The sequence below is a fragment of the Collinsella aerofaciens genome, assembly GCF_015548375.1.
Classification (GTDB): domain Bacteria; phylum Actinomycetota; class Coriobacteriia; order Coriobacteriales; family Coriobacteriaceae; genus Collinsella; species Collinsella aerofaciens_AB.
In genome coordinates this window covers 1-111,300 of the sequence record NZ_JADMWW010000005.1, presented here as the reverse complement: position 1 = coordinate 111,300, position 111,300 = coordinate 1, and the positions used below count along the sequence as shown (strand labels likewise).

Genomic DNA, 111,300 nt, shown 5'->3' with positions numbered 1-111,300 from the left:
CGGCATTCAGCATCAGGGTAGCGCTGCGACGCGGAAATCGCGCGCCGTTGCCGCGCCCCGCAGTGCCCGCTTCCCCCGAGAACAATTATCAGTGCAGGTAGACGAGCCGTCATTTTGCAGAAAACGCGGGTATGGATGGGGGTCCTGAGTTTGGCCCCGTAAACCGGCATAGTTTTGAAATGGCCTTAAATCGGTAGCAGCCATTTTGCTATGCCGGAACGGTCGGTCTTCGGGCAACTACCCTCGCAGGTAGGCGATAGCGATCTGCGTGCGGTTGCGCAGGCCCATCTTTGCCAGGATTGAGCTGATGTGGTTGCGCACGGTGCCTTCGCCCATGTAGGCGGTGGCGGCGATCTCTTTGTTGTCGAGGCCGCGGGCGATGAGCTCGGCGACTTCGAACTCGCGGTCGGTCAGACCGGCAAAGGCCGCGGGCCGGCGGGTCGCGCCGGCTTCAGCGTCCGCCCCATCAAAGTCGACATCCCCGATCGCCTTGCCCTCGAGCACGCGCTTGCCAGCCATGACCTGCGCCAACGCCGGCGGAATGGCAGCGACATCGGTCTTGATCAGGTAGCCGCGGGCGCCCAGCTTGAGCGCCGACACAATGTACTCGTCATCCGAGAACGTCGTCAGAAACACCACGCGCGCCGCAGGGTCGTGCTCAAGGATCTCGCGCGCGGCCGAAAGGCCGTCGCGTCCCGGCGTCTGGATGTCGAGCAGCGCAATATCGGGTGCGTGCTCGGCGTAGAGCGCCACCGCATCGTTGCCGTTGGCACCGGTGCCCACCACTTCGATCTGCGGCTGGGCGCCCAAGATAATCTTGAGCGAATCGACCACCAAGCGGTCGTCGTCGACAACGATGAGCCTCATCGGCCCTCATCTCCTTGCTGTTTGGGAACGGGGGCAAACACACGCCAGCCGCCGGCGCCGGCACGCGGGCCGGCGGTGAAGGTGCCGCCAAGCGCCTCGATGCGCTCGCGCATGGAGGCGAGCCCCATGCCCTCCGCGGTGCCGCGGCCGCTTGCTTGGACCTCACCCACGCCATCGTCGGTAACAATGAGCTGGTAAAACGACGGATGCTCCATGCACCGTACGGTGACGGTCTGGGCGCAAGCGTGGCGCATGGTATTGGAGAGCGCTTCGCGCAGGACCGCTGCAAAGCAGTTAGCGACGTTTGCGGGCGCATGTTCGGCCATAACTTCAAGCTCAATCTGCGGGCCGCCGTCCGAGCGTGTGCCTTCGACAATGCGTTCGAGCTGCACGGAAAGGTCGACGGCGTTGTCGTTGAGCGCGTGGACGCTGGTGCGCACAAGCTGGAGCGCCTCGTCAACCGTGCGTTTAACGTCGGCGAAATCGGCGGCGACGCCAGGCTCGTCGGCGTGGACCACGCGTAGGGCTTCGGCCTGCAGTGAGGCGCGCGTGAGCTGGTGCCCGACGTTATCGTGGATCTCGCGCGCGATGCGGGCGCGTTCGGCGAGCGTCGCGAGCTCGACTTCGTAGTCCTGGCGGTCGGCGAGGTCGCGGTTGCGTGCCTCGAGTGCCAGGGCGCGTTCTTGCAGCTCGTCGCGGGTACGGCGCATGCGCTGTTGCTCGCGCTCCAGCTGGGCGGTACGTAGCGATAGCAAGGTGGCAGCAACCGAAAGGATGGCGGTCAGCAGGAGCGTTCGGGTGGTGAGCGCGCCGCCGCGAAGGTCCGCGACAAGCGCAAAAGCAAAGACGGAGCCAATGCCCAGCGCGACCCAGGCGTGTTCGCGGCGCACGCGTCGCGCGATGTCATAGAGAGCGAGAGGTGCAAACGGCACAAACGGCGGCACGAAGACAGCCGCGATGATGCAGACGTAGCTCGCTGCCTCGCTTGCGCGTCGGGTGCGTTTCCCCTGTGTGACCTCGGCCAGCGAGGTGGCAATAATGCCAAGGCAAAACGCCACAACCAGACGAGCGTCCACGGCAAGACCCATGGCGGCCGCAATACAGCACGCCAGCACGATCGATTTGTCGAAAAGCCTGTTCATACGGGTATTGTACGCGAAGCTGCGCGTGGTGGAGGGGCCGCCTAGCGCAACCGTGACATTCCTCCCGCACGGTGGGGCGGTCGCGTCAGCGTGCCACGCGACCGAGCCCCCGCACTCGTGACAAAGCTCACTGGTGCGCGCCGTCCGCTCCTGCGATGATGCAATCGTACCGGGCCGCAAGCAACAGAAGGGCCGCCTCATGACAGACATCGTCCACGTCGAAAACCTCGTCAAGCGCTACGACGATCTTATCGCGCTCGACCACTTTAACCTGAGCATCGCCCCCGGCGAGATCTTTGGCCTGCTGGGCCCCAACGGCTCGGGCAAGACCACGTCCATCAACTGCATTTTGCAGCTGCTTGCCTACGACAAAGGCACCATCGAGCTGTTCGGCGAACCCATGACGCCCGCCCGCTACGACCTCAAGCGCCGCATCGGCGTGGTGCCGCAGCAGGTGGCGGTATTCGACGAGCTCACGGTGCGCGAGAACATCGACTATTTCTGCAGTCTCTACGTCAACGACCGCAAGCGCCGCCGCGCGCTGGTGGACGAGGCGATCGACTTTGTCGGCTTGGGCGACTTTACGAAGTTCCGCCCCGGCAAGCTCTCGGGCGGCCTGGCGCGTCGCCTCAACATCGCCTGCGGCATCGCGCACAAGCCCGAGCTCATCTTCTTTGACGAGCCCACGGTGGCGGTCGACCCGCAGAGTCGCAACGCCATCCTGGAGGGCATCTGCCGCCTGCGCGACGAGGGCGCCACGGTGGTGTATACCAGCCATTATATGGAGGAAGTCGAGCAGATCTGCAGCCGCATCATGATCATGGACGGCGGGCGCGTGCTGGCGCAGGGCACCAACGACGAACTCAAGCGCATGATTCAGATGGGCGAGAAGATCGTGATCGAGGTCGGCGAGGTGCCGAGCGCGGCGCTCGGTGCCGTCGCGAGCCTGCCACATGTCCTGGACCTGTCGGCGACGGCGGGCCAGCTCACGTTTTCGTGCGAGGCGAGCCCGCATAGCCTGACGGACATTCTCGATGCGCTGCGCTCGCATGACGTGGCGCTTGGCCGCATTTATTCCGAGCCGCCGACCCTCAATGACGTGTTCCTCGAGATCACCGGCCGCGAGCTGCGCGACTAGGGGGCAGTCATGTTCAAAACCATCATCACCACGGTCAAGACGCTGCTGCGCCGGCCGAGCACGTGGGTTTGGGGCGCTGTCTTTCCCGTCGCGCTTTCCACGATGTTCATGTTTATGCTTGCGAACCTCAGCTCCGACGGCACGGTCGACCCGGTGCCGGTTGCTGTCGTGGCGGATGAGGCTTGGGACGCCTCGACCTTTAAGGACGTGGCGACGTCGCTTGCCCAGGAAGGCGACGACCGGCTGCTCGAGATCCACGAGTGCGATGACGCAGCCGATGCGAACCGTGCGCTTAAGGCCGGCGAGGTTGCGGGCATCTATACGGTCGACGAGGCGGGCACGCCCAAGCTCACGCTGCTATCGAGCTACGACAGCTCGCGTGCCTCATCGGTGCTCACCGACCGCAGCATTCTGGAGACGGTGGCAAGCTCGTATACACAAAATGCCGAGCTCATGTCCCAGATTGCCCAGGACAACCCGGCGGCGCTCGCCGACTCGGAGGCGGTTGCGCGCGCCCTGTCGCTCGAGGGCGGCACCCGCCGCGTAAGCCTGACACGCACCACGCCCGATGGCACGGTCATCTACTACTACGCGCTCTTTGGTCTGGTGGCGATGATGTCTGCCGAGTTTGCCGCCTTGAGCGTCGTCGATCTGCAGCCCAATCTGTCGGGCCTCGGCGCGCGTCGCTGCGTGGGCGGCCTTTCCAAGACGGCGTCGCTGGCCGGCATCTTTGTCGGCTCGTGGCTGGTTTCCTTCGCCTCGATGGCGATCGCAATCGGCTACGTGCGCCTGGTCGTGGGCGTCGACTTTGGCGGGCGCGAGGGGCTGTGTCTGGTGGGCGGCGCCGCTTCCGCGCTTGCCGCCACGGGCCTGGGACTCTTTGTGGGCACGCTTCCCGTTAAGGGCGGCAAGGCGTCCAAGTCTGGCATCCTCACGGGCTTTGCCACCACGTGCGCCCTGTTCGCCGGCCTCTACGGCGAGCCGGCGATGGCGCTTGCCGACGACGTCGCCCGCGCCTGCCCGGCCGAGTGCTGGCTCAACCCCGTCAAGCTCATCTGCGACATGTTCAACCGCCTGTATTTCTTTGAGGACCTGAGCCCCTTTGCCGTTCGCGCCGGCGCGCTGGTCCTTATGGCGCTGCTGTTCGTTGCCGCCGCCACGCTGATCTTTGGAAGGAGCCGCTATGAGCACCTTTAAGACCGCGCTTCGCATGGCGCTGGCGCACCCGTTCTACCTGCTCATCTATACGGTGTTCATCTCGCTCATGGGCGTATTCATCGCGGCATCGGTGAGCTGGAACTCGTCGCAGCTCACCGAGTACAAGCCCTACGACACCAACGTGATCGTGGTCGACCGCGACAATAGCGACCTTTCGCGTGCGCTTACCAAGCATCTGGGTTCGCGTTTTGAGCTGGTCACGGGCGTCGGCGACGACACCTACGACCTTGCGGACGCGCTCTCCAAGAGCAACAGCGCCAAAGGTAGCGCCGACTGCGTGTTCTTTATCCCGGAGGGGTTTGAGGGCGATCTTGTTACAGCCGCCCGCGCGGGGGAGTCCCTGCCCAAGCTCGACGTGACTTACGGTGCCGGTACCATGGCGGCGGCGCTTTCGTCTGCCGAGGCCTCGCGCTGGATCTCGCTCGCGGGTGCTGCGGCGGCACTTGAGCCCGCCGCCTCTAATGGTAGCGTCGCCAAGGCCGCCGAGCATGCCGCCGCCAAGCGCGCCGAGGTCCAGATTGAGCAGGTCAAGGTTGGTTCGACTGCCGCCGCCATGCTCAAGTCGTATTTCAACTTTGGCGCGTACGCGATTATCTCGTCGGTCATCGTATCGGTGGGGCTGGTGTTCTCGGGCATGAACGAGCCCGAGCGCGTGCGTCGTATGGATGCCGGCCCAATCTCCGAGCGCCGGCGTTCGCTCGCCGTGTTTGCGGCCGCCACTGTGATCACCGTCTGCATCTGGTTTGTGTCGAGCATGATGGGCGTCGTGGGCTTTGCCGGCGCGGTTGCCGAGGTCGGCGTGGGTCGTGTGTGCCTGGCGCTGGCGGCGACGTTTGCCCTGGCGTGCACGCCTCTGGCCGTTGGCTTTGCCCTTTCGAGCCTGGGTGCGCGCGAGGAGCTGCTCAATGGCGTGGGCAACCTGCTCGGCATGCTCATGACGTTTTTGGGCGGCGCTTGGATGCCGCTGTCGCTGATGGGCCCGGCCGTGCAGACCGTGGCGCACTTTGTGCCGACATATTGGGTGAACGACGCGATCGGCAAGGCGCTCGCGTCGGACCTGACGTCTGCCATGTTGGGCGACATCGCCTGCGACCTGGGCGTCACCGTGCTCTTTGCCGTGGCCATCGCCGCCGCAGGCCTGGCCCTCTCACGCACCAAATCCCGCGCCTAGTCACCTAGTCATTTAAGAACGTCCCCAATGACTAGTCTGAAATAAAATCCAGGCCTCGCCTAAAAATAGTTCGCCATGGTTTACTATTACGCTCATAAAGTAGCAATAGGCTAACAATGGGGGATAGCATGGCGACGAAGCAAGCCTACGTCCAGGTCAAGGGGCTCAAGAAGCACTACGGCGACGGTGATGCGCGCCTGACGGTACTCGATGGCATCGACACGTCCATCAACCGAGGCGAGATCTGCGTCATGCTGGGGCCCTCGGGCTCGGGCAAGTCGACGTTTCTTAACCTGATCGGCGGCCTGGAGGATGCCGACGCTGGCTCTATTTTGGTGGACGGCTGCGACCTCACGGTGCTCAAACCTACCGACCTGGGCGAGTATCGCCGCCGTGAGCTGGGCTTTGTCTTCCAGTTCTACAACCTGGTGCCCGATCTCACCATCAAGGAAAACATCGAGGTCACGGCACACCTGTCCAAAAAGCCGCTCAACATCGATGACCTGCTGCGTTCGCTGGGTCTCTACGAGCACCGCAACAAGTTCCCGCGCCAGGTTTCGGGCGGCCAGCAGCAGCGCTGCGCCATCGGCCGTGCGCTCGTCAAAAACCCGGGCCTGCTGCTGTGCGACGAGCCCACCGGTGCGCTCGACTATAAGACGTCCAAGGAAATCTTGCAGCTCATGGAGGATGTCAACCGCGCCTACGGCTGCACCATCATCATCGTCACGCACAACGCCGCCATCGCTCGCATGGCCAACCGCGTGCTACGCCTGCGCGACGGGCGCATCGTCGAGGACGAGCTCAACGATGCACCCGTCGCGGCCGCCGAGCTCGATTGGTAGGCGGCGCCATGACACCTCTCGTAAAACGACTCCCGCGCGAGCTGCGCCGCAATATCGGCAAGTACCTGGGCATCTTTTTGCTTATGTGCGGAAGTATCGCCCTCACGTCGGGCTTTTTGCTCGCGGCGCATTCCATCGGTTGCCTCATCGACGACATGCGCGACGAGTACACGATTGAGGACGGCCGCGTGACCACCTCCTTCGAGGCCACCAAAGACCAGCTCAAGGCAGCCGAGGATGCAGCCGACGACGTCGGCGGCGTCACGCTCTACAAGAATTTCTCCATTGACGCCATCATCAAAAAGACCGCCGGCGACGACGGCACCAAGCGCACCCTGCGCACCTATGCGCACCGCACCAAGGTCGATATCGCGTCCTACTGTGAGGGCAGGCAGCCCAAGACGGACGACGAGGTGGCCATCGACCGCGTTTTTGCCACCAACAACGACCTCGACGTGGGCGATAGGGTCGAGCTCGAGGGTCGCACCTACACCATCTGCGGCATCATGACCCAGCCCGATAGCCAGGCGCTGTTCCTCAACAATTCGGACTTCACGGTGAACACCATCACGTACGGCGTGGCCGAGGTCACCGACGCCGGCTTTGCCGCGCTCGAGGATGCCGGCGGCGCGCCTGCCTACACCTACTCCTTTACCTTTACCGACCGCGATCTCCCCACCGCGGATCGCATCGATGCGGAGCAGGATATGGTCGAGGCGCTGACCGATGCCGATGCGCGCGTGGACGATCTGATCGATGCCGATTCCAATCAGGGCATTGGCTATGCGCGCGACGACGTGGACGGCGACTCCATGATGTGGATGACGTTGCTCGACATCATCATCGTGATCATGGCGTTTGTCTTTGTGGTGCTCACCGACGCCACCATCGAGGAGGAGAGCGCCATCATCGGCACGCTGCTCGCCAGCGGCTATCGCCGTCGCGAGATCGTGCTGCACTACCTCGCGCTTCCCGCCATCGTGGGCGTGCTCGCGGCGCTTTTGGGCACTGCGCTCGGCGTTGTGTTCTTTACCGAGCCCATGCGCGGTCTCTACTACGGCTCGTACAGCCTGCCACCCTTCCAGGTGTACTGGAGCTGGGAGATCTTTGTGAAGTGCGCCGTGGTTCCCGCCGCCGCGCTCATCCTCATCACGCTGGTGGGCCTGCTTCGCAAGATGGGCAAGACGCCGTTGCAGTTCCTTCGTCACGAGGCGAGCGGCAAATCGGGTACCAAGCGCGGCCTGCAGCTGCCGGAGCGCATGGGCTTTGTCTCGCGCTTTCGCCTGCGCGTCTTCCTGCGCAACCTGGGCAACTTCGCCACGCTCTTCGTGGGAATTGCGTTTGCGTCGCTGCTGCTGCTCTTTGGTCTGGCGATTCTGCCCACGATGACGCACTATGCGGACAACCTCGAGACGAGCCTGGTCGCCCAGCACCAGTACACGCTCAAGGCGCCGCTAGAGCTTGAGGGTACCGCCGAGGAGCGCGAGCAGTGGTCGGCGCTCGAGCGCTTGCAGTCGGTTGACGGCGCGCTGCTTTCTGCCGTCCAGGATGCCAGCGACGAGCTTGATGACGCGGCCGATGCCGCGACCGCATCTCCGTCTGCCGAGAGCCTGTCTGCGATGCAACGCGCGCTCGCAAGCGTTCAGGACAAGAAGGATGCGCTCTACGCGCGCCTCGACGGCCTGGCCGATGCCCTTGGTTGCGACCACGACGAGGCAATCAATCTGATTGATAAGGCTTCGAAGATTGACACCGACAACGATGACATTCACCCGGTTAACACGACCGACAACGGTGCGGCAAAGATTGCACAGGCCGAGAAATACGCTGTCTACCAGTTGCAGTACGACCGTGGCAACGGAAACGGCGAGGAGGCCATTTCCGTCTACGGCATCTCGCCCGATTCGCGCTATTGGAAAGACCTCAACGTCGGCGATGGACGCGTCGTCTTTGGCGGCGGTCTGCTCGATAAGTTTGGCTGGAGCGAGGGTCAGAAGGTCACGCTCAGCGACAAGTACGAGGGCGAGCATTATTCCCTTGAGTACGCGAGCAAGGACTGTGCCTGGGGCTCCAAGTCGGACATGAATATCTATATGAGTATCGACGACTTTAACGAGCTGTTCGACAACGACGCCGCCTACTTTAACGGCTATGTGAGCGACGAGAAGCTCGACCTCGATGCTCGTTACTTTGCCGGCGACACCACGCCCGACGACATGCGCGCCGTGGGCGACCAGTTCATCGGCATGATGAGCAAAATGATCGGCATGATGGTCGGGCTCGCGGTGTTTATCTTCCTGCTGTTTATGTACCTGCTGACCAAGGCCGTGATCGACCACAGCGCCCGGTCGATTAGCTACATGAAGGTCTTTGGCTATCGCGATAGCGAGATCTCGCATCTGTACATCCGCTCGATCACGCTGTGCGTGGCGGCGTCGCTCGTGCTGAGCCTGCCATTGATCATCGGTTCGCTCACCGCCATCTTCCGCTCCATGCTGCTTGCCTATAGCGGCAATATCGAGATCTACGTGCCAGCTTGGTCCATGGCGGTATGCGTGGGCATTGGCTTTGCGACCTACCTGATCGTGGCGCTGCTGCACATGCGGTCCATCAAGCGCGTGAGCCTGGCCGAAGCTCTCAAAGTCCAAGAGTAGTCATTGGGGACGTTCTTAAACGACTAACCATTGGGGACAGTCTTTGTCGGATCGTCGGCTCGCCGGTCGGGTTGGCAAGGACTGTCCCCAACTGCCGGCAAAAAGGGAACGTCCCCAACTGCCGGGTGGCGGGTGGCGAAAGAGCGTCTCTAGCGGTACTCATTTAAGTCTGTCCCCAATGAGTAGTTTCAGTCATTTAAGTACGTCCCCAATGAGCACCTGGGTGTTGCGCTTGACTTTGACCCTACTTCAACGGGTACCATCCTCTCATGTCTGTAACGCCATATAGACCGAGGGGATAGATCTATGACCGCAACTGCACCCGCGGCGCCCGCTAAGGTGTACTTCACCAACCTGCGCACGCATGCTCGCGAGAGCCAGCTCGACAAGCTCAAGCGCCTCATCCGTCGCGCCGGTATCGAGCAGATCGACTTTGAGAACAAGTTCGTCGCTATCAAGATTCACTTTGGCGAGCTGGGCAACCTGAGCTTTTTGCGCCCCAACTACGCCCGCGCCGTAGCGGATGTCGTGAAGGAGCTGGGCGGCAAGCCCTTTCTCACCGACTGCAATACGCTCTATGTCGGTAGCCGCAAAAACGCGCTCGAGCACATCGACACCGCCTACCAGAACGGCTTTACCCCGTATGCCACGGGTTGCCAGATCATCATTGCCGACGGCCTCAAGGGCACCGACGAGGCGCTCGTCCCGGTCGAGGGCGGCGAGTACGTGCGCGAGGCCAAGATCGGCCAGGCACTCATGGATGCCGATATCGTGATCAGTCTTACGCACTTTAAGGGTCATGAGCAGGCGGGCTTTGGCGGCGCCATGAAGAACCTGGGCATGGGAGGCGGCAGCCGTGCCGGCAAGATGGAGCAGCATGCCGCCGGCAAGCCGAACGTCGCGACCGAGCACTGTGTTGGCTGCCGTGCCTGCGAAAAGGTCTGCGCGCACAACGCTATCTCGTTCGACGACACCCGCGAGCGCAAGCTTGCCAGCGGCACGACTCGCACGGTGCACGTGGCTACCATCGACCACGATCGCTGCGTGGGCTGCGGCCGCTGCATCGGCGTGTGCAACCAGGACGCCATCAAGCCCGGCTATGACGCCGCGGCCGACGTGCTCAACTACAAGATCGCCGAGTATACGAAGGCCGTCGTCGACGGCCGCCCCAGCTTCCACATCTCGCTTGCCATGGATATCAGCCCCAACTGCGATTGCCATCCCGAAAACGACACGCCTATCGTCAACGATATCGGCATGTTCGCGAGCTTCGACCCGGCCGCCATCGACCAGGCCTGCGCCGATGCCGTCATGGCATCCGAGCCGCTGCCCAACACCGAGCTCACCGATAGCGCCGCCAAGATGGAGCACAATCACGAGCATCTGGAGGGCGAGCAGGCGCGTGACCCCTTCTGCATCACACATCCCGACACCGACTGGCGCGCGTGCATCGCGCATGCCGAGAAGATCGGCCTGGGCACGAGCGAGTACGAGCTCATCGAGGTCAAATAGCGCCTAGTTATTGAACAAAACAAGCGCCTCTGTGGCGTAAGTCGAGCAAAAGCCGCCCGCGAGCACAGTGCCCACGGGCGGCTTTTCGGAAGTGCGGTGAAAAATCGAATACCACCGACCACAAACCGTTTTTTGACAACAAAACCCCTGATAAAATGTTGGTGAAACTGTGGTCTGGTCGGGCTTCCCGGCATTTTCACCGCACTTCCGAAAACGGGGAGTCAGATAGACCAGTAAACCGTACTATTCGCCTAAAAATTCCTATCGAGGAAGTTGCCGACCGTGCTCCAGTAGAGCTCGGGGTCAACTTGCGCACTCTTGGCGTGGGTGGCGCCATGAATGGTGAGCTTTTGCTTGACCTTGCTGGCGCACGCGTCGTAGTTTTGGTCGAGCATGCCGTACGGCACAAAGGTGTCCTGGTCGCCGTGGATAAACAGCATGGGAACCGTCGCGTGTTTGAGTTGCTCCACACTGCTTGCCTTATGAAAGTCGTAGCCCGCGCGCACGTTGCACACCAAGTTTGCTACATCGAGCAAGGGAAAGCTGGGCAGGCCGAACACGTCCTTGAGCTGCAGAGAAAACTCATCCCAAACACTCGTATAACCGCAGTCCTCGATAATGCATTTCACGTTTGCGGGCAGAGATTCCCCCGCGACGTTCATGGCGGTTGCCGCACCCATCGACTCGCCAAAGATCAGGATGCGCGCCTTGGGGTCAGCCTGAACGATTCGCTCGATCCATGCGACGATGTCGAGGCGCTCGGGCCAGCCCATGCCGATATAGTCGCCGCCGGAGCGCTCGTGGGCGCGGGCGGCGGGTACGAGTACGTTCATGCCGCGGTCATGGAATCGTTTGGCGTATCGGGCCATGCCGATAGGCTCGTTGGTATATCCATGCAGGCAGACGGCGTAGTCGTGCGTGCTCTCCGACGCAGCAAAATACCAGGCGGCAAGCTCGGTCCCGTCGTCCGCGGTGAGGCTGCTGCTCTCGCGGTTTTCCTTAAACCACGCCCGCGCCTCGCTCTCCTCGGCGTCCATCTGCTCGCCTTTTTCGGCGTCTTTGCCGTCCTGCATCATCTTCATGGTGTACGGAGCACGCGGGTTCAGGGCAAAGTCAAACAAAAAGTTGCCGGCAAACCCGAGCACCGCGGCAATGAGCACCGTGGCAACGGCCAGACCGATCTTGAGCCCTCGGTGGGAGCGTGTATTTTGAGCCATTAGTCGCTCTCCTCTAAGATGTTAATACATCAACATTTAAAACAAGCGCATTATGGACGTTCGCCGTTGATGCGTCAACAAGCAAAGAATGGGTAAACAAAGGGTCACGTAAGGTGCAAATTTCGCACGTATCCAGACGCTTTGATATAGTGTTAAGAACCATTTACGTTGGAGGATGTAACCGGCATGTCCGATTCGAGCGACAGTTCCAAGCCGCGACCTAAGGCCGCGGCCGTTCCGCAGTACACGGTGGGCGAGGAGATTATGAACTCCGTCACCCATGGTGTCGGATGCCTGCTGGGCATTGCAGGCCTCGTGCTTCTGATCGTATTCGCCGCCCTGCGCGGCGGAGGCCCGGCACACATGGCCGCGGCGATCGTCTACGGCGTCAGTATCATCCTCGAATACTTGGCCTCCACGCTTTACCACGCGATTCAGCCCGCGGGTGCCAAGCGCGTGTTTCGCATCATCGACCACAGCTGCATCTACCTGCTCATAGCCGGCAGCTATACGCCGTTTTGCCTTATCACGCTGGCGAACGACGGCGGGGCCATACTGTTCTTTGCCGTGTGGGCCATCGCCATCATCGGCATCGCACTCGAGTGCTTTTTGCGCGAGCGTCAGCCACACTGGGTAAGCGGCTTGGTCTACCTGCTGATGGGCTGGCTTATCGTCTTTAAGCTGCCCGCGCTTGTGGCGCTGCTGAACCCCGTCGCGCTTGCCCTGCTCGCCGTCGGCGGCGTGTGCTATACCGTGGGCGTGCCGTTCTATATTGCCAAAAACGTGCGCTATCTGCACAGTGTTTTCCACTTGTGGGTGCTCGCCGGCAGCATCTTCCAGTTCATGGCAGTGATCCTCTTCGTAATCTAGCGATCGCATCTGTGCCCGCGGGCCCATCCAAGCGCCCGCCGGGCGCAACTGCCCTATCCGTCACCTACGTCTACTGCCTAACGTCCCGAATCTTGGAGGTTCGAGAAACTCCCGATGGACATAACCATCTCCCTTATTACCACGCTCGTCCTGACACTTATCAACGGCTACTTCTCCATGTCCGAGATGGCTCTCACCACGGCCAAGCGCGCCGTGCTGGAGCACGATGCCGAGGAGGGCGATAAGCGCGCCGAGCGCGCCATTAAGCTGGCCGCCGATTCCGATCAGCTGTTGGCCACCATCCAGGTCGCCATCACGCTCGTGGGCTTTGCCTCGTCCGCCGTCGCGTCGACGAGCCTGTCCGACCCGCTTGCCGCGTGGCTCATGAGCTTTGGCATCGCACCGCTTTCCGCCATCGCGCGCGGCCTGGCGCCGGTCATCATCACCGTCGCCGTCGCTTTTGTGTCCATCGTGATCGGCGAGCTCGTGCCCAAGCGCATCGGTCTCGCTAACGCCGAGGGCGTATCCAAGCAGGTCGTGGGACCGCTCTCCGTGTTCCAAAAGATCGCCCATCCGCTCGTGTGGCTGACCGGCGCTTGCTCCGATGGCCTGGCCCGCATCCTGCGCATCAAGAGCGCCGATGACCGCCAGAACGTCTCGGAGGAAGAGATCAAGTACATGGTCTCGGAGCAGGACGACCTGCTCGACGAGGAAAAGCGCATGATCCACGAGATCTTCGACCTGGGCGACACCGTTGCCCGCGAGGTCATGGTGCCGCGCGTGGACACCACCATGTGCGAGGACGACGAGACGGTCGCCGACGTGCTGTCCACCATGCGCCAGACCGGCTTCAGCCGCATCCCGGTGTATCACGAGGACCCCGACAACGTCGCGGGCATCGCGCACATCAAGGACCTGATTCAGCCCGCGCTCGACGGCAAGGGTGACCAGCCCATCGCCGATTATCTGCGCGACGCCACCTTTGTGCCCGACACCAAGGATATCCTGCCGTTGCTGTCCGAGATGCAGACCTCGCACGACCAGATCGTGGTCGTCGTGGACGAGTACGGTGGCACGGCCGGCATCATCACCATCGAGGACATCGTCGAGGAGATCGTCGGCGAGATCGAGGACGAGTTCGACCCCGACAACAAGTATCTCACGCGCCTCTCGCGCCGTGAGTGGCTCGTCGATGGGCGTTTTTCGTGCGATGACGCGATTGAGCTTGGTTGGCCGCTCGAGGAAAGCGATGATTATGAGACCATCGCCGGCTGGATTTTGGAGCTTTGCGACTCGGTGCCAGACATCGGAGAGGTGTTTGAGGTCGCAGGGTACAAGTTCAAGGTACAGTCGATGCGTGGCCAGCGCATCTCGCTCATTCGCGTGATCGCTCCGGCCGAAACCGATAAGAAGGATTCCGAGCCCGCGGCAGAGAAGCCGGCGGCGTCGGGTGCGGGCTCTGCGGATCCGCACGACGGCGACGAGTAGGGCAAGGACGAGTAGGGGAGAGTTATGGCAGGCCTGTTCAACATCCTTAAGGTCACCGTCAGCGAGGACAAGATTTGCGCGCACGTGCTGGTGAACCCCGGCATGCCACTCATGACCTCGGAGGATATCGAGGCCACGGCGCGCGTGTACTACCTGGTGCCCGCGATTGCCAAGCATCTGTGCCTGGGCGATTCGGGTCGCGAGTTCCAGGACTGCATGGGCCAGACCGAGCTTTGCCACCTGCTGGAGCACGTGACGGTCGAGCTCATGAACGAGACCGGTCTTGCCGGCAGCATCTCGTGCGGTCGCACGCGCGTGAGCGAGCATGACGAGCGTGTCTTTGAGGTCGAGCTTTCGTGTCCCGATGACGCGTTGGCCATTGGCGCGCTGTCGTCGGCGACCTTTATGATGGACTGGGCGTACCTGCACGCCGACCAGCCGGCCCCCGACGTGGAAGGCACGGTCGCGGGCTTGCGCAACCTGGTGCTGGGCATGCGTGCCGAGGCCGAGGGCAAGGACCCGCACGAGGCCGTCGCCGCTGCGAACGGCGAGGACGTGGCCGAGGATGCGCCCGAGGGCGACGCTCCTGCCGACGCCGACACTGAGCCTGTTGCCGAGGCGCCTGCTGAGCCCGAGTCTGCGGAGCCCCAAGGCGTCCCGAGCTTTGACGACGAGCCGCAGATGCCAATCGATACCGAGGGTGCGGTCGCCGAGAACCACGAGGCCCCCGCGGCCGTCTTCGGTGGTGCGGCAACGGCTCCGTCCGGCTCGGCGCACGAGGGAACGCTGCCGCTCGTTGACGGCGCTGGCGAAGACCCGGCCGCCACGGTGGCCATGCCGGCCATGCCGCAGGAGTAGGTTCGCTCACTTATCACCATCATGTTCCTGCGCTTTTACCGTACGCAGATGAGCGCGACGGCAAGTGTTGCGCTGCGGGTATAATGGACAGCATTCAAACGGTGGGCATCGAGGTGCCCGCAGGAGAGGAATGATCATGGGAAAGACTTTCAGCTTTGTCTCCGGTGCGCTCTTTGGTGCTGCCGCCGGCGCTATCATCGGCGTTGCTCTGGCCCCGCGCTCGGGTGCCGAGACCCGCGCCATGGCCGCCGATATCGCCAACGATGCCTGGGACAGCATGCGTGACACCTACGAGCACGGTGCCGAGGAGGCTCGTGCCGCGGTCAACGACTTTGGTCCGATGGTCGACGCCAAGACCGATGACCTGCGCGCCAAGGTCGACCTGGCCCGCGAGCGCATGGACCAGCTTCGCGAGCAGCTCAACAACGCCATCTCGGGCGGCAACGTGACGCCCGCTGCCGACGTCGTGGTCGAGAACGTCACTGAGGCCGACACCGAGGCCACGGAGCCCTCGACCGAGGCATAATGCGCGCAGGGGATTTTGTCGGCGTCAAGGTTTATCGTAAGCCTGCCGAAGACAAGCGCACCAAAAAGGACGGCACGCCGCGCAGCCCTAAAAAGCTCGGCAAGATTCACTTTCCCGTCTTTACCCCGGGCGGCACGCGCGTGGTGGGCTTTATGGTCCGCCAGTCCGATATCGCGGGCATGATCGAGCGCCCCGACCGCTTTGTGGCGCTCGATGCCATCGGCGTCTATGAGGGTGCTGTCGCGGTCGACGACGTCAAGGGCACCTACGATGCCGCCGCGGCCAAGCGCCTCGATATCAACCTGGACGATTGCATCATCTGGGTTGGCATGGATGTGCGCACGGAATCGGGCGATGTCGTGGGCTACTGCTCGGACGTTGAGTTCAAGCCGCGCTCGGGTATTGTGCAGATGTTCTACGTGACCGCCGGTGCCGCTTCGAGCGTGCTGGTGGGCGACACGCAGGTGCCGCCGACGATGCTGCGCGGCTACGAGAACGGCGCGATGATTGTCTCGGACGAGGTCAAGGCACTCGGGTATTCGGGCGGCGTGGCCGCCAGGGCTGCCGAGGCCGGTGTCGTGGTGGGCGATAAGGTCAAGAAGGGCGCCAAGGTGCTCGATGACAAGGGATCGGTTGCCGTGGACAAGGGCAGCCGCGCACTGGGCAAGCAGCTCGGCAAGACGCGCGGTATGTTCAAGGCCTTTAAGGACGAATATCAAAAGGCGAGCGGGAGCTCGTCAAAAGCTAGCAAATAGCGACGTACCAAATGATGGGAGGCGAGCCGGAGACATGTTGCTCCGGCTCGCTGTGTTTATGGGGGAGGGCACATGCGCCAAAACGGATCTAACTTAAACGGACGCTCGGGCGCGCGTCCGACGGCGCGCCGCGACCTGGGGCAGCTGCCCAGCGGTCAGCGTCAACGTCGCCGTAAGCCCGGCGCGATGTACCTCAACCATAGTCGTGGTTTTAGCGATCGCAGTGCGCGCATCGGCAACGGGCGCTCGCCGCGCCGACCGTCCCACCTGCCCTATGCGCTCATCGCCGTGGGTTGCGCGCTCGTGCTGTTCATCGCTGCCGTCGTGGGCTACGTCAACCGCAGCGTGGACGTGGAACTCAACGGGCAAAAGACCGCGGTGCGTGTGGGCTCGACGTTGCAGAATCTTATCGACGACCAAAGCCTGACCGAAACGTACGATGCCGGCGATCTGCTGGCCGTCGACGACAGCGTGCTCAAGCGCCATGGCGGCGAAAAGCTGTCGGTGAAGGTCGACGGCAAGCGCGTGAAGCAAGGCAAATGGGATAGTCGCGAGCTTACGGGTGGCGAGAAGGTGACGGTTAAGGACGGCCGCAACGCGTACGAAAAGCACGAGGTCCAGGCCACGACTGTCGAGCCAAAGCTTAAGGTCGAGGGCACGGGTGCCATTGAGTACGTCAAAACCTGGGGTGTTCGGGGCCGCTCTGAGGTATGGGTCGGCGAGCAGTCGGGCAAGACGCAGGACCGCGGCGAGGTCGTGCCCGCCACCGACTGCGTAGTCGAGTGCGCAAGCGTAGCGCCCAAGGGCAACGAAAAGTACGTGGCCCTGACATTTGACGAGGGTCCGAGCGGCGCGACCAAGCAGATCTTGCAGGTGCTCAAGGAAAAGGGCGTCACGGCGACATTCTTCCTTTCGGGCGATGCCGCGGAAGCCTCACCCGCTACTGCCAAAGCGATTGTCGATGCCGGGTGCGAGATCGGCTCCAACAGCTACAGCGATGATTCGCTCAAGGGCGAGGATCGCGAGACGGTACGCAAGCAGATCACGAAGGGCACCGAAGCGATTAAGTCGGTGACCGGCGTCGAGACGATGTTGCTGCGTGCCCCCTACGCCGCGTTTGACGAGCAAAACTGGATCGACTCGATGGACCTGGTGTCCGCCGTGGTTTCGTGGAATATCGATTCGGGCGACTGGCTGCTCAACGGCGCCGACGAGCAAGTATCGACCGTGCTCGACTCGGTGACGCCGGGCAATATTGTGCTGCTCACCGATAGCGATGAGTGTGTCGAGCAGACGCTCGAGGCGTTGCCGCAGATTATCGATGGCCTTGTCGCCGACGGCTACAAGATCGTGACGCTCAGCGACCTGGTCAAGACGGACACGGCATTGAGCAAAAAGCTCACCTCGCTCACCAAGGTTTCCATGCCCAAAAACGCCGTGTTCCCCCAACTCCCCAAGGACGACGACACCACAGAGTAGTCATTGGGGACGTGCTTAAACGACTAGCCATGTGGGACAGTCTTGCGAAAACTCGGCACTTGGGGACTGTCCCCAACGGCCGGCACTTTGGGACAGTCCTTTTCTGTCGCTCGCAAAGAGTGTCCCCGACGATTAGTCGTTTAAGAACGTCCCCAATGACTATGTCACGGATACGTCAGCGTTTGGTATGCCTGCAGTGTGCAGCGCATAAATTCGGTGCCGCAGCGCGATGCTGATGATATAGTTACTGCGGTTAATGAGGGTCAAGAGAAAGGTTGCAGGTGAAATCCAAACCTCGACCATACAGTCGATGACCCCATGCAGGTGCTTTCTGCGCGTGCACGGGGTGTGAGCGCCGAGCGGTGTGCCGCCTGCGCATGCGTATACATATCTAAAAGTCCACGGATGGCGTGTCGGCATGGTCGCGCGGTCCGTAGGAATAATGATGGGGAGCACCATTGAATTATCTGAGTGAGATGCTCAAACTGCCGGTCTTGGATGTCGACGGCGAAAAGCTCGGCGTGGTTAACGATTTTGGCATTGCAACCGGCGAAGTTTTTCCGCACGTGACGTCGCTCGCGTTCCGTGGTCCCGGCAAGACGCCGTTTATGATTAGCTGGCGCAAATGGGTCGACCGTATCGACGAGACGGGCGTGTACCTCAATACGTCTGCCACCAACATTCGCTTTTCATATCTGCAGCCGACCGAGCTGTTGCTGGCGCGCGATGTTCTCAATAAGCAGATCGTCGATACGCAGGGCATGAAGGTCGTGCGCGTCAACGACATCAAGTTCTCCATGTCGGGCGAAAATCAGCTGCGCCTGCTGGGTGCCGAGGTCGGTGCCCGCGGTCTGCTGCGTGCAATCAGCCCCGCGCTCGAGCACGTCGTTGAGAGCTTTATGAAGCACCTGGGCAAGCCGCTTGGCGAGGACATTATCGCCTGGTCTTACATGGACCTGCTCGATCGCTCGACTAAGAACATCCAGCTCTCGGTGTCGCACAAGACGCTTGGCGAGCTGCATCCTGCCGACATCGCTGACATCATCGAGCAGCTCGACCCGCGCCTGCGCGCGCAGGTGTTCGCGCAGCTCGATACCGCCCAAGCCGCCGAGGCCATTTCGGAGTTTGATGACGACGAGCTCATGACCGAGATGCTCGAGGGCCTGTCCGACACGGACGCATCGTCGATGCTGGCCATGATGGACCCGGACGACGCTGCCGACCTGATCGACGAGCTCGATTATGAGAAGGCCGAGAAGCTCCTGCGTCTGATGGGCGTCAAGGAGGAGAAGGCGATTCGTAATCTGCTGGGCTACGAGGACAACACCGCCGGCCGCATCATGACCTCGGAGTTTGTCTCGCTGCCCGCCTCGGCGACGGTCGGCGATGCCATCGAGGCGATTCGCAAACTCGACGAGGACTTTGAGAGTGTCTATTACGTCTATACCGAGGATCCGAGCGGCATGCTGACGGGCGTGCTTTCGCTGCGCACGCTGATCGTGGCCGACCGCGACGCCACGCTGGGCCAGCTCGCCTATCGCGATCTGGTTTACGTGTCGCCCGACGAGGACCAGGAAGACGTGACGGACGAGATGACCAAGTACGACCTGGTTGCCATCCCTGTCTGCGACGAGAACCGTCATATCCTGGGTATCGTAACCTTCGACGACGCCATGGACGTTATCGCCGAGGAGCATCAGGAGGACCTGCAGATCGCCGGTGTCGGCTCGGGCGATAGCGCGTCGGATGACTCGACGAACGTGCTCAGCTGGTTCGTGCATCGTCAGTACTGGGTTGTCGTGTGGGGCATCGCCTCGTGCATTATGGCGACGGTGCTGGGGACGACGCTGGGCTCCGCGCATCTGGCGGTGTTCCCCATGTGCGCCATGCCGCTCGTGCTGCTGGCTGCCTCGCGCATGGTGTCGTTCGTCAAGAACTATTTTCTCGAGTACGACGGTCACGACGACGAGCCCAAACCGTATCTGGGATTCTTCTTCCAGAGCACGGGTATGGGCCTGATCCTTTCGCTCGTGACCTACCTGTGCGCGCAGCTGGTGCGCACCACCGCGTTCCCCGATGCCCCTATGTTTGAGGAGCAGCTCTTTACCGGCTGCTTTAACATCGCGGCCGTCATTTGTCTGATTGGCAACATGAGCGCCGTGATTTACCTGATGGTGCTGTTCTGGCGCGATGAGCACGACCTTAACACGTCGGGTACCGCCATGAACGTCATCGCCGTCATGATCTCGTGTGTGGCGTACTGCATCTCTGCGGTGCTGCTCACCATATCGGTCATGGGATAGGTGGTCGCGTGCAAAACACGAACCCAAAGCCGAGCACCAAACAAAAGCTGACCATCGCCGCCATCTTTGGCGCCATGGGCCCCGGTCTGCTGGCGGCGCTTTCGGGTAACGACGCCGGCGGTATTGCCACGTATTCCAGCGCGGGCGCCAGCTATGGCTATAAGATGCTCTGGATGCTTCCCGTCATGACCGTGCTGCTTATCGTGACGCAGGAGACCGCGGCGCGCTGCGGATGCGTCACGGGTAAGGGCCTGGCGTCGCTCATTCGCGAGCGCTTTGGCGTGCGCAAGAGCGTGCTGGCCATGGCGGCGCTGTTGATCGCCAACACGGCGGTGACCATCTCTGAGTTCGCGGGTATTGCGAGCGGCCTTGCTCTGTTTGGCGTTCCGGCGAGCATCTCGGTGCCGCTCGTGGCGCTGCTGGTGTGGATGCTTACCATGTCGGGCAGTTTCCAGCGCATCGAGAAGATTTTGCTGCTGGTAAGCTGCGTGTTCGTGACCTATATCGTCGCCGCGTTTATGGCCGGCCCCAACTGGGGCGAGGTCGCGGTCGACTTGGTCGTCCCCAATATTCAGAACGATCCCAGCTACGTGTCGCTCGTGGTCGCAACGATCGGTACCACCATCGCGCCGTGGATGATCTTCTTGGCTCAGAACAACGTGGTCGATAAGAATGCGGGCGAGGACGACATCGTGCTGCAGCGCATTGATACCGTGAGCGGCTCGATCGCTGCTGATATCATTGCGGGCTTCATTATCATCACGACCGGTACGGTGCTGTTCCCGGCGGGTATTCAGATTAGCGATGCCGCCGATGCCGCCCGCGCGCTGGAGCCCATCGCGGGCCAGTGGTCCACGGTGCTGTTTGCCTCGGGTCTGGTCGCAGCGAGTTTTTTGGCTGCCTGCGTGCTGCCGGGCGTTACGTCGAGTGCCATCTGCGAGGCTTTTGGTTGGGAGCGCGGCGCCGATCGCAGCTGGGACGAGGCCCCGGTTTACCGCGGCATCATTACGGCCATCATCGGTATCTCTGCCGTGTTGGTGCTTATGCCCGGCGTCGATCTGTTCCAGATTATGATGACCTCGCAGGTCATCAACGGCGTGCTACTGCCCGTGGTCTTGGTATTCCAGGTGGTTATCGCGGCGGATCGCCACATTATGGGCGCCAACCGCAACGGCCGCGTATGGAACGTGCTCACGTGGGCGACTATCGGCGTGATTACGGTGCTGACGGTCGTCATGTTTGTGCTGCAGGCGATGGGCTACAGCGCGTAGCGCCTCTTTTGGGTTTCGGGTGGGCCGCAGCGATGGACTGCGGCCTGTTTTTGCCTGCTATAGGGTGTTAGTTATATGGAAGTGGACCAAAAATGCTAAATATGAGTACTGTTGCTAAGTGAATAGCATTTACACCCAAGAAGATAATGAACATAGCAGATAATATGTTCATTAAAACTGACTCCAATACGCCTTAAACTAGTTAAGCTGGCTGCTTTAGGGGGTTATACGGTTCGCTCGGACGTCATTTTTGGTTGTTTTGGCTGCTACTAAAATGGTAACAGTACTCATATTTGCCCTTTTTTGCCCACAGACCTTTGAGGTTGCGGCGAAAAGGGCTTGTTTTGATTGGTTGGGGCAGGCGCGAGGCGCGGAAACGATGTCTGGAGCGGCGGAGCGGGGTCGCGCGCAGAGATGTGGTGTAAGAGGCGGGGCATGCCCCGCCCCCGCCCTTCCTTGAAAGGGCGGGGGCACCGCCTAGAATTCGTCGTTGGAGTAGTGAAGGTGACGAATGAAGGGAAAGGCGATGCCCCAAGAAGAGAGTGTACTGCGCCTCAGCCGCGACGAGGCCCTCGAGGCGGCGCGGCTTTGGCAGGAGTGCGGCGACGCGCGCGAATTCGCGTGCAGGGTGCTGGGCGGCGTGATGAACGCGCTGATGGACTCCGAGGCCCAGCAGATGTGCGGCGCGGGCCGCAACGAGCGCGGCGGCGGCAGGGAGAACAGCCGCAACGGCTACCGCACCAGGTCGCTCAGGACCGCCGTGGGCGACGTGGAGCTCGAGATACCCAAGCTCAGGCACGGCACCTACTACCCCGAGGGCATGCTCGCGCGCTGGTCGCGCGTCGACACCTCGGTGGCCGCCATCGTGCAGGAGATGTACGTGTGCGGCGTGTCCACCCGCAAGGTCGAGCGCGTGGCGTCCAAGCTGGGCATATCCTCGCTGTCGAGCTCGGAGGTCTCGAGCCTCTGCTCCGGCCTCGACGCCGAGGTGGCCGAGTTCCGCCGCCGCGACCTGTCCGGCACGCCGTGCTGCTACCTGTGGCTCGACGCCACCTACATGAGCTGCAGGGTCGGCTCGTCGGTCGTCTCGCAGGGCGTCGTGACCGCGATCGGGCTGGGCGCCGACGGGCGCAAGCACTTCCCGGGCTGCGACGTGGTCGACACCGAGAGCGAGGACTCCTGGGCGGCCTTCCTCGGCGGGCTGCGCGAGTGAGGGCTGTCCGGCGTGCGCCTCGTGGTCTCCGACAGCCACGCCGGGCTCGCGGCCGCCGTCTCGCGCCTGTTCCAGGGATGCGCCTGGCAGCGCTGCGTGACGCACCTGCAGCGCAACCTCCAGAGCGCCTGCTCGGGCAGGCCCGAGGGCTCCAAGGCCGCCGTCAGGGACCTCGTGCACGCCGCGGTCTACCAGGACGACCCCGACCTCGCGCGCTGCGTGTGGGCCGAGGCCGTGCCCTGGGTGGCGTCGGTGTCCGCCAGGGCCGGCGAGGTCTTCGAGCGGGCCGAGGACTCCGCGCTGGCGTTCACGGCCTTCCCCAGGGCGCACTGGCCCAAGCTCCGCACCAACAACGTCCAGGAGCGCGCCAACCGCGAGATCAAGCGCCGCTACAGGGTCGTGCAGTCCTTCCCCTCGAGGGAGTCGATGCTGCGCCTGACGTGCGCGAGCCTCATGGAGACCGAGGGGCAGTGGTCCCAGCAGCGGGTGTTCTCCGAGGCATCGGCCGCCGAGGGCTTCGCCGAGCCCGCGGACAGGCAGGCCCCGACGGAGGGGAGGCGCCGCGCGCTCGGGCGGCGCGCCAAGGAGATCGCGGACGAGATAGTCGAGAGGCGCGGTCTAAAGAAGGAGTAATATCGGGACTTGCAGCGACGGACCTCAGGACACTCTTACACCACGTTCGCGCGCGCGACCCGGAGCGGCTTGGAATTCATCCGTAGAGGTCTTCATTGGCTGCGCCAGGAGGGCTTTCAGGTGCCGGTACAAAAGGAGCGTCCCTAACTGCCGCAGGGGGGGGGCATCGGCCACAGCCGACGCCCCCCCCTGCGGGTGTAAGCAGATTTGGCTGCGAGTTACTTGTCGGTGCCCAGCTTGTGTGGCTTGTAGGCGAGGGCATTGACGAGTGCGTCGGCGGCGGACTTGACAGCTGCCGGCTGCGGATCGTTGGCGTGGTCCTCGGGGTGCACGGGTAGGTCTTTTTTGACCGCATCGTGGATTAGGTTGAGGTACTCGGTTACACCGGTGGCCGACAGGTGCGTGCCGTCGCCGTCGAACAGGTCGTTACGGTTGGCGCTGTATCCGTACCAGTCGATAACGCGCACGTTCTTGTAGCGCGTAGCGGCGTTGGCGATGGCCTGATTGGTAGAGCCAACCCACGGCTGCGGGCTGCGCGTGTTCACAAACACCACGATACGCTTATCTCCTGCATCGGCCATGATGGCGTCGATCTGGTCATCGGTTACCAAGCCGTTAGTGCCCAGCGCAAAGACCACGATCTTGCCGGCAAGGTTCTGTTGGAGATAGCCCTCAAATGTCGCACGGCCCGCATCGAACTGGCGGCCCTTTTCGGCATCGATGTGGCTGTGCGGGAACACGCCGTCAAAGGAATCAACGGCGCGCAGCGACACGGAGTCACCGATCATCAACAGGTCGTAGGAGCCATCGGGGAAACCGTCGTTGTCCTTGTCGGCGCCGTCGGCCGCCTGCTGGTCGGTGGGCGCGGTGTTCTTGGCTTCCTTGTTGAGGACTTCGGCGCCCTCGCCGCTCAGTGCGGAGGTCTCCGGCACAAAGATCAGACCGCCCAGTGCGATAACAAGCACGATGCCGCAAGTGGCGCACACGGGAATATGCGCGCGTGCCCAGTTGACGGGCGTAGTAGTGCCATCGCGGAATTCGGAAACAGTGCGCCCAAAGGCGCCCTTCCTAAACGGAGTCTCGATAAAGCGATAGCAGCACTCTGCTACGGCGACCACCGCAAGTACCTGCAAGATGTACTGCCACCAGGGTGTATCGTTGATGTTGGCGACCGGGTTCATAAGCAACAGCAGCGGATAGTGCCACAGGTAGATACTGTACGAGCGCTTGCCAACCCACACGAGCGGCTCGGCGGACAGCGCGCGGGCAACCATTCCCTGGGGTTGCACGCAGGCCGCGATGACCATGAGCGTGAGGATGGAGCATAACAGCGTGCCGCCGCGATACTGGAACGCGGTGTAGCCGTTGGTGAGCGCGACCATGGCGGCAAGGCCAACCAGACCCACGACGCCCAACACGTCGATGGATGCGGGCGAGGACCAAAAGCGCACGAGGGCGTTTGGCTGTGCCGGGGCGGCCTCGGCTGCGGAATCGGTCTTCTCGTCATGCCCGCCCTTGGCATTCTTGTCGAGCTTACCGCGCTTGGCAGCACGAACTAGGCGGTCGAGTCCTAGGCGATGGGCGAGACGCACCGGCGCTAGGTCGCGATCGGGGATAAAGGCCATCCAGGCACCCAGCAGCAGCGAGAACACGCGGGTGTCGGTGCCGTAGTACACGCGGCTGGGGTCGGCGGCAGGGTTGTAAAGCACCATCATGGCGAGGGCGGACACCGCGGAAAGGCCCAGAACCACGCGGCGCGTGTTGGGCTTGCTCACATGCATGGATACCATGGCAAACAGCAGTGGCGGCCAAATCAGGTAGAACTGTTCCTCGATGGCGAGCGACCAAAAGTGTGTGAGCGGCGAGGGGTCGCCCAGAGCATTGAAGTACGAGACGTTTTGGGCAATCTGCCACCAGTTGTTGAAGAACAGCAGCGACGGTAGGATGTCGGGGCGCATCTTGGTGAGCATCACGTGGTTAAAGATGGTGCACAGCGCGCAGGTCACGAACACTACCGTTACCACGGCGGGGACCAGGCGACGGATGCGGCGAATCCAGAAGCTCTTAAGGTCGATGCGGCCGGTCTTAGCGACTTCGTTGAGCAGCAAGCGCGTGATCAGATAGCCCGAAAGCACAAAGAAGATCGTGACGCCGAGCAGGCCGCCCTGAGCCCACGTGAGGTTGAGGTGATAGAGCACCACAGCGACGACGGCGAGCGTACGCAGGCCGTCGAGCGCAGGAATGTAGCGGGACTTGGGACGAGCGGGCGCCTGCTGGTAGGTAGCGGACGAGCGTGTGGCGCCGGTGTTGGTCTTGGCTGTATGGGCGCCCTTGTTGGTGGGCGTTCGATGCGGGCTCGGGCCGCGTCGCAACTCGTCGGTGCGGCGGTCGGCGCGCGGGCGTTCGTGCGGCGCCCGGTTATCGGGCGCGCGGCGCGGGTCGCGTGGGCTCGATTGTGGGAGTTGCTCCATAAAACATCATCCAATGACGAGAATAATCAGCACATATTCATTGTAGCTGCCTGCTCCTGTGAATGCTTGCTGCTGGCGCAACCTCAAGCGCGCGTTCACATCAAAGTGAACTAAAGTTATAGAGGTGCGAGAGCGCACGATCGACGGCCGACGGTGGGCGTAAGGCCCGCAGACGAGGAGGTTTCCATGGCGGATCGCGGCATCGTTGCGGTGTTCGGCAGCATGAACATGGACCTTTCGGTGGCGTGCGAGCGCATGCCGCGCGCGGGCGAGACCGTCGGCGGCAGCGGTTTTATCACCAACGTCGGTGGCAAGGGCGCTAACCAGGCCGTCGCCGCCGCGCGCATGGGTGCGCGCACGTGCATGATTGGCGCGGTCGGTCGCGATGCGTTTGGCGATGCGCTGGTGACGGGACTTCGGGATGCCGGCGTGGGCGTTGAGTTCGTGGCGCGCCGCGATGACGTGGAGACGGGAACGGCGACCATCATTCGCTGCGAGGGCGACAACCGCATCGTGCTGTCACCGGGCGCCAACCATGCGCTTGCGGGCGAGGACGTTGCCTGCGCGCTGAGACGTCTGGTGGCCGATGAGCTCGACGGCGACGCCAACGATATTGCCCCGGCTGCCGGAAGCGTCTTTATCGCCCAGGGCGAATGCGACCCGATGGCAACGGCCGCGGCACTCTCTTGTGCCCACAGGCTGGGGTTCTATACGGTCTTTAATCCAGCTCCTGCCTGCGAGTTGCCTGCGGAGGTCTGGCCTGCGGTCGACCTGGTCTGTCCCAACGAGACTGAGTGCCAGGCGCTGACGGGCATCTTGCCCGCGGATGATGAGAGCTGCGCCGCTGCGCTCAGCGCCCTGCTTGCTAAGGGCACCGGCGCCGCGGTCATCACGCTGGGTGACGCCGGCTCGGTTACGCTCAGCGATGACGGCGAGTCGCTGCGCATGCCGGCGCTTTCGAGCGCGGTCGTCGATACGACGGCCGCGGGCGATACGTTTATCGGCGCGTTGGCGGCGGCTCGCCTAGAGGGCCTGCCGCTCTTTGAGTGCATGGCGGCGGGTGCACGCGCCTCGGCAGTGACGGTGTCGCGCCTGGGCGCTCAGCAATCGATTCCCACGCGCGCCGAAGTTGAACATTGGTTTTGTTAAACGATAAAGACGGAGAAGCGGAGTAGAACAATGGCAACCAAGAAGCTGATCCTTGATCTGGATATGGGTGTGGACGATGCGATGGCGCTGGCCTATGCCATCGCGAGCCCCGAGGTGGAGCTCGTGGGCATCACCACGTGCTTTGGCAACGTGCGCGTCGAGCAATCGGCGCACAACTGCCTGGCGGTGCTCGATCTGCTGGGTCGCCCCGAGGTTCCGGTATACCTGGGCGCCGATCGTCCCATGAAGGCGACCGAACCCTATACGCCGCCGGCGTCCACCACGCTCATCCACGGCAAGAACGGCATTGGCGGGGCGAGCGTGCCCGCGTCGCCGTACGAGCCGGTGGGGGCGACGTCGGCCGACGGTAACGCGGCGGTCGATTACCTGATTGATGCCGCGCGCACCTATGGCCCCGATCTGGTCTACGTGGCGACCGGCCCGCTCTCCAACCTGGCACTTGCCTTGGAGCGCGATGCGGCGGCGATGATGTCTATCGGTCGCGTGGTCGTGATGGGCGGTGCGCTTACCGTGCCCGGAAACGTGAGCGCGGGCGCCGAGGCCAACATGGCAAGTGATCCTGAGGCGGCCGATGCCGTGCTGCGTTCGGGCCGCAAGCTCACTATGGTGGGTCTGGATGTGACGCATCGCGTGGTGCTCACGCGTCGCGACGTTGCCGGCTGGACGGGCTCGGGCACCATGGCCGGTTGCGCGTTTGCGAGCATGGTGGAGCACTACATTGGCTCGTACGAGATGAACGCCCCCTACCTGGGCGGCTGCGCGCTGCACGATCCGCTGGCGGTTGCCGTGGCGATTGATCCCACGCTCGTGGGTGCGCTCGGCTGTAACCTGCGTGTTGACTTGCTGGGCGAGTATCGCGGCCGCACCATCTGCGACGAGCACCGTCTGTCCGATCCGGACAAGAGCGCGCTCGTGGCGCTGACTGTGGACGCCCCACGTTTCCTCGTGGAGTTTAAGGCGCGCATGGCCCGCATCCTGGGCTAAACGGTTTCTGTGCCCCGTTCCAGATTAGCTACCGAGTAAATACGCCCGTTGGGGGAATAGTCGCGTCGCTTCGCTTGACAACAGGCTAAACTAGCTATTAAACATTTACTATTCTGTTTAGATTGAATTTGCGGTCGTTTAGTTGTCGAGCCACGGGGCGGTCAGGCCACGATGCTCCGCCGCGACCGTTACTAGGGGGAACAATGGCCAAAGCAAGTGTTCGCGAGATCAGCCGCATCACCGGTTTTTCGCCTGCGACCGTGTCCAACGCGCTTAACCGCAAGCGCAGCGTGAGCGAGGAGACCGCCAAGGTTATCCTGGAGTGCGCGCAGTCGCTCGGCTATCAGCAGTCGACGCAGCTCGAGAGCATCCAGTTTGTGCTCGCGCGCAAGACGGGCGCCATTCTGGACGAGAGCACCTTTCATCCCGCAGTCATCGAGGGCGTGGAGCGCCAGGCGCGTCGCCACGGCATGAGCACGAGCTTTGTCTCGCTCGACTTTAGCGATCTTGACGCCGTGCGTCCGCAGGTCGAGGGCCTGATCGCCGATCCGTCCGCCGCCATTGTACTAATGGGTACGGAGTTGGGCGAGGAAGACTACGCCTTGTTTGCCAACGCCGCCGCCCACCTGATTGTGCTCGATGGCTGGAGCGACCGCCAGTACTTCGATGCCGTAGTCATTGCCAATACCGATTCGGTGCTGCGCGCCGTGGATTACCTTATCGAGAAGGGTCACAAGCAAATCGGCTATCTGGCGGGCGACCTTCGCATCCGCAACTTTAAGGATCGCGAGCGCGCCTATCGCCAAGCGCTTGAGGATGCGGACCTCGAGGCCAACCCGACATGGCGCGTCACGCTGGGCATCACGCTCGAGGACGCTTATCGCGACATGGGCGCGTGGCTCGACGACGTCTCGCACGACGACTTGCCGACGGCTTTCTTTGCCGAAAACGACGTGCTCGCCGTGGGTGCCATGCGCGCGCTCAACGAGCACGGCATACGCGTGCCCGAGGATGTCTCGATCATCGGCTTTGACGATCTGTCTTTGGGCGCTTTCTCTAACCCGCCGCTCACTACGGTGCACGTCCCCAAGCACGAGGTGGGCGAGATCGCGGTGCGCCGCCTGGTGGGCAACATCCGCAACCCCAAGAGCTACACCTGCAAGACTGCCGTGTCGACCTATTTTGTCGAGCGCCAAAGCGTGCGCGAGATCTAGGCAGAACGGCGTTTGATAAGCGATACCCCCAGCTCGATTTTGAGCGGGTGGTGCTCGGCCTCGTCGATGATCTCGACGAGGCGTCGTGCGGCGATGGCGCCCATATACTGCGAAGGAACGTTGAGCGTGGTCAGCTGCGGCTGCACGTAGGTACCGCCGATGTTGTTGTCGAAGCCGACGATGCGTACGTCATCGGGCACGCGATAGCCGCGCTCGATGAAGGCTTTCATGGCTCCAATAGCCACATCGTCAATGACGGCGACGTAGCTCTGGGCAAGGGACTCGCCCGAATCAATAATGTCGAGCATGCCCGAGTAGGCCTCGTCTAGATCGACGGCGAGCTCGTGGATGATGCCGCATTTTTCCGACCCGGCTAGCTGACCGATGGCGTGCTCGTAGGCGAAGCGTCGTTCGGCGAAGTTGCCCAAGGTAATGGGCGTCGTTAACAGGCCGGGGACCGATCCATACTTCGAATACAGGTACTGTACGGCAAGTGTCATGCTGGCAGCGTTGTCGATCTTGACCGTGTCGACCCCAACGCTCATGCATGAGTCCAGCAGCAGCAGAGGGCAGTCCAGCGATGCAAACGGCAAAAAATCCGACTCGTACATCTCGGTTGCGAGGATGATGACGCCGTCATATCGTGCCTCGGCGATGTCGGCGATCTGTTGGTGAATGTTTTCGAATGGCGAGTAGTTCACCAGCGAAAACGAGAATCCCGCATGCCTAAGGGCGCCCTCGACTCCGGCGAGCATGTCGGCGAAAAAGGGGGTCGCAAAGATGCGGCGCCGGTTAAAGGCAACCAAGGCAACGGTTCCGCTTCTTTGTCGCTCGAACTTAATCTTGCTAAAGTCGTAACCTAGGGCTTCAGCGGTGCTGAGCACCAGCTGCCGTGTTTTTTCGCTTACGCCGCGTCGATTGTTAAGTGCAAGGGAGACGGCCGCTGCCGAGATTCCCAGCTGATCAGCAATTTGTTTTGCAGTAACGGCCATGGTGGTTCCTAACGGTTCTTAACTTAAAACGAGCTTAACACTCGGCTGTTCATTAAGCTAAATAATTAGTAAGTCAACTTAAGAATCGATAGAAGTTAAGTTGCGTCCCCAGTAGAGTTTGTCTCAACAAACGCAACAGCAAGGGGGACGAGATGATCAGCGTTATTTCCGAAATGCCCGTTACGGATGAGAGCTATCCGTTTTCGAGTGCCGAGCGCTACTGTCATCTGAGCGCGAATGGCTACGTCGAACGCGAATATCGCGTTGACGGCACCGCCAACGTATATCGCACTGCCGACGAAGATGGCGGCGTAGAGGCCATGACCGCCGATGCCCCCTATTCCAATCGCATTGTTGTCCGCGCGCCCAAAGATCCGGCGCAGGCGAGTGGCAACGTGGTGGTCGAGATTATCAACCCCACATCGTTCATGGAAATCGAGCGCATGTGGATTCTGGGCTACGGCGAGTTTGTGCGCTCTGGTGACATCTATGTAGGCATCACCAGCAAGCCCAATACCATCGCCAAGCTCAAGGAATTCAATCCCGATCGCTATGCCTTTATGAGTTGGGCGAACCCGACTCCCGAGCGACCCTTCGGCTATGATCCGGCCGAGCTCGAGCGCGGCGGCGCACTTCCCGACATGGACATCTCCTACGAGACGGGTCTGTTTTGGGATATGCTGACCGATCTTGCGTGGCTCCTGCGCGAGGACTCCGACCTCAACCCGATCCGCGATTATCCGCACCAGGCGATCTGCCTTACGGGATGGTCCCAGTCAGGCGCCTATCTGTTCCGCTACCTCAACAGCTTTGCCTATCGCGAGGAGGTGCGCCGCGACGGCCGCGTGTTTGACGGCTATCTGTCCGGCGGCGGCATCCATTCGCTGTGCACTCCCGTCAACCAGTATGAGTGCTGCCGGGACTATGCGCATCACCTGATGCGCGTGGAGCACGTCGAGGAGCCGTTCATCGCCCTTCAGACCGAAAGCGAGAACGGTCGCTTTGAGAGTTGGCGCACGCTTATGCCCGATAGCGATGCCCCCGATTTTAAGTACCGGCTGTACGAGGTGACGGGCGCCTCCCACGATACGCAGTGGAGCTATGTCGACTATTACCAGGACGACGAGGATCTTAAGCGTATCGACCACCTGCCGGTGTATGTCGGCAAGCATGCCGAGGCAAACGCCTATCCGTCGCAGTATCTCTTCCACGCTGCCTTCCGCAACCTGTTCCGTTGGGTCCGCACCGGCGCCGCGCCGGCAACGTGCCCGCGCATTGAGCTGGATGCAAACGGCGAGAACGTAAAGGATGCCCTGGGCAACACCAAGGGCGGTCTTCGCACCTGCCTGCTCGAGCATCCGTTTGCCCGTTACTCCAACACGAGCCTGGTCGAGCCGGGTCAGGGCACGGTCGATAAGACGAGCGACAAGGATGGGCTGTTTGGCCACATGGAGTCGTTCTCGGCATCGATGCTCAAGGAGCTGTACGGATCGCTCGAAAACTACCGCGCCCTGTGCGAGCGCGATACGGCGATTGAGGTGTCGCAAGGCTTTGTCTGTGCCGAAGACGCCCGGGCGATCGTTGACTTTGCCGTGAGGTCCGCGAGCGAGCGGGGACTGAACTAGTAGGTATTAAGACCGGAGAGGGGTCTGTAATGGATACGACGTTGAACCAAGACGCTGTCGCCGAGATCTGGCGTCCGGTCGTTCTGACGTTTGAGAGCGCCTGTTCGTTCGACAACCCGTTTTTGGATGTTGAGATTTGGGCGGAGTTTGTCGGTCCGAGCGGCAGGGTGATCCGCCGCGAGGCCTACTGGGACGGCGACCGCACCTACCGCGTCTCGTTTGCCCCGACCGAGCTCGGCGCTTGGAACTATGGTATCGAGGCTCCCGAGCAGACCGGTCTTAATGGCCGTGTGGGCAGCGTCGAGGCTGTACCGTACACGGGCGGCCTCGACCTGTATCGCCACGGCTTTATCCGCGTCGCGGACAACCCGCACTTATTTGCCTATTCGGATGGCACGCCGTTTTTTTGGCTCGGCGACACCCACTGGGAGTTTGCCTACCGCGAGAGCTGGGACAAGTCGAACCACCCTGGCATGACGAGTCAGTTCCGCGGCATGGTCGACCTGCGTGCCAAGCAGGGATTTACCGTCTACCAGACCAACTTGCGCTCTGACATGGGCGCAGATGGTCGCTACTGGATTGACGGCGGTATGCCCAAGGGCGCAGAGGATCTGCCCAATGTTGCTTTCTACCGGCAGGAGCTTGATCGCCGCATGGCCTATGTCGCCGATGCCGGTTTGGTCAACGCGCTTGGCCAGGCATGGGCGTTTTCTATTCGCGGCGATCATGGCGTGGAGCATCAAAAGCACCTTGCCCGCTATCTGGTGGCGCGCTATGGCGCATATCCGATGGTTTGGACGCTTGCCGGCGAGGTTGCCGGGTATGGCAAAGAAGATCGAGCCGCTTTGATCGACGGATGGCGTGAGGTCGCCTTGGAGATCGAGGCCCGCGACGGCTATGGCCACCTGGCTACGGCGCACTATACCAACGAGCGCCCCTTTGCCGATTACTACCAGGACGAGGCTTGGATGGACTTTACGCTCAACCAGGCCGGTCATGGCGATTACCTGATCAAGGCGAGCGACTACTTTGACTATCTGGCAGCTCATGACGACAAGCCCTTCGTCGAGGGCGAGGCGCTCTACGAGTTTTGCTCGACGCTCGAGGAAATGGGTACGCGCCTGTGCACCGCAGACATGTTGCGCCGCGTGGCGTATATCTGCATGCAGGCGGGCGGCGCTGGCTATACCTACGGAGCCCAGGGCATCTGGGACAACGTGTGGGAAAGTCCCGAGGAGCTCGATCCCTTTATGGCGATCTTCAACCGCTTTGGCATTACGTGGGCCCAGGCGGTAGACGGAGAGGGTGCAGTCCAGATGGGCTATATGCGCTCCTTCTACGAAGAAAATCACTTCTGGGAGCTCGCTCCCTACGAAACGACCGATGCGGGCAACCTGTTTGCCAACAAGGCTCCGCTGGCAACCGCCAACCGAGACCTTTCGCGCATCGTCGCGTACTTTGGCGATACCGTGCGCCGAAAGCTTGCTATCGAGGGCGTGCCGACGGGCGCTGCCTATGCAAGCCGATGGTTTAACCCCCGCACGGGCGCATACCGTGACGGCGAGAACGTCTCTGTCGTCACGGACAGCATCACACTGCCTGACAAACCCGAGGTTGGGGATTGGCTCCTCGTCCTCGAGCTCAAGGCATAACCATATTTCCCTTGGTCATAGGCGGGAAAGAGTCGGCCGCAATTTCCCGCTTGACAGCTAGATGAATCGTTTAGAGAGGATCAGTGAACACGAAATGAGCGTTCTCGATTCGATGCAGGGCTTCCTCGAGAAGCACGTGGGCCCCATTGCCCACAAAGTGAGCAGCTTTAAGGTCGTAAAGGGCCTTATGTCCGGCATGATGGCGACCATGCCCGTTACGCTGGGCGTGGCGCTGCTCTCCATCATCAACGGACTGCCGATCCCGCCGCTGCAGGCGTTCCTTACCGGCACTGGCATGTCGGCGACGATTGCCGATGTGTTGGTCGTCACCATGAACCTCGGTGCCATCTACATGTGCGCTTCGGTTTCGTACTCCTACGGCAAGGTGCTTGAGAACAAGGGCCTTACGACGACGGTTGCGTCCATTGGCGTTCTGCTCCTGCTGATCCCGCTGGGCCATGCCGAGGACGGCTCGACCTTCATCACCACCCGTTACCTGGGCAGCTCGGGTCTGTTCGTGGCCCTGCTCGTGGCGCTGATCGTGCCGAAGGCGCTTAACTTCCTTATGAAGCATATCGCCATCCCCATGCCCGATTCCGTTCCGCAGTTCGTCAACGACTCGCTGTCCCCGATGTTCTGCGCCATCGTCATCTTTACCTCGGCCGCGCTGCTTAAGTGGGGCATGGGCCTGACGAGCTACGGCGATGTCTTTAACCTCATCAACTCCACCATTGCGGTACCCGTTATGTTCTTGGGCTCCAGCCCGTGGGCCGTCGTCGTCTACTTTATCCTGTGCAACCTGCTGTTCTTTTTTGGTGTACACCCCAGCGTCCTGATGAGCGTGTACATGCCGGTCGTTTCGACGTGCGCTCTGGCCAACGTCGAGGCATACCTTGCCGGCCAACCGCTTCCGTATCTGCCGTTCATCGTTATGTTCTCCGTGGGCTCTGTTGACGCCCTGGGCATGGAGCTTGCGCTGCTCACGGCCAAGTCCGAGCGCTACAAGACGCTTTCCAAGGTCGCTCTGGTGCCTGCTATCTTCAACATCTCCGAGCCCATCATCTTTGGTACGCCCGTCGCCATGAACCCCTATATGTTCATCCCCTACATCCTGCTCAAGCCGATCGCATGCGCCGTTGCCGCCATTGGCCTGCTGCTGGGTCTTGGCAACGCGTATAACCCGACGGTCAATATGCCGTTCGTCGTGCCGCTGCCCATCACCGACTTCTTCATCGGCGGTCCTGGTCTGGTTGTCATTGTCTGCGCTGCGATTCTCGCCGTTGCCCTGCTGTTCATCCCGTTTGTCAAGATGGCCGACAAGGAGGCCCTCGAGGAGGAGGCCGCCGCAAAGGCTTCTGCCGAGTAGGTCATTGTCCGTAAGTTCGTAGGTTCGGCCGATCACGTTGATTGCCGAAACATATAAGTCCCTGTGAGGGGTTACAGGAAAGGAACTGCAATGAAAAACATCGTTCTTATGTGCGCCGGTGGCATGTCCACGAGCATCATCATGAAGAACATCAAGAAGGCTGCCGACGCCGAGGGTCTGGAGTGCGAGGTCTCCGCCCACGCCGTCAGCGAGGCTGCCACCATCGGACGCAATGCCGACTGCATCCTGCTTGGGCCGCAGGTTGGCTATGCCAAGGACGAGGTTTCTGCCGCATGCCCCGAGGTACCGGTCGGCGTGATCCCCATGGCCATCTACGGCATGATGGACGGCGCCAAGGCTCTGGCCCAGGCCAAGGAACTGATGGGACTGTAGGTATGACGGCAGAAGAGGTTCAGCTTCAGAGCTTTCAGATCATTGCAGGCGTCGGTTGCGCGCGCAGCTGCTACATCGATGCGATTCACCTAGCTCGTGATGGCAAGTTCGAAGAGGCCGAGGCGAAGATCGCCGAGGGCCAGCAGCACTATGCCGAGGGTCACGCGGCTCACGGTGGCCTTGTCCAGCAGACTGCAGCTGGCGAGAACCTGAGCATCGATCTTTTGGTTGTCCATGCCGAGGATCAGCTTATGAGTGCCGAGGGCTTTGGCATCCTTGCCAAGGAGTTCGTGGACGTCTATCGCAAGATGGGGGCGTAACCACGGGCCTTGCAGCCAGATTACCCCCGCGGGCGGTGTGCTCGCGGCAATAGGGCGGCATTGATTTCGCGTACATGCATATGCGGATAGAGAGGGTCCTTCGGGGCCCTCTTTTTGTTGCCCTTGTATGTTCAGATTGTTTACATACCGTTTATGCTGATTTCTCTACCGTCTACGGGACTTTCGCGCTAAACTACTAAACAAAAGAGTAAAACATTTAGTAAACATAACAAAACGAAACATGCGTCTGTTTACTGAATATGTGATTAGGGGAGGACGTACATGGATAAGATCAAGCTCGGTTTTGTGCCCACGCGCCGCAGTATCTTTAGCGCGCCGGACGCGATCAAGTATCGCGGCCTGACGGTTGATCGCCTGCGCGAGATCGGCGTCGACATCGTGGATATCGACGACATCAATGACGAGGGCCTGCTGTTCGACGACAGCCATATCGAGCCTATCATCGAGAAGTTCCGCGCCGAGGGCGTCGACGGCATTATGCTGTGCCACGCCAACTTTGGTACCGAGTACGTTTGCGCTCGCCTTGCCCGCGAGCTCGGTCTGCCCGTGCTGCTGTGGGGCCCGCGCGACGAGCGCCCCGAGCCCGACGGCACCCGTTTGCGCGATAGCCAGTGCGGCCTGTTCGCCACCGGCAAGGTTCTGCGCCGCTTCCAGGTTCCCTTCACCTACATGACCAACTGCCGCCTGACCGACCCCGAGCTCGAGCGCGGCGTCTGGGACTTTTTGGCTGTGTGCAACGTGGTCAAGACCTTCAAGCACACCCGCATTCTGCAGATGGCCACCCGTCCGTTCGACTTCTGGTCGACCATGTGCAACGAGGGCGAGCTGCTCGAGAAGTTCAACATCCAGCTTTCGCCCATCCCCATGACCGAGCTTGTCCAGGCTGTGCGCGACGCCCAGGCCGACGAGCAGGCCATGGCCGCCATGCTTGCCCACATCAACGACAGCTTTGAGATCTGCATCCCCGAGGACAAGGTCCCCGCGGTCGCCGGTCTTGCTATCGCCATGAAGCGCTTGGTCGAGAAGTATGGCTGCAACGCCGGTGCCATTCAGTGCTGGAACGCTCTGCAGGACGAGCTGGGCATTATGCCCTGCGCCGCCAACGCCATCCTCAACGAGATGGGCATTCCTATCGTATGCGAGACCGATATCCACGGCGCCATCACCGCGCTGATGGTCGAGGCCGCCGACCTGGGCCGTCACCGCGGCATGTTCGCCGACTGGACCGTGCGCCATCCCGATAACGAGAACGGCGAGCTGCTGCAGCATTGCGGCCCCTGGCCCTGCAGCTGCGCGGCCGTCAAGCCCAAGCTCACCTACCCGCTGGCCTTCGATCACCCCGGCGCGCTGACGGCCGAGGCCAAGCACGGCGACCTCACCCTTGCCCGCTTTGACGGCGACAACGGCGAGTACTCGCTGCTGCTGGGCAATGCCCGCGGCATCGACGGCCCGGCCGGCATGGGCACCTACCTGTGGGTCGAGGTCGACAACCTCAAGCGCCTCGAGGCCAAGATCGTCGAGGGTCCCTACATCCACCACTGCGTCGCCATTCACGCCAACGTGGTGCCGGTGCTCTACGAGGCGTGCAAGTACATTGGCATTGCCCCCGACCTGTACGACCCCATCGAAGAAGACGTTAAAGCCTACCTGCGAGGAGAGTAGAAATGGCAACTATCGAAGAGCTTGAGTCCCTGCGTTGGGACCTTCGCCGCGATTGCGTCGATATCATCATGGCTGGCGCCGGCGGTCACATCGGCGGCGACATGTCAGTGATCGACGCCCTCATGACCCTCTACGCCAACCACCTCAACATTTCGCCCGAGACCGTCGACGATCCCAACCGCGACCGCTTCGTGCTTTCCAAAGGCCATGCCATGGAGGCCTACTACGCGGTGCTCTGCCACGAGGGCTATCTTGACCTCGATGACGTCAAGGCCCGCTTCTCCAAGTTCGGCAGCCCCTACATCGGCCATCCCAACAACAAGCTCAAGGGCATCGAGATGAACTCCGGCTCGCTGGGCCACGGCCTGCCCGTTGCCGTGGGCATGGCGCTCGCCGGCAAGATGGACGGCCGCGACTACCGCGTCTACACCATCATGGGCGATGGCGAACTTGCCGAGGGCTCGGTCTGGGAAGGCGCCATGAGCGGCGGCAACTACCAGCTCGATAACCTGTGCGCGCTCGTGGACCGCAACCGCCTGCAGATCAGCGGTAGCACCGAGGACGTCATGAAGCAGGATTCGCAGGAGGAGCGCTGGGCCGCCTTCGGTTGGAACGTGCTGTCCATTCCGGGCAACGACGTCCAGGCCATCGATGCCGCGCTGACGCTGGCCGCCGAGACCAAGGGTAAGCCCACGGTCATCATCCTCAACACGGTGAAGGGCTACGGCTCGCCGGTTATGGAGGACAAGGCCGCCTGGCATCATCACCTGCCCAACGATGAGGAATATGCCCAGATCATCGCCGATTTCGCTGCCCATAAGGAGGCTATCAATGGCTAACAAGATCGCCAACCGCAAGGTTATCTGCGACACGCTGCTCGAGGCCGCCGCAACTGACAAGGACATCGTCGTCCTGTGCTCCGACTCCCGCGGCTCCGCATCGCTCACGCCGTTCTTCGATCAGTATCCCCAGCAGTCCATTGAGGTCGGCATTGCCGAGCAGGACCTGGTGAGCATCGCCGCCGGCATGGCCTCGTGCGGCAAGAAGGCCTGGGCCGCCTCGCCGGCGTCCTTTGTGACCACGCGTTCGTATGAGCAGTGCAAGGTCGACGTTTCGTACTCCAACACCAACGTCAAGCTCATCGGCATCTCGGGCGGCGTGTCCTATGGTGCCCTGGGCATGAGCCACCACTCTGCGCAGGATATCGCCGCTATGAGCGCGATTCCCAACATGCGCGTATATCTGCCGAGTGACCGCTTCCAGACCGCTGAGCTCGTGCGCGCCCTGGTAGCCGACAACAAGCCGGCCTACATCCGCGTGGGGCGCAACCCGGTCGAGGACGTGTATACCGAGGACGAGTGTCCGTTCCAGATGGATCGCGCCACCTGGGTGCGTCGCGGCACCGATGTGACGCTCGTCGCCACCGGTGAGATGGTCCGCCATGCCGTGGACGCTGCCGACCTGCTGGCCGAGCAGGGCATCTCGGCGACGGTGCTCGACATGTATTGCGTCAAGCCGCTTGACGCCGAGGCCGTGATCGAGGCCGCCGGTGCCACGCGCGCCGTCGTGACCGTCGAAGAGCACAGCCCCTTCGGCGGCCTGGGTTCCATGGTCGCGCAGGTCGTGGGTGAGCACTGCCCGCGTCCGGTCAAGTGCCTCTCCCTGCCCGACGCGCCGGTCATCACCGGCACGAGCCCCGAGGTCTTTGCGCACTACGGCCTGACGGGCGAGGGAATCGCAAAGACCGTTGCCGAGTTCCTCGGCAACTAGTAGAAACAGACGCTGCGCGGCCGCCAAGCACCGCACCTTGCCGTTCAAACCGTCGCTTGCGTACACAGAGTACGCGGCGCTCCTCTTTCACGGCAATCTGCGGCACTTGACGGCCGCTCGCTCCTTGTCCGTCGGGTTTTAGTTTTTGAATCGACGGGGGAGACAGGAGAGTACATGAGCAAATACATCATCGGAATCGATCAATCCACGCAGGGCACCAAGGCGCTGCTGGTGGACGAGGGCGGCCATTTGATTCATCGTGCCGATCGCCCACATCGCCAGATTGTTAACGAGGCTGGCTGGGTGAGCCATGATCCAGCCGAGATCGCCGCCAACGTGCTGGCCGTGGCGCGCGCCGTGGTGGAGGAGACCGGGGTCGATCCGGCCGACGTTGCCGGCATCGGCATCTCCAACCAGCGCGAGACTACTGTTGCCTGGAGGCGCACGACGGGCGAGCCACTGTGCGACGCCGTGGTGTGGCAGTGCGCCCGCGCCCGTGAGCTGTGCGACGAGCTGGCCGCGCGCGAGGGCGTGGCCGAGCTGGTGCGCGACACGACGGGCCTGGTACTCTCGCCCTACTATCCGGCGGGCAAGATGGCTTGGATTCTCGCGAACGTTCCCACGGCTGCCGAGGCCGCGGCGGCAGGTGAGCTGTGTCTGGGCACCATCGATGCCTGGGTGGTCTGGACGCTCACGGGCGGCGCGGAGTTCCGCTGCGACTGGTCCAATGCCAGCCGCACGCAGCTCTTCGACCTGCGCCGTGGCTGCTGGAGCGAGCCGGTGTGCGAGGCCTTTGGCGTCGATTCGGCTTGCCTGCCGCAGGTGACCGATTCCGATGGCCTGTTCGGCATGACGGACCTGGGCGGCTTTTTGCCGGCGCCCGTGCCCATTCACGGCGTGCTCGGCGACAGCCATGCCGCCTTGTTTGCCCAGGGCTGCCATAGCCGCGGCATGGCCAAGGCGACCTATGGCACCGGCAGCTCGGTCATGATGAACGTCGGCGACGAGTTCGTTGCCAGCTCGCACGGGCTTTCGAGCTCGCTTGCGTGGCGTATGGACGGTGTGACCGAGTATGTGCTCGAGGGCAACGTGAGCTACGCCGGCGCCGTCAAGACGTGGCTGCGCGACGACCTGGAGCTCATCAACAATCCCGAGGAAGTCACCGACCTGTGCTATGCCGCCAATCCGGCGAGCCGCGTTTACTTTGTGCCGGCGTTTACCGGCTTGGGCGCGCCGCACTGGGCGAGTGACGCCGAGGGCTGCGTTTTTGGCATGACACGCACCACGGGCCGCGCGGAGTTCGTAAAGGCCGCCGATGAGTCGATTGCCTATCAGATCTTCGACGTCATCGATGCGATGGTCGAGGATTCGGGCGCGGCGCTGGCCGAGCTTCGTGTTGACGGCGGTCCCACGCGCGACGCGTACCTGATGCAGTTTGAGAGCGATCTTGTGGGCTCGCCCATCCGCATTGCGAGCAACGACGAGATGAGCGGCCTGGGTGCGGCTTGGGCCTGCGGCATTGCGCTGGGCATGTACACGCGCGACGTGGTCGACGTGTACGGTGCTCGCGGCATCGTGGAGCCCTCGATGCCCGCCGACGAGCGAGCCAAAAAGATCGGCGGCTGGCGCCATGCGGTGGCCGCGACTATCTCGTACACCGCCTAGCATGATTTTTCTGGGACGGGGATCAAATAATCATCGGTCCTCGTCCCAGGTAGTCAATTTGGGACGTGTCTCTATAGTTTTGTCAACCGCGTGCTTCGCGCCATTTCGGCATGACGCATCCGGGCGCCCGGCGCCCCCGCTTCCCCTTCGGTTGATCCCGCCGCCCGCTAGGCCGCGTACGGGACGGCGTCGCGCATGATCGCGTAGATGACCTTGAGCCTCTTCCTCGCGACCGCCTTCAGCGCCTTGCTGTGCCTCATCCCCCTCGCCCTGCACTCCCCGTAGTACCTCCCGAACCTGTTGTCCGTGCCGATGAGGGAGTTGCAGCTGAATATGAGCAGGTTCTTGAGCTGCCTGTTCCCGCCGTGCTGCGGCGATGTCGACCTGATGCTGCTCCCGGAGCGCCTATCGGACGGCGCCACGCCGCAATAGCTCGCGAGCTCGTCGTGCCCCCTGAACGCGGATATGTCGATCGACGTCACCAGCGCCGCGGCGGTCTTGGGGCCGATCCCGGGCACCGTGAGGAGGCACTCGTAGACCTCGTCGCCCGCCAGCGAGTCGGCCACGAGCGAGTCGAGCTCCTCGATGTCGGCGTCGAGGGAGGCTATCTCCCGGGCGAGTATCCGGACCGCGACGTCCTCGCCGGCCGGGAGCCGCCTTCCCGAGCGCGACGAGGCCAGCAGCGCCTCCCAGAGCCTCCTGGCCCCCGCGGCGGGGGCGCCCGCGCGCCTGGCGGCGCTCGAGAACCTGCGCCAGCCGGCGGCCGAGCACCCGGCGGCCCCGCCGAACTCGGCCAGCATCGACACCTGCCAGCGGCTCGACGGGTCGACCGCGCCCTCGAGTGCGGGGTCGGCCTCGAGCAGGGTCGCGCGCAGCCTGTTCTTCGCGCGGGTCCTGGCGGACGACGCGAACTCGCGCTGCGACGACAGGATCCGCAGCGAGGCGGTCCCCTCGGGCTCCTCGGGCGCCGGCCTGAGGGCGCGGGGCACGCCGAGCGCGGTGCGCGCGATCACCTCGGCGTCGATGGCGTCGGTCTTCGCGATGCCGGGGAACATCCCGCGGGCCTGCTTCTCGGCATATCCGGGCAGGTAGGCGCAGGGGTTCCCGTGCGCATGGGCGCGCGCGAGGACCAGCGCGCCGATGTTTCGCTTCTGGTCGACGACGACCAGCGCGCCGGAGCCGGCCCGCTCGAGCACCCGGTCGATGTCGTCGGGCCTGTTGGCCAGCTCGGCCCTGAAGGCGACGCCCCCTCCCGCATCGAGCGCGCACGCGCTGTGCGAGCTCTTCCCGACGTCGATCCCCAGGTAGGCCACGGGCGTCTCTGCTGCAGGCATGGTGTATCCTCTCCCTTGAGCCGGCCGTAAGCCGCGGAAGCGACACCCACATTACCCGGCCGTGGCCCGGTCCGGGCCCGGCACATCTCTATCAGTCGTTCCCCGCGGCCCCTCCCGCCCCGGCGGCAACACGTCCCGGGCCCTCTACGGGGCAGGGCCTGACGGCCGTCCGGGGCGGTCGGCCAGCGACCACCGGTACGGCTCAATCGTATAACCATGCAACGGAAAAGAGCCGCCCTTTCGGACGACTCAAACTGTAATGGGGCTTTTTTGACTGGTATGATTGGTGCGACCATTCCAACCAGCTAAAAGAGCCCCGTCCCAAATTGACTATCGAGAGGATCTGCCATGGAGCGCATTGCGAGCTTTTCTGTCGATCATCTGCTGCTTGAGCCCGGCGTATACGTGAGTCGCATCGACCGCGATCCGGCGACCGGCGCTGCCGTCACCACCTTTGACCTGCGTCTGACCACGCCCAATAAAGAGCCGGTCATGAACACGGCTGAGTGCCACACCATCGAGCACCTGGGTGCGACCTTCCTTCGCAATCATGCCGAGTGGTCGAGCCGTATCGTTTACTTTGGCCCCATGGGCTGCCGCACGGGCTTTTACCTGGTCGTGTTTGGCGAGGTGACGAGCGAGGAGATCCTGCCGCTCGTGCGCGAGCTCTTTGAGTTCGTCGCCGACTTTGAGGGCGATGTCCCCGGTGCCGCTCCCGAGGAGTGCGGCAACTACCTGGACCAGAACCTTCCCATGGCAAACTGGCTCGCGCGCCGCTACCTCGACCGCGACCTGGCCGATATCGACGAGAAGCACCTGCACTACCAGCAGGCGTAAGGATTGCCTTCTGCTTCTAAACCGTTCACATGGAGATATCGACCGTTTGACTGTTTAGTAATGTTTACACGAGGTCATTTACGGTGTTTCGCTTAAACTGGCAACCAGAGTGATATTCAGGCAAGGCTCCTGAAGCAGCATCTGTCGACATTGATTGTCGGATTCTGCTTCGGGAGCCTTGTTTTGTTTAAGGGGGACACATGGAAATCGTTAAACGAATTAACACCAGCGCTGTCCTCTGCATCGACGGAAATGGCAGGCAGCTGGTGGCATTCGGGCGTGGCCTGGGGTTTAAGGACGTTGGCGATGAATTACCGCTCTCGGAGATTCAACGAACGTTCTATAACGCAGTTCCCGCTACATCGCTCTCATTGATGAAGTCTCGGATGAACTTCTCGAGCTGACCTCGGATGTTATTGATATGTCGACAGGACTGCTTCCCTATGAAGTAAGCCCTAATTTGCCGTTTATTCTTGCGGACCATATCGCGTATGCAATTAAGCGCAAGGAGCAAAACATTGTTGTCCATATGCCCTTGTCTTTTGATGTTCGCCAACAATATCCCGTCGAATTCAAAATCGGCGAGTACGCGCTTCGAATAATCAGGAAACGTCTCAATGTTAGGCTTCCCGCTCATGAGACAGTTGGAATTGCCATGGCGTTTATCAATAACATGGCCGATTCGGATTCATGTGAGCTGGCTGAAGAGTTTGGCACGGACGTTTACGATCGCGTTCTCGAAGAATCAACTATTGCTGTTGAAAGACGGCTTGGTATTCAAGTTGATCGGGAGGGCTTCGATTATGCAAGGTTCGCAACCCACCTTCAGTACCTATTCAATAGGTTGAACTCTGGCGAAAGTATCGTAAGCGACAACCGCAAGATGTATCTCTCGCTCAAAGATGAATATCCGGTGGCATCGGCGTGCGCCGATGACATCGCTTCTGTTCTCAGCCGGCTGACGGGCCAAGAACTTATAGACGAAGAAAGACTCTATCTGATGATGCATATCAATCGAATCGCATCGAAAGCTAGGTAATTGGTCGGCGAAGGCGCGCGCTTTGCCGATGGTTACATATAAAACACAACATGGGAGAAATGGTATTTATGGCAGATACAACCAAGCTCGCTGCCGAGATTCTCGAGATGGTGGGCGGTACAGAAAACGTTACATTTGTAGCCCACTGCATGACTCGTTTAAGGTTCAATCTTAAGGACGAAAGCATCGTAGATGATGCAAAAGTCAAGGCAATCGATGGTGTGATCGATATTCGCCATTCAGCAGGGCAATACCAAGTGATTGTGGGGCCCAAGGTCGATAAGGTCTACGAAATCGTTGCAAAGGAAACCGGGGTTGACACCGGGAAGTCCGCGGCAGATGAAGGCGAGACCAAAGGTTTTCTGGGAAAGCTGATGAAGCTGATCAGCGGCATCATGATGCCCGTTCTTCCCGCCTTGATTGCATGCGGAATGATAAACGCCGTCCTTAGTATCCTGACGACGGCAGGTGTCGTTTCCGCTGAGAGCGGAATTTATACCCTGCTGTACGGCATGGGAAACGCCAGCATGTATTTCTTGCCCGTTCTCGTCGGATCGTCTGCGGCCAAATTCTTTGGAATCGATCAATATATCGGTGCGGTGCTCGGTGCAATCCTGCTTTACCCGACTTTTGTTGCCGCAGCTGGAGCTGGTGATGCGCTGGATTTGTTCGGCATGAAGTTCACGATGGTGAGCTATGCCTCGACGGTGTTTCCCGCTATCGTGGCGGCTTGGTTCGCATCCGTTCTTTATAAGTGGCTGCGTGCGGTTCTTCCCGATGCTTTGGCATTTGCACTCGTTCCGTTCCTGACAGTTGCTATTGCTGCCCCCATCTCGCTTCTTGTGGTTGGCCCGGTTATCCAACAGGCGAGCTCCTTGCTTGCGACTGCCGTACTGGCGGTCTATCAGTTCAGCCCCATTCTTTGCGGCGTTATTCTTGGACCGATATTTGGCCTCGTCATGATTCCTCTTGGACTTCATTGGGCCCTCATTGTGATCTCCATCAACAATATTATGACCGTCGGTTCCGACCCTATCCTTGGACTTCTTTGCGGTAGCATGGGTGTCGTCGGCGCTTGCTTGGCGTTTGCTTTCCGCTCGAAGGATCCGAGCGAAAAGAGCCTTGGATTCAGCTGTGCCATTACGAGCCTGTGCGGAATTACAGAACCTGCCCTGTACGGCATAGTTTTGGAGCACAAGAAGATCATCGTCGCTTCCATGATTTCTGGTGCAATTAGCGCTGTTATCCCGGCTATCTTCAATACCCGCACGTTTGTTATGACGTCGAGTGGTATTTTCAGCTTCCCCGGCTACATGAATCCTTCCGGTGATATGAGCAGCCTTATTGGTGCGATCCTTTGCAATGTCGTTGGTTTTATTCTTACCTTCGTCCTCGTCTACATCATGTATCGCCCTGATGCAGACACGTCGGCGGAATAGACAATTATTCGGAATGTAAGCTGCTGAAAACCCCGCGGCAGATTGCATATGGTGGGCTTGCGATTGATCTGCGCGAGCCCACCTCGTTTTTGGAGTGACTGGTTATGACAATTACTGCCGATATGACATTTGGAGAAATCGCACTTCTTCCTGAGTTCGCTGGGTTCGGTGAGCATCTCATGCTTTGCCGACCTTCAACTTGGGAGCGCATGTGGAATAAGCCCATCGCGGCCCATTTGAATTCCGACACTAATCCGTATGAAGTTACTCGTGTTCTGCGCGGGTTGAATCGGATTGTTGAGCTTGCGGATGACGGGAGGCAGGTTGCATACGATATTTGGGATGAAGCCGATTGTATTCGCGATCCGACCCGGCGCAACGCAAAGCTGTTTTTCTTTCCGGGGCGACCGGGGGCGCCATTCGTTATCGCGATTTCGGGTGGGGGCTATCAGAGCGTTTGTCACCAAATGGAAGGTTTTCCCGTTGCTCCCGAGCTCAACGATGCGGGCTATAACGTGTTTGTGTTGTCATACAGGGTGAGGGTCGAGCCGCTGATGCCGCGTCCGATCGATGACCTTAATCGCGCAGTCCGTTTTGTCCTCGAGAATTCAACGCGATTTAATGTGGACAAAAAATATGCGGTTATCGGTTTTTCCGCTGGCGCGCATTTGACCGCCGAGTGGGGGACGGATAACAAGGGGTTTGCATCTTACGGATGCGAGCCGCCAAAAGCTTTGGTTCTGTGTTACGCCCCGATTGACCTTCATGAGTCCGAATGTGCGTCAGACCATAGATTTCTTGATTCGGTGTGCGGTGGAGCTGGGCACGATGCGATTGATGATTTCTGCATTGATCAACATGTGTGGGAACGGTATCCGCCGACATATCTTTGGCAATGCGCCGACGATGATGTCGTATCGCCCGGCAATCTCGGAAAGATGGTTGACGCACTGGATGCGGCTGGGGTGCACCACGAGGAGATTGTGTATCCAGAAGGAGGACATGCGTTAATGAAACCTCATGCGCCGGAAACTGATCACTGGTGCTCGGGTGTCATTGAGTTCCTTAAGGGCTATCTCGGCTAAGTAAAATACACGCCGCCCTTTTGCCCATGTGACTCTGGTGCGTGTTGTTTGCGGTATTGACTCCATCAAAAGACGGCTAATGTTCTAGAATGTTTATATAGTCACATTTACGAACAGGAGCGAACATGCATATCTACTCTGTTACCGATCCCGAGTTCAAGTCCTACGGCCGCGTGTGGGACGACGTACCCTCGAGCCTGGCCGCCCCGCTCGTCGAGGCGCTTTCCGCCACGCCCATCCCCGAGGGTAGCAAGTATGTGGCCTCCGCGCCCGAGCTGGAGCAGGTCGAAGGCGCCGATACGCTCGGTCTGCTCATGTACGGCGGCCGCCCCTTCCAGCTGGGCTGGTGCAACGGCCACAACACGAAGCTCAACTGCCTGGAGTATCACCGCGCCAGCGAGTTCAACCTGGGTGCCCGCGACTTTATCCTGCTGCTGGCCAAGCGCGAGCAGATCGTCGACGGCAAGCTCGACACCGCGCGGGTCAAGGCCTTCCGCGCGCCGGCCGGCACGCTCGTCGAGGTCTACGCCACGACGCTCCACTACACGCCGTGTATGGTCGACGACGACGGCTTCCAAGTGATGGTCGCGCTGCCCGCCGGCACCAACGGCCCGCGCCCCGAGGCCGCAGCCGATATGCCCGCCGCCGGTGATAGCTACTGCTACTGGAAGGCCGACAAGTGGGTCCTCTGCCACGCCGATAGCCCCAAAGCAGCCGAAGGCGGCTACGTAGGCCTCATCGGCAAGAACCTCGACATCACCTGCGACTAGGGTATTGTCTCAATCTGTAACATCTAGCAGGCAAAATCGTCTCTTCCTGTTACAGATCAAGACAAACCGGCCCGAACCACCACAAAGGTGCCTGCCCCCTTTGTGGTGGTTTGTCTGCGGCTACAGCTGACTTCGCAGGTAGTCAGCCATATAGGGAACGGCGAAGCGCACGTACCCGCGGCGGGCCTGTTCGATTACGCCGGCGTCGATAAGGCGCCGGCGATACTTTTGTGCGTAGTCGGGTGTGACCGACATGCGCTCGGCTACATCAGAAATGCGCGACACGGTGTCTTCGTCATCCGCCATTGCGGCAAGAAACGCAACGTCTTGGTCCGAGAGCGCGGCGAGCGTCGTCTCGCACACATCGTTTTCGAAATCGACCTTTGACGCCTCGATGGCTCCGTCGACTAGCTCTCGTGTTGCGCGTTCTCCTGCCTGGCAACGATTGGCGATGTTGTAACCGATGAGCTGCAACATGTAGGGCGAGCCCTGGGTTGCGCGAGCGGCATCTAGTCGAAGATCGCTTGGGATATCAAGGTCGAGTTCTTCGAAAGCCCGCTGGTAATAGGTGTCGACGTCTCCGACTGAAAGCGGTTCGAGTGTGACTTTGCGAGCGCGGTTGAGAAACGTCAGCACGCGGTCATTGAGCGTCGCCGAGACCGCTCCCGGAAGGCCCGCCATAACGAGTGCGACGTTGAGTCTCTCGCCGACGAGTTCTTGATAAGCGGTGACAAGTTGTCTGATCTCGGGCGAATTAGCCTGAAGCTCATCGATGAGGATGAGGATGCCATGTCCTTGCTCGGTTAGTTTGCGCGCCAGTTGCGTGAGCTTGAACTGGAAACTCTTGGTTTCCTGCACATCGTGCGTGAACTCAAGGCCGGCTGAGAAACCGAAGACGCTCAGGCTGCCGCCCGTGAGTTTAGGGAGATGGCGTTTGTTGGCATAGGGCTCGCCCGCCTCTTGGATTTTTTCAACAATGCGCTCGAGCATGTCCTCGGAGGCAACGGTGGGCGTGGCGACGACGAAGCCAAGCTTGCGAGCGCGATCGGCGAGCTCCCACAGGAGAACCGTCTTGCCGCTTCCTCGCTGGCCGAGCATGAGCATGGCGCGGTCTCGATTGCCCGGCTCCTGTTCAAGGCCGGAGATGAATGTTGAAATTACATTTCCTCGCCCAACGAGATAGGATGGGCGATTTCCAAATGAAGGGGAGAAGATGGTTTCAGTCATAAGTCTCCTTTCCTTTTTTTCCTATTTTTTCCTTTTTTTCCTATTCAGTCAAATTGACTACTGGTCGAGGGCGGCTTCAGGGGGGTGTTCCTATAGTTTTGTCAACGGTTTTCTCCGTTGAGCTACCTAGATTCTCTCCATGCTGGCGCCAGCCCATCGGCGCGGCAGCTCTCTTTCATTTTTGCGGGGCTAGGCCGCGTAGGGGGCCTTGTCCCGCATGACCGCGTAGATTACCTTCAGCCTCTTCCTCGCGACCGCCTTCAGCGCCTCGCCGTGGCACATCCCGCGGCCCCTGCACGCGCGGTAGTACTCGCCGAACCTGTTCGCGCTCCTCGTCAGCGAGTTGCATGAGAATATGAGCAGGTTCTTCAGCCTCTTGTTTCCCTGCCTCGACGCCGCCACCGACGCTATCGAGGTCCCGGACCTGCGGTTCCTCGGGGCGATGCCGCAGTACGAGGCCAGGTGGTCGTGGTCGGGAAACGACGATATGTCGATCGCTATCGTCAGCTCCGACGCCGTCCTCGGGCCGATGCCAGGGATCGTCAGCAGGCACGCGTAGGTGTCGTCCGACTCGAGCAGGGACGCGATCTCGGCGTCGAGGCGCGATGCCTCCTCCATCGCCTCCGATATACGCCTTGCAAGCATCTTCACCTGCGGGTTCTCGGCCCTCACCATGACCTCGGGAGGCCTCGTCGATGAGGTTATCGCCGTCCAGGCGTCCGTGCGCGCCGGTCCGCCCGCGCCCCGCATGAGCGCGGAGAACGACGCCCTCCCCGCGTCCGCCACGCCCCAGGCGCCGCCGAGGCGGGCGAGGACACGCAGCCACTTCGGGTCCGAGGGGTCCACCAGGGCCTCGAACGCCGGGCAGGATTCCAAGAGGATGGAGCGCAGCCGGTTCTTGTCCCTCGTGGCGCACGTCACCATGTGGTCGCGCTGCGAGGCGAGCGACCTCGCGGCCTCGAGGCTCCCGTCGCGTTCCGGGACCGGCAGCAGCGCGTCGGGCAGGCCCATGGCGGTCCTGGCGATCACGTGGGCGTCTCGCTCGTCGGTCTTGGCGTCGCCGGCGAACATCCTGGAGGCCTGATGTGCCGCGATGCCGGGCAGGTAGGCGACGTCGAGCCCGGCCCTCCTGGCCCTGGATATGGGCAGGGCGCCGATGTTGCGGACCTGGTCCACGACGACTAGGGTCCCCTCTTCGACCTGCGAGAACAGTCTGTCGAGCTCATGCTCGGAGTTCGCGACGGGGCGGTTGACGGCGACCTCCCCGTCCCGGGTGAGCATGCAGGCCCAGTGGGAGGCCTTCCCGACGTCGAGCCCGAGGACGGCTCTCCTCGCGGGCGCTGCGTTATCGGCCATGGTATCCTCCAATCGTCGGTCGATCGGAAGCCGTTTCCCGCGACACCCACATTACCTGGCTGTGGCCATCTTCCCTGAGGTCCGGCAGTTTCCTATCAGTCGTCTGAAACGGCGACGCCCGCGTCGGCAACACCCCCCGGGCCCTCTACGGGGCAGGGGCAGACGGCCGTACGCGGGCGCCCGATCGGCGGCCCTTTCGGGCTTGCTTGAATCGTATCCGACACCGGGGAAATGCATCAACGGGGTATCGAATAGCTCATTTCTGACTGTAATGGGGCTCATCGAAAAGAACCTCGACATCAACGAAGACCGGGACCTTCTGTCTCGTTCTGTAACATCTAGCAGGCTAAATCGTCTTTTCCTGTTACAGAACGAGACAAACTGCAGGGGGCTGCCCGAAAATCTCGATCTGTAACACCAGGCTCGGTTTTAACGGTCTAACTGTTACAGATTGAGACAAACCGGCGGAGCGGACTATCTCTCGGGTCCAAACCACCACAAAGGTGCCTGTCCTCTTTTTGGTGGTTGGGTATCAGAAAGTGTCAGGCTCGGGCGGCTGCTGGGCGCCTGCGTGCGAAAAGAAGTGTCGACCTGCGTTGTTGTCGTTGGGTGGCGCCCCGTTTACGGGGATACTGAAACCACGACAAGCAGCGTGTGAAAGGATCGATGTATGGCTTTCCGTAAAGACTTCCTGTGGGGCGGCGCGACGGCTGCCAACCAGTGCGAGGGTGCCTACGACGTGGACGGTCGCGGCTTGGCTAACGTGGACGTGGCGCCGCACGGCGCTGAGCGCTACGCGGTGGTCTCCGGCCAGCGTAAGATGCTCGACTTCGAGGATGGCTACTACTATCCCGCGCAGACCGGCATCGATTTCTACCATCACTACAAGGAGGACATCGCCCTCTTCGCCGAGATGGGCTTTAAGACCTTCCGCATGAGCCTGGCATGGACCCGCATCTTCCCCAACGGTGACGAGGCTGAGCCCAACGAGGCCGGCCTGGCTTTCTATGAAGATGTGTTCCGCGAGTGCCAAAAGTACGGCATCGAGCCGCTCGTGACCATCACGCACTTCGACTGCCCGATTCACCTCATCAAGGAATACGGCGGCTGGCGCAACCGCAAGCTCATCGACTTCTACAAGAACCTTGCGACTACGATCTTCACCCGCTACAAGGGCCTGGTGAAGTATTGGCTCACCTTTAACGAGATCAACATGATCCTGCACCTGCCGTTTATGGGTGCCGGCCTGGTTTTTGAGGAGGGCGAGAACAGGGAGGCCGTCGAGTATCTGGCCGCCCACAACGAGCTCGTCGCCAGCGCTTGGGCCACCAAGATCGCCCACGAGATCGACCCCGAGGTCAAGATTGGCTGCATGCTCGCTGCCGGCACCTACTACCCCTACAGCTGTCGCCCGGGCGATGTGCGCCAGGCCCAGCTCGACAACCAGGACAACTACTTCTTCGTCGACGTCCAGAGCCGTGGCTATTACCCGGCCTATGCCGTCAAGAAGCTCGAGCGCTTGGGCATCGATGTGGGCATGACCGACGAGGACCGCGAGATCCTGGCCGACAACACCGTCGACTTCATCAGCTTTAGCTACTACAGCACCCGCTGCTCCGCGGGCGCTGACAATCCCGACGTCGAGAAGACCCAGGGCAACGCCTTCGCCGGTGCCAAGAACCCCTACCTGCAGCAGAGCCAGTGGGGCTGGGCCATCGATCCGCTAGGCTTCCGCATTACCCTCAACGACCTGTACGACCGCTATCAGAAGCCTCTGTTTGTGGTCGAGAACGGTCTGGGCGCCAAGGATGTTGTCGAGGAGGACGGCTCCATCAACGACGACTACCGTATCGATTACCTGCGCCAGCACATCGCCGCGATGCGCGACGCGGTGACCGAGGACGGCGTCGACCTGCTGGGTTACACCACCTGGGGTCCGATCGACCTGGTCTCGGCCGGCACGGGCGAGATGTCCAAGCGCTACGGCTTCATCTACGTGGACCGCGACGACGCCGGCAACGGTACCCTCAAGCGCTCCAAGAAGAAGAGCTTCGACTGGTACAAGAAGGTAATCGCTTCCAACGGCGAAGATCTGGCCTAGGCTTTCCCAGCCACCGTACCTTGGGCCTCATTCGTCGCTTGCGTACCTTAAGTACGCGGCGCTCCCCATTCGACCCAATCTACGGCACCTGGAAAACCCTAGACTCAAATCTTACAGACCTGTCCTAGGCTTTCCCGGCAATCATAGTCTCCTAACCAAAGCGCCCGGCGAGCAGTTTGTGCTCGTCGGGCGCTTTGCCGTCTACGGATTTTGGGACATGCGGCCCGTTTTTTGAGCCTGCCTGTCGGTACACTAAAAGCACTATGGGTACCCGCGAGCGACATATCGGCCATGCGGCCGCCCGATCCGCGCCGGTGGCGGATCCCAGGGGCGGCAGGCTCTTAGCCATGCCGCGATTCCTCGTTGGCATAACGCACCTGGTGTACCGTCGCCGCGCCTTCGTCATTGCCGGCGTCATAACCGCACTGTTTCTTCTGCTTTTGGCGGTCTTGCCGGCGTCATTCGCTTCCGATCCCAAGCTCTCCAACACCGTGCCCATCTATAACGAGGTGTCCAAAGAAGTCGTGGACGGGCTTATCCATTCGAGCTCGATTCCGCTGCTCCTCGCTGCCGTCGCGTTCTCAATCTGGGGTGTGCTGGTCTATCTGCGCTGTCTGGATTACGTCTTGCGCCGGCGCCTCGTTGCCGTTGCCACCATCAGCGCCTTGTGGATGATCGAGGTCATCCTCAAGTACAAGTCGTTCACGCCGTTCTATGCCACCGTGCTGTGGTACCTGTACTACGTGCCCATGACGCTCATTCCGCTCCTCTACCAGCTGTGCGGCCTGCGCCTTGCAGGGTTGGAGCAACATCGTGCGGGTCGCCGCTACCGCACAGCCCTGTGGATCGCGGCCATCCTGCTCATTGGGTTTGTGCTTACCAACGATTTTCACCAACAGGTCTTTCATTTCGATCGCTCGAGTGAAACCTGGAGTAACGATTACACGTACGGCTGGGGCTATTTTGCCGTTCTGATATGGACGGCCTTTAACTTTGTCGCCTTTTTCATTTTGGTGGGTCGGTCATCGTCCTTCCGTATCCGACGTTTTTCGGGCACGGCGGCACTCGTGCTGCTGGGCGGCGCGTTCTTTGCCATTTCGTACGCCCTGCGCGTGCCTTGGGCATGGAAGCTCAACTTTTCGCTCGTCTATTGCGTGCTGTGCGTGGTGACGCTCGAGATTTGCCTCGATTGCGGCGTCATTCCGTCGTACCACGGCATTGCCAACATTTTCGCCACCCTGCCGCTCGATCTTAAAGTTATAACGCGCGACCTGCAGGAAGTCTATGCCACGCCGGTATCAAAGCCGATTCCGGCGGGTGTGCGCGAAGAGCTGCGCGCTCAGGAGCACGGGCATGCCCACGCCTTTACCGTGGCGTCCGATCCCGATGTGATGTACCGCGCCTTCCCACTGCTAGGCGGATCGGCATTGCTCGCCCAAGACGTATCGGAGCTCAACGAGCTCAATCGCGAGCTGGCGTACCGGCGCATGGAATTGCAGCGCCAAAACGAGCTACTTACGACCGACTACGATCTTAAGACGCATCTTGCCGACCAGGAGGCCGAGGCCTTGCTGGTCAAAGATGTCGACCAGGCGCTTGCCCGCGCGCTCGATGAGATGTATGGGCTGCTGGGCTCGCTGCCGCCGTTAACCGATGAGGCATCCTCGCATGAGCGCTATCGCATGCTGCAATGTGCCAAGATGCTCGTCGCCTATTGCAAACGCAAGGGCTCGCTCACGTTGGCGCAGCATGGGGAAAGCGGATTTGACCGCGATCGCATCCAACTCATTGCCAACGAGCTGGCAAGTGACTTGCGCACCATCGATGTCGACTGCGCTTCGATCATCGCCATACAGCGTCCGATGCATGCCAGTACGGTAAGCGCGCTGTACGACTGCGTGTATGACTTTGCGTTTTTCGCCTACACCACCGATCATCCGGCACTCATGTACCATCTGAGCGAACACGATTCGTGCAGCGTGGAGCTGCGTGCCACACTCTTTTCCAACGACGAGGAAGACTTGTCGCAGACGCCCGCCGCGCACGAGCTCGAGGTTGCACTGCAGGGGCGTAACGTGGCGTATCGTCTTGAGGGCGAGGCCGGTCAGCTGCGTATGATCGTGCTGATGCCGCGGGCGGGTGAGTGATGATGCAGATGCCGCTTATCCTTCCCCAGATCGTTGCGCTCGATGTGCTCTTTGCCTTGGTGGCATGCCTGCAGACCATCCATGTTCCGCTCATCGCATCGCATCGCGTCGTTCGTCTTACAACCGCAAAGTGATTTGCGTCTATGAGTCGAGCCTTGTGCTGCACTTGATTATCTCGGCCGTCATCTTGTTCGCGTCGAGCGGGTCGTATCTGGTGGCGCCGCTCTATGTCGTCGCCGAGGCGGCGGGCGCGCTGCTATGGCTCAACGCCGCGATTGCCGCCTATGGCGTAGTCCTTATGGTGCATTATCGTCGTCCCGTCATGATGGTTGAGCTGCTGCTTGTTGCCGCCGCGACGCCGCCGGTTGTTTACGTCATGGGTTCGGCGTGGCCCGCAGTCCTTATCGCGGAGGGCGCGTTCTTCCTGTTCCGCTCCGTCGCGGCGCTTTTGATGGACGTGCGCAACCGCCAGGAGGACATCACGGCGTTTTCGACGATCGAGACTATTAACGTGATCCCCGTCGGCATTCTGTATCTGGATTCGAAGGGCCGCCCTCTGCTCATGAATCGCTGCATGCGCAGGAACCTTGTGGAGCTTCACATGCCCACCGACCTGCACGACATGAGCGATGCGTGGGGCGGTCTTCGAAAACTCAGTGCGCAGATGCCCGAGAGCAGCAAAAACCGCGTTCGAATCGACCTGGACCGCTTTGGGGAGGCACGTGCGGTGGTCGAGGTTTCCCCCTCCGAGATTCGTCTGTTCGCGTGCGATGAGGTTATGGTTTCGGGCCGCCCCTTTGAGCGCATTATCGGCTTGGACGTGACGGAGTACGCACATGCCCACGACCGTCTGGCGCAGGCCAACCACCTGCTCGAGCTTGCGGGCCAAGAGCTCCAGGCCCAGATCGAAGAAGTCAAAAAGGTTGCCGACAATGCGGCCTACCTGCGTATGCGCGCCCGCGTACACGACGTGATCGGGCAGCGCCTGTCCATTCTCCATCGATACTTGGAGGAGGGGCGTCTGGATGACAAGTCGCTCGAGCAGATTGACCCGCTGCTGCGCTCGATTGCCGCCGACCTGCGTAGCGGTGGCGACAGCGAGCCGGCGGAGCAGCTCGGCGATATCGTTCATGCCTTTGGCCTGGTGAGCGTGCAGATCGATGTGGATGGATCGCTTCCGGACGATGCACACGTCGCTGCCGCCTTTTTGCAGATTATCCGCGAGGCGTCGACCAATGCCACCAAGCATGCGCAGGCTCACCAAGTCCAAGTGCGCCTGTGGCAGGAGGGGTCGGATGGCGGTGCCATTGCCCACATGACGGTATCAAACGACGGCGCGCCTGCACCCGTATCGTATCGCGAGGGAACGGGTATCCCAGGTATGAGGCATGTCGCGCAAGATCTGGGCGGCTGTCTGGAAATCCATGCCGCCCCGCCCTTTACGCTTGCGGTGTCCATCCCGCTCAACGCCAGCGCCACAGCTCAAAGGAGAAGCTCATGATCCGCGTCCTTATAGTCGAAGACCAGGCCATCCTGCGCGAGAGCCTGGCGCGTTCCGTTGGCGACCAGCCCGATATGACCGTTGTTTCCGCCATTGCCGATGCTTCCGAGGCCTTGGGTGTCGCGCTCAAGGAGCGCCCGGACATGATACTGATGGACGTATGCACCGAGCATGATTCCAACGGCATCGTGGCGGCGGCGCGCATTAAAGAACAACTGCCCGAGTGCCGCGTCATTATCATGACGGGTATGCCCGAAATCACCTTTGTGGACCAGGCGCGCGAGGCGGGCGTCGACAGCTTTGTGTACAAGAACGTCGGTATCGACGAGCTATTCGCCGTGATGCGCTCCACGCTGGCGGGTTACTGCACGTTTCCCAAGCCGCCCGAGAGCATCTTCTCGGGCACGGCGGCCCTCGACGATGTCGAGCTGTCGATCTTGCGCCTTGCCTGCGAGGGCAAAAGCCGCCGCGAGATCGCGGCCGAGCTGTTTATGAGCGAGGGCACCATCAAGCGCCGCATCTCGGAGATTCTCAACAAGACCGGCTACGACAACATCATGCGCCTGGCCGTGCACGCGGTAACGGAGGGCAGCATTGTTCCCAACATGGAGCGCTAACGCTCGGTACGCATCGGCATAAAAGCGACGGGGCCGCAGGATTAACTCCTGCGGCCCCGTCTGGTGTGCGCGGATGTGTCCGCCAATCCGCGGCTGATGTTACATGCCGTTACGCGATGGTTGCGCTGTAGGAGGCGACGTCCTCGTAGGAATCGGTCAGGTAGGCGTCGATGCCAATGGTCGTGTTGACCAGGTCGTCGAGGCTATCGAGCTCGCCGCTCGAGAACGTGAATTCCTCGGTGGCGTTGGTGCCGGGCATCAGGTGAGCCGAGAACCAGGGTTCCTTCATGGTGCCGTTGACGTTGGTCTTACCGCTGGGAGCGTAGAAGGTCAGGTCCTTGTCGCTCTTGTTGGTGATGTTGACGACAAAGCCGATGTCGCCCCAGTCGTCCTTGAACTTCTCGGTGACGGTGATGGTGCACAGATCGTCATCGGCGACGGTGACGGCGGGGGAGATTTCGGCGCGCTGGACGTCGTCGTCTTCGACGGCCTCATCGATCTCCTCTTCCTTTTCGGCAGCCTCGCGATCCTTCTTCACCGTGCCGGACAGATCCTTGTCGGACTTGGTAAAGACGAGGTTGCCGTCATCCTCTTCGAGGATGAGTTTGCCGTCCTTGAGCTTCATGTCGTGCGACTCATCTTCGGCGGTGATCGTTACGGTGGTGGCGTCCTTTGCCTCCCATTTAAGGTCGACAACCTCAAGGAACAGGTCGAGGGCGCCTGTACCGTCCTCATCGAGAATCAGGACGCAGTGGACACCCCAATCCTCGAGCATCTTCATGTACTCATCGGTCAGCTCTTCGCCATCCACGGTTCCACCCGAGAGCTCCCAGCTGCCGACGAAGTCGGCCTTGGGGTCTTTGGCGCCGCCGCTGCAGCCCGTCAGGGCAAAGGCGAGCGCCAGGACGCATGTCAGGAATGCGAGCACGGACTTTTTGAACGTTGTCTTCATGGTGTCCCCCTTAATCGAACGAAACCCATAGAAGCAGGAGCGGGGGCGGCGGATCCCCCGCCAATTACCAGATAGAGGGGCTAGGGCCTGGGCGTTCCGCAGTTGCTGCAGAACTTGCCGCCGTTTTCGCTACCGCAGTTGGGGCAGAACCACTTGGCCGGTGCCGGGGCAGGCGCGGGGCTGCCGCACTCGGGGCAGAACTTGCCGGTGTTGGTGGCGCCGCAGCTGCAGGTCCACGTGCCGGCCGCAGGCGCGGCGGCGGGAGCCGGTGCGGGGGCGGGGGCCGGAGCCGGTTGCGGGGCGGCCTGCTGCTGCGCCTGGCGGCAGCGAACAGCTGGCTGGCGTTCATGCCGCCCATGCCGCCTGCCATGCCCATGCCCATAAAGCCGGCCATCGCGCCGTTGGGGTTGGCTGCTGCCGCACGCATCGCGTCGCTCTGGGCGCTGGCGATATTGGCGGCCGCCATCGTGGGATCGCGCATGACCGCGGCCTTCTGCAGGTCCTTGATCATCTGCTCGTCTTCTTGCGAGGCGGCGATTGAGTTGACGCCAAAGCTCACGATCTCGACGCCGCGCAGGTCACGCCAGTCGGCGGAGAGGACCTCGTTGAGCGCGCGGGCGAGCTCGGTGGTGTGGCCGGGGATGGCGCTGTAGCGGATGCCCATCTCCGAGATCTTGGCAAAGGCGGGCTGCAGGGCGGTGAGCAGCTCGGACTTAAGCTGGCTGTCGATCTTGTCGCGCGTGTAGCTATCGGTCACGTTGCCGCATACATTGGTGTAGAACAGCAGCGGGTTGGTGATGCGGTACGAATACTCGCCGTTGCAGCGCACGGAGATGTCGACGTCCAGGCCAATGTTGTTGTCGACCACGCGGAAGGGCACGGGCGAGGCGGTGCCGTACTTATTGCCGATAATCTCCTTGGTGTTAATGAAGTAGACGCGCTGGTTCTTGCCCGCGTCGCCGCCGAAGGTAAAGCGGCTGCCGATATTGGCGAAGGTCTCCTTGATGGAGTCGCCCAGGTTGCCGCTAAAGACGCTTGGCTCGCTGCCGGTATCGAAGACGAACTCGCCGGGCTCCAGTGCGACTTCGATGATCTTGCCGTTTTGCACCACGAGCATGCCCTGGCCGTCGTTGACGGCGATGACGGAGCCGTTGGAGATGACGTTGTCCTCGCCGTGTGTGTTGGAGCTGCGGCCGCCGGTTCGTTTGACGCCCTTGCAGGCCAAGACGTCAGCAGGCATCGATTCGCAGTAGATATATTCCTTCCACTGGTCGGCCATGACGCCGCCGGCAGCTCCCAATCCAGCTTTCAAGAGTCCCATGGTGATCTTCCTTTCTCGTCAAAGTCCGGGTGGTATTGGTTGGATTGCTTAGTCGTCCTTGTCGTCCTTCATGACAACGGTGGTCTCGGTGTGGCTGAAGGTGTCGTGCTTCTCGACCAGGTCGAGCTCACCGCAGTACTCATCGGCGTGGGTCGCCTCGTTGGCCGTCTTGAGCTGGCCTACCAGCAGCACGTCTGCGATGACCACGATGATCAACGGCGCGACGATGTTGATGAGGATGCCCTCGACATCAAAGGTGAGGTAATCCGGATCGAAGGCATTCCCACCCATAAAGAGAATCTGGGAGAGGACAAACCCGATCACAAAGAACAGCACCGAGGCGATGACGAGCTTGGGCTTGGAGCAGGGGAGCTCGCCGACCATGCGGCCGGTCTGGCCGTTCATGGCAAACAGGTAACTCTTGCCGTTCCACGAAGTGGAAAGCATCCACACGGGGAACAGGGCGTAGTCGCTGTCTTCCCAGGTGTAGTCGAGCTGCTTGCTTTCGACCGTGGCATCGTCATATTCGTCGACAACAGTCTCGCGCAGGGCCGAGATCGTGCTCTCCTCCATGCGGCGCTCGGCACGTGCCTTGCAGGTCTCGCAATCTTCGTCGTAGCGGTTGGCGATGTAGCCGGGCATATACGCGACCGAAAACGGGCACAGCGCGTCGTAGTCAAACGGCTCGATGGCGTCCATATGGCCGTCGGGCATCTTGGACGATCCGTCGACGGGCACGCGCTCAAACGAGATATTGCCCTTACGGTAGGCGTCGTAGTGGTCGGTGGTCGTGACGGTGCGGTCGGATTCCTCGGTTACAGTCTCGTTGGTCGCATCGAAGTGCACTTCGCCGTCCACGTGGGCACCGTAGAGCCAAAACGGCACGTAGACACCTTGGACTTCGTCGATGTGGTTGCCGGTGACAAAGCTCTTGGGCAGCAGGATCTTGCCCTTGTAGTGGTCTTTGAGCGCGGCCATGACATCGTCGCGCCCGAGCTTAAACGGAATCACCAGGTCGGGTGAGAAGTCGCCCGAGAGCTGGCCGGGTGCCACGGCGGAGTTGCCGCAGTATGGGCAGGTGGTAACGGCGACAGTGCCGTCCGAGACCAGCTCGGCACCGCACGATGAGCAGATGTAGCCGGCGTTTTGAGCCAGCTCCTGCACGGCATCGTCGACAGCAGGCTTGGGGGCCGCGGCTGCGGCATCGGCTTTGGCATCTGCCTTGTCCTGGCGCTCGCGATAGAGGGCCTCGACTTCTTCGACTTCAAAACGCGAATCGCAGTAGTCGCAGACGAGCTTTTGCTCGGCACTGGCAAAGTGAAGGGGACCGCCACACGCGGGGCACTGATAGTTGACGCTCTCAAAGGCCATGATCGGTCCTTTCCGTGCCGGAGGCTATGCGCCGATGGCGCCGCCGCAGTATTCGCAGCGCCCACTGGCATCGGGAATGGTGGTTGCACCGCAGAAGGGGCAGGTGACCGCGGTCTTGGGGGCCTTGGCGGCCACGACGCTGTCGCGCGTTTCCTGGCGCAGCTGTACCAGCGCGTCGCGAACTTCGGTTGCCTGGCGCTTGGCCTCGCGGTATTCGATGGAACCGCGCTGACCGATGGTGGAGTCGTTCACGCGCAGGTTGATCTCGGTAAAGTACGGCGTGTTGACGTGGATGGTCAGATTAAAATCGTAATCCAGGTCGTAGCGCGGCGGGTTGTAGCTCTCACGCTCGCCGTCCTTGGTCTCGCGATAGATCTCGGTGCGATGCTCGTCGATATCCATATCGCAGCCGAGTACCTGTGAGAACTCGATGATGTCGGGATTGGCGTCGCGCCAGCGGCTCTGCGAAGTGATGATTAGCAGGCCCGCGTCCTCATCGAGCATGATGTTGGTGCGCCCGGCAGAGAGCGTGCGCGTGGGGTTGAACGAGGCCAGGCGCTCGGCGTTGGCCTCGCGGTAGGCGAGTTGCTCGCGGATATCGTCCGCGGTGCTGGAGCGATAGCCGTGGAAGTAGGGGGAGAGCTTGCCGGCGCACTCTTTGCACAGGTAGCCTTCGCTGATCTTGGTCTTTCCCAAGAGTCCCAGCTCGGTACCGCAAATCGCGCACTCTTTCTTCTCGAACATCTTGTCAAAGAAGCCCATGGTTGCCTCCCATCAACAGGTAGCGTGTGTCACTTTTGATGATGGGGGAGTGCGCGATCTTTCACGATACCCAGATGGCTCAACGAGTCTCTACAACTGGGACACATGGCCCATTTTTCATCCCCAAATAACTTGCGGTGAAATAGTTCCTAAATGTGGGCCATAGAAGGCCAAACAGGAACTATTCCACCGCAACTTCTGGGTAGTCATCGGGGACGTTCTTAAACGACTAGTCGTTGGGGGCAGTCTTCGGCCACTCATTGGGGACGTACTTAAATGAGTGGCGGTTGGGGACACTCCATGCCGAATGTGGGCGCCGTCCTTGCTATGCCACGGTCACGGCAACTTGGGCGTAGCGGCTGCAGGGGCGCTCGGCGCGCGTCTGCACGGTAAGGGTGAGCACGAAGCGGTCGCCGGGCTGCGCGTCGGCGGGTACGATAAAAGCGGTGCTCACCGCGCATTCCTGCCACAGCGACAGATCTTGAGCGCCTGCATAGCGCGACGGTCCCATGGTGACATTCCAATGAGCATCGAAGCCCCTGCCATCGGGGTCGACGATGGTCGCTGCAAGGTCAACGCGCTCACCGGCTGCGGCGCTCATGTCGCCCGTGACCTCGGCAACATATGCCGGATGCGAGCAGGCCGCGGGCTCGTGGGCGCACCACTGCGCGCGGGCGGCGAAGTCTTCCTGATAGGCGCGCAGATAGGGATTAGGATTGCCATCGACGGGCGTGCCTATGGCTGCAAAGCCGGCAGGTGCGTCCGAGTCGGGATGCCCGTCGAGGAACATGCGGCCGAGCAACGTGTCAAAGTCGCGGTTATCGATGCCGCGCAGGCCAAACGGCAGCAGCGGGATATAGGTCATTGAGTCGCCTTCGGCCATAAAGTCGCCGCGCTCAAACTGCATCGCAGGCATGCCCTCCAGGCCCCAGTCCAAGCGCGCATGCTTGCCAAACTGAAAGCGCTCGGGCTCGTTTTCGTAGACCTTGCCATCACCATAGAGCATATAGCGCGCCATGAGGGGACCGTTGTCCTGCGTGAGACTCTGCTCGGGCCAGGGAGCCTGGAACAGCGGCAGCGTATCGGGCTGAGCCATCTTGGCGTCAACGTAGCCGCCATACATATAGGGCACACACCAAAAGATGAGATCGGGGAAGAGTTCATGCCCATGGTCGAGCCAAGAATTGTCCTGCCCCACGCCATCGGCGACGCCCATCACGCGCACCTTCTGATAGACACGCTGCTGCACGAAAGGCCATTCGGGCGTATCACGATAGCGCTCAGCAATGCTCATGAGCGCACGAACAATGGTATTCATGCCGCCCCAGCTGAGCAGCCACAGCGTGCGCGGATCATCATCCAAAATCGCCTGAGCAATTGCGCGCGAGCCCTCAGTCTCCTCACGCACATCGCCCTCAAAAGCAACATTGCCCACAAACGTACGCTCAATCATCTGAGCAGGCGAGGGAAACGGAGACTCGCCGGCAGCGGCCGCATTAGCCTGCAGCTGAGGCCAGGCCTGGGCATACTCATTGCTCCAGAGGCTCTCGATCCAATGCTCAGGAAACGGTCGATACTCACGAAGCTCCCCAGCAAGCGGATCAGGCTCATGAGGCACCACATCCCACTCATAGGAACGGTGACCCTTGGTACGCCAATGCGGATTCACCTCGCCGAGCGTATGGACGCCATCCCCAAGAAAGTGATACTGCGAAGCCGTATACACCACAGCCTGCACATCGAGCAAGTTGAGATACAGAGCCAAATGAACGAGCGAGTTCATATCATCGACTTCCATATCAGTAGTAACAATCACCCGAGTTAAATCGCGAGTCATAAGAAAGCTCCAACCAAAATCATTTCAGCCAGTTACGCGCAAGGCAAGACGGGACCCACGCCCCCATCGCCCGCGACCCGGCGGCCCGCCGGAAGCGCTCACCCAGGGTCAACAGCAACGGAAACGCAGCGGGGCCGAGGGCTTACCTCTGAAAATATTCCGCAGGGGGCGGCCCGGTTGCACAGCGCGAAGCGCGTGGTGCAACCGGGCCGCATGCCCGAGGACATTTTCAGAGGTAAGCCCTCGGCCCCGTGATGGGATAGATTACCTGTCGACCCTGGCCGACCACTCCCAGCAGCCCACCGGCTCGCCGTCGATGAGTACGTTGCCCCCGTCGAAGTCTTGATAACACAGGTCGTTGAATTGATGGATCCACACGCCGTGGTTGAACGTCTTCTTGGGCGAGCCGTCGGCCTCGCGGTAGCGCCCGGTCAGGTCCTCGACATGGCTAAAGTAGGTGAGATGCACGTTGGCGCCGGCAGCGCGCAGGCGAGCCGTGAGCGGCAGCACGGTCTCCTGCGGTATCACGAGCTCATCGCCCTTGGAGTGCGTAAACCACAGCGGTGTCTTGGCAAGGGCAGCAACGTCCTCGTCCGTGGCGTTGTACCACGGCGCGCAGCAGGGAAGGCCCGCGGCGAAGAACTCGGGGTAGTCGGCGCACAGGCGCAGCGTCATAAAGCCGCCGTTGGAAAGGCCAGCGACCACGATGCGGTCGGTGTCGATGCGGTCGGCATGCTCGGCGACAAACTCGTCGATGAGCGCCTTAATGACGGGGGAGTAGATGCTCTGGTTGGAGTGGCCGAGCTGCTCAGTGCCGTTGTCCATCCAAAACGTGGGCGACTGCGGCACGAGAACCCAGGCAAAGCCGCCAAAGTAGCGTTGGATCTGCGCCTGGCTGATGGCCGTCACGCGGTTGCCGATATAAGCGCGCGTGGCGCCCTCGCCTTGCGTAGCGCCCTTGCCCTCGCCAGCGCCGTGCAGGTACACCACGAGCGGGGCCTTCTGGGGCACGACTGTCGTTTCGGGCGCGAAGGGGTTGAAGCAGGCGGAGTCCTCGGCCTTAAAGCTGGGCTCAAAGAAGCCGTACTCGAGCGCGATGCCGTTGACGGCGGTCTTTTGCGTGGCATTGCTCCAGCCCTTGAGCGCGGGACAGATGTCGCCGCGGCAGGTGTCAAAGACCAGGCCGCAGGTTGGATCGTCACCGTCATTGCCGGGAAGGGCCGCGAGCTGCGTGATGCGCAGCTGGTCGTCGAGCAAGCGCGAGCCCATCACGCTGCCCTCGATCTTCTTGGTCAGGCGCTGCTCGGCGATCTCGAGCGCCACATGGGTGCCAAAGGCGAGCTTGCGTCCGCACTCATCGCACGGATAGGCGGCGAGGACGTCGACATAGCCTACGGAAGGTGCGGCGTGGTCGGCGCCGCGCTCTTTGCGCATCAGGATCTCGCCCGTGCGTTCATGGCGCTCTACATATATATGGAAGGTGCGCGCATCGATATCGTTGGCGCGAACGGTGCACGGCAGGTCGAGCACGACTTTGCTGATCCAGGGGCCAAAGTCTCCCAGCGTGGTGACGGTTGCGTAGGTGCACGATTTGAGTTCCATGAGCTGCCTCCTCTGCGCCGCGAGTGGTAAACATCAGCGGCAATACAACTTAAACATGTTTAGTTTAATGCAGAGCTACAGAACAGGCAGATGAACTCGGTAAACGGTCAAAATGAACACTCAACAAATTACTAAACATTCGTTTATCACCATTTAGCAGGGCTTTTGTTGATGGGTCAACAAAGAATAGAGGTGTTTACCAAATTAAAAGACCACGTAAATAGGCATTTAGCAGCAGAGCGTCAAATAGACAATCCCTTACCGTTCAAGTACGTTCACCCCCGATTTCCTACCGTTCACCGGACTACAGACGGCAAAATTGCCACAAATTAGACGTTCCGTGTAAACTAAAGCCCGTAAACGTTCAGTAAACGCATTGTTTACGACAGCGTATCCAAGGGTTCGGTGGCCGTAAGGGGTTATAGTCGCCGAGCCAAAGGCGTGCCTACGCCCAAACGAGTAGGCACACGATGATATGGGGAGGGGTCCCATGGCAGTAGATAACAAGCAGATTGCCACCGATGTCCTCGAGCTCGTGGGCGGTGCGGAGAATGTTTCCGTCGCCACCAACTGCATGACGCGTCTGCGTCTGACGCTCAAGGACAACAACAAGGCCGACGTGGAGAAGATCAAGAAGGTCAAGGGTGTTCTGGGTTGCCAGTTCGCCGGCAGCCAGCTCCAGGTCATCATCGGCCAGAACGTGCCCAAGGTGCTCGCCGAGTTCGTCGCCATGTCCGGCGTCAAGCAGGGTGCCGCGGTCGACGAGAACCTCGATGCTCCCAAGGAGAAGTTCGAGCTCAAGAACCTGCCGAACATCATCCTCGACTATCTGTCGGGCTCCATGACCCAGCTGATCCCGCTGCTCATGGCCGGCGGTCTGTTCCGCACCATCGCTGCGGTCCTCGGTCCCACCATGCTCGGCGTTCTCTCTGACACCGATCCGACCTACACGTTCCTCTACACCACCCTGTACGAGGCCACGTTCACCTTTATCCCCATCTACCTGGGCTATGCCGCCGCTAAGAAGCTCGGCGCCTCCCCGGTTCTGGGCATGCTCCTCGGCGGCGCCCTCATGGCCCCGTCCGTCGTGAGTGTCGCGACCCAGGATGGCGGCGGAATCATCTCCGTCTACGGCATTCAGATCGCCGCTGCCAACTATCAGCAGTCCGTCCTGCCGATTATCCTTTCGGTGCCTGTCCTCTACTTCGTCGAGAAGTTCTTTAAGAAGGTCATGCCCGACGTGCTCTCCACGGTCTTCACGCCGTTCTGCACCATGATCGTTACCATCCCCATCGCCTTCATCGTCCTCGCCCCGCTCGGCAACGAGATCGGCAGCCTCATCGCTAACGCCCTCTTCGGTCTCGCTGACATGGGTGGCATCGGTATCCTGCTCGTCATGGCCGTCCTCGGCGCCTTCTGGCAGCTCTTCGTGGTCTGCGGTATGCACATGCCCGTCATCCTGCTCGCTCAGGTTCAGATCATCGCTGCCGGCTACGATCCCTTCGTCTTCGTTTCCACCAACTGCGCTATGGCCGCCGTCTGGGGCTGCGCCTTCGGTGCCTTCCTCAAGATGAAGAACCCCGACGAGAAGGGTCTTGCTCTGGGTTACGTCATCTCCGCCATCGCCGGCGGCGTCACCGAGCCCGCGCTCTTCGGTATCCTTATGCGCTTCCGTCGCACCATGCTTGGTATGTTCATCGGCGGTGCTATCGGCGCCGTGTTCTCCGGCCTCATGGGTGTTACCTACTACCTGGCCGGCGGTGCCTCCAACTTCCTGGTCTTCACCAACTACCTGCAGGGTGGCCAGATGAACACCGTCTGGGCTATCGTCGGTATGGCAATCTCCTTTGTCATCGCCGCTGCCGTCGTCTTTGCCACTGGCTTCTCCAAGGAGGAGCTCGCCGAGATGGAGGCCTAAGGCCAAACCATTCGGACGCATATGACCTTACCTACACGACAGGGCCCCGTCAGGCGTAAGCCCGGCGGGGCCCTTCTTACAAGGTAGACTGATTGGGGGCGCGCGGCGCTTACTCGCCGGGGCTTGCTAAGCGCCAGGGGCTTTCGCGCGGGGTTACCGCGAAAGAATCTGCCGGTTCGCAACTCCTTTATCAAACGAAAGGGCATGCAGATGAGTTTGGGAAAGCTGACCGTTAACGGTCGTCAGGACGGCTTTTTGTGCGAGGCCAAACCGTTCTTTTGGTTTGCCGATACGTGCTGGAGCGCGTTTACGAGCATTACCGAGGCCGATTGGGACTACTATCTGACCCGTCGCGCCGAGCAGGGCATGAACGTGCTGCAGATCAACACGCTGCCGCAGTGGGATCGCTGCTGCCCCGATTTGGGTATTTGGCCCTATGCCAGCGAGGACGGCGTACATTTTGATTGGTCCCATCCCAACCAAGTGTACTGGGACCGCGCTGCTGCCATGTGCCGCGCTGCCGTCGAACACGGCATTCGTCCGGCGCTCGTGCTTATGTGGTGCAACTACGTGCCCGGTACCTGGGGCGCCAAGATTGCTGAGCGTTGCGGTGCCGAGGTTATGCCGCGCGAGGAGGTCCGCGCCCACGTTGCCCGCGTCGTCGAGAACCTGGGCGAGTTCGACCCCGTCTATGTGGTGACGGGCGATACCGACTTTACCAGCGACGAGGCGATCGCCTATTACGAGGATGCCCTCGACGAAGTTGTCCAGCGCGCGCCCGAAGCGTTGCGCACCATGCATATCAACCGCGGCAACCGCACCATTCCGTTGCAGTACCTGGACCGCCTGGACTTCTACATGTTCCAGCCCGGCCACAACTACGAGGGCCAGCCCGAGGCCTGGCGCCTGCCGCAGGACTTTATCGCCAACTATCCCAAAAAGCCGATGGTCAACTCCGAGCCCTGTTACGAGCAGATGGGCGCCTCGCGCAACGTGTACTGGCGGTTCACCGCGCAGGACTGCCGCGCGAGCGTGTGGTCGTCGATCCTCGCCGGCGCCAGTGCAGGTGTGACCTATGGCGCGCACGGCGTTTGGAACTGGCAGACCAGCAAGAGCCAGGGCTCGGTGCTGGGCGAGGGCTTCGATATGCCGTTCCGCTGGCAGGAGTGCCTGCAGTTTGCGGGCGTTTGGGACTTTGGCGCGATCGAGCATGTGCTTGCCGGCCTGGGCGCTACGGCTGGCGATGACGCACTTGCCGTGGTTCCGGCGCAGGAGCTGCTCGATGACGCGCGCGAGGCCATTCGTGTGGCGCGCGTTGGCGATCGCGTCGTCACGTACCTGCCGCGTACCACGGCGCTCAAGTTTAAGCTCGACGGTGCGCGCGACTGGACGGCGACGGTCCTCGACATGGAGGACAAGCGCATCGCCAAGCTGCCCGTCCGCGACAACGGTGACGGCACCGTGCGCGTGGCTCAGCATCCTTTTGAGCACGACGCCCTGGTGATCCTGACGCCCGAGCACTAACACCCGAGCTCCAACACTTCCGATCCCTCCATCCCCTTCTCCATCGCACGCAACCCAGTCCCTCAATAAGTTGCGGTGGAATAGTTCCTAAAAAGTGCCCTCAGCCGGACAAACAGGAACTATTCCACCGCAACTGAGCGCGCGATCGGAGAAGGGCTCCTTTGGTTGCGGTGAAATACGGTCTAAATCCAGCCTTTTTGGCTGTAAACAGTCCGTATTCCACCGCAACTGCTGTTGAGGGCGGTAGAGGTCTGATGTGTAATACTTCCGGCATTGCGTGTGTAGTAAGACCCGTTCTCCATTAAAATGGTTTTCCGGACATCTAAGCGGGTGGGGGTTACCATGAGGGACCTGGGAGACACAACCGCATATTTGCGCCGGGGCATACGGGAGATTCTGTGCCTGGCGCTTTTCTTTTTCACGTTTTTGGCCGGCGAGTACTTCTTTGACGTACGCGTGGCCGAGTTTGTGCCAGCGAACGAGGTTGTTATCTACGAAAGCATCGTCGTCGGCGCGAGCGTGATTGGCTATTTTGTGCGTCCTCTCCTGTACTATCGCCGTCCCCAGGCAATCGATGCAACGAGCGATATGACGGGCGTGCTGCTGGTGTCGGCATTGCTGCTGCTGATTATGGCGGCGCAGTTTCAGGTTGTGATTGCGGGCGGTCTGGTGGCGTGCTGCGCCTTGGGCTACTGCGGATCGACCGCTCATGCCAATCTGGCGCGGCGTTTTGCGCAGACGCCTTGTCTGGCACGTGCCGTGGCGGTTTCTTATGCTGCGGGCATTTTGGTACAGGTGCTCAACCATATGGTGATGCCTGCGGGCATTCCTCAACAGTTTGTCCTTATTGCCTGTGCGATTGCGCTGGTTGGGCTGCTTCACGGTACCCGCCGAGCTAAATTACGCGATGAGTCCGCGCCCGAGTTCGAAGCCGAGATTGCCGAGCTATCGGTCGATGCGTCGGAGCATGGCGCCAAGTGGCGCGATAGTCCCGAGGCAAAGGCGGCCTTCCAAGGTGCCGTAGTGCGCTTGACGGTGGCGACCGCCTGCCTTACCGGCGTATTCGCGGCTCTCAACGCCGGTCTTACGACCTCGCATGCCGCCGGCGCCATCGATCTGGGCGACTGGCCGCGCTTGCTGCTGGTTGTGAGCGCGCTTGCCGCCGGCGCCCTGTATGACCTGCGAGGACGCTCGTATATGAATATCATCATGACGTGCGCCGCCATGCTGTCCACGCTCTCGTTCTTCGTGCTTATCACCGATGGCAACGGTGGCAATGCGCTCGCTGCCACGATTATCTTTTACCTGGGTACGGGCTTTTTCGTGGTGTTCTTCACCGCGAAGTTCGCCGCGATTTCGATGTATGCGCGCTGGTCGTATTTGTGGCCGTGCATGGGCCGCGCCATCAACAATATTTGCTCAATGCTTGTGACGGCGCCGGCGGTGGCGATCATCTCGAGCCAAAACGTGCTAATGGCGGTAGGTGTCGTACTCGTGCTGTTTGTCGGCATTGCGATCTCGCTGCTGGGGCAGTTTGGACAGGGTGCCGAGGCCGAGGCTGCGCACAGCGGGCTGGCGTTTGCCACCGACGATCTTGGCGTGAGCCGTGCGCCCGATCAGGTCGACACGGTGTCCCTGGAGACACCGGAGCTTTCGTTTGACGATCGACTCGACGGTTTTGTAGCCGCCTTTGGACTTACCAAGCGCGAGCGCGATGTACTGGAGGCGCTGGTCGTATCGGACGACAGCGTGCAGGACGTTGCGGCAGCGCTCTTCCTTTCGCGTTCTACGCTCTACCGCCATATCGCCTCGATCAACAAAAAGACCGGTGCCGCCTCGCGCGTGGCCCTCATCAATTTCTTCTGGTCCTGGACACCCCAAGACTAGCCAAAACCACCACGAAGGGGACAGGCACCTTTGTGGTGGTTTTACCTGCAAAAATATGAATATGAGACATTTGTCACCTGCCGTTTTGGCGCTCAAAGGCATATGAATGTGATGTTGAGCGGAGCAGAACGGAAGGGGTGGGCCTATGGCGTCTCGTGGTTGCTCGTCTAATAAAATTGCGGGCGCGCTTATCGCCGTGGTGGTCCTTGCTGCGGCGGTGACGCTTGTGCGGGCATACGGCTTTGGTGCCCGTGCCGACCAGGGAAAGAACGCCGCGCAAGCGTTGCTGAACGATTGTGCTGCCGATCCGGTGGCAGTCAAGCTTATCGAGGACGGCGAGGCGCGGACGGTCTATGAGACCGACGATGCCGAGCTGGTCGCATCGACTTTTGCCGCGCTCGACGATTGTACCGTGGGAGGTGCGGTGGATGAGCGGATGAGCGATGCCGGTCGCACGCTCGTCTTTGTCTATGAAGACGGCTCGGAGCAATCGGTGGAGTTCGAGGGCGGGAATATCGTGCTCGACAAGACGGCATATCGCCTTGACGGTGCCGATGAACTGTGGCGACAGCTAGCCGCCATCAAGAACAGCCAATGAAATGAGGGGTGTACGGGATGAGTGATTTGAGATTCTGCCCGGCGTGCGGGATGCAGCTGCCGCGGGTCGCCGGCGTGCCGGTGCGATTTTGCCCGGGCTGCGGTGTTCGGCTTGAGAGCGTTGAGGATGACCCGGGTGTCGCGGAACACGCAAATGGGGCGGCTGCCGATGATGGCGCGGGCGAAGGTTGTGAGCCGAGCGCGAACGCGCCGGTCGATGTGCCGATGCAGGATGCCGACGCCGCGTCGCCGGTCCGCGACGTGGCCGCAGCGGATGCTCCCCGCGTCGGCGACCTTGAGCTCCACACCGCATGCGATGCCTCTGGCGGCCAGGCGCTCGCGCAAGTGGCGCTGCCGCGGGGTTGGCGTATCGAAGAGGCGCATCTTGAGCGCAGCAGTAGTTTCGACTGCCCGATTTCAGTTGGCGTGACGGCGGCAGGCCCGGCGGGCGAACGCATCATGTATCGCTCCGAGCTCTGCTACGTGGACGCGGGCGCTGTTGCCAAGCGTATCCCCACGCAAACCGAGCGCAAGGCGTTTGTGCACGTGGAGGCGGCGTGCGACGAGTTAGCTCAAGCCTGCGCGGCGCAATTGGGCGCACGGGCGGAGGTTGTGGCCGAGCAACCCTATCCGTCGAGCGCGGCAGGCGATATTGAACATGAGCGTGCTCGCGTAAAGCGCGAGGCTGCAAACGACTTTGCGATTCAGGGCTTTTCGATGGAACCGAGCGATGTGGTCTATGAGTGCCGCATGCGTCGATATCGGCTCGCGGGCGTCCCGGCGCCTACCGAGCTTGCAGTGGCGGCAAAGGTCGAGGGCTATGTAGTCTCGATCGGTGGAGTCGCGGGTTCTGTGGGTAAAGGCGTTGCCGCCGGGGCCGAGGCACTGCTGGGCGCGGGCCTTTCGAGCGGACTGATCGGTGGCGTTCTGGGTAAGCGCCTGCGCGAGCGCCAGGCGGCTGCGGCGGCGGGTCAGCGCGCCGCGAAAGATCAGGCTCCGGATCAGGGCGATTGCCCAGACGGGCCGCCGTTCAAGCTGGGCGCGGCAGACCTGTTGCAGTGGCGTATCAGGGACAGCTTCTGCCTGGTTGCGCCGGAAGGCCGTCTGGACGAGGCGGCCTCCACGGCGCTTGCCTCAATGGCATCGACCCTGCGGCTCAACCCGTCGATTGCGCGCGAAGCGTGCGCTCAAAAGCAGCAGATGGTGCTCGAGCAGCGTCAGCGCACGCAGATGAACATCGCCCAGCAGCAACAGCAGTTCGCGGCCTGGCAGCAGATGCATGCCTCGCAGCAGGCGGCGTTCGACAGCTACCAGCAGGCTTGGTTTGAGCGCAGCGATCGTCAACACGCCGCGAATATGGCCGCCAGCGCGGCCAATTTCTCCAGCGCAGGTGTGGGAACGGGCGTGGCCTCGTATTCCGATGCTATTCGCGGGGTCAACCATTACACCAGGCCCGACGGTACCGATGTCGAGGTTTCGGTGATGGCGGACCAAGCTTGGGTGAACGGCTCGGGCGACGTGATCGGCACGCGCGATGGCTTTGAGCCCGGTTTTGGCTGGACGGAGCTGCCCCGTCAATAGCGTGAGTGGGCTACGGGAGGATCGGTGTCGAGGCGTTGCTCGGCACCGTGATAAGAAACGGGAAAGGAACAACGATGAGGGAGACGGTTATTTCGCGCACGGCGTTTGTCGCGGCGGCGGGAACGGCGTTGCTGACACTTGCGGGGTGCGGTGGACAGCAGGCGCAGGACACGACGGGTTTTAACGACGATCGCCCGGTAAAGGACAAGATGGACGCGGGCTCGCCATCGGGCGATTCCGGCGATGTGGGCGGCAGCTCGGATGCGGACGGCGGCTCGACGGATGCGTTTGATACGTGGTCGGATGACTGCTGGGATGCACACCGCAACATCAGCATCGCGGCATTGCTCGAGCTTAAGGGCTGGCAGTTGCAGGAATTTGCGTCGCAACAGGGCTATACCTGGCAAGATGCGCTCGAGATGTACGAGAACGAGGCAGGCCGCGTGCTCAGCGTCTGCAATATCAGCAAGGACGGCGCAACCGAATGGCTCGGTGAGGACGAAATCGGAAAGCTCGACAAGGGCGGCACCGGGAGTACCGTGATGTTTACGCTGCAGCTTGCGGGCTATTCGAGCTGCGAGGATGTTATCGCGGGCTTTTCCGTTCCGGTTGAGGACCGGGCGCAGATCACCTCGGGCTCGTGGATCGCGTGCGTCTACGGTTCCAACATGGCGCGGCACGTTGCCATGGTGAGCCCAATGGAAAACGGCGACTACCGCCTGGACCTCATTACCGAGGAGGCCATCAAAACCGGTACGTTTACCCAAGGCGGCGGTGCCCCCACGATTAACGAATTTTGGCAGGAGAAGACCGGGCGCGCGCTCGGCTAAGTGCGATGCGGCCAATAGCATAGCGAGGGACGAACATGATGAACGAGATGACGATGAGCCGTGCGGCTTTTGTGGCGGGCGCGGGCGCGGCGGCTTGCGCGCTGGCTGGCTGCTCGGGCACAACGGGCGGCGCCAAAGCAGCGAGCACGGCGGACGCCGCCTGCGTGGACGACAATGCCAACGTGACGGTCTATGCCGCGATCAACTTGGCTGGTGCCGATCTGGTGCGCCTGCTCAAACATCAAAATTATGAGTGGCAAGGCGAGAACGTGGGCTACGGCGCCGTCGATGACGCGGGATTTTTCGCTTTTACCTTTTCCAAGGTTTCGGACGATGTGGACGAACTTGCGAACAGCGCGATACCGCTTTCGGAGTCCGAGTACGAGGAGCTTGAACCGGGCGGCGGAGACGAAAACATCGCGATTCTGCTCTCGGTGGGCGGCTATACGAAGGGCGAGCGGGCGCTCATCGGCGCGATTGGCGATGCGGCGATGGTGCAGGAGAAATGCACGATCGATGATACCCAGTATTGGCTGGTCAAAGCGCTTGACGGCCACCGTTACGTGATTATGGCCGACGACACCGAAGACGATGGCGATAGCGCTCATGACATCTATATCTACAATGAGGCTTTTATTCGAACCGGCTACTTGAGCGGCGGCGACCAGATCGATATCGATGAACTCTGGAGCCGCCTGGCCAACGCCTCGTAACGCCCCAAAACCACCGCAAAGGGGACAGGCACCTTTGTGGTGGTTTTGCCTTAGGGCCGTCTGTTACAGCAGTTCGCCGTGGCGGGCTATGAAGCGGCGCTTTGTCAGCTGGGTCAGCGCAATATAGGCGGCGACGATGCCGATGAGCAGCGCAAGGAAGCTCGGCGGCAGCGGCATGAGGCCCAGTGCGTCGGCGATGGGGCTTGCCGGCAGCCAGGTGACAAGTGCCAGGCCCAGCACGGTGAGCGCGCACAGCGCAGGTGCGGCGTGGTCGCGCGGGCTTGGCAGGCGCGGGGAGCGCAGCATGTGGATCACTAGCGTCTGCGACCACATGGACTCGACGAACCAGCCACTCTGGAAAATCGCCGCAAAGGTCGCCATGCCGGCAACATTGCCCGCGGCGGCAAGCTCGGACCAGCTCGCGCCCACGGCGGCGGGGCACACCGCAAAGAAGAGCGCGGCGAAGGTCACGATGTCAAACAGCGAGCTCACAGGGCCCAGTTCGAGCATAAAACCCTTGATAGACGCGGCGTCCCAGGCGCGCGGGCGGGCAGTCCAGGCGTCGTCGACGGTGTCCCACGGCAGCGCGATGCACACGATCTCGTAGACCAGCGACAGCAGCACCAGCTGCAGGGCGCTCATGGGCAAAAACGGCAGGAACAGGCTCGCGACGGTCACGGACAGCACGTTGCCAAAGTTGGAGCTCACCGTGGTCTTGAGGTACTTGAGCAGGTTGCCGTAGGTGCGACGGCCTTCGATGATGCCGCGCTCGAGCACGCCCAGGTCCTTCTGGAGCAAGATAATGTCGGCGGATTCCTTGGCGATATCGACGGCGGAGTCGACCGAGATGCCGCAGTCGCTCGCACGCATGGCGGCGGCGTCGTTGATGCCGTCGCCCATAAAGACCACGGTATGGCCGAGCACCTCGCGCGTGACGCGCACCAGGCGTGCCTTCTGCAGCGGCGAGAGCTTGGCGAAGAGATGCGTCTGCTCGGCGCGCTCCGCCAGCTCGGCGTCGTCGAGCGCGTCGATCTCGGAGCCCAGCAAAACGTTGCTCGCATCGATACCGATCTGCTCGCAGACGGTGGCGGCGACGCGGTCGTTGTCGCCGGTCAGGACCTTCACCGCCACGCCCTTGGCCTCGAGGGTGGCGACGGCGCCCGCGGCGCTCGCTTTGGGCGGATCGAGGAAGGCCAAAAAGCCCATCAGCACCATGTCGCACTCGTCGGCGATGTCAAACTCGCCCACGGTGCGCGGGTTGGTCTTCTGCGCCACGGCGATCACGCGCAGGCCCTCGGCGTTAAGATTGGCGACCTGCTTGCGAATCTGGGCGAGCTTGTCTTCGGCGAGCGGCCGGGCGATACCGTTGACCTCGACAAAAGAGCAGATCTCGAGCATTTCCTCGGCAGCTCCCTTGGTAACCATCTGGGTTTTGCCTTGGGCATCGGAGACAACTACGCTCAGGCGACGGCGCGAGAAATCGAAGGGAACCTCGTCGACCTTGGTGTAGCGGTCGCGCAGGCTCTGGCCCAGCATGGAATCGGGTGCGACGGTCGAGGGTGTCACATCGGCACGGTCGATTACGGCCAGGTCGATAAGATTTTTGAGGCCGGTCTGGAAGAAGCTGTTCAAAAAAGCATGGCGCAGCACGCGCGCGTCCTCGTTGCCATCGGTGTTGAGGTAGCGCTCGAGCACGATGCGGTCTTCTGTGAGGGTGCCGGTCTTGTCGCAGCACAGGACGTCCATCGCTCCGAGGTTTTGAATCGCCGGCAGCTCCTTGACGATAACCTGGCGACGGGCGAGGTCCTTGGCGCCCTGCGACAGGCTCGTGGTCACGATGACGGGAAGCATCTGCGGCGTGATGCCCACGGCCACGCTCGTGGCGAACAGCAGCGCGTCGATGACGTTGCCCTTGGTGGCGGCGTTGATGGCAAAGACGGCCGGCGCCATAACGAGCATGAGGCGTACGAGCAACATGGAGACGTTCGAGACGCCGCGGTCAAACGCGCTCTTCTCGTTGCGCCCGTTGAGCATCTTGGCGATACCGCCCAGGTAGGTGTCCGAGCCGGTGGCAACGACAAGTGCCATGGCGGTGCCATTTTGCACGGAGGTGCCGGTAAAGACGATGTTCTTGCAGGCGGAGAGTGGCAGCGCGGAGCCGTCGGCGCCCTCGACGACGGTGGCGGCAGCGGTCTTCTCGACGGCCTCGCTCTCGCCGGTGAGTGCGGACTCGATCACAAACAGGTCGCGCGCGGTGATGATGCGGGCATCTGCCGGCATCATATCGCCGGCAGAGAGACGGATCACATCGCCGGGGACGAGCTCGTCGAAGGGGATCTCGATGTGCTCGCCGTCGCGCAGGGCACAGCAGGTGTTGGAGACCAGGTCCTTAAGGGCCTCGGCCGCATTGCCGCTGCGGGCTTCCTGGATAAACTTCATGCCGCCCGATACCAGCAGCATGATGCCGATGACGATGACCGTGGAGGGGTCGCGCTGCGGCTTGGGCACGGCGAGCACGTCGATGTAGAGCGAGACCAGCGCGAGCGCGGCGAGGATGCCGGCGAAGGGATCGATGAAGGCGTCGGCGATGCGGCGGGCGAGCGTCTTGGTCGGTGCTTCGATGGTGTTGGGGCCGGAGGCGTCCAGGCGCTCGGTTGCCTGCTCGGCGGTGAGGCCGTTTGTCGTGGCGTCGAGCAGTACGAGGGCGTCCTCGGCGCTATGGGTGGCGGCGAATATGGTGTTCTTGGACAGGCCGGTGTGAGCGGCAGGGCGCGCCGTGCGGCGGCGCTTGGAGATAGCTTCGAGTACCGTGGCGGTTTTGAGCATCAGCATAGGGTCCTCCTTGTTGAAGGGAGTTAGCGTACGTGTCGTATTGAGTTGCAAAAAACCTAGATGTCGCTCACGTCAAGCTCACGAACCACCACAAAGGGACAGGCACCTTTGTGGTGATTTTGGTGATCGGCTGTTGGCGCTTATGCGTGCGCGGAATCCTTGCGGCGTGCCGAGGGCGACATGCAGGTTTTTCGACTATGACTGCCTTCCATGGCACACCTCCTTAAGGCCGGGCGCAGCGCGCTTTGGGTATCTCGTGCCCGTTTCAATCCGCCGGTATTTTTGACGAGGGGGTTTGACGTGTCAACCCCATTGTTCGGAAAATCATCGCCCCTGACAAAGCCCTTACAGAGCGCCATGGCTTCAAAGCGCGCCCGCATCGACGTCCTACCTGCGCTAAACTGTGAAGCACGTACGCGATTACGAGAGGAGCCCGCATGGAGGCTTACAAGCAAGAGTTCATCAAGTTTATGGTTGAGTCCGACGTTCTTAAGTTCGGCAGCTTTACGCTCAAGAGCGGCCGCCAGTCCCCGTTTTTTATGAACGCCGGCGCTTACGTGACGGGCTACCAGCTCAAGAAGCTGGGCGAGTATTACGCCCAGGCCATCCACGATAACTTTGGCGACGACTTTGACGTGCTGTTTGGGCCGGCCTACAAGGGCATTCCCCTGGCCGTCGTGACCGCAATTGCCTACCACGAGCTGTACGGCAAGGAGGTCAAGTACTGCTGCGACCGCAAGGAGGCCAAGGACCACGGCGCCGACAAGGGCAACCTGCTGGGCTATGAGCCCCAGGACGGCGACCGCGTGGTCATGGTCGAGGATGTCACCACCAGCGGCAAGTCCATCGACGAGACCTATCCCAAGGTCAAGGCTGCTGCCGATGTCGAGATCAAGGGCCTCATCGTGTCCCTCAACCGCATGGAGGTCGGCAAGGGTGGCGTGACCACCGCGCAGAAGGAGATCGAGGCCAAGTACGGTTTCCCCGTCGCGAGCATCGTCTCCATGGCCGAGGTCGTCGAGACCCTCTACAACCACGAGATCGACGGCAAGATCGTCATCGATGACGAGCTCAAGACCGCCATCGATGCCTACTACGAGCAGTACGGAGCTCGGGAGTAGTTACGGCGTTTTACCAAACGCCGTAACAGCTCGACGCTGCGCGGGCCGCATTTGGACAATCTGACGTTCAACTTCAAGGGCGCGACCAGAAGGTCAGCGCCCTTTCGTTTCACGTCACCTTGTCTCAAATGCGACCCGCTCGCTGTCGGTGCCAAGACATCGGCGTTGTCTTAGCTGGTGCTTGGATCCCTTGGGGACGGAGGAAAATGTACCATCCAGAATGAGCGTGGATAATCTCCCGTTTTTGGCCTGTGTGGGGGCTCAAAGTGGGAGATTATCCACGCTCATTTGATAAGTGTCCGAAAATCCACGCTTGTTGCTACTTGAGTCCTGGCAGGCGGGTGTAGGGGAACGAGCGCTCTAGGAACTCGGCGCAGCGGGCGTAGTCTTTGGCGAAGTAACTGCTGTAGAGCGAATCGAGCACGTATTGCACGGCGATGTGGCTGGCGAACTGCGTGATGCGGTGCGTCATGCTCTCGTGGTCGCTCACCGTGAGGTAGGCGGCAAAGCCGGGGTGCAGGCGCGCACAATAAGGTGTGCCGATGACAATGACGGGAACATGTCGGCTGCTGAGGATCGGCAAGATTTCCTTGAGGTTGGGCGCAAGGCCGCTGTAGGAGATTACGATCGCCACATTGCCGGAATCCGAGGCGAGCGCCGTTCGCACCTGGGCCTCGACACCGTCGTGGCACGTCGCGCTTTTACCGGCGGAGAGCAGGCGGTCGCGGAACATCCCCGCTGGATAGAGGTTGTGCGAGCCGGTGTAGATGTCGACCTGCCGTGCCTTCGCGATCAGTTTGGCGGCGTGGTCGAGCTGTGCGGGGTCGAGCAGCTCCTGCGTCTCGGCCAGCGTGGTCTGGTAGAGCCCTTCCATGCGCTCCATAACCTGCGCAGGCGTGGACGTGGCATCGAAGGGAAAGTTGATGTCCACTTCGCGCCGGTTACCCGCCTCGGTCGCCTGACGGATGAGCTCGACCTTGAGATCCTTAAAGCCCTCGAGGCCGAGCTTTTTGCAAAAACGGTGCACGCTTGCGACCGAAACATTGGCGCGGGCGGCAAACTCCTTAATGGAGAGTCCGCGGATGTCTTCGCCCATGGCGAGGGCCGAGATGCCGAGCTGCTGCTCGGTAGGGGTTAGGCCCTGCGCCTCGGTAATCTTGCGTTTGATATCCATTCGAACTCCCGCACTCGCCAAACCTGCCAAAAAGAGACGGGTTTATTTTGGCAGGTTTTGCCCGAGAAGGGTAACGGGGCCGAGGACACCGCTGGGCGCGACGGGCTCGGTGAGGGCGAAGATGTCGGAGGTCGCATGGTCGAGCGTGTTGATGACATCGATGGCGAGCTCGTGTGCGCCGGCGGCAAGCGCGCCTGTCGCAAAGCGATAGGGCGGGCAGATGCGCGTGCCGAGCGTTTGTCCGTCGAGCGTGAGCGTTGCGACTTCGTAGACATCCCCTAGGTCAATGACGGTGTGGGCGAGGTCGTCGGCCAGCTCGAACGACGTGCGATAGCGGAACGTACCACATACGCCGGGGAACTGCTCGGCCGTGAGGTCGCACAGGCGCTCGAGCTTTTGCGGCTCGCCAAAGGTTCCATCGCTGCCGGCAGGGGAGAGGGCGACGGTCCAGGGGTGGCTGATGTCGAGGGCGAGCGTTGCACGTGTGCTCGTGTCGGTGCAGTCCGCGGGCTCGATTGCGCCGCTTGCCTCCAGAACAACAACGCAGCTCTCGTAAGGCGCCAGCTCCAGCACGCCGTCAAACGCAACGGGCTTGGTGCTGTTCAGCAGGTCGAGGCGCGTTCCGCAAAGACACTTGTCTTGCGGAAGCGAAACCGTGCAGCAAATGCTTTCACGTGGGTGCTCGTTGACCAACATGACGTAGGTCTCGCCGGCACGCTCGTAGCGAAGTGCGCGCAGCCAGGGCTGTGGCCTATCGGTCACAACGGTCTGCAGCCCCGCGTCTGCCAGCGCGTCCGCCACATCGGCAAGTGGCGTTGCCGTAAGCCCGTCCAGATCGGCTGCGCCATCCGCGTCATAAAGAGCGCCGGGCACTTCGTCAGCAGCGAGCACCGTGACACCCGCGGCCATCATGCGCCTCACCTCTTCCGCTGTAGCCGCGCCAATAAACGAGGCGCCCGGCATGACAAACGCCTGGTAGCGACAGCCGTTAACAGCCAGCATTCCATCGGCAATCGAAACCTCGTAACGCCCCTCATCCTCAAAAGCCTCGGCAGGCACAAAGTCAAAATCGATCTGCGCGCGCGTGAGCTCGGCCGCCACGCGCTCGACGGGCATGGCGTTGCCGGCCCATTCGGCGTCGGCATGGTACAGAATGGCGACGGGGCGAGCGGCAGCGCCTTCCGAAAGGAGCGTCGCCGTGCGATTCATATAGCGCATGAGCTGGCCAAAGTGCGGCCATTGCGGGTTGTTGCCGTGCGCGTAAAAGTGCGGCGGGCAGTCCCAATCGGGGAAGGGCGCCATGCTAAACGCGTGCGGCGTAAACCAGTTAATACCGCGGACGAGCATATGGTCGGCAATCCATTTCATCTCGCTCAGGCCCTCGTGCCAGCCAAAGGCGCCAAAGACCTCGGCCATGCAGCGCCCCTGCTTTTTGGGGTCGAGGCGCGCGGCCGAAGAGCCCAGCTTGGCAAGCGCGTACGTAAAGAACTCCATGTTCCATGCGCCGTGGAAGTAGCTGTAGCGCCCGCGGTCAATTCCGGGGGCAAGCTGGTTGATGACCACGTCGACACCGGCCATGTCCTGTCCTGCGACCGCGCGGAAGTAGTGCCCAGCGCCCTGACCCAGGCGCGTGTGACAACTCTTGTCCTCGATCACGTGGCCAATGTGCATGACGCCGTGCGCGCGGCACCAACCGCCAATCTGCTCGTCAAAGCAGCTGCGGTAGAGCTGCGTAGCAAGGTCCATATAGGCGTGGCGAACCTGGGCGCCGTTTGCCTCGCGCGTCCAAAGGCCGTGCAACTTAGCAAGCCAATTCTCGCCAAGCGCATCGCGCAGGCGGTGGGCAAGCTCGTTCGACCACGGCAGCGCTAGGTCGCCTCGCCCGATAAAACTGCTGGTAGAAGCATCGTCGAGCGTGGTGCCCTTCTCGTTCATAAAGCCGGGCTCATCGGTGAAAAAGCCCAAGATCGTTTTGCCAAACTCGTCGCTCAGATGCTCAAACGTGGGCTCGTAGACGGCGTCGATGAGCGCGTGGCACGAGGCAGCGTCGACCATGTTGATGTACTCATCGCGAAAGCCGGTCTTTTGGCTGGTGGCGTACAGCACGATCGTAGTGACGCCGGTGGGGGCGTCAAAACGCAAGCGGGCGGGCGTTCCATCGTCTCCTTGCTCAACAGCGAGCGCAAGGTCGAGCGGCGCACCAGCGGCATCAAAAGCTGCCACGCCCACAAAGCGCTCGGTGGGGTCCATGAGATTACCGAGCTTGATAGTCGTGGACGGTTGGGGACCAACAACCGTAATCGTGCGATGCTTGAGCACGGTTTTCTTGAGCGCGGGGTCGACGCCATCGCCCGCAAGCGCGCCGTTGGCATAGCCTGTGGGGAAGTGGGCGTCGTCGAGCAGCCAGATCTTTAACCCCAGGCGCTTGCACTCGCCGATGATAAAGCGCAGGTCAGACCACCAGCCGTCGCGACAGAAATCGGGATGCGTGCGCGATTCCAGGCAAACCTCGTGGATGTCCGCCCCGGCGATCTGCTCCAGATACTCGGTAATCGTCTCGCGCGCCTCGCCCTTGAGCCACAAGAACGGAAGCACGTGGTTGTCGTAGGTGCCGCCAAGCACCTGCTCAAAATACGCCGCCATATACGCTCCTCCAAAACCGGCCTTTCAAATCCATTGAAGTCAGAGTACGCCGAGCGCGCCGCCCTGCTAATATCAAAACCACGGCAGAATATGACCGAATCAACGATGGGAGCACTATGGAGCTCGCGCGCTTGGATAACCTGCTACTCGAGCTGACCGACAGTGAACGCGCCTATCGCGCGGGCGCCCATTACGACTGGAGCGATGCACTCGGTCAAGGTAATCAGGCAGATATTGATGGCCGATTCATTCGTAAAATTGGCAACCCAACGCTCGCTCTGCACCAAGAAGGCATGCCCGAGGGGCTATCGATTGTTCGCAACTCGCGCTTCAATCCTGTGCCGGAACACGTGCACGATTATGTCGAAATCAGCTATGTCTATCGAGGACGAGCGCCGCAGATCGTCAACGGCGCGCCGCTCATGCTCGCTCAAAACGAGGTCCTCCTGCTCGATGCCGCCTGCCCGCATGCTGTTGGCGAGCTCGGTGAGCACGACATAATGCTGAGCGTCATCATCTCGCGGCCAATGCTGCGCCGTAGCCTGGAGCAAAGCCTTTCGCCCACAAGCGCGGTCTCGCGGTTCCTGCTCAACGCCCTCACGGACGAAACCGACCACCGCGGACACGTGCATTTCCATACGGGCGGCAGCCGTCGCGTGCGCCGCTACATGCAGGAGATGCTGTGCGAGCGTCTGGACCCCACGCCAGCGAGCCCCCAGATTGTCTCGAGGCTGTTTGAGCTGCTGTTGGTCGAGCTCATGCAAAGCTACGAGGCCGGTCTTCTGCGATCGGACGCGCCCGCGCTGCCATCGGCGCAGGTCGCGGCTGCTATGGGCTATATCGAGCGTCACGCCTGCGATTGCGCGCTCGACGACCTCGCCCGCCATCTGCACCTGAGCCCCAACTACGCAAGCGCCCTACTCAAGCGTCAGACAGGCCGCACATTCATGCAGCTCGTGCAGGAGGGCCGCCTGGCGCGCGCAGCGGCACTGCTCGACGCCGGTGCCACGGCAGAGGCGGCTGCGCGCGAGGCGGGCTATGCCAACATGAGCTTCTTCTACAAAAAGTTTGCCGAGCGCTATGGCTGCACGCCGGCTGCCTATCGTCAGCGTTTTCCCAGATAAAACCGACCAAAATAAACCTGTCCCTTTTTGGCAGGTGTCAGGAAGTGTCAGGGGCGGGCAGGCGGCGGGGTGCCGCTGCGAAAAGAAGTATCGGGTTTGGCGCGCCCGCTTCTGCCCGTCCCGCGCGTGGGCGATACTCGGATTATCGACCCGCGATGCAAAGGAGATGCTCATGGCAAACATCAAGTTCTCCAAGGGTTTCTATTGGGGTGGCGCCACCGCCGCCAACCAGTTTGAGGGCGCTTGGAACGTGGACGGCCGCGGTCCTTCCGTCGACGACCACTTCTTGGGAGGCAGCTACAAGGAGCCGCGTCAGATTACGATCGACATCGACCCCAACCGCTTCTACCCCAATCATGACGGTATCGATTTCTACCATCACTACGAGGAAGACATCGCGCTGTTCGCCGAGATGGGCTTCAATATGTTCCGCATGTCCATCTCCTGGAGCCGTATCTTCCCCAACGGCGACGACGCTGAGCCCAATGAGGCCGGCCTCGCCTTCTACGACCGCGTTTTCGACTGCCTGCGTGCCCACAATATCGAGCCGCTCGTGACCCTCTCGCACTACGAGATGCCCTATCACCTGGTCGAGAAATACAACGGCTGGGCGAGTCGCGAGCTCATCGGCTTCTTTGAGAAGTACTGCCAGACCGTCTTCGACCGCTATCAAGACAAGGTCAAGTTCTGGCTCACCTTCAACGAGATCAACTGCGGTACTCAGGACATGGGGAACCTCTTTGAGACCAGCATGATTCAGGGCTTTGAGGGTCCGGCGTCGGCGGTCCACACCACGCCGCAGGCTCGTATGCAGGCGCTGCATCACCAGTTTGTCGCCAGCGGCCGCGTCGTGCGTTATGCCCACGAGCATTACCCGCAGTTTAAGATGGGCAACATGGACTGCTTCATCCTCTCCTATGCCGCCACGTGCGATCCGGCCGACGTGTTCGCCACGCAGCAGGAGATGAACACCATGAACTGGTACTGCTCCGACGTGCAGGTGCGCGGTAAGTACCCGTTCTATGCCAAGCGCTTCTGGGCCGAGAACGACGTTGAGCTCGTGATGGAGGACGGCGACCTGCAGGATATCGCCGACGGCAAGGTTGATTTCTACACCTTTAGCTACTACATGTCCGGCACCGTGGGCACCCACAAGGACCACGAGATGACCGAGGGCAACATGACCTTTGGCGGCAAGAACCCCTATCTGGAGTCCACCGACTGGGGCTGGCAGATCGATCCGCTGGGTCTGCGCATCGCCCTCAACGAGATTTACGCCCGCTATGAGATTCCGCTGATGGTGGTCGAGAACGGCATGGGCGCCTACGACGAGGTCGAGGAGGACGGCTCCATCCACGACCCGTACCGCATTGCCTACCTGCGCAGCCACATCAAAGCCATGGGCGAGGCCATTGCCGACGGCGTCGACTTGATCGCCTACACCTGGTGGGGCCCCATCGACCTGGTGTCCGCCGGCACCGGCGAGATGCGCAAGCGCTACGGCTTCATCCACGTCGATAAGTACGATGACGGCACCGGTACCTACGAGCGCCGCCGCAAGGACAGCTTCTACGCCTACCAGAAGATCATCAAGTCCAACGGCGCCGAGGGCCTGGATTAATTGAGTTTCGGCGATTGAGTTCCGGCGTTCTGCCGAACGCCGGACAGGCAGCCGATTGCGTGACCACCGACGTCGATGACGGCGGCATCCGGAACGCTTTCGTTCGCCTGGGGCTTATCGAGGATTAATCGACAATATGAGTGCCACTGGGGGAAAAGGTTTTGGGAAGGGCCTGGAAGGGCTCTCGACTCGAGCTCTTACCTTAGCAATTTGATCATTTGGCACTATAATCACCATAGGCATGCGCATAACGTTGCGCTTAATCAAGAGGAGAAAACGTATGGGTCTGTTTGACATGTTCAAGAAGAAGGCTGAGCCCGCGGCTGTCGCTGCTCCGGCCTCCATCTCTGCTTCTGCCGGCGCCGACGTGCTGTGCTCGCCCGTCAAGGGCAAGGTCATCAAGATGGCCGACGTGCCCGATCCCGTCTTTAGCGGCGAGGTGCTGGGCAAGGGCTGCGCCGTGTGGCCCGAGGACGATCTGGTCTACGCTCCCTGCGACGGCAAGGTGACCGTCACCATGGGTCACGCCGTGGGCCTGCAGTCCGATAGCGGCATCGAGGTTTTGGTGCACGTTGGCGTCGATACCGTCAACATGAACGGCGACGGCTTCGAGGGCTTCGTCAAGGCTGACGATGTCGTTAAGGCTGGCCAGCCCATGCTCAAGATCGACCGCGCCAAGATCGCCGCTGCCGGCTACAAGGACTGCGTCGTCGTGGCTGTGTCCAACACCGCCGAGTTCGCCGACGTCGAGCTCGCCGTCGAGGCTGACTCCGCTGTCGCCGCCGGCGATGTCATCGTCAAGGTCGTTCGCAAGTAAGCTGCGGCAACATAAGGGTGTTTTGGGGTGGTCGAATCGTTCGACCACCCTTTTTTATTACAATGCGGCGGAACGTTTTATTGCGCGTTGGGCGGATCGGTAAACCGTTCGGACGTTAAATCGAGCCGACTGCGCCTTTGCTTTGCCTGGGGTGTTCGTTATCTGCTAGTATGGCCTTATTGTTACGACGTGCGCCGCGTCGGGAAGCGCGGTGCCGCTTGTTGGGAGGAATCTCATGAAAAAGAAGCTGCTGCTTGTGCCCCTGATGGCTGTTCTGGTCGCGTGCGTGGTTGTGCTTTCCGGCTGCGGAGGTCCTTCGGTTGAGGAGCTCATCACCGAGGATCTTACGACGCAGTTTGACGAGGTCAAGAACGGTGGCGACGACTTCCTCGCCGGCCTGGAAGAGGCTTCGGGCGACGAGTTCGAGCAGCTGGGCATCGATCCCAAGGAGTACGCCAAGAGCTATCTCGAGGGCTTTGACTACAAGATCGGCGACGTGACGGTCGACGAGGACAAGGGCACCGCGACTGCCGAGGTCACCATTACCTGCAAGTCCATGAACCAGATCGTTGAGGATTTTGCCACCCAGTACCAGGAGAAGGTCGCTGCGCTCGATTCGATGCCTTCCGATGACGAGCTGTACAAGATGGCCGGTCAGGTTATGGTCGATGTGACCAAGGCTGCTAAGACCAAGGACACCAAGGTCACCTTCAAGTATTCCTGCAATGACGACGGCGAGTGGTCTGCCGACGATTCCGCAACCAACGAGATGATGAATGCCATGATGAGCTAGGGAGTTACGGCGTTTTACCAAACGCCGCAACTGCTCGACGCTGCAAACGCCCCTAAGCGGCAATCTGACGTTCAATTTCAAGGGCGCGACCAGAAGGTCAGCGCCCTTTCATTTCACGTCACCTTGCTCGCTTAGGGGCGTTTTCGCTGTCCGTCCTCTACCTGTGACGTTGCCATGGTAGTCATTGGGGACGTTCTTGTTTGACCGGTCGTTTAAGAATGTCCCCAACGACTATGCTCTGGAGCGTCAAAACGGGACGCGCTTTCCGCGCGGCATAATCGCCGCGACTGCGTAGCGCGTCGGTTTCGTTACTCGCCCAAGATCAGCGCCGCGAGTTCGTCCTGGGTGTCCACCACGTAGTCGGCGCCGGCGGCCTCCAGCTCTGCGCGGCCGCGGAAGCCCCAGCTGACGCCCACGCTCTTAAGGCCGGCGTTGTGGCCGGTCAGAACATCGACATTCGAATCGCCCACATAGAGTGTGGTTGCCGGATCGGCGCCCAGCTCCTCCATCACATGCAGCGTGACGGGTGCTTCGGGCTTGGGCGGAAACGCATCGACACGGCCCTGTACCAGCGCAAAGCGCTCGGAACCAAAATACTTCTCGATAAGCGGAGCCGACGAGATGTGGTCCTTGTTGGTGAGCACGGCAAGCTGCACGCCCGCGGCGCGCAGACGGTCGAGCATCTCGATCGTGCCGGCATAGGGGGCAGTGTGGTCCTCCTTGTGATCGCCGTAATAAGCCCTAAACTCGGCAAGCGTCTGCTCAAACATACGGCCGTCGCCCGCATACTCGGCAGGCATAAAGCGCTCAACCAGCTTGAGCATGCCGTTTCCCACCTTGTAGCGGTACTCGTCAACGGCAAACGTGGGCCAGCCGTGTGCCTCGCAGGTATGGTTGCCGGCGGCCGCCAGGTCCTCGAGCGTGTTGAGGATGGTGCCGTCCAAGTCAAAGATCACATGAGAAAAAGCTGCTGCCATGGGTGCTCCTGCCGCTTGAGTTGTAAAACGCACCCCATGATACTGGGCATGCGTGCCGGGCATGTTTGGAATCTGAATATCTTTAATAGCCCTGAGCCTTTGTCGTTAGCAAATCCTCGGCAGCTGCTCTCCCACGAGCATGTCGAGTATGCGGGTCGAGCCCCAGCCGGTGCGTACGCGCACGGCGGGGCGGGCGTCCTCGGCAAGCGGCAGCACGCGACCGATGATGGCGGCATTCTCGCCGTAGCGGGCGGCGCGCATGGCGGCCAGTGCCGCATCTGCCTGTTCGGCCGGCACCACGGCGACCATCTTGCCCTCGTTTGCCACCTGCAACACATCATAGCCGAGCATCTCGCAGGCTGCCTGCACGTCGGGGCGTACGGGCACGGCATCCTCGTCGACCTCCATGGCAACGCCGCTGGCCTGGGCAAACTCGTTGAGCGTGGACGCCAGGCCACCGCGAGTGGGGTCGCGGAAGCAGCGTGTGTCGGGTGCTGCGGCAAGCACATCGGCAATCAGGTGGTTGAGCGGCGCGGCGTCGCTTTCGATGGTGCTCGAAAACGCCAGACCCTCGCGCTGACTCATGATGGCGATACCGTGGTCGCCGAGTGTACCCGACACCAGGATGACATCGCCAGGCTGGCAGTTGGCGCCGCTGAGCGCCACGCCCTCGGGCACCTCGCCCACGCCGGCGGTATTGATGTAGACGCCGTCGGCCCCGCCGCGCTCGACCACCTTGGTGTCGCCCGTGATGATCGCCACGTCCGCCTCGCGCGCCGTTTCGGCCATGGTCTGCACGATTTGACGCAGCTTGTCCATGGGGTAGCCCTCTTCGAGGATAAAACCGCATGAGAGGTAGCGCACGTTGGCGCCCGAGGTCGCGACGTCGTTAACGGTTCCGCACACGGCGAGTCGGCCGATATTGCCGCCGGGGAAGAACTGCGGCGAGACTACAAAGCTGTCGGTCGACATGGCGATGCGCCCGCTCGCGGGCAGCGCAGCGACGCCGGCATCGTTGCCCTCGAGCAGTTCGGGCGACCCAAAGGCATCCAAAAAGACCTCATCGATGATGCGTTTCATCATCTGGCCGCCAGAGCCGTGGCCCAACAGGACAGTGCTATCGGTGGCAGTACGGGACATATCGAAAACTCCAATCGAGGACGGAATTATATGGGTGAGGTGCAGCGTCGACCGGCCCGCCGTTCGTTAGAGCGGCGGAACCCATTAGCCTCGGTAGCGGAAATATGCTGCACAGCTGCCCTCGGAACTCACCATGCAGGGGCCGACGGGATGCTCGGGTGTACAAGCTTGGCCGAACAGAGGGCAGTCGCTCGGCGTAATGGCCCCGCGCAGCACGTCGCCGCAGCGGCACCCACGCGGCTCGACCGTCGTCTCAACGGGCACGTCAAAGCGAGTGCGGGCATCAAAGCGCGAGAACTCGGGGCGGATGGAAAGGCCCGAGTTGGCAATCGGCCCCAGCCCGCGCCACGTGGTGTTGCATGGCTCAAACACCTGCTCGACCAGCTGGCGCGCAACGGGGTTGCCGTCTGCGTTGACGCCACGGCGGTAGGCGTTGTCGATCGCCGGCCTGTTCTCGACAACCATCTGGACCAGCATGCAGATGCCCTGCAGGATATCGACCGGTTCAAATCCCGTGACCACACCCGGGGTATTGAACTCGTCGACCAAAAAGCTAAAGGGCGCCAGGCCCGTGATGGTGGCGACGTGGCCCGGCAGGATAAAGCCGTCGATAGTGGTCTCGGGATCGTTGGCGATGGCGCGCAGCGCCGGCGGCGTGGTCTTATGGGCACAGTAGACCGAGAAGTTCTGCAGCCCGCGCGCGTCTGCCTCCAGGATGGCGGCGGCGATGGTAGGCGTCGTGGTCTCAAAGCCGACGCCCATAAAGATGACCGGGCGATCGGGGTTGTGTTCGGCGATATCGAGTGCATCGAGCGGGGAGTACACAATGCGAATATCGCGCTCCGCCGCCTTTTGCGCGGCGAGCGAGGTAGACGACCCGGGCACGCGCATCATGTCGCCAAAGGTGGTGATGATGGCGCCGTCCATCTTGGCGAGCGCGATTGCATGGTCGATATCGCGGTTGGCGGTAACACAGACGGGGCAACCCGGACCGCTCAGCAGTTTGAGCCCGGCAGGCATAATGGAGCGAAAGCCATAGCGACCGATGCTCACGGTGTGCGTGCCGCAGACTTCCATAAGGTTGATGCTGCGGTTGCCGACAAGCTCATGAATACGATCGATGAGCTCGCGAGCCAGCTTGGGATCGCGGAATGCCGAAAAGTCGATACCGGAGCGAGCCGGCTGTCCGGCCGCCACTAGTAAGCCTCCGCCGGGTTGGTGGCCAGCTGGTCTTCTTCGACCAGTTCGGTCATGGTGTTGACCAGGTCGAGCGTCTCCTGCGCCTCCTGCTCGTCGACAATCTGAATGCCAAAGCCGGCGTGCACGAGAATATAGTCGCCTACCTGTGCCGTCGGCACGAGGCGCAGCGAAACGGGGCGCTCGATGCCCATCATGTCGACGGTCGCCTTAAGGTCGTCGTCGCGTTTGACCACTTTACCGGGAACGGCAAGGCACATAATGTTCCCCTTTTATACGTTTTGCGCTGGATAGGCGCCTAATTACCCATCAGTTGATGGTAGCGCTCGCGGGAGTCACGAGCAAACGCGTTACACCTGTGAGACGGCGGCGCGCAGACTGGCAAAACAGCCTATCGCGATGTTGTCTGCGCAAGACGAGCGCTTGCGACCGCCGCTTGGCCGTAGGCGATGCAGCCGTCATTGACGGGTGCGGTGTGGGGGACAAGGACAGTAAGGCCTGCGCTTTTGAGCTCGCGGGTGAGGAACTGAAGCAGGAGTCGGTTCATGAACACGCCGCCCGAGAGCACGACGGTGTCGATGCCTTCACGGACGCAGATCTCGCTTGCGATGCGGGCCGACGCGCGTGCGATGGTGACATGGAAGTCGAGCGCGAGCTTGCCGGCGGGCACGCCGGTCCTGATTCCCTCCAAAAGCGCCTCAAAAAGCGGTCTGGAGTTCAGAACATGGCAGTCGTCCGGACGGGATGATTCGGTTACGGAAAAGCTGGCCATATTGCCGGTGGGGCAGGCACTTTCACTGCTGAGCGCGCGCCAGGCGGCGGCTTCGAATTCTATGGCGGGTTCGCCCTCGTAGGTTGCCTTGTCGCAGATGCCCAGAATTGCTGCCGCGGCATCAAAGAGACGCCCCATGCTGCTGGTACGCGGGCTGTTGATGCCGCGCTCGATCATGGTGGCTGTCACGCTGCGCGTTTGCTCGTCGAGGCTGTCCAAAAGCCGAGCGGCGCCTGGGTGCTCGAGCAGGCCGAGCTCACTGAGCAGGGCAAAGGCGTTGCGGCGGGCGTCGCGCACGGAGGCCGCCCCGCCGGGGAGCGCCCAGGTGCGCAAATGCGCGGCGCGCTCAAAGCCGCCAAGGCTGGCAACAAGAAACTCGCCGCCCCAAATGGTCCCATCGGTACCGGCGCCGGTGCCGTCAAAGGCGATGCCAAGGACGCGCGCGTCGGTTGTAAGCTGGCCCGCGGCGATAGCCTCGGCCATTACGCTCGCGATATGCGCATGATGGTGCTGCACCTCGACGAGCGGCAGATTGCATTTTCGCGCCTGCTCGCGCGCCCACTGGCTCGATAGATAGCTGGGATGTACATCGCAGGCTAAGGCGGCGGGCGCCAAGTCAAAGAGATCTTCCAAGCGCGTGCGCGCGGCGTTCCAGGCATCGAAGGTCCCGCCGTTTTCAACATCGCCGATATGCTGCGACACAAAACAGGTTGCCTCGCCGTTCGTCCCTTCACGCGTGAGCGCAATCGTGGCCTTTTGTTGTGGCCCGCAGGCGAGCACGCAGGACGGAGCGCCGTCGAGCGCCGGCAGCGGCAGCGGCTGGGGTGCATATCCGCGAGCGCGGCGCACGGGCATAACGGCGCCGTCGACCACGCGCACTACAGAGTCGTCGTAGCGCGAGAGGATCGCGCGGTCGTTACCGAGCAACGCGTCGGCGATGCCGGCGGCAACGAGGTGTTCCCAGGCAAGATCGTCGTCGGTCTCGATGGGCTCTTCGCTCAGGTTTCCGCTGGTCATGACGAGCGCGTGCATACCGCGGGCTTCTGCCGCGGCAAGCAGCAGATGCTGAAGCGGGGTGTAGGGGAGCATAACGCCGAGCTCGGGCAGGTCGCGCGCGACGGACGGTGCGAGCGCGAGGGCGTCGGGAGAATCACCGCTCTCGCAAACAGCACGTCGGCGCAGCAGCACAATGGGGCGAATGCTGCCGGCCAGCAAGCCGCGCTCAACGTCGCTGATATGGCACAGGCGTTCAGCGTCGGCAAGGCTGCGCACCATAACGGCAAGTGGCTTGTTGCTGCGGCGTTTACGGCGGCGAAGCTCGGCTACCGCCTGCTCGTTGGAGGCGTCACAGGATAGATGGAATCCGCCCAGGCCCTTGATGGCGACGATGCCACCAAGGGCCAGCAGCTCAACGCAGCGGTCGATAATGGCGTCGCTGGTCTCGCGCGTGGTGCCGACGGCCAGCGGCGCGGCGGCTTCGCCCGGCTCATCGCCCACGCTCGCTTCGCGCCACATGATATGCGGCCCGCAATTAAAGCAGGCATCGGGCTGCGCGTGAAAGCGACGGTCGAGCGGATTGGCATACTCCGCGGCACACTCAGGGCACATGGGAAAACGGTCCATCGAGGTAGCCGCTCGGTCATAAGGCAGCGATCGGATGATGGTAAAGCGTGGGCCGCAGTTAGTGCAGTTGATAAAGGGGTAGTGATAGCGTCGGTCGGCGGGATCGAACAGCTCGCGCAGGCAATCGTCGCAGGTGGCGATATCGGGCGAGACGAGCGTCGTGTGCGCGGTCTGGTCCTGCGATGCTACGATGCGAAAACCCTCTTCATTGGCGGCATCCCAACCGTTGGCTGCCAAGTCCACAACCTCGACATGCTCAACGCGGGCCGCGGCAGGCGCGTGCTCCGACAGCGCGGCGACAAAGCCGTCGAGCGCCTCGACCGAAGCATGCGCCTCGATGTGCACGCCATCGCCCGCGTTGAGCACCCAGCCGCAAATGCCATGCGCCATGGCCTCGCGATACACAAATGGCCGCATGCCAACGCCCTGCACAATGCCCGTTACATGGATATGCACATGCCGCATGCGATCCTCCTTCATTGAAATGTGTGCTGTTACAGCCCCAGGCTCTGCTCGGTGGCGGCACAGGTGAGCTCGCCGTGTTTAACCCCGCGCAGTCCCAGCAGACGGTCTGCCAGCTCGTAGACGCGTTTGCCGCGACCCTTGAGCGCCAGAATCTCCAGGCAGTTGTGGTGGTCCAGATGCACGTGCATGGTCGAGACAATCTCGTCGGTGTAGTCGTGCTGCACCTCGTCCAGACGGCGCGTCAGGTCGCCGGTGTGATGGTCGTAAATCATGGTGAGCGACCCGATGACCTGCTCGTTGGGCGTTCGCATCTGCTCCTTGGCGATCGAGGCGCGAATCAGATCGCGTACGGCCTCGGAACGGTTGGCCACGTCACCGCGGCGCGCGATCTGCTCGTCAAAGCGGCGCAACAGGTCGTCGGGCGCGGTGACCGAAAAACGGACCAGCTCGGAGGCGGAGCCGCTGCAACGGCAGTCTGCGTCGCCGGTCGGCCCGTGCGAATGCTCGTGCCCGCAGGTGTGCTCGTGCTCGGTCACGCTACACCAGCTTTACGGAGCCAACGGAGTTATGGTCGGCCTCGATGGCCTCCTCGTAGCCCTCGAGTGCGTCGTGCGCCTCGTGGAGCGCCGCCATGGCGGCCTCGAGTTTGGCACCAATGCGCTCCATATCAAAGTTCTCGGTCGCATGCAGCAGCTGATGGCTCCACTCGTGAGCGAGCTCGATGGTGTCGTCGACCTGCTTGACGCTCATGGCAAGCTGGCTCATGTTCATTCCAACATCATGCATGGAAAATCTCCTTTTGTATGGGGCAGTTCAGTGGTTCAGATTTTACTACGCCCGCTCTGTGCGCAGCTGCATAAGAAAACGGGTGCGAGTCTGTGTGACTCGCACCCGTTCACTGGGGGCCGTTTGTAACTACCATACTATCCGTGGTCGTCCGCGCCGCGCCCGGCACTCCGGCGAGCGGTGCAAAACCGCTCATGGACGGCAGATACGTAACAAGCGTATTACAGATGCTTCTCCAGCAGCGCCTGAAGCCTCGCCTTGGGCAGCGCGCCGACCGAGCGGTCAACCTCTTCGCCGTTCTTAAAGACGATCAGCGTGGGGATGCTCATGACGCCAAACTTCATGGCCAGGTCCTGGTTGTCATCGACGTTGCACTTGGCCACGGCCAGCTTGCCGGCCAGCTCGTCGGCGACCTCGTCCACGATGGGCGAGAGTGAACGACACGGCCCACACCACGGAGCCCAAAAATCAACCAGCACGGGCAGGCTGTCGTTAACGATGGAATCGAAGTTCTCGGGGGTAATCTGCTTAATGTCAGCCATGGTGACCTCCATAATGCGACGCGGCTCGGCCGCGTAAAACTCAGTACGACCCTGCTTATACCCAGCGGCCCGCAAAGCAACCACTCGCGGGCGGCTCTTTTATATAATGGTGGGCACGCAAACGATTGGAGAGCGCATGCCCACGTCACAAAGCCAGAAAAAAGAAGCCATCGCCCAGGCGGCCGAGCAGGAGCTCACATCGCTTGCGGTTCGTGGCGTGCGTATCGCGGGCAACGCGTGCTCGCCGATCGTGCTGGTCAAAGGCGATTTGGACGAGGCCGAGCGTTCGGGTGGCGAGCTTGCCGCCGGCCCGGATGGCGCGGCGTTGCGCAAGGCGCTTGGGGCCATCGGCTACGCGCCCGAGGATTTTTGCGTGCTGGCAAGCGTCGCCGGCGTGGGTGACGGAGCGGTCGCGGTGGGCGAGACTCTGCCGTGCGAGCTGTTCCGTGAGGCGCTTGAGGCTTTGGACCCCGAGGCGGTTCTGCTGCTGGACGATCGCGCGGCCGATACCATGCGCGAGACCTATGCCGACATGCTTGTGGCAATCGACGACTTCGATACCGCTATGCTCAAGCCCGGCCTGGTCGCCCATGTGCAGGGCCGCCGCGTGCTCGCGCTCGACGGCTTTGAGGCGGCACTCACCGACAAGGCCGCTAAGCAGCGCATGTGGGCCTACATCAAGCAGCTGACTCCGGCGGTCGCTCCGCTGTAGCGGATTGGCGCCGGCGAGCGATTGCCTGGCGGGCAAGGCACGCCTCGAGATCGGCGCCGCACTTCTACATCACAGCGCGCAGCTCAAACCGATCGCCGTTAATGCGGAACTGGCAGTTGCCGTTCATGCGTTCGACGGCAAGCTTAATGCTCTTGGTTCCAAAGCCGTGTCCGGTGTGCCCGGCTACGGGCATGCCGTCGACCATGCGCGGCGTGCGGTCAAACGTGTTGGAAACTAACAGCAGCAGCTGGCCGTCCTCTAATCGCAGGTCAAAGTCGACGAATCGCTTTCCTTGGGGTGCGGCGCTTGCGGCGGTGATAGCGTTTTCCAAGGCATTTGAGAGCACGCTAAACAGGTCGGCGTCACCTACGTGGATGGTTTCGGGTACGGCGGCGCGCAGGTTGGCGGTAATGCCGTTTCTATTGATATCCGAGTTAAATGACGAAAGCGCGATGTTTACGGTCTCGTTGGCGCAGAAGCGGCGTACGGCGGTGCGGTCGCCGGCTTCGCAGAGTTCGTCGATGCGATCGAGCGCCTCGTCGGTGTGGCCCTCCTCAATTAAAGCGGCCAGGCCGCGTAGGAAGTGGCGCATGTCGTGGCGCAGAATCGACAGCTCGCGCCCAGATTGACGCCAAGCCTCGAGCTCTTTGATGGCGGCGCTGTCGCGGGTTTCGAGCATCCAGCGCTCTCGCTCGGCGGTTTCCTTTTCTTCGTATTCGCGCAGGTAAACGGCAAGAAACATAAGATAGAAGGCACAGAGCGCAAATGCCAAAAACTCAACCGTCACCACCGAGCCCGAGTGGAACAGCGTGGTGTAGACGTTGGTGGCATAGTCAAAGACGTAATAGACGAGCGGCAGGATTAAAAGGATGCCCAGCTCGGTGGTGCTTTTAATCGCCAAGCGCGGACCGATGTCGCCGGCCCAATGCAACAGGACGGCAAAGACGGCGAGTGTGGTCGCGATGCGCGCCAGATAGTACGCGATCTGAGAATCGGTTGCGGCAAATGCGGCGATGCCCATCCAATTGCTGAACTGGCAGCTCAGATAGGCACTCGTAATGCCGAGCACGGCAAGCAGCGGGCTCAGGCGGTAGCGCGCGCACAAATAGATGACGAGCGGCAAATGCACGACGAGCGGATATACCTGGCGGGCGAAAAGCTCACCGCCGACGGCATTGGCGATCGAAAAGGCAGCGCCGGTCACGACGCCGACCAGCACCAGTTCAAGCGCATGACGCCGGTTGATCTCGACACCGCACAGCGCCGCCGAGGCAAAGACGCCAAAGAGCAGCGTCGTGGCGTGGTGGATTGCCCAAAGGATCATTTCGACCGAGGAGACCATCAGCGCCTCCCGCCCTCAAAGCGCACCGCAAAGTAGGCGTCTTGGAATCCCTGCTTGCAGCTGCGCGAAAGCGGGATGCACGCGCCCGAGCGCATGACGATGTCCGTGCGGTCAAAGTGATCGATATTGCGCAGGTTGACCTGGTAGCTGCGGTGGCATTTAAAGAAGACCGCGTTTTGCTCCAAGCGGTCCTCGACGCTGCGGAACGACTCGAGTGCCTCGATATCGCGTCCGTCGCGCAGGTGGAAGACCACGTGCTTGTTGCGCGCCTCGGCATATTCGATGTCGGACAGGCGCAAGGCGTGGTAGCCAAAGGAAGTTTTGATCACGAGCTCGTCGGTTGCCGCCGGGCGCATGCTCGAAAGCTCGTCGAGTAATCGCGCCAGGCGTTCGTAAGTCACGGGCTTGAGCAGATAGTCGAAGGCGCGGACCTCGTAGGATTCCAGCGCGAACTCGGGCGACGAGGTGAGGAACACCAGGCGCACGGCGGTGTCGGCCTGGCGCAGTTCGCGTGCGGTGTCCATGCCGTTGACGAGCGGCATGATCATGTCGAGCAGAATGATGTCGGCGCGCGATGCGGCATGGCGGGCCAGCAGGTCCTCGCCGCGCGTGACGAGCGCAACATCGACCGCCGTGCCCGTCTCGGTCGACCAACGGTCGATCATCCGGTGCAGTCTATCTAGAAAAGCGACATCATCGTCGCAGGCAATAATCTTGAGCATTCGGCCCCCTTAAGTAGTTCGATTTTGCCACATCGGGCACGCGCCGCTTGCGGGGGTGCGGTCCGTTTGCGCCCCACGGCGTGCAGCTCGCGCCAAGCGGTGTTGCGGTGGCGAAAGATGCCTCCTGCGCCATCGAGAGCTCAGCTATCCTCAGCTTGCCAGTTCGAAAATGGACCCGACCCAAGATTGAATCTTTATTTCAACTTTACACCTAGGTTTACAGCTGTCTTGTCAGCTGTAAACCTAGGTGTCATACTAAAGCCCCAAGATTCGCCAAAAGAGAGGGGCCTTGATGGCACAGAGCGCGAACATGGATGCGTCGGAGCTTGCACGCGATATCGCGGCCGGCCTAGCATCGGCAACGACGGCAACGGAGCGCGCGGCACTGGTGCCCGCAGAGCTCGTCGAGGCCATTCAGCAGCTAAAAACCCAACGTGACGCGGTGATCCTGGCGCACTATTACGTGGCGCCCGAGGTGCAGGCCGTGGCTGATTACGTCGGCGACAGCTTCTACCTGGCAAAGCTCGCCAAGAGCCTGCCGCAGCAGACTATCGTGCTGTGCGGCGTGGAGTTTATGGGCGAGAGCGCCAAGCTGCTCAATCCCACTAAGACCGTGCTGCTGCCCGAGCCGGGCGCGGACTGTCCCATGGCGCACATGGTCAAGCGCGAGACGGTCGACGCGGCGCGCGCCGAGTACGGCGACGACCTGGCCGTGGTGTGCTACGTCAACTCCACGGTCGAGATCAAGAGCTGGAGCGACGTGTGCGTCACCAGTTCCAACGCCGTTAAGATCGTGTCCGAGCTGCCGCAGCAGCATATTCTGTTCATTCCCGACCAAAACCTGGGACGCTTCGTAGCCGAGCAGGTGCCGCAAAAGCACGTCATTCTCAACAACGGCTACTGCCCGCGCCATCACATCATCACCGTCGAGCAGATCGTCGACGCGACGGAGGCCCACCCCGACGCGCTCGTGCTGGCGCACCCCGAGTGCAAGGCCGACGTCCTGGCCGAGGCCGACTACATCGGCTCCACCGCCGGCATCATCAAGTATGCCGAGGAGTCCGACGCGAGCGAGTTCATTATCGTGACGGTCCGCGGCGTGCTCTACGAGCTCGAGCGCCGCTGCCAGGGCACTGGCAAGAAGTTCTACTTCCCCGCGGTGCAGCCCGCCTGCGTCAACATGGACCTCATCACGCTCGAAAAGCTCGTGCACTGCCTGGAGACGGGCGAGGGCGAGGTGCAGATCGGCGTGTCGGACGAGGCTGCCGACCAGGCCAAGCTCACGCTCGACCGTATGCTCGAGTACGCAGCACGCTAGAACAATGTTGCATGAGGGACGGTCCCTTATGTCACATTCAAGGGAGAGGATTCCTGTGGAAACCAAGCAATACCCCGATATGGAGTGCGACGTCGTCATTGCCGGCTGCGGCGTAGCGGGTCTGTACGCGGCCCTCAATCTGCCGACGAGCACGCGCGTGATCATGCTCTCCAAGGGCGCGGTCGATGAGTGCGATTCGATGCTCGCGCAGGGCGGCATCTGCGTGCTGCCCGAGGGTTCGGACTACGATGCCTTCTTTGAGGACACCATGCACGCCGGCCATTACGAGAACCGCTGCGAGAGCGTCGACATCATGATCCGCTCGAGCCGCTCGGTCATCAACGACCTGCTAGCGATGGGTGTGGATTTTGAGCGCAAGGCCGACGGCAGCCTCAATTTTACCCGCGAGGGCGCGCACAGCCGTCCGCGCATCGCCTTCCATGCCGATATCACCGGCAAGGAGATTACGACCAAGCTGCTCCAGGCCGTTCGCAAGCTGGACAACGTGCAGATTTTGGAGCACGTAGCCATGACCGATATCCTGACGGGCGAGCGTGACGGCGTTACGGTGTGCACCGGCGTCGTTGCCGTTCCCGTGGACGAGGACAACTCGGTTCGTCCCGCCGACGAGCTGACAAATGCCGCCGAGGGCGTGCATGCCGGCGAACCGTTTAAGATCCATGCCCGCCACACGCTGTGGGCGACGGGCGGTATCGGCGGCGTATACGACCATTCGACCAACTACCCGCAGCTCACGGGCGATGCCTGCTACATTGCTCAGGAGCATGGCATTAAGATGGAGCACCTGGACTACGTGCAGATCCACCCCACGGGACTGTTCTCGCCGCAGCCGGGCCGCACCTTCCTGATCAGCGAGAGCTGCCGCGGCGAGGGCGCAATTTTGCTCAACGCCGCCGGCGAGCGCTTTACCGACGAGCTTCAGCCGCGCGACGTGGTCGCCGCCGCTATTCGCGAGCAGATGAAGCAGGACGGCACCGAGCACGAGTGGCTGAGCTTTGCCCCCGTCGAGCGCGATGTGGTGACCGGGCACTTTGCCAATATCCGCGCGCGCTGCCTGGAGGACGGCCGCGACATCTTGGACGAGCCCATCCCCGTTACGCTCACGCAGCACTACTTTATGGGCGGCGTATGGGTCGACAAGGACGGCCGCACCTCGATGCCCGAGCTCTACGCAGCCGGTGAGACGGCCTGCAATGGCGTGCACGGCAAGAATCGCCTTGCATCAAACAGCCTGCTCGAGGCGCTGGTCTGGGGTCGTCGCGCCGCGTGGTACATGCGCACCGGCGAGTCGCTCGCAGTGGAGCAGGCGGGCGATCCCGCGCTCGATGGCCGTCATCGCGCCCTAAGCGCAGACGCCCTGGCAATCGATGATTTGGCCCGTGCCGCCGGCACGCAGGCCGTGGAGGAGTAGACCATGAATCCCATTACCATGAAGCTCGTCGTCGATGATCTGATTCTGCAGGCTCTGCGCGAGGACATTACGTTTGAGGACGTGAGCACGGCGAGCGTGTGCCCCACGGCGCGTCCCGCTACGGTGGAGCTTATCGCCAAGGCCGATGGCATCATCGCGGGCTTGGATGTGTTCGCTCGCACCTTTGAGCTGCTGGATTCGCAGAGCTCGGTGCTGTTTGATGTTGCCGACGGCGACGAGGTGCACGCCGGCGACCACGTGGGCCAGGTGCGCGGCGATGCACGCGTACTGCTTTCGGGAGAGCGCGTGGCGCTCAACTACCTGCAGCGTATGAGCGGTATCGCTACCTATACACACCAGATGGCCGCGGCGCTCGAGGGCACCAAAACCGTGCTCGTCGATACGCGCAAGACCACGCCGGGCATGCGCGTCTTCGAGAAGGCCGCGGTCGAGATCGGGGGCGGCAGCAACCACCGTTACAACCTGTCGACGGCCGTCATGCTCAAGGACAACCACATCGATGCCGCCGGCGGCGTGACGCGTGCGATCGAGATGGCGCGCGCCCATGCGTCGTTTACCACGACGGTCGAGATTGAGTGCGAGAACCTGGACATGGTGCGCGAGGCCGTGGAGGCCGGCGCCGACATCATCATGTTCGACAACATGACCCATGACGACATGACCGCCGCGATTGAGCTTATCGCCGGTCGCGCCAAGACCGAGTGCTCGGGCAACGTGGACGCCAGCAATATCCGCGCGCTCGCCGACCTGGGCGTTGACTTTATTAGCTCGGGCGCGCTGACACACTCCGCCCCGATCCTCGACCTCTCACTTAAGCACCTGCGTCTGCTGGACGGTAAATAATGAACGCCCGCGAGCGTCGCCGTGCCATCATGGACGTGCTCGAGGTGGCCAAGGAGCCCGTTTCGGGCAGCGCACTTGCCCGCGAGGTTGGCGTGAGCCGTCAGATCGTGGTTCAGGATATTGCCCTGCTGCGTGCCGATGGGCACGATGTCGTGGCCACCAACCGTGGTTATGTGCTGCAGGAGGCCCCCAGCAGCCCCGCCGTGCCCACGCGCTTGGTCAAGGTTCGCCACAGCGTGGAGCAGGCAGGCGATGAGCTCACGAGTGTCGTCGACGCCGGCGGCGCCGTGCTCAACGTGATCGTCAATCACCGCGTGTACGGTAAGATCACGGCCGACCTGGACATCCGCAATCGTCGCGATGTTGAGCGCTACCTGCACGATATCGAGAGCGGCAAGAGCTTTCCGCTGCTAACGGTGACGAGCGGCTATCACTTCCATCGCATTGCGGCAGAAGACGAGCAGACCCTCGACGAGATCGAGGCCATGCTCAAGGAGAAGGGTTATCTGGCAGACCTGATGCCCTACGAAGACGATCTATCGTAGCCGACGCTGCAAACGTCTCTAAGCGGCAATCTGACGTTCAATCGTCGGTCGCGTACCACAAAGTACGCTTCCCTCCTCTTTCACGTCACCTTGCTCGCTTAGGGACGTTTTCGCTGACGTGAGCTCAACCTGCGACGGTGCCAAATTAGTTATCACACAAAAGACGATATGAGAAAGCCATTGGGGTCGCCTCCCCCGCGTTGCAGTTTCTTTCCGCGGGCTCGGGGTGCCACAATGGGCTTTGAGTATCGGCCCGTGCGGTAGCCCTTACCGCACCTGCGGGGAGGAGGCTTCCCATGCCCCATGTTACCTCCATCGGCCTGGACGTCCACGCGCGATCGGTCGCCGCAGCGGCGTTCAACCCCTTCACCGGCGAGGTGGTGCACCGCGACTTCGGCACCGACGCCGCCGAGATCGCGGAGTGGGCCCTCGGGTTCGAGGAGCCCAGGGCCTGCTACGAGAGCGGTCCCACCGGGTTCCACATGGCGCGCGAGCTGCGCGCCCTCGGCCTCGACTGCGCCGTGGCCGCCGTCTCGAAAATGCAGAGGCCGGCGGCGGACGCGCGCCGCAAGAACGACCGGCGCGACGCCGAGTTCATCGCCCGCATGCTCGCCACCCACAACATCGTCGAGGTCCCGCTGCCGGACGCGGCCGTCGAGGCCGCCCGCGACCTCGACCGCGCCCTCGACGACGCCACCGTTGAGTACCGCCGCGCCAGGCAGCGCCTCAACATGTTCCTGATTAGGCTGGGATACGTCTGGGACGAGCGCAACGCCGACGGGACGAGGAAGAAGGCCTGGACGCGCGCCCACTGGAGGTGGATATCCGAGATCAGGCTCGAGGGCCCGCAGCGCGACGCGCTCGAGTACTACGTCACGGCCGCCCGCTGCGCGGAATCGGACAGGCGGCAGCTCGAGAGGAGGGTCGTCGCGCTGGCCGGCGCCGACCGGTGGCGCCCGGCCGTGGAGGCGCTCTCCTGCATCAAGGGGATCGACACCCTGACGGCCTTCAGGCTCGCGGCGGAGGCCGGGTCCTTCAGCAGGTTCCGCTCGGCACCGGCCTTCGCGAGCTGGTGCGGGCTCACGCCGTCGGAGCACTCGAGCGGCGAGTCCGAGCGGCGCGGCGGGATAACCAAGGCCGGCAACGCGCTCGCGCGCACGGCGCTCATAGAGTCCGCATGGCACTATTCCATGTGCTCCCCGAGGCCCAAGGCCCCCGCCCCCGGCACCGACGTGCCCACGGCGGTACGCTCGAGGGCGGACGACTGCACCGCCAGGCTCCACCGCCGCCGCGAGGCGCTCGCGCGCGCCGGCAAGCCGGCCTGCAAGGCCAACGCCGCCGTGGCGCGCGAGCTCGCCTGCTGGGTCTGGGAGATCGGGTGCAGGTCCGAAGGGACCATCCTCTAGCGGCCGGCGACAACCGACTCCCGCCGAGAGGGCCCGCGCCTCGACGCATCGCCGGCGCGAGTTCACGGCCTCTTTTATGGGCAGCCCCCGGGCCGCGCCCGACAAAAGACTGGATTCGCACGATCGCGCCGGACGGAGAATCGAAATGCGGTGGGGTGCGCGGACATACCGGGCTGACCGCCGGCAGCGCGCCCGCAAGAGCCCGCGGATATTAGCTTGCCAGGCAAGCGTCGACTAAACGTGCAGCGTGCGCGGGCCCTCCCGACGGGAAACGAAAAAGCCCGGTTTAAAACCGGGCTCGAACAAACACGCCTATTGACAATGGCTTTCTCATATTAAAAGAGGCCTCCGCGGCGATGCGGAGGCCTCTTTTTTGTGCACGGTGTACTTTTGAGTGTGCAGGTGGGGGAGTGGTTACTCCTCGACGATCTCGGTGATCGCGCCAGCGGGGCAAGCGTCCTGGCAAGCGCCACAGGCGACGCAGGAGTCCTCGTCAGCGACGGTAGCGACGTCCTGGAGCTCCAGAACGCCAGCGGGGCAGGAGTCGACGCAAACGCCACAAGCGATGCACTCGTCGGCATCAATTACGGGATGAGCCATGGTAGTTTCCTCTCTGTTGACCGACGCTACAGGCGATGCGCGCCGGTTTGATTCGGGCAAAAACATACCACGGGAGCGACCGTTTGCAATACCCTCTGACCGGCATCTTCATACCGTTCGCCGAGTATGCCAAGGTTTACTAAAAAACGTGCAGGTGGGGCCGTTGAGCTGCGTAAATGTTAGCTAAAGGTGACTTGAAATATAGGGCGATTGAGCGTGCTTACGGAAAGCGCGACCCGGAATTGACGCTCAGACTGGGACGCGCTTTCCCGATGGACGTTTAGCGGAAACTATGTCCCAGAATTCGCTCTCAAAACGGGATGCAGTTTCCAGTTGAGCGCTCCGCGGGAAACTGCGTCCCGGAATCTACGCTCAAACTGGGCTGCATTTTCCGGTTGAGCCTTCAAGCGGAAGCTGCATCCCAGAATCGCCGCTCAAAACGGGACGCACTTTCCCCGGGGTCGCCCCAAAGTCTCCTGCGCGGCTCCAAGCTCAAACCTCAGCCAACTCTACATAGATCTCGATAGATTTGCCGAGAACTCAAACAGTGTGTCTACCTGCGTATTTGCGAACCTAAACTCTCGGCAATAAGAAATCTTATATGAATTGACTTAGATTTTGTATATTCCGGCCCATAAGGGGATACACTACATCCTGAAAGACAAGCCGAAACACCGCTCGGCAGACCGCCGAGTCGGTGCAAACGCACAAGAGAGAGGGAATTTCTAATGGGCAAGATTCTTGGTATCGACCTTGGTACTACTAACTCCGCAATGGCCGTCCTCGAGGGCGGTTCTCCGACCATTATCGTGAACGCCGAGGGCGACCGCACCACCCCGTCCGTCGTGGGCTTCCGTGCCGACGGCGACCGCGTCGTGGGTAAGGCCGCTAAGAACCAGGCTGTCACCAACCCCAAGAACACCGTGTTCTCCATCAAGCGCTTCATGGGCCGCAAGTACTCCGAGTGCACCTCCGAGATCAAGACCGTGCCGTACGAGGTCAAGGAGGGCCAGGGTGGCCGTGCCGTCGTCGACATCGAGGGCAAGGACTACACCGCCGAGCAGGTGAGCGCCATGACGCTCGCAAAGATGAAGGCCGACGCCGAGAAGTATCTGGGCGAGACCGTCACCGACGCCGTCATCACCGTCCCGGCCTACTTCAACGACGCCCAGCGTCAGGCCACCAAGGACGCCGGTAAGATCGCCGGCCTCAACGTCAAGCGCATCGTCAACGAGCCGACCGCTGCTGCTCTGGCCTATGGCCTGGACAAGCAGGGCACCGACCAGCGCATTCTGGTCTTCGACCTGGGCGGTGGTACCTTCGACGTCTCCATCCTCGACCTCGCCGACGGCGTGTTTGAGGTTCTGTCCACCTCGGGCGACAACCACCTGGGCGGCGACGACTGGGATCAGCGCGTCATCGACTGGATGGCCGATAAGTTCCAGCAGGAGAACGGTGTCGACCTGCGTCAGGACCCCATGGCCCTGCAGCGTCTGAAGGAGGCCGCCGAGAACGCCAAGAAGGAGCTCTCCGCCGCCCAGCAGACCACCATCAACCTGCCGTTCATTACCATGAACCAGTCCGGCCCGCTGCACCTCAACTACACGCTGACCCGCGCCGAGTTCGAGAAGATCACCCGCGACCTGCTCGAGCGCTGCAAGCAGCCTGTCACCAACGCCCTGCGTGACGCCAAGCTTAAGCTCTCCGATTTGACCGAGGTCATCCTCGTCGGCGGCTCCACCCGTATGCCCGCCGTCCAGGAGCTCGTCAAGACCATGACCGGCAAGCAGCCCAACATGTCCGTGAACCCCGACGAGGTCGTTGCCGACGGCGCTGCCGTCCAGGGCGGCGTGCTCACCGGCGACGTCGAGGGCATCCTGCTGCTCGACGTTACCCCGCTGTCGCTGGGCGTCGAGACCATGGGCGGCATCATGACCAAGATGATCGACCGCAACACCACGATCCCGACCTCCAAGACCGAGGTCTACTCCACCGCTGCCGACAACCAGACCAGCGTCGAGATCAACGTGCTCCAGGGCGAGCGCGAGCTTGCCCGCGACAACAAGTCGCTCGGTAAGTTCCAGCTGACCGGTATCCCGGCTGCCCGCCGCGGCGTGCCGCAGATCGAGGTCACCTTCGACATCGACGCCAACGGCATCGTCAAGGTCTCCGCTAAGGACAAGGGCACCGGCAAGGAGCAGCAGATCACCATCTCCGGCTCCACCGCGCTTTCCGACGACGAAGTCGATCGTATGGTCAAGGACGCCGAGGCTCATGCCGAGGAGGACAAGAAGCAGAAGGAGGAGGTCGAGGTCCGCAACCAGACCGACAGCCTGTGCTACTCCACCGAGCAGACCCTCAACGAGCTGGGCGACAAGGTTTCCGCCGACGTGAAGTCCAAGGCCGAGGCCGCTATCGCCGACGCCAAGAAGGCGCTCGAGGGCTCTGACGTCGAGGCCATCAAGGCCGCTGGCGAGTCCCTGCAGTCCGTGGCCTACGAGCTGGCTCAGGTTGTCTACGCCGACGCTCAGCAGCAGACCGACGGTGCCGCCGGCGCTCAGTCTGCCGACGATGACGTCGTCGACGCCGACTACGAGGTTGTGGACGACGAGGACAAGTAATCATGTCCGCCCGTAAAGCTCGCACGGAGGCGGCTGCCGCTGGCGTCGCCCCCGTTGACTCTGAGGAGAAGGACGTGAAGATTCCCGTAGAGGCCGTTGACGATACCGAGGCCAATGAGGCCGCGGCCGCCGAGGCTGCCGAGAACCAGGTAGAGGATTCAAACAAGGAGGCGACGATGACCGAGGACGAGATGGTGGAAGCCGCTATCCGCGCCGGTGAGGAAGCCGCCGACAACGACTTTAAGCTCAAGTTCGAGCAGGCTCAGAAGGAGCTTGCCGACGTGCGCAATGAACTCGATGCTGCGGCAGAGGCTCAGAAGGCCGCTGAGGACAAGGCGAAGGACGCCACCGAGCGCACCGCCCGTCTGCAGGCCGACTGGGAGAACTTCCGTCGCCGCACCGCCAACGAGCGCATTGCCGAGCGCGAGCGCGCGACCGAGAAGCTTGTCACCGCGCTGTTGCCGGTGATCGACGATATCGAGCGCGCGATCGACCATGCCCGCAGCCAAGAGCTTTCCGACGACTTTAAGCAGTTCGTCGATGGCGTTGACGCGGTACATGCCAAGCTGCTCGATGTGTTTGCGCACGAGGGCGTTGAGCCCATCGACCCCAAGGGCGAGGCGTTCGATCCGCTCGAGCACCAGGCTGTGGGTCGCGTCGAGGACGCATCGCAGTACGACGAGACCGTCAACGATGTGTACCAGAAGGGCTACCGCATGGCGGATCGCATCCTGCGTTCCGCGATGGTGACGGTGACCTACGGTGGCGAGAAGCGCCCCGCACCGGAGCCCGAAGCGGCGCCCGAGGATGCTGCGGCCGATACGGCCGAGAGCACCGAGGAGTAATTGAGAAGGGCCCCGGGGCAACACCCGGGGCCCTTTCTGGCCTAGTGCCATATGAAAGCATGAGCCGTCGTCTGCATGGGCGGCGGACGTAACAGGAGAGGAGCTACGATGGCTGCAGGCAAAACCTTCTATGACATCCTGGGCGTATCCAAGAGCGCCTCCGATAAAGAGATCAAGAGCGCGTTTCGCAAGCTCGCGCAAAAATATCACCCCGATGCCGGCGGCGACGAGGCCAAGTTTAAGGAGATTAGCGAGGCCTACGAGACGCTTTCGGACGAGAAGAAGCGCAAAGAGTACGACCAGATGCTCATGTTCGGCGGCATGCCGGGCGCGGGCGGCGCGTATAGCGGTGGCTACGGCGCCGGTGCCGGCGCGAGCGGTTGGGGCGATATCTTCGACAGCATCTTCAGCGGCAACGGCGCCTGGGGCAGCGACTGGGGCTCGGGCTTTGCCGGTGCCGCGGGTGCTGCCGGTGCGGGCGCGGGCCGCAACCGCGCACGCAAGGGCGGCGACCTGTCGCTGACCGTCGATGTGACGGCCGAGGACGCGTTTCGCGGCGTGACGCACAAGGTTACCTACCGCATTCCCTCGACGGGCGAGCAGCAGACCATTACGGTCTCGGTGCCTGCGGGCGCGGTCGACGGAGGTAAGCTGCGTTACAAGCGTCGCGGCGAGTACGGCGTTGCCGGAGGCGAGCGCGGCGACCTGGTCGTGACCACGCATGTGGAGGAGCACCCGCTGTTTAAGCGCAAGGGTGCCGATGTGACCATGGAGGTGCCGATCTCGGTCTACGAGGCGGCGCTCGGCTGCACGGTGGATGTGCCCACGCCCGGCGGTGCGACGGTTCGTCTGAAGGTGCCCGCTGGCACCCAGACGGGCAAGAAGTTCCGCTTTAAGGAAATGGGGGCGCCCGACGTTAAGCACCGTGGCCGCACGGGTGCGTTGCTCGTCGAGATCAAGGTGCAGGTTCCCTCGAACCTGTCCGACGATGAGCGCGATGCCATGACCAAGCTGCGCGAGGCCGATACGCGCGATTATCGCGAGAAGGTCAACCGTTACAAGGCGACGTTCTAGGGCGGCCGTGGCGCACGCCCGCGCCCGCGGGCTTATGATGGACGATAGCGAGACGGAAAGGGGTCAGGTAGCATGGCCGAGGACAATAGGAACAAACCGCTGTACATGATCAGCGTGGCGGCCGAGCTGACCGGCATGCATCCGCAGACTCTGCGCGTCTACGAGTCCAAGGGCCTGGTGAATCCTCAGCGCTCGGGCGGCAACACGCGCCTGTATTCGCGTGCCGATATCGAGCGTCTGGAACTCATCAACCAACTGACCGACGAGGGTATCAACCTTGCCGGCGTGGTGCGCATCCTCGATATGAAGGAGCGTGCCGAGGAGCGTGAGCGCGAGAACGAAAAGCTCCGCGCCCGCGTGCGCCAGTTCGAGGACGAGCTGCACGAGTACAAGATGCAGAAGAAGATCACCGCCCTGGCCCCGCGTGATGGCTCAGTCAACCCCGAGCAGGTCATGCGCAAGCTGCTGGGCGCCGGCGGGGATCTGTAGGTTCCGCCGTTCTGACGAACGGCGGACCAGTTGACGCTGCACGCCGCCCAGAGCGACAATTTGTCATTCAAAGGGCAAGGCATGACCAGAAGGTCTATGCCTTGCCTTTTTCATGCCAACTTGTTCGCTCTGGACGTCGCTCGCTGTCCGTCCTCTACCTGCGGCGCTGCCTTGCTCCGGATGCGGTAGGGTAGTCATTGGACGTTCTTAAATGACTAGTCGAAAGGGACGCTCTTGCACAAAATCTTCCGGCCTTCGACCGGCACGTCCTTTACTTTACTGAGATAAAGTGAACGTACAGATTCGTAACCCGCTGGCAACCGTTCTATGGCACGATATTGAACGAATGTATGCTATGCGCCCAAATCTTTTGGGCAGAGTGGGAGACAGTATGGTCAAGCTGTACGAGGACGGCATCTACCTGCGCGGCGGCAGCGAGGTCGTGCCTGCGGCCGAGGCTGCCGAGCGCGGCATTACGAAGACGCCCGAGGATGCCAAGCGCGGAACCATCGCGTATTCGATCCTCCAGGCACACAATACGTCCGGCGACCCCGAGGCACTCAAGATTCGCTTCGACGCCATGGCGAGCCACGACATCACCTTTGTCGGCATCATCCAAACGGCGCGTGCCTCGGGCATGGAGCAGTTCCCGCTGCCCTACGTGCTCACCAACTGCCATAACTCGCTGTGCGCCGTGGGCGGCACCATCAACGAGGACGACCACGTCTTTGGCCTCTCTGCGGCCAAGAAGTACGGCGGCATCTTTGTCCCGCCGCATATCGCCGTCATCCACTCCTTTATGCGTGAGAACTTTGCCGGTTGCGGCAAGATGATCCTGGGTTCCGACTCGCACACCCGCTACGGCGCCCTAGGCACCATGGCCGTGGGTGAGGGCGGCGGCGAGCTGGCCAAGCAGTTGCTGCGCGACACCTACGATGTCGCCTATCCCGGCGTCGTCGCCATCTACCTCACGGGTGCCCCGCGCCCCGGCGTCGGCCCGCACGACGTGGCGCTCGCCATCATCCGCGCCGTCTTTGCCAAGGGCTACGTTAAGAACAAGGTCATGGAGTTTGTGGGCCCCGGCATCGCGAGCATGACGACCGATTACCGCAACGGCGTCGACGTCATGACCACCGAGACCACCTGCCTTTCCTCCATTTGGGCAACTGACGAGGACACGCACGCATTCCTGACCATGCACGGCCGCGGCGACGACTACCGCGAGCTCAAGCCCGCCGATGTTGCCTACTACGACGGCTGCGTCGAGGTCGATCTGTCGAGCATCAAGCCCATGATCGCGCTGCCGTTCCATCCTTCCAACGGCTTTGAGATCGACGAACTCAACGAGAATCTCGAGGACATCCTGCACGAGGTGGAGCTCGAGGCCGCCAAGATCGGCGAGGGCAAGACGCACTTTAGCCTGCTCGACAAGATCGTCGACGGCAAGCTGCACGTGCAGCAGGGCGTTATCGCCGGCTGCTCGGGCGGCAACTACGACTCCGTGGTCCAGGCTGCCCGCGTGCTCAAGGGCGCCAACACCGGCTGCGGCGAGTTCTCGCTGTCGGTCTACCCCACGAGCCAGCCCGTGGCACTCGAGCTTACACGCCGCGGCTACATCTACGACCTTATGGAGGCCGGCGCGATTGTGCGCACGGCATTCTGCGGCCCGTGCTTCGGCGCCGGCGACACGCCTGCCAACAACGGCCTTTCGATTCGCCACACCACGCGCAATTTCCCCAACCGCGAGGGTTCCAAGCCGGGTAATGGCCAGCTGAGCGCCGTAGCCCTGATGGACGCCCGCTCCATTGCGGCGACGGCTGCCAACGGCGGCGTCCTGACGCCGGCGACCGACCTGCCCGAGGAGACTTGGGACGAGGCCTGCGAGTACACCTTTGACGACGCGCCGTACAAAAAGCGCGTGTACTGGGGCTTTGGCAAGGCGGAGCCTGCCGACGAGCTGGTCGAAGGCCCCAACATCAAGCCGTGGCCCGCGATGGAGCCCCTCGGCGACGATATCCTGCTCAAGGTGTGCTCCAAGATCATGGACCCGGTCACCACGACCGACGAGCTCATCCCCTCGGGCGAGACGAGCTCCTTCCGCTCCAACCCGCTGGGCCTGGCCGAGTTTACGCTCAGCCGCCGCGACCCGGCCTACGTGGGCCGCTCCAAGGAGGTCGACGCGGTGGAAAAGCGCCGTGTGGCCGGTGAGGCCGCGGGCGACCTGGCGGCGCTCGATGCCGAGCTTGCCGGTGTGTTTGAGGCACTGGCCGGCGCGGGTGTCGCGGCCGATGCCAAGGCGACCGAGTGTGGCTCCATGCTCTATGCCAAGAAGCCTGGTGACGGTTCTGCCCGCGAGCAGGCCGCGAGCTGCCAGCGCGTGATTGGCGGCTTGGCCAATATCGTTCACGAGTACGCCACCAAGCGCTATCGCTCCAACGTGATGAACTGGGGCATGGTGCCCTTCCAGATGGAGGCTGAGCCCAACTTTGAGGTGGGCGACTATGTCTTTGTGCCGGGTATCCGCGCTGCGCTCGATGGTGACCTGAAGAACATCGCCGCCTACGTGGTGCGCGCCGACGGCACGGTCGAGCAGATTGAGCTCTATATTGCCGATATGACGGCAGAGGAGCGTGCCATCGTCAAGGCCGGCTGCCTGATCAACTACAACAAGTTCAAGGCCGCTGCCGAGTAACGCACATACTTGTCCGCCCCGGTTATACCTTTCCCTGCCGCTCACGCGCTTCGCGAGGGTCGCGTCAGAGAAAGGTATAACCGGGGCTACTTGTTAAGTGCTGCTCGTTGGGTCTTGAGGGCGCTAAAATCGAGGTTGCAACTCTCCTCTATGGGGGAGTGCGCCTTTGTTCATATGCTATCTAGAATTGACAGTATGAAGTTGGCGCTTTAAAGTGAGCTCAAAACACTCTCGTTTGTGGAGTTGAAGATGAAGCGTTGCACTTCTGTTTTGTTGCTGTTGGTGGCTTGCGTCGTCGCTGCTGCGGACGTGGTCCTATTTGGCTCGCTTATCTTCTATGGGCCGAGTGGGGTTGAGCAGACGGTTGAGATGGCGTCCCTTGTTGCATCGATGCCCGGGCAAATGATTTCGGACGTTACAAAGCCCGATGAGATAACGCTCGATATCGAGGAAACGCCGGGCATTCTAAGCATAAGCAACTACCCCATGATTGAACTTGGCTCGTCTCGCTATACCAAGGACGAGAAGTTGTCCCGACAGGCGCTGGACTTGCTAAACGGGCGTTCGTTCAAACGCTGGGACGGTTGGGATGCCTATGAGCGCCGACGTGGTTCTGTGAACGGTGGCTACTATACAACGCTGAAGTTGTATTCATCTGATGGCAAACTGATGCGCACCGTTAACTACAATCCGGAATACGCAAAAGCCGGAGGTGGGGACGGCGTCTATATCCAAGATGGCGGCGTGACCTACATTCTTGAAGGCGACCAGCAGCAGGTGATCGATTTTTTGGATCGTTGCGTGATGGACGCGTACGACCAGACCTGCCTGCCCGACCCGCAGACTGCACGCGATGGTGGATCTGCTCGTACATGGCTATTCGAGGATGAGATGCCCTGGACCGCCGAATCGGGAAGCACGGGCTCGGCAAAAGAGTAGAGAACGCGACCACCACAAAGGTGCCCCTTTGCGGTGGTTTTCAGTCTGTCTCGATCTGTAACATCTGGGCCGTTAAAAGTGGGCTTGGTGTTGCAGATTTAGATTATCGATTCGGGTGTCTTCTGTTTATCTCGATCTGTAACAGGTGGACCCTTATTTGCCGAGTAGTTGTTACAGATTTAGATAAACGGGCGCCGCTGAGCATTTCATCTCAATCTGTAACATCTGGGGTCAAAAACGGCCGCTAGATGTTACAGATCGAGACAGATGAGCGCCGGAGTCGAAAACCACCACAAAGGGGACAGGCACCTTTGTGGCGGTGGGGAACGAGCTCGATGTTGTTGTGATTGTTGAGCGGTATGTTAATGAACGTCTCTACAGGATTTCATCTGGGCTGGCGGGCTTGGTTGTTTTGGGGATGCCGAGTTTGGATGACGCGAAATCGTCAACATTGTCCTTAATTCCGTCTTTGGTGTAGACAGTGACCATATAGGTGCTGTGTCCGAATTCGCCCTTGTCGCGTGTTGCCCAGGCATCCCAGTAGGCGGCCCCGTTTCGCCCTTTGATTTTTCCGACACGGCGGAGTTCTGTTCGCTTTAATTTCCGGTTGCTATAGATGGTTCGACCGGCTTCCGCGGTGAGCCCGCACTGTCCAAGCAGCTTGTCGAGGACTTGGTTCATGTGGCGCTCATCGGTGTTTGGTGCGTAGTCGTAGGCGAGGGTGATGGAGTCGAGTGGCTGGTCGTCGATCAGATAGTTTAGCGCCTGAGGTTCAAGGCAGAAATAGGGGGAGCATCCGTCGACCTTGCCGAGCAACGGTAACTTGGACTGCCAACTTCCGGTGGGAATTGCATATTCGTAGAACACGCCACGGCAGACAAAGGAGAGCGAGGTGGCACGCGAGCCGGCGTCGATCATCCCGCAAAGATCGAAGGGCGAGGCGATACCAAAAGAAAAGGGCGTGATGACGATAAGGAAGAGCATCACGATGGGTATGGCGAGAATGGCGATGACGTTGCGACCGGTGGAATGAGACGGCTTCACATGCGCTCCTCGAGACAAAGATCTGTTGAGGATAGGCAGAAATGGATATGTTCAGAGAACAATTCAAGTTTAATCTCATGGCGCGAGATAGTCGACCGTTAGCGTCGAAAACCACCACAAAGGTGCCTGTCCCCTTTGTGGGGTTGATTTCCGATCTCAGCCGAACACATTGAGCAAATAGGCCATTCCCGCAGTTAGCTGAACGCCCCCGCGGCCCC

At 61.5% G+C, this 111,300-nt stretch carries 90 protein-coding genes and 1 pseudogene; 62 read left to right on the top strand and 29 right to left on the bottom strand.

What is annotated here, in order from left to right; genetic code table 11:
- Window positions 1–237: 237 nt before the first annotated feature.
- Together I1969_RS03820 and I1969_RS03815 are read right to left on the bottom strand one after the other, a co-directional pair.
- A complete protein-coding gene (locus I1969_RS03820; RefSeq protein ID WP_195233017.1) occupies window positions 238–867 on the bottom strand; it encodes a response regulator in 630 nt (209 codons plus the stop codon).
- Window positions 864–2,009 carry a sensor histidine kinase gene (locus I1969_RS03815; RefSeq protein ID WP_195233015.1) on the bottom strand — a complete coding sequence of 382 codons (1,146 nt, stop codon included), beginning with the start codon at window positions 2,007–2,009 and terminating at the stop codon, window positions 864–866. The genes I1969_RS03820 and I1969_RS03815 overlap by 4 nt, the downstream gene beginning before the upstream one ends.
- A gap of 199 nt (window positions 2,010–2,208) precedes the next feature.
- Between I1969_RS03815 and I1969_RS03810 the strand changes: the two genes are divergently transcribed.
- The 6 genes from I1969_RS03810 (at window position 2,209) to I1969_RS03785 (ending at window position 10,544) form a co-directional block, all read left to right on the top strand.
- Window positions 2,209–3,147, top strand: a complete 939-nt coding sequence (locus tag I1969_RS03810) for an ABC transporter ATP-binding protein (RefSeq protein ID WP_195233013.1) — start codon at window positions 2,209–2,211, stop codon at window positions 3,145–3,147.
- A 9-nt stretch (window positions 3,148–3,156) separates the two neighbouring features.
- Window positions 3,157–4,344 (top strand): ABC transporter permease, encoded by a 1,188-nt coding sequence (locus tag I1969_RS03805; protein ID WP_195233011.1) that lies wholly within the window; start codon window positions 3,157–3,159, stop codon window positions 4,342–4,344.
- Window positions 4,331–5,536, top strand: coding sequence for an ABC transporter permease (locus tag I1969_RS03800; RefSeq protein WP_195233009.1), 1,206 nt, complete (start codon window positions 4,331–4,333; stop codon window positions 5,534–5,536). Before I1969_RS03805 ends, I1969_RS03800 begins: the two co-directional genes overlap by 14 nt.
- A gap of 128 nt (window positions 5,537–5,664) precedes the next feature.
- Complete coding sequence (locus I1969_RS03795) at window positions 5,665–6,378, top strand: ABC transporter ATP-binding protein (RefSeq protein WP_229028235.1); 714 nt, start codon at window positions 5,665–5,667, stop codon at window positions 6,376–6,378.
- Between the two features lie 8 nt (window positions 6,379–6,386).
- The gene (locus I1969_RS03790; protein ID WP_195233005.1) at window positions 6,387–9,032 is read left to right on the top strand and encodes an ABC transporter permease; all 2,646 of its coding nucleotides are present in this window, start codon (window positions 6,387–6,389) and stop codon (window positions 9,030–9,032) included.
- 306 nt (window positions 9,033–9,338) lie between these two features.
- Window positions 9,339–10,544, top strand: coding sequence for a DUF362 domain-containing protein (locus I1969_RS03785; RefSeq protein WP_195233002.1), 1,206 nt, complete (start codon window positions 9,339–9,341; stop codon window positions 10,542–10,544).
- 251 nt (window positions 10,545–10,795) lie between these two features.
- Here I1969_RS03785 and I1969_RS03780 read toward each other — a convergent pair whose 3' ends face one another.
- Window positions 10,796–11,761, bottom strand: a complete 966-nt coding sequence (locus I1969_RS03780) for an alpha/beta hydrolase (protein ID WP_195233000.1) — start codon at window positions 11,759–11,761, stop codon at window positions 10,796–10,798.
- 186 nt (window positions 11,762–11,947) lie between these two features.
- Between I1969_RS03780 and trhA the strand changes: the two genes are divergently transcribed.
- The 9 genes and pseudogenes from trhA (at window position 11,948) to I1969_RS03735 (ending at window position 23,157) form a co-directional block, all read left to right on the top strand.
- Entirely contained in the window at window positions 11,948–12,631 is a 684-nt protein-coding gene (trhA, locus tag I1969_RS03775; protein WP_193221631.1) for a PAQR family membrane homeostasis protein TrhA, read from the top strand.
- 114 nt (window positions 12,632–12,745) lie between these two features.
- Window positions 12,746–14,119, top strand: a complete 1,374-nt coding sequence (locus I1969_RS03770) for a hemolysin family protein (protein WP_195232998.1) — start codon at window positions 12,746–12,748, stop codon at window positions 14,117–14,119.
- 24 nt (window positions 14,120–14,143) lie between these two features.
- Window positions 14,144–14,977: a cyanophycin synthetase family protein gene (locus I1969_RS03765; RefSeq protein WP_229028234.1), complete on the top strand. Its 834-nt coding sequence runs from the start codon at window positions 14,144–14,146 to the stop codon at window positions 14,975–14,977.
- A 136-nt stretch (window positions 14,978–15,113) separates the two neighbouring features.
- Window positions 15,114–15,503 (top strand): YtxH domain-containing protein, encoded by a 390-nt coding sequence (locus tag I1969_RS03760; protein ID WP_195232996.1) that lies wholly within the window; start codon window positions 15,114–15,116, stop codon window positions 15,501–15,503.
- Window positions 15,503–16,258, top strand: a complete 756-nt coding sequence (locus I1969_RS03755) for a PRC-barrel domain containing protein (RefSeq protein WP_152074499.1) — start codon at window positions 15,503–15,505, stop codon at window positions 16,256–16,258. Before I1969_RS03760 ends, I1969_RS03755 begins: the two co-directional genes overlap by 1 nt.
- Window positions 16,259–16,330: 72 nt before the next feature.
- The gene (locus I1969_RS03750; RefSeq protein ID WP_229028233.1) at window positions 16,331–17,737 is read left to right on the top strand and encodes a polysaccharide deacetylase family protein; all 1,407 of its coding nucleotides are present in this window, start codon (window positions 16,331–16,333) and stop codon (window positions 17,735–17,737) included.
- Window positions 17,738–18,213: 476 nt separating this feature from the next.
- A complete protein-coding gene (locus tag I1969_RS03745) occupies window positions 18,214–20,040 on the top strand; it encodes a magnesium transporter (protein WP_458795820.1) in 1,827 nt (608 codons plus the stop codon).
- Window positions 20,041–20,114: 74 nt separating this feature from the next.
- On the top strand, window positions 20,115–21,311 hold the full coding sequence (locus I1969_RS03740; RefSeq protein WP_055252163.1) for an Nramp family divalent metal transporter: 1,197 nt from the start codon (window positions 20,115–20,117) through the stop codon (window positions 21,309–21,311).
- Between the two features lie 511 nt (window positions 21,312–21,822).
- A pseudogene (locus tag I1969_RS03735) lies at window positions 21,823–23,157 on the top strand (IS256 family transposase).
- A 218-nt stretch (window positions 23,158–23,375) separates the two neighbouring features.
- Here I1969_RS03735 and I1969_RS03730 read toward each other — a convergent pair.
- A complete protein-coding gene (locus I1969_RS03730; RefSeq protein WP_195232984.1) occupies window positions 23,376–25,628 on the bottom strand; it encodes an acyltransferase family protein in 2,253 nt (750 codons plus the stop codon).
- Between the two features lie 186 nt (window positions 25,629–25,814).
- On the opposite strand from I1969_RS03730, the gene I1969_RS03725 reads away from it, so the two are divergent.
- From I1969_RS03725 to I1969_RS03715, 3 genes are all read left to right on the top strand, one after another.
- Window positions 25,815–26,777, top strand: coding sequence for a ribokinase (locus I1969_RS03725; RefSeq protein ID WP_195232982.1), 963 nt, complete (start codon window positions 25,815–25,817; stop codon window positions 26,775–26,777).
- 30 nt (window positions 26,778–26,807) lie between these two features.
- Window positions 26,808–27,782, top strand: coding sequence for a nucleoside hydrolase (locus I1969_RS03720; protein WP_195232980.1), 975 nt, complete (start codon window positions 26,808–26,810; stop codon window positions 27,780–27,782).
- A 203-nt stretch (window positions 27,783–27,985) separates the two neighbouring features.
- Window positions 27,986–28,996 carry a LacI family DNA-binding transcriptional regulator gene (locus I1969_RS03715; RefSeq protein WP_195232979.1) on the top strand — a complete coding sequence of 337 codons (1,011 nt, stop codon included), beginning with the start codon at window positions 27,986–27,988 and terminating at the stop codon, window positions 28,994–28,996.
- Here the strand turns inward: I1969_RS03715 and I1969_RS03710 are convergent.
- Complete coding sequence (locus tag I1969_RS03710; RefSeq protein WP_195232977.1) at window positions 28,993–29,988, bottom strand: LacI family DNA-binding transcriptional regulator; 996 nt, start codon at window positions 29,986–29,988, stop codon at window positions 28,993–28,995. The two genes, I1969_RS03715 and I1969_RS03710, sit on opposite strands and share 4 nt — an antisense overlap.
- Window positions 29,989–30,140: 152 nt before the next feature.
- Between I1969_RS03710 and I1969_RS03705 the strand changes: the two genes are divergently transcribed.
- The 9 genes from I1969_RS03705 (at window position 30,141) to I1969_RS03665 (ending at window position 40,462) form a co-directional block, all read left to right on the top strand.
- A complete protein-coding gene (locus I1969_RS03705; protein ID WP_195232975.1) occupies window positions 30,141–31,613 on the top strand; it encodes an alpha/beta hydrolase domain-containing protein in 1,473 nt (490 codons plus the stop codon).
- Between the two features lie 29 nt (window positions 31,614–31,642).
- Entirely contained in the window at window positions 31,643–33,265 is a 1,623-nt protein-coding gene (locus I1969_RS03700; protein WP_195232973.1) for an apiosidase-like domain-containing protein, read from the top strand.
- 94 nt (window positions 33,266–33,359) lie between these two features.
- Window positions 33,360–34,631, top strand: coding sequence for a PTS sugar transporter subunit IIC (locus I1969_RS03695; RefSeq protein ID WP_195232971.1), 1,272 nt, complete (start codon window positions 33,360–33,362; stop codon window positions 34,629–34,631).
- Between the two features lie 90 nt (window positions 34,632–34,721).
- The gene (locus I1969_RS03690) at window positions 34,722–35,024 is read left to right on the top strand and encodes a PTS sugar transporter subunit IIB (RefSeq protein WP_117821150.1); all 303 of its coding nucleotides are present in this window, start codon (window positions 34,722–34,724) and stop codon (window positions 35,022–35,024) included.
- Between the two features lie 2 nt (window positions 35,025–35,026).
- The gene (locus I1969_RS03685; protein ID WP_195232969.1) at window positions 35,027–35,344 is read left to right on the top strand and encodes a PTS lactose/cellobiose transporter subunit IIA; all 318 of its coding nucleotides are present in this window, start codon (window positions 35,027–35,029) and stop codon (window positions 35,342–35,344) included.
- Between the two features lie 282 nt (window positions 35,345–35,626).
- A complete protein-coding gene (locus I1969_RS03680; RefSeq protein WP_195232968.1) occupies window positions 35,627–37,027 on the top strand; it encodes an L-fucose/L-arabinose isomerase family protein in 1,401 nt (466 codons plus the stop codon).
- A 2-nt stretch (window positions 37,028–37,029) separates the two neighbouring features.
- Complete coding sequence (locus tag I1969_RS03675; RefSeq protein WP_197736868.1) at window positions 37,030–37,866, top strand: transketolase; 837 nt, start codon at window positions 37,030–37,032, stop codon at window positions 37,864–37,866.
- On the top strand, window positions 37,859–38,797 hold the full coding sequence (locus tag I1969_RS03670; protein ID WP_195232966.1) for a transketolase family protein: 939 nt from the start codon (window positions 37,859–37,861) through the stop codon (window positions 38,795–38,797). The genes I1969_RS03675 and I1969_RS03670 overlap by 8 nt, the downstream gene beginning before the upstream one ends.
- A 174-nt stretch (window positions 38,798–38,971) precedes the next feature.
- Window positions 38,972–40,462 (top strand): FGGY family carbohydrate kinase, encoded by a 1,491-nt coding sequence (locus I1969_RS03665; protein WP_195232964.1) that lies wholly within the window; start codon window positions 38,972–38,974, stop codon window positions 40,460–40,462.
- Between the two features lie 167 nt (window positions 40,463–40,629).
- Here I1969_RS03665 and I1969_RS03660 read toward each other — a convergent pair whose 3' ends face one another.
- Window positions 40,630–41,796, bottom strand: coding sequence for an IS110 family RNA-guided transposase (locus tag I1969_RS03660; RefSeq protein WP_195232962.1), 1,167 nt, complete (start codon window positions 41,794–41,796; stop codon window positions 40,630–40,632).
- A gap of 348 nt (window positions 41,797–42,144) precedes the next feature.
- Between I1969_RS03660 and I1969_RS03655 the strand changes: the two genes are divergently transcribed.
- From I1969_RS03655 to I1969_RS03630, 6 genes are all read left to right on the top strand, one after another.
- A complete protein-coding gene (locus I1969_RS03655; RefSeq protein WP_117798872.1) occupies window positions 42,145–42,633 on the top strand; it encodes an S-ribosylhomocysteine lyase in 489 nt (162 codons plus the stop codon).
- A 200-nt stretch (window positions 42,634–42,833) separates the two neighbouring features.
- Window positions 42,834–43,037, top strand: coding sequence for a CAT RNA binding domain-containing protein (locus I1969_RS03650; protein ID WP_195232960.1), 204 nt, complete (start codon window positions 42,834–42,836; stop codon window positions 43,035–43,037).
- A gap of 17 nt (window positions 43,038–43,054) precedes the next feature.
- Window positions 43,055–43,672 carry a PRD domain-containing protein gene (locus I1969_RS03645; RefSeq protein WP_195232958.1) on the top strand — a complete coding sequence of 206 codons (618 nt, stop codon included), beginning with the start codon at window positions 43,055–43,057 and terminating at the stop codon, window positions 43,670–43,672.
- A gap of 68 nt (window positions 43,673–43,740) precedes the next feature.
- Window positions 43,741–45,111, top strand: a complete 1,371-nt coding sequence (locus tag I1969_RS03640) for a PTS transporter subunit EIIC (protein WP_195232950.1) — start codon at window positions 43,741–43,743, stop codon at window positions 45,109–45,111.
- A gap of 104 nt (window positions 45,112–45,215) precedes the next feature.
- Window positions 45,216–46,196, top strand: coding sequence for an alpha/beta hydrolase (locus I1969_RS03635; RefSeq protein ID WP_195232948.1), 981 nt, complete (start codon window positions 45,216–45,218; stop codon window positions 46,194–46,196).
- A gap of 125 nt (window positions 46,197–46,321) precedes the next feature.
- The gene (locus tag I1969_RS03630; RefSeq protein WP_195232946.1) at window positions 46,322–46,966 is read left to right on the top strand and encodes a DUF4867 family protein; all 645 of its coding nucleotides are present in this window, start codon (window positions 46,322–46,324) and stop codon (window positions 46,964–46,966) included.
- Window positions 46,967–47,086: 120 nt separating this feature from the next.
- Here I1969_RS03630 and I1969_RS03625 read toward each other — a convergent pair whose 3' ends face one another.
- Together I1969_RS03625 and I1969_RS03620 are read right to left on the bottom strand one after the other, a co-directional pair.
- Window positions 47,087–48,193: an ATP-binding protein gene (locus tag I1969_RS03625; protein WP_195232944.1), complete on the bottom strand. Its 1,107-nt coding sequence runs from the start codon at window positions 48,191–48,193 to the stop codon at window positions 47,087–47,089.
- A gap of 189 nt (window positions 48,194–48,382) precedes the next feature.
- Window positions 48,383–49,549, bottom strand: coding sequence for an IS110 family RNA-guided transposase (locus I1969_RS03620; protein WP_195232942.1), 1,167 nt, complete (start codon window positions 49,547–49,549; stop codon window positions 48,383–48,385).
- A 670-nt stretch (window positions 49,550–50,219) separates the two neighbouring features.
- Between I1969_RS03620 and I1969_RS03615 the strand changes: the two genes are divergently transcribed.
- The 5 genes from I1969_RS03615 to I1969_RS03595 all read left to right on the top strand — a co-directional run bounded on the left by I1969_RS03615 (window position 50,220) and on the right by I1969_RS03595 (window position 55,915).
- On the top strand, window positions 50,220–51,650 hold the full coding sequence (locus I1969_RS03615) for a 6-phospho-beta-glucosidase (RefSeq protein ID WP_195232940.1): 1,431 nt from the start codon (window positions 50,220–50,222) through the stop codon (window positions 51,648–51,650).
- Between the two features lie 347 nt (window positions 51,651–51,997).
- Window positions 51,998–53,797 carry a histidine kinase N-terminal 7TM domain-containing protein gene (locus tag I1969_RS03610; RefSeq protein WP_195232938.1) on the top strand — a complete coding sequence of 600 codons (1,800 nt, stop codon included), beginning with the start codon at window positions 51,998–52,000 and terminating at the stop codon, window positions 53,795–53,797.
- Window positions 53,794–53,931: a hypothetical protein gene (locus I1969_RS03605; protein WP_195232936.1), complete on the top strand. Its 138-nt coding sequence runs from the start codon at window positions 53,794–53,796 to the stop codon at window positions 53,929–53,931. The genes I1969_RS03610 and I1969_RS03605 overlap by 4 nt, the downstream gene beginning before the upstream one ends.
- 23 nt (window positions 53,932–53,954) lie before the next feature.
- The gene (locus I1969_RS03600; RefSeq protein WP_195232934.1) at window positions 53,955–55,298 is read left to right on the top strand and encodes a sensor histidine kinase; all 1,344 of its coding nucleotides are present in this window, start codon (window positions 53,955–53,957) and stop codon (window positions 55,296–55,298) included.
- Window positions 55,295–55,915 (top strand): response regulator transcription factor, encoded by a 621-nt coding sequence (locus tag I1969_RS03595; protein ID WP_195232932.1) that lies wholly within the window; start codon window positions 55,295–55,297, stop codon window positions 55,913–55,915. Before I1969_RS03600 ends, I1969_RS03595 begins: the two co-directional genes overlap by 4 nt.
- Before the next feature lie 109 nt (window positions 55,916–56,024).
- On the opposite strand, the gene I1969_RS03590 is transcribed toward I1969_RS03595, so the two are convergent.
- The 6 genes from I1969_RS03590 to I1969_RS03565 form a co-directional block, all read right to left on the bottom strand.
- Window positions 56,025–56,867 (bottom strand): hypothetical protein, encoded by an 843-nt coding sequence (locus tag I1969_RS03590; protein ID WP_195232929.1) that lies wholly within the window; start codon window positions 56,865–56,867, stop codon window positions 56,025–56,027.
- A 64-nt stretch (window positions 56,868–56,931) separates the two neighbouring features.
- The gene (locus tag I1969_RS03585) at window positions 56,932–58,188 is read right to left on the bottom strand and encodes an SPFH domain-containing protein (protein ID WP_229028232.1); all 1,257 of its coding nucleotides are present in this window, start codon (window positions 58,186–58,188) and stop codon (window positions 56,932–56,934) included.
- A 48-nt stretch (window positions 58,189–58,236) separates the two neighbouring features.
- On the bottom strand, window positions 58,237–59,559 hold the full coding sequence (locus I1969_RS03580) for a hypothetical protein (protein ID WP_195232928.1): 1,323 nt from the start codon (window positions 59,557–59,559) through the stop codon (window positions 58,237–58,239).
- A 24-nt stretch (window positions 59,560–59,583) separates the two neighbouring features.
- Window positions 59,584–60,321 (bottom strand): DUF4428 domain-containing protein, encoded by a 738-nt coding sequence (locus I1969_RS03575; protein ID WP_195232925.1) that lies wholly within the window; start codon window positions 60,319–60,321, stop codon window positions 59,584–59,586.
- A gap of 325 nt (window positions 60,322–60,646) precedes the next feature.
- Window positions 60,647–62,158 carry a nucleoside hydrolase-like domain-containing protein gene (locus tag I1969_RS03570; protein ID WP_195232923.1) on the bottom strand — a complete coding sequence of 504 codons (1,512 nt, stop codon included), beginning with the start codon at window positions 62,156–62,158 and terminating at the stop codon, window positions 60,647–60,649.
- Between the two features lie 264 nt (window positions 62,159–62,422).
- Window positions 62,423–63,760, bottom strand: coding sequence for a prolyl oligopeptidase family serine peptidase (locus tag I1969_RS03565; RefSeq protein ID WP_195232921.1), 1,338 nt, complete (start codon window positions 63,758–63,760; stop codon window positions 62,423–62,425).
- Window positions 63,761–64,250: 490 nt separating this feature from the next.
- On the opposite strand from I1969_RS03565, the gene I1969_RS03560 reads away from it, so the two are divergent.
- The 7 genes from I1969_RS03560 (at window position 64,251) to I1969_RS03530 (ending at window position 72,810) form a co-directional block, all read left to right on the top strand.
- Entirely contained in the window at window positions 64,251–65,678 is a 1,428-nt protein-coding gene (locus tag I1969_RS03560) for a PTS transporter subunit EIIC (protein WP_195232919.1), read from the top strand.
- A 210-nt stretch (window positions 65,679–65,888) separates the two neighbouring features.
- On the top strand, window positions 65,889–67,202 hold the full coding sequence (locus I1969_RS03555) for an apiosidase-like domain-containing protein (RefSeq protein ID WP_195232917.1): 1,314 nt from the start codon (window positions 65,889–65,891) through the stop codon (window positions 67,200–67,202).
- Between the two features lie 342 nt (window positions 67,203–67,544).
- Window positions 67,545–69,089, top strand: a complete 1,545-nt coding sequence (locus I1969_RS03550; RefSeq protein WP_195232915.1) for a helix-turn-helix transcriptional regulator — start codon at window positions 67,545–67,547, stop codon at window positions 69,087–69,089.
- A gap of 145 nt (window positions 69,090–69,234) precedes the next feature.
- Window positions 69,235–69,687, top strand: coding sequence for a hypothetical protein (locus I1969_RS03545; protein ID WP_195232913.1), 453 nt, complete (start codon window positions 69,235–69,237; stop codon window positions 69,685–69,687).
- 17 nt (window positions 69,688–69,704) lie between these two features.
- Window positions 69,705–71,267 carry a hypothetical protein gene (locus I1969_RS03540; protein WP_195232911.1) on the top strand — a complete coding sequence of 521 codons (1,563 nt, stop codon included), beginning with the start codon at window positions 69,705–69,707 and terminating at the stop codon, window positions 71,265–71,267.
- A gap of 74 nt (window positions 71,268–71,341) precedes the next feature.
- Window positions 71,342–72,097: a hypothetical protein gene (locus tag I1969_RS03535; RefSeq protein ID WP_195232909.1), complete on the top strand. Its 756-nt coding sequence runs from the start codon at window positions 71,342–71,344 to the stop codon at window positions 72,095–72,097.
- Window positions 72,098–72,132: 35 nt separating this feature from the next.
- Window positions 72,133–72,810 carry a hypothetical protein gene (locus I1969_RS03530; protein WP_195232907.1) on the top strand — a complete coding sequence of 226 codons (678 nt, stop codon included), beginning with the start codon at window positions 72,133–72,135 and terminating at the stop codon, window positions 72,808–72,810.
- 63 nt (window positions 72,811–72,873) lie between these two features.
- Here the strand turns inward: I1969_RS03530 and mgtA are convergent, their stop codons facing one another.
- Window positions 72,874–75,642 (bottom strand): magnesium-translocating P-type ATPase, encoded by a 2,769-nt coding sequence (mgtA, locus tag I1969_RS03525; protein WP_195232905.1) that lies wholly within the window; start codon window positions 75,640–75,642, stop codon window positions 72,874–72,876.
- Between the two features lie 437 nt (window positions 75,643–76,079).
- Between mgtA and pyrE the strand changes: the two genes are divergently transcribed.
- Window positions 76,080–76,763: an orotate phosphoribosyltransferase gene (gene pyrE, locus I1969_RS03520; RefSeq protein WP_195232903.1), complete on the top strand. Its 684-nt coding sequence runs from the start codon at window positions 76,080–76,082 to the stop codon at window positions 76,761–76,763.
- Window positions 76,764–77,082: 319 nt separating this feature from the next.
- On the opposite strand, the gene I1969_RS03515 is transcribed toward pyrE, so the two are convergent.
- Window positions 77,083–77,937, bottom strand: a complete 855-nt coding sequence (locus I1969_RS03515) for a MurR/RpiR family transcriptional regulator (protein WP_195232901.1) — start codon at window positions 77,935–77,937, stop codon at window positions 77,083–77,085.
- A 42-nt stretch (window positions 77,938–77,979) separates the two neighbouring features.
- Window positions 77,980–80,580 carry a glycosyl hydrolase gene (locus tag I1969_RS03510; protein WP_195232899.1) on the bottom strand — a complete coding sequence of 867 codons (2,601 nt, stop codon included), beginning with the start codon at window positions 80,578–80,580 and terminating at the stop codon, window positions 77,980–77,982.
- A gap of 116 nt (window positions 80,581–80,696) precedes the next feature.
- On the opposite strand from I1969_RS03510, the gene I1969_RS03505 reads away from it, so the two are divergent.
- From I1969_RS03505 to I1969_RS03490, 4 genes are all read left to right on the top strand, one after another.
- On the top strand, window positions 80,697–81,704 hold the full coding sequence (locus tag I1969_RS03505; RefSeq protein WP_161160034.1) for a helix-turn-helix domain-containing protein: 1,008 nt from the start codon (window positions 80,697–80,699) through the stop codon (window positions 81,702–81,704).
- A 172-nt stretch (window positions 81,705–81,876) separates the two neighbouring features.
- Window positions 81,877–83,325: a glycoside hydrolase family 1 protein gene (locus I1969_RS03500; RefSeq protein ID WP_195232897.1), complete on the top strand. Its 1,449-nt coding sequence runs from the start codon at window positions 81,877–81,879 to the stop codon at window positions 83,323–83,325.
- A gap of 280 nt (window positions 83,326–83,605) precedes the next feature.
- Window positions 83,606–84,142 (top strand): PTS sugar transporter subunit IIA, encoded by a 537-nt coding sequence (locus tag I1969_RS03495; RefSeq protein WP_195232895.1) that lies wholly within the window; start codon window positions 83,606–83,608, stop codon window positions 84,140–84,142.
- Between the two features lie 235 nt (window positions 84,143–84,377).
- The gene (locus I1969_RS03490) at window positions 84,378–84,935 is read left to right on the top strand and encodes a hypothetical protein (protein WP_195232893.1); all 558 of its coding nucleotides are present in this window, start codon (window positions 84,378–84,380) and stop codon (window positions 84,933–84,935) included.
- Between the two features lie 308 nt (window positions 84,936–85,243).
- Here I1969_RS03490 and I1969_RS03485 read toward each other — a convergent pair whose 3' ends face one another.
- The 8 genes from I1969_RS03485 to trxA form a co-directional block, all read right to left on the bottom strand.
- Window positions 85,244–85,912, bottom strand: a complete 669-nt coding sequence (locus I1969_RS03485) for an HAD family hydrolase (RefSeq protein WP_195232891.1) — start codon at window positions 85,910–85,912, stop codon at window positions 85,244–85,246.
- Window positions 85,913–86,017: 105 nt separating this feature from the next.
- On the bottom strand, window positions 86,018–87,052 hold the full coding sequence (hypE, locus tag I1969_RS03480; protein ID WP_195232889.1) for a hydrogenase expression/formation protein HypE: 1,035 nt from the start codon (window positions 87,050–87,052) through the stop codon (window positions 86,018–86,020).
- Between the two features lie 84 nt (window positions 87,053–87,136).
- A complete protein-coding gene (hypD, locus tag I1969_RS03475; RefSeq protein WP_271747991.1) occupies window positions 87,137–88,249 on the bottom strand; it encodes a hydrogenase formation protein HypD in 1,113 nt (370 codons plus the stop codon).
- Complete coding sequence (locus I1969_RS03470) at window positions 88,249–88,509, bottom strand: HypC/HybG/HupF family hydrogenase formation chaperone (protein WP_089573632.1); 261 nt, start codon at window positions 88,507–88,509, stop codon at window positions 88,249–88,251. Before I1969_RS03470 ends, hypD begins: the two co-directional genes overlap by 1 nt.
- A 131-nt stretch (window positions 88,510–88,640) precedes the next feature.
- Window positions 88,641–91,109 carry a carbamoyltransferase HypF gene (hypF, locus tag I1969_RS03465; RefSeq protein WP_195232887.1) on the bottom strand — a complete coding sequence of 823 codons (2,469 nt, stop codon included), beginning with the start codon at window positions 91,107–91,109 and terminating at the stop codon, window positions 88,641–88,643.
- A 29-nt stretch (window positions 91,110–91,138) separates the two neighbouring features.
- On the bottom strand, window positions 91,139–91,645 hold the full coding sequence (nikR, locus tag I1969_RS03460) for a nickel-responsive transcriptional regulator NikR (protein WP_195232885.1): 507 nt from the start codon (window positions 91,643–91,645) through the stop codon (window positions 91,139–91,141).
- A gap of 1 nt (window position 91,646) precedes the next feature.
- Entirely contained in the window at window positions 91,647–91,895 is a 249-nt protein-coding gene (locus I1969_RS03455; RefSeq protein WP_006235225.1) for a hypothetical protein, read from the bottom strand.
- A 221-nt stretch (window positions 91,896–92,116) separates the two neighbouring features.
- Entirely contained in the window at window positions 92,117–92,437 is a 321-nt protein-coding gene (gene trxA / locus I1969_RS03450; RefSeq protein ID WP_117776407.1) for a thioredoxin, read from the bottom strand.
- A gap of 136 nt (window positions 92,438–92,573) precedes the next feature.
- Here trxA and I1969_RS03445 point away from each other — a divergent pair, with 136 nt between their 5' ends.
- Window positions 92,574–93,149 (top strand): hypothetical protein, encoded by a 576-nt coding sequence (locus tag I1969_RS03445; RefSeq protein WP_229028231.1) that lies wholly within the window; start codon window positions 92,574–92,576, stop codon window positions 93,147–93,149.
- Window positions 93,150–93,213: 64 nt separating this feature from the next.
- Here I1969_RS03445 and I1969_RS03440 read toward each other — a convergent pair whose 3' ends face one another.
- Both I1969_RS03440 and I1969_RS03435 read right to left on the bottom strand, forming a co-directional pair.
- Window positions 93,214–94,491, bottom strand: coding sequence for a sensor histidine kinase (locus I1969_RS03440; protein ID WP_195232881.1), 1,278 nt, complete (start codon window positions 94,489–94,491; stop codon window positions 93,214–93,216).
- Entirely contained in the window at window positions 94,491–95,213 is a 723-nt protein-coding gene (locus tag I1969_RS03435; RefSeq protein WP_117746519.1) for a LytR/AlgR family response regulator transcription factor, read from the bottom strand. Before I1969_RS03435 ends, I1969_RS03440 begins: the two co-directional genes overlap by 1 nt.
- A 292-nt stretch (window positions 95,214–95,505) precedes the next feature.
- Here I1969_RS03435 and nadA point away from each other — a divergent pair, with 292 nt between their 5' ends.
- From nadA to I1969_RS03410, 5 genes are all read left to right on the top strand, one after another.
- A complete protein-coding gene (nadA, locus tag I1969_RS03430) occupies window positions 95,506–96,531 on the top strand; it encodes a quinolinate synthase NadA (RefSeq protein WP_195232879.1) in 1,026 nt (341 codons plus the stop codon).
- A gap of 28 nt (window positions 96,532–96,559) precedes the next feature.
- Window positions 96,560–97,963, top strand: coding sequence for an L-aspartate oxidase (locus I1969_RS03425; protein WP_195232877.1), 1,404 nt, complete (start codon window positions 96,560–96,562; stop codon window positions 97,961–97,963).
- Between the two features lie 3 nt (window positions 97,964–97,966).
- Window positions 97,967–98,827 (top strand): carboxylating nicotinate-nucleotide diphosphorylase, encoded by an 861-nt coding sequence (gene nadC / locus I1969_RS03420; protein ID WP_195232875.1) that lies wholly within the window; start codon window positions 97,967–97,969, stop codon window positions 98,825–98,827.
- On the top strand, window positions 98,827–99,372 hold the full coding sequence (locus I1969_RS03415) for a transcription repressor NadR (RefSeq protein WP_195232873.1): 546 nt from the start codon (window positions 98,827–98,829) through the stop codon (window positions 99,370–99,372). The genes nadC and I1969_RS03415 overlap by 1 nt, the downstream gene beginning before the upstream one ends.
- 296 nt (window positions 99,373–99,668) lie before the next feature.
- Window positions 99,669–100,778 (top strand): IS110 family RNA-guided transposase, encoded by a 1,110-nt coding sequence (locus I1969_RS03410; protein WP_195232871.1) that lies wholly within the window; start codon window positions 99,669–99,671, stop codon window positions 100,776–100,778.
- Window positions 100,779–101,192: 414 nt separating this feature from the next.
- On the opposite strand, the gene I1969_RS03405 is transcribed toward I1969_RS03410, so the two are convergent.
- The gene (locus tag I1969_RS03405; protein ID WP_158564522.1) at window positions 101,193–101,444 is read right to left on the bottom strand and encodes an indolepyruvate ferredoxin oxidoreductase subunit alpha; all 252 of its coding nucleotides are present in this window, start codon (window positions 101,442–101,444) and stop codon (window positions 101,193–101,195) included.
- A 662-nt stretch (window positions 101,445–102,106) separates the two neighbouring features.
- Between I1969_RS03405 and dnaK the strand changes: the two genes are divergently transcribed.
- From dnaK to I1969_RS03375, 6 genes are all read left to right on the top strand, one after another.
- Window positions 102,107–103,999, top strand: coding sequence for a molecular chaperone DnaK (gene dnaK / locus I1969_RS03400; protein WP_195232869.1), 1,893 nt, complete (start codon window positions 102,107–102,109; stop codon window positions 103,997–103,999).
- A 2-nt stretch (window positions 104,000–104,001) separates the two neighbouring features.
- The gene (locus tag I1969_RS03395; protein WP_195232861.1) at window positions 104,002–104,844 is read left to right on the top strand and encodes a nucleotide exchange factor GrpE; all 843 of its coding nucleotides are present in this window, start codon (window positions 104,002–104,004) and stop codon (window positions 104,842–104,844) included.
- A 108-nt stretch (window positions 104,845–104,952) separates the two neighbouring features.
- Window positions 104,953–105,918: a DnaJ C-terminal domain-containing protein gene (locus I1969_RS03390; RefSeq protein ID WP_128620421.1), complete on the top strand. Its 966-nt coding sequence runs from the start codon at window positions 104,953–104,955 to the stop codon at window positions 105,916–105,918.
- A 72-nt stretch (window positions 105,919–105,990) separates the two neighbouring features.
- Window positions 105,991–106,407: a heat shock protein transcriptional repressor HspR gene (locus I1969_RS03385; RefSeq protein WP_195232859.1), complete on the top strand. Its 417-nt coding sequence runs from the start codon at window positions 105,991–105,993 to the stop codon at window positions 106,405–106,407.
- A 391-nt stretch (window positions 106,408–106,798) separates the two neighbouring features.
- Window positions 106,799–109,099 (top strand): hydratase, encoded by a 2,301-nt coding sequence (locus I1969_RS03380; RefSeq protein ID WP_195232857.1) that lies wholly within the window; start codon window positions 106,799–106,801, stop codon window positions 109,097–109,099.
- Between the two features lie 249 nt (window positions 109,100–109,348).
- Entirely contained in the window at window positions 109,349–110,038 is a 690-nt protein-coding gene (locus tag I1969_RS03375; RefSeq protein ID WP_195232855.1) for a hypothetical protein, read from the top strand.
- A 375-nt stretch (window positions 110,039–110,413) separates the two neighbouring features.
- Here I1969_RS03375 and I1969_RS03370 read toward each other — a convergent pair whose 3' ends face one another.
- Entirely contained in the window at window positions 110,414–111,082 is a 669-nt protein-coding gene (locus I1969_RS03370; RefSeq protein WP_195232853.1) for a hypothetical protein, read from the bottom strand.
- Between the last annotated feature and the right edge of the window lie 218 nt (window positions 111,083–111,300).

Bases quoted from the DNA above. Each gene is read 5' to 3' on its own strand.
- I1969_RS03820 (WP_195233017.1), bottom strand. From the start codon at position 867: ATGAGGCTCATCGTTGTCGACGACGACCGCTTGGTGGTCGATTCGCTC.
- I1969_RS03815 (WP_195233015.1), bottom strand. From the start codon at position 2,009: ATGAACAGGCTTTTCGACAAATCGATCGTGCTGGCGTGCTGTATTGCG.
- I1969_RS03810 (WP_195233013.1), top strand. From the start codon at position 2,209: ATGACAGACATCGTCCACGTCGAAAACCTCGTCAAGCGCTACGACGAT.
- I1969_RS03805 (WP_195233011.1), top strand. From the start codon at position 3,157: ATGTTCAAAACCATCATCACCACGGTCAAGACGCTGCTGCGCCGGCCG.
- I1969_RS03800 (WP_195233009.1), top strand. From the start codon at position 4,331: ATGAGCACCTTTAAGACCGCGCTTCGCATGGCGCTGGCGCACCCGTTC.
- I1969_RS03795 (WP_229028235.1), top strand. From the start codon at position 5,665: ATGGCGACGAAGCAAGCCTACGTCCAGGTCAAGGGGCTCAAGAAGCAC.
- I1969_RS03790 (WP_195233005.1), top strand. From the start codon at position 6,387: ATGACACCTCTCGTAAAACGACTCCCGCGCGAGCTGCGCCGCAATATC.
- I1969_RS03785 (WP_195233002.1), top strand. From the start codon at position 9,339: ATGACCGCAACTGCACCCGCGGCGCCCGCTAAGGTGTACTTCACCAAC.
- I1969_RS03780 (WP_195233000.1), bottom strand. From the start codon at position 11,761: ATGGCTCAAAATACACGCTCCCACCGAGGGCTCAAGATCGGTCTGGCC.
- trhA (WP_193221631.1), top strand. From the start codon at position 11,948: ATGTCCGATTCGAGCGACAGTTCCAAGCCGCGACCTAAGGCCGCGGCC.
- I1969_RS03770 (WP_195232998.1), top strand. From the start codon at position 12,746: ATGGACATAACCATCTCCCTTATTACCACGCTCGTCCTGACACTTATC.
- I1969_RS03765 (WP_229028234.1), top strand. From the start codon at position 14,144: ATGGCAGGCCTGTTCAACATCCTTAAGGTCACCGTCAGCGAGGACAAG.
- I1969_RS03760 (WP_195232996.1), top strand. From the start codon at position 15,114: ATGGGAAAGACTTTCAGCTTTGTCTCCGGTGCGCTCTTTGGTGCTGCC.
- I1969_RS03755 (WP_152074499.1), top strand. From the start codon at position 15,503: ATGCGCGCAGGGGATTTTGTCGGCGTCAAGGTTTATCGTAAGCCTGCC.
- I1969_RS03750 (WP_229028233.1), top strand. From the start codon at position 16,331: ATGCGCCAAAACGGATCTAACTTAAACGGACGCTCGGGCGCGCGTCCG.
- I1969_RS03745 (WP_458795820.1), top strand. From the start codon at position 18,214: ATGCTCAAACTGCCGGTCTTGGATGTCGACGGCGAAAAGCTCGGCGTG.
- I1969_RS03740 (WP_055252163.1), top strand. From the start codon at position 20,115: ATGGGCCCCGGTCTGCTGGCGGCGCTTTCGGGTAACGACGCCGGCGGT.
- I1969_RS03730 (WP_195232984.1), bottom strand. From the start codon at position 25,628: ATGGAGCAACTCCCACAATCGAGCCCACGCGACCCGCGCCGCGCGCCC.
- I1969_RS03725 (WP_195232982.1), top strand. From the start codon at position 25,815: ATGGCGGATCGCGGCATCGTTGCGGTGTTCGGCAGCATGAACATGGAC.
- I1969_RS03720 (WP_195232980.1), top strand. From the start codon at position 26,808: ATGGCAACCAAGAAGCTGATCCTTGATCTGGATATGGGTGTGGACGAT.
- I1969_RS03715 (WP_195232979.1), top strand. From the start codon at position 27,986: ATGGCCAAAGCAAGTGTTCGCGAGATCAGCCGCATCACCGGTTTTTCG.
- I1969_RS03710 (WP_195232977.1), bottom strand. From the start codon at position 29,988: ATGGCCGTTACTGCAAAACAAATTGCTGATCAGCTGGGAATCTCGGCA.
- I1969_RS03705 (WP_195232975.1), top strand. From the start codon at position 30,141: ATGATCAGCGTTATTTCCGAAATGCCCGTTACGGATGAGAGCTATCCG.
- I1969_RS03700 (WP_195232973.1), top strand. From the start codon at position 31,643: ATGGATACGACGTTGAACCAAGACGCTGTCGCCGAGATCTGGCGTCCG.
- I1969_RS03695 (WP_195232971.1), top strand. From the start codon at position 33,360: ATGAGCGTTCTCGATTCGATGCAGGGCTTCCTCGAGAAGCACGTGGGC.
- I1969_RS03690 (WP_117821150.1), top strand. From the start codon at position 34,722: ATGAAAAACATCGTTCTTATGTGCGCCGGTGGCATGTCCACGAGCATC.
- I1969_RS03685 (WP_195232969.1), top strand. From the start codon at position 35,027: ATGACGGCAGAAGAGGTTCAGCTTCAGAGCTTTCAGATCATTGCAGGC.
- I1969_RS03680 (WP_195232968.1), top strand. From the start codon at position 35,627: ATGGATAAGATCAAGCTCGGTTTTGTGCCCACGCGCCGCAGTATCTTT.
- I1969_RS03675 (WP_197736868.1), top strand. From the start codon at position 37,030: ATGGCAACTATCGAAGAGCTTGAGTCCCTGCGTTGGGACCTTCGCCGC.
- I1969_RS03670 (WP_195232966.1), top strand. From the start codon at position 37,859: ATGGCTAACAAGATCGCCAACCGCAAGGTTATCTGCGACACGCTGCTC.
- I1969_RS03665 (WP_195232964.1), top strand. From the start codon at position 38,972: ATGAGCAAATACATCATCGGAATCGATCAATCCACGCAGGGCACCAAG.
- I1969_RS03660 (WP_195232962.1), bottom strand. From the start codon at position 41,796: ATGCCTGCAGCAGAGACGCCCGTGGCCTACCTGGGGATCGACGTCGGG.
- I1969_RS03655 (WP_117798872.1), top strand. From the start codon at position 42,145: ATGGAGCGCATTGCGAGCTTTTCTGTCGATCATCTGCTGCTTGAGCCC.
- I1969_RS03650 (WP_195232960.1), top strand. From the start codon at position 42,834: ATGGAAATCGTTAAACGAATTAACACCAGCGCTGTCCTCTGCATCGAC.
- I1969_RS03645 (WP_195232958.1), top strand. From the start codon at position 43,055: ATGTCGACAGGACTGCTTCCCTATGAAGTAAGCCCTAATTTGCCGTTT.
- I1969_RS03640 (WP_195232950.1), top strand. From the start codon at position 43,741: ATGGCAGATACAACCAAGCTCGCTGCCGAGATTCTCGAGATGGTGGGC.
- I1969_RS03635 (WP_195232948.1), top strand. From the start codon at position 45,216: ATGACAATTACTGCCGATATGACATTTGGAGAAATCGCACTTCTTCCT.
- I1969_RS03630 (WP_195232946.1), top strand. From the start codon at position 46,322: ATGCATATCTACTCTGTTACCGATCCCGAGTTCAAGTCCTACGGCCGC.
- I1969_RS03625 (WP_195232944.1), bottom strand. From the start codon at position 48,193: ATGACTGAAACCATCTTCTCCCCTTCATTTGGAAATCGCCCATCCTAT.
- I1969_RS03620 (WP_195232942.1), bottom strand. From the start codon at position 49,549: ATGGCCGATAACGCAGCGCCCGCGAGGAGAGCCGTCCTCGGGCTCGAC.
- I1969_RS03615 (WP_195232940.1), top strand. From the start codon at position 50,220: ATGGCTTTCCGTAAAGACTTCCTGTGGGGCGGCGCGACGGCTGCCAAC.
- I1969_RS03610 (WP_195232938.1), top strand. From the start codon at position 51,998: ATGCCGCGATTCCTCGTTGGCATAACGCACCTGGTGTACCGTCGCCGC.
- I1969_RS03595 (WP_195232932.1), top strand. From the start codon at position 55,295: ATGATCCGCGTCCTTATAGTCGAAGACCAGGCCATCCTGCGCGAGAGC.
- I1969_RS03590 (WP_195232929.1), bottom strand. From the start codon at position 56,867: ATGAAGACAACGTTCAAAAAGTCCGTGCTCGCATTCCTGACATGCGTC.
- I1969_RS03585 (WP_229028232.1), bottom strand. From the start codon at position 58,188: ATGGGACTCTTGAAAGCTGGATTGGGAGCTGCCGGCGGCGTCATGGCC.
- I1969_RS03580 (WP_195232928.1), bottom strand. From the start codon at position 59,559: ATGGCCTTTGAGAGCGTCAACTATCAGTGCCCCGCGTGTGGCGGTCCC.
- I1969_RS03575 (WP_195232925.1), bottom strand. From the start codon at position 60,321: ATGGGCTTCTTTGACAAGATGTTCGAGAAGAAAGAGTGCGCGATTTGC.
- I1969_RS03570 (WP_195232923.1), bottom strand. From the start codon at position 62,158: ATGACTCGCGATTTAACTCGGGTGATTGTTACTACTGATATGGAAGTC.
- I1969_RS03565 (WP_195232921.1), bottom strand. From the start codon at position 63,760: ATGGAACTCAAATCGTGCACCTACGCAACCGTCACCACGCTGGGAGAC.
- I1969_RS03560 (WP_195232919.1), top strand. From the start codon at position 64,251: ATGGCAGTAGATAACAAGCAGATTGCCACCGATGTCCTCGAGCTCGTG.
- I1969_RS03555 (WP_195232917.1), top strand. From the start codon at position 65,889: ATGAGTTTGGGAAAGCTGACCGTTAACGGTCGTCAGGACGGCTTTTTG.
- I1969_RS03550 (WP_195232915.1), top strand. From the start codon at position 67,545: ATGAGGGACCTGGGAGACACAACCGCATATTTGCGCCGGGGCATACGG.
- I1969_RS03545 (WP_195232913.1), top strand. From the start codon at position 69,235: ATGGCGTCTCGTGGTTGCTCGTCTAATAAAATTGCGGGCGCGCTTATC.
- I1969_RS03540 (WP_195232911.1), top strand. From the start codon at position 69,705: ATGAGTGATTTGAGATTCTGCCCGGCGTGCGGGATGCAGCTGCCGCGG.
- I1969_RS03535 (WP_195232909.1), top strand. From the start codon at position 71,342: ATGAGGGAGACGGTTATTTCGCGCACGGCGTTTGTCGCGGCGGCGGGA.
- I1969_RS03530 (WP_195232907.1), top strand. From the start codon at position 72,133: ATGATGAACGAGATGACGATGAGCCGTGCGGCTTTTGTGGCGGGCGCG.
- mgtA (WP_195232905.1), bottom strand. From the start codon at position 75,642: ATGCTGATGCTCAAAACCGCCACGGTACTCGAAGCTATCTCCAAGCGC.
- pyrE (WP_195232903.1), top strand. From the start codon at position 76,080: ATGGAGGCTTACAAGCAAGAGTTCATCAAGTTTATGGTTGAGTCCGAC.
- I1969_RS03515 (WP_195232901.1), bottom strand. From the start codon at position 77,937: ATGGATATCAAACGCAAGATTACCGAGGCGCAGGGCCTAACCCCTACC.
- I1969_RS03510 (WP_195232899.1), bottom strand. From the start codon at position 80,580: ATGGCGGCGTATTTTGAGCAGGTGCTTGGCGGCACCTACGACAACCAC.
- I1969_RS03505 (WP_161160034.1), top strand. From the start codon at position 80,697: ATGGAGCTCGCGCGCTTGGATAACCTGCTACTCGAGCTGACCGACAGT.
- I1969_RS03500 (WP_195232897.1), top strand. From the start codon at position 81,877: ATGGCAAACATCAAGTTCTCCAAGGGTTTCTATTGGGGTGGCGCCACC.
- I1969_RS03495 (WP_195232895.1), top strand. From the start codon at position 83,606: ATGGGTCTGTTTGACATGTTCAAGAAGAAGGCTGAGCCCGCGGCTGTC.
- I1969_RS03490 (WP_195232893.1), top strand. From the start codon at position 84,378: ATGAAAAAGAAGCTGCTGCTTGTGCCCCTGATGGCTGTTCTGGTCGCG.
- I1969_RS03485 (WP_195232891.1), bottom strand. From the start codon at position 85,912: ATGGCAGCAGCTTTTTCTCATGTGATCTTTGACTTGGACGGCACCATC.
- hypE (WP_195232889.1), bottom strand. From the start codon at position 87,052: ATGTCCCGTACTGCCACCGATAGCACTGTCCTGTTGGGCCACGGCTCT.
- I1969_RS03470 (WP_089573632.1), bottom strand. From the start codon at position 88,509: ATGTGCCTTGCCGTTCCCGGTAAAGTGGTCAAACGCGACGACGACCTT.
- hypF (WP_195232887.1), bottom strand. From the start codon at position 91,109: ATGCGGCATGTGCATATCCATGTAACGGGCATTGTGCAGGGCGTTGGC.
- I1969_RS03455 (WP_006235225.1), bottom strand. From the start codon at position 91,895: ATGCATGATGTTGGAATGAACATGAGCCAGCTTGCCATGAGCGTCAAG.
- trxA (WP_117776407.1), bottom strand. From the start codon at position 92,437: ATGGCTGACATTAAGCAGATTACCCCCGAGAACTTCGATTCCATCGTT.
- I1969_RS03445 (WP_229028231.1), top strand. From the start codon at position 92,574: ATGCCCACGTCACAAAGCCAGAAAAAAGAAGCCATCGCCCAGGCGGCC.
- I1969_RS03440 (WP_195232881.1), bottom strand. From the start codon at position 94,491: ATGGTCTCCTCGGTCGAAATGATCCTTTGGGCAATCCACCACGCCACG.
- I1969_RS03435 (WP_117746519.1), bottom strand. From the start codon at position 95,213: ATGCTCAAGATTATTGCCTGCGACGATGATGTCGCTTTTCTAGATAGA.
- nadA (WP_195232879.1), top strand. From the start codon at position 95,506: ATGGCACAGAGCGCGAACATGGATGCGTCGGAGCTTGCACGCGATATC.
- I1969_RS03425 (WP_195232877.1), top strand. From the start codon at position 96,560: ATGTCACATTCAAGGGAGAGGATTCCTGTGGAAACCAAGCAATACCCC.
- nadC (WP_195232875.1), top strand. From the start codon at position 97,967: ATGAATCCCATTACCATGAAGCTCGTCGTCGATGATCTGATTCTGCAG.
- I1969_RS03415 (WP_195232873.1), top strand. From the start codon at position 98,827: ATGAACGCCCGCGAGCGTCGCCGTGCCATCATGGACGTGCTCGAGGTG.
- I1969_RS03410 (WP_195232871.1), top strand. From the start codon at position 99,669: ATGCCCCATGTTACCTCCATCGGCCTGGACGTCCACGCGCGATCGGTC.
- I1969_RS03405 (WP_158564522.1), bottom strand. From the start codon at position 101,444: ATGTTTTTGCCCGAATCAAACCGGCGCGCATCGCCTGTAGCGTCGGTC.
- dnaK (WP_195232869.1), top strand. From the start codon at position 102,107: ATGGGCAAGATTCTTGGTATCGACCTTGGTACTACTAACTCCGCAATG.
- I1969_RS03395 (WP_195232861.1), top strand. From the start codon at position 104,002: ATGTCCGCCCGTAAAGCTCGCACGGAGGCGGCTGCCGCTGGCGTCGCC.
- I1969_RS03390 (WP_128620421.1), top strand. From the start codon at position 104,953: ATGGCTGCAGGCAAAACCTTCTATGACATCCTGGGCGTATCCAAGAGC.
- I1969_RS03385 (WP_195232859.1), top strand. From the start codon at position 105,991: ATGGCCGAGGACAATAGGAACAAACCGCTGTACATGATCAGCGTGGCG.
- I1969_RS03380 (WP_195232857.1), top strand. From the start codon at position 106,799: ATGGTCAAGCTGTACGAGGACGGCATCTACCTGCGCGGCGGCAGCGAG.
- I1969_RS03375 (WP_195232855.1), top strand. From the start codon at position 109,349: ATGAAGCGTTGCACTTCTGTTTTGTTGCTGTTGGTGGCTTGCGTCGTC.